The following is a 113691-nucleotide window of genomic DNA, read 5'->3' on the forward strand; positions in this document are numbered from 1 at the left end:
GAAGCGGCAGGTCGGACACGGTCCAGGCCTGCGGGACGTCCTTGCGCTGCAGTTTCGCGACCTCGTCCCGGTCGAGCCAGGGCGCGCACATCCGCAGGTACGCGGGGACCGTCCACAGGTCGGACACGAGGTCCGCGGCCTCGATCAGCGGCCACGCGCGGTTGAGCGTCGTGACCAGCTCCCTGTCCTGGCGCAGCGACCGCAGGAACATCGCGGGCGAGACACCGGCCGCGTCCTGGTCCGTCTCCTCACCCAATCCCTCACCCAATCCCTCACCCAATCCCTCAGCCGTCCCCTCACCCGTCTCCTCGCCCATGCCGAGCTTGTCCATGAGAATCGTCGCCAGTTCCTCCCAGATCAGCTCCCGCGCCTCGTTGTGCGCGGTGCCGGGGCCCGGCGCCCGGAACGCCTCGGCCCAGTCGTCGGCGCTCACCCGTACGTCGGCCCAGGGCGTCGAGGCCGTACAGGCGTCCGTGGGCGGCTCCTCGTAGAACCTGACGGCCTTCTCGATCGCCCTCACCATGTCCGCGGTCGACTTCAGCCGGGCCACGTCCGGGTCGCTCTCGGGACCGGCCGCGGCGCCCTCGGCGACCAGGTCGCGCAAGGTGCAGGTCTGCACGCCCTCCTCGCCGAGGCTGGGCAGGACGTCGGCGACGTAACCCAGGTAGGGCTCGTGCGGGCCGACGAAGAGCACCCCGCCGCCGCGGCGGTCGTGGCGGAGCCGCGGGTCGGAGTAGAGCAGGTACGCGGAACGGTGCAGGGCGACGACGGTCTTGCCCGTACCGGGCCCGCCGTCGACGACGAGCGCCCCGCGGGAGCCCGCGCGGATGATCGCGTCCTGGTCGGACTGGATGGTGCCGAGCACGTCACGCATCCGGGCCGAACGGTTGCCGCCCAGACTGGCGACGAAGGCGGACTGGTCGTCGAGCGCGGCATGGTGCTCGAGGCCGTCGGGGGTGAAGACCTCGTCCCAGTAGTCGCTGATCCGGCCACCGGTCCAGCGGTACCTGCGGCGGCTCGCCAGCCCCATCGGGTTGGCGTGGGTCGCCGCGAAGAACGGCTCGGCGGCGGGCGAGCGCCAGTCGACGAGCAGGCGTCGGCCCTCGCTGTCGGTGAGCCCGAGACGTCCGATGTACAGCGGTTCGGTGTCGGCGTTGTTCTTGTCGCGGTTCTTGTCGCTGTCGTCCGCGGCGACGACGCGTCCCAGGCAGAGATCGAGCCCGAAACGGCGCAGCGCGCGCAGACGGCTGCTGAGCCGGTGGATCTCCGAGTCCCGGTCCATGGCCTCCCGGCCGATGCCGCCGGGCGCCTTGCGCAGGGTCTCGAGACGGCCGGAGAGCTCGGCGACGGTCTCGTCGAGGCACGTCGCCATCGCCGCGAAGTGCCGCTCGTCGCGAGCGATCAGCGCCGGCTCGGCCTTGGGCGAGAGATTGGCGGGCAGGTTGAACGCGCTGCTGGTCAGGAGGGTCTCCGATGTCCGCGGAACTGGTGTGGGCCAGTGATTCTGCGGGACGGAGGGGGCCTTGCCGCAAGCCCCCCTGTGGGCTATAACTTGAGAGTGGCAAGAGGTGGGTTCCCCCTCTTGCCTTTGTTGTGTCCGGACCGACGGTCCGGCTGCCTCTCTCCCTCCTCGGCTCTCTCCTCCGTGGCTGCCCTGCGCCAACTGGACTCGCTACTTAGGTAAGGCTAGCCTTACCTCGCCAGTTCGATCGTGGAACCATCGTGGAACCGAGGAAGGTACAGCCTTGATCACGGCTACGCCGCGCCCTGCCCCGCCGCGCGAACTCCCCGCGCACGAACTCCCCGTGGGAGCGCCCGCCGGGGTGCCCGTCGTGCGCCGGGCCCGTGAGGAGGACGCCGCCGAACTCGCTGCCCTGTCCCAGCCCTTCGTACGCTCGGGGGCGCTGCGCGAGAGGCCCGCCTCGCTCTACGCAGACCAGGCCGCCGACTTCCTCGTCATGGCCGTACCCGGCGGCCCCCTCGAAGGCTGCGTGGGCCTGCGGGTCCACCCGGCCGACCCGTCGGAGGGCCGTGGACCTGCGGGCGTCCTCTACAACTTCTGCGTGGCCGGGCACCGGCAGGGCCGCGGAGTGGGCGCCGGGCTCATGCGCGCCGTACTGGCCGTCGCGCGCGCCAAGTCGCTCGGAGCGCTGTTCACGGCGACGACGGGCGGGGGAGACCTGTTCCTCCGGTACGGGTTCACGCCCGCGGCCGTGCGGACGGCACCGTCGGCGTGGGCCGACTCCCTGGATCCCCGGCGCAACGCGCGGATACTCACGCGGAGTTTGTGAGGTCCGGCGCGACGACCATTACGCGTCTCCGCGTCTCCGCGTCTCAGTGCCACAGACACCGCTCCCGCCCCGGTTCACGTCCCGGGGCGGGAGTTTTCGTGTGCGCCGCTCAGACAGCGCACTCGTCGTGTTCGGCGCTGTCGTCACGCTCGCCGCTCTCGTCACGCTCGGCGCCCTCGTCGTGCTCGACGACCTCGTCGGGTACCACCGTCGTGCCGGGACTCGTCTCGCCGAGTACGCCGCTCAGCACCGCGTGCCGCACCCGGCCGTCGAGGACGTGGGCCTTGCGCACGCCGCCGCGGACGGCCCGCAGGCAGCCCTCCATCTTCGGCAGCATCCCGCTCGCGAGCCCCGGCAGCAGTTCGTCCAGCGCGTCGGCCGTCAGCCGCTCGATCACCTCGGTGCTGCGCGGCCAGTCCGCGTACAGGCCCTCGACATCCGTGAGCATCACGAGGCGTTCGGCGTCGAGGGCCACGGCCAGCGCCGACGCGGCGAGGTCGGCGTTGACGTTGTAGACCTGCCCGTCCTCGCCGCGTGCCACGGGGGAGACGACCGGGATGTGGCCCTGCTCCAGGAGCGCGCGTACCGTCCCGGGGTTCACCTTCACGATGTCTCCGACGAGGCCTATGTCCACCGGCCGGTCGTCCACCCAGGCGGCCCGCCGTACGGCCGTCATCGTGTGCGCGTCCTCGCCCGTCATGCCGACGGCGAAGGGGCCGTGTGCGTTGATGTGGCCGACCAGTTCACGCTGGACCCGGCCGGTCAGCACCATGCGGACCACCTCCATCGTCTCCGGAGTGGTCACCCGCAGACCCGCCTCGAACCGGGTCTCCAGGCCGAGCCGGTCGAGCATCGCGTTGATCTGAGGTCCGCCTCCGTGGACGACGACAGGACGCAGGCCGGCCTGCCACAGCTCCACGACGTCCCGGGCGAACGCCCGTTGCAGGCCGGCGTCCACCATGGCGTGCCCGCCGAACTTGACGACGACAACGCTGCCTTGCATGTCCTCCTTACGGAGGAGCGCCTCCGCCTCCGCCTCCGAGCCCTCGGATTCCTGCTCCCTGACGGCCGTTCGCATGTGTGCCCCTACTCCGTTCACGAGCTGTACGCGCTGTTCTCGTGGACGTACGCAGCGGTCAGATCGTTCGTCCAGATCGTCGCCGACGCGTCCCCGGAACGCAGGTCGACGGTGACCGTCACCTCGCGCCCCGAGAGGTCCACCGTGTCCCGCGGCTCCCCGGCCGCACCGTCCCTGCACACCCCGACGCCGTTGATCGATACGTCCAGGCGGTCCGGGTCGAAGACCGCGGAGGTCGTGCCGATCGCCGACAGCACCCGGCCCCAGTTCGGATCCTCGCCGTGCAGGGCGCACTTGAGGAGGTTGTTCCGGGCGATCGACCGCCCCACCGTCACGGCGTCCGGCTCCGAGGCGGCGCCGACGACCCGCACCTCGATCTCCTTCGACGCGCCCTCCGCGTCCGCGACGAGCCGGAGCGCCAGGTCGAGACAGACGCCGTGCACGGCCTCCGTGAAACCGACCGGGTCCGGCCGCACCCCTGAAGCGCCCGAAGCGAGCAGCAGCACGGTGTCGTTGGTGGACATGCAGCCGTCCGAGTCCACCCGGTCGAAGGTGGTGCGCACCGCCTCCCGGAGCGCGGAGTCGAGCAACGGGGCACTGACGTCGGCGTCCGTGGTGAGGACCACCAGCATCGTCGCGAGGCCGGGGGCCAGCATGCCCGCGCCCTTCGCCATGCCGCCCACGGTCCAGCCGGGTCCGGACGCGACCGCCGTCTTGTGCACCGAGTCGGTCGTCTTGATCGCGATAGCCGCGGGCTCGCCGCCGTCCTCCGACAGCTCCGCGGCGGCGGTGTCGATGCCCGCCGTCACCCGCTCCATGGGCAGCCGGACGCCGATGAGGCCGGTGGAGCACACCGCGACCTGTTCGGCCCCGAGGCGGAGGGCACGCGCGGTGCGCTCGGCCATCACGCGCGCGTCGTCCTCGCCCGCGGGGCCCGTACAGGCGTTGGCGCCGCCTGAGTTGAGGACGACGGCGGCCAGTGCGCCGTCGCCGATCACACGCCGCGACCAGCGCACGGGCGCGGCCTGCACCCGGTTGGAGGTGAACACCGCGGCCGCCGCGTACGACGGGCCGCGGTTCACCACCAGTGCCAGGTCCGGGGCCCCGGAGTCCTTGATCCCGGCGGACACCCCGCTCGCGGCGAATCCCCGGGCAGCGGTCACGCTCACGGAGCCACTCCGTTCCTGGGCAGCCCCGTCCCTTCGGGGAGTCCGAGGGCGATGTTCATGCTCTGCACCGCGCCACCGGCGGTGCCCTTGGTCAGGTTGTCGATCGCGCTGACGCAGACGAGCCGACGTGCGGCCGCGTCGACGGCCACCTGCACCTGGGCGGTGTTGGACCCGAGGACGGCGGAGGTGGAGGGCCAGGTGCCGGGCGGCAGCAGCCGTACGAAGGGCTCGTCGGCGTAGGCGGTCTCGTACGCGGAACGCACCGCGTTCTCCAGGGCGCGTACGTCGTCCGGGGTGCGTGTGTCGTCCGGGGCGCGTACGTCGTCCGGTGTGGTGGGGAGGTCAGTGCCGGTCCCGGTCCCGCTGTTGGTGCCGGCAGCCCCTGCCGGGCGCAGGCGTGCCGAGCAGGTGGCGAGGATGCCGCGCGGCATCGGCGCCAGGGTCGGTGTGAAGGACACGGTCACGCGCTCGCCCGCGACGCGGGACAGGTTCTGCGTCAGCTCGGGTGTGTGGCGGTGGCCGCCGCCGACCCCGTAGGGCGTCATCGAGCCCATCACCTCGGAACCGACGAGGTGCGGCTTGGCCACCCGCCCCGCCCCCGACGTGCCACTGGCCGCGACGACGACGGCCTCCGGCTCCACCAGTCCCGCGAGGTAGGCCGGGTACAGGGCGAGGGTCACCGCTGTCGGATAGCAGCCCGGCACGGCGATACGGTCGGTCCCCTTCAGCTCGTCCCGCGCGCCCGGCAGTTCGGGCAGTCCGTAGGGCCACGTACCGGCGTGCGGTGAGCCGTAGAACCGCTGCCAGTCCTCCGCGTCCCGCAGCCGGAAGTCCGCCCCGCAGTCCACGACGAGGGTGCCGGGTTCCAACTGCCGTGCCAGTGCGGCGGACCGGCCGTGCGGCAGCGCGAGGAACACCACGTCATGTCCGCGCAGGGACTCCGCCGATGTCTCCACGAGGACCCGGTCCGCGACGGCGGCCAGGTGCGGTTGTACGTCGCCGAGTCGTCGCCCCGCGCTGCTGTGCGCGGTCACCGCGCCGATCTCGACCTCCGGATGCGACACCAGCAGGCGGAGGATCTCCCCGCCTGCGTAGCCACTGGCTCCGGCCACCGCGGCCCGTACTGTCATGGTCTCGTCTCTCGTGGGGGGTGTGAGTGGGGGGTGAGTGGGGGGGTGTGGTGATGGTCCGGTCACGCGTTGTTGGGCTCCCTGTGCAGGAGAAGACCGCGCAGCAGACCGTCCGTTGTGCAGACCATGCCGCTGCGTGCGGCCCAGCGCAGGGCCAGCGCGTGTTCCTCCGCGGAGAGGTCGGCCACCGCGTCGGCGACGACGAACGGCTGGATGTCGTTCATGAAGGCGTCCGCCGCGGTCAGGAGAACACCGAGGTGCGCGTACACCCCACAGACGATCAGCTGGTCGCGCCCTTTCGACCGCAGCAGTCTGCCGAGATGGCTGCGCAGGAAGGCGTTGTGGCGCACGTTCGACAGCAGATGTTCACCGGGGCGCGGGGTGAGCGGCGAGACGATCGCGGCGGCGCCCGGCTCGTCCCCGATTCCCGGGCCCCACATGTCGGCGACGAGTCCGCGCTGCCCCGGCGCCTGGCCGGCGGGCTCCGCACTGAAGATGACGGGCATGTCCAGTGTCGACGCCAGCTCTCGCAGCGTCGCTATGTTGTCGACGAGTTCCACCACAGGAGAGCGTCCTGTGGGGAACGCGCCCACGAAGTGGTTCTGCATGTCGTGGATCAGCAGCGCGGCACGCACCGGGTCGATTCGCCAGGAGACGTGGGACCGGGGGAGGGCGGTGCGGTCCGGCATCGGGTAGGAGCCGATGGCGGGTAGGCCCATGCGTGTTTTCCCTCCCCTGATGACGCGCGCACCGCTGGGTCCGAACTGCGAAGTGACCTTAGCTTAGCCTAACCTAATTTGTGCCAGATCCGAGGTGGCGGACGCCGGACGGGTTGGCGTGCTCCTGACCGGGGTTATCCACAGGGCAAACCGGAATCCGGGGCTTCGCGGGAGAGTCGGGCCATGACGAACCACAGCGAAGCAGCGGGTCAGTTCGAACCCGAGAGTTCCGTCCACGCCGACAGCGTTGTCCCACCCGCGGATCCGTTCGCGGAGCCGGTGGTCACGCTGCGCACCCCGGCCGAACTGGCCGACGCGTTGCCGTACTTGCTCGGGTTCAGGCCCGAGGAGAGCATCGTGCTCATCGCCCTGCACGGCGAGCGGGGCCGGTTCGGCGGCCGCGTGCGCCTCGGTGTCCCGGAGCGCGCGGAGGACTGGCCGTGCGTCGCGGAGCAGTTGGCCCAGTGCCTGGTGGGTGGTTCCGAGCGGAGGGGGGAGCGGCCCGACGGCATCGTCGCGTTCCTCTGCCAGGAGCCCGTCGGCGCGGAGACGGGACCGCAGGTCGTGGAGCGATTGCGCCCGCTGGCCCAGGAACTGCGCACGGCTTGCGGCCGCTTGGACGTGCCGGTCTTCGAAGTCGTGTGCATCTCGCAGGACCGCTTCTGGACGTACTGCTGCCCGGACACCCGCTGCTGTCCGCCGGACGGAGTCCCCCTGCTCAGGCCGGGCACTTCGGTCCTGGCCGCCGCGGCCACGTACATGGGGGTGCGGGCCGGCACCACGCAGAGCGGGATCAGGGGACGGCTCACCCCGTGGGAGACCGCCGCGGCATCGGACCAGGAGCGAGCGCTCGACGCGGCGAGCATCGAACTCCTTCCCAGGATGCTGCGTGACGCGGCAGAGGCGGAAGACGCGGAAGAGCCGGAAGAGTCGGAAAAGGCGGCAGAGCCGGAAAGGGCGGCAGAGCCGGAGGGCGCGGAAGTGGAACGCGACGTGGACCGTGACGCGGACTCGGGTGGAGCGGGGGCCAAGGGACAGGACGTCGCCTCAGAAACGCTGGATCTTGCGCGCCGGATCATGGCGCGACTCGAATCGGCACCTCCACCACCTCCGGCACCTCTGGTACCGGGCGACACCCTGGAAGCCGACAACAGGGACGACGAACTGATCGCGCACGACGAGGCGGCCGCGCTCATCCTCGGCCTCCAGGTCCGCACGACCCGGGACCGCGCGGCGGAGTGGATGGAGGGGGCCGAGGGGCTGTCCGCGCTGCGTCTCTGGCGGGCCCTGTCCCGGCGCTGCGTCGGGGCCTACGCGGAGTACGCGGCCGCGCCGCTGGCACTCGCCGGCTGGGTCGCCTGGTCGCTCGGCGACCTCGTGGAAGGCCAAGAGGCCCTGGACATGGCACTGGGAGCCGACCCCCGATACGCCTTCGCCCTGCTCCTCAACCAAGCCTGCAACGACGACATGGACCCGGAGACGATCCGCCGCTGCCTGCGACGCAAGCGCGAAACCCGTGACGGCGCTGCTGCCCGCGAGGGCACCACTGCCGGGGACAGCGCCGCTGCCCATGACGGTGCCGCTCCCCGGCGTCGCCGGCGCCGCCTGTCGCGCACCGCGAGCGAACCCTCCCGGGCGCCCGGCGGCCCGGCCAAGATCCCGCAGAACCGTCGCCCCCGCCGACCCACCCGCCGCATCGCGAAGGACAGCCCATGACCACCACCCGATCTGTGGGCCACATGGTCGGCTTCGCCCGGAGAAGCGTGACTTGGCCAGGGGTCTGCCCGTTCACCTGAGTGGCGGTACCCCAGCCGTGTCACACCGCCGATTCACGGACACCGCAGACACCGCAGACACCGCAGACACCGCAGACACCGCAGACACCGCAGACAACGCAAAAGAAGCTGCCCATGTCTCTTCCCGCCCCGTCTCCTGTCGGACGACCCGCGTCGTCCCGGCCTCCACGCCCGTCACTCACACCCGCACCGGCCGCGGCGTTGGAGCCACACCGTGTCCGCGAACTCCCGCCCGCGCACACCGCGCTGATCTGCGTCGCCCTGCCCGCTCTCGCGATCTCCTCGGATCAGGGGCAGTTGACCGGCCGGGGGCTGGAGGGGTTCTACCGCGCGGGGCGCCGGACCCTGTCCCGCTGTCAGGTACGGGTGGCGGGGCGCGATCCGGTCGCCGTGCAGGCGCGCATGCTCTCCGCGGACCGCGCCCGGTTCGTCGCGACGCTCCGCCTGTCGACGGACGGCGGCCCCGACCCGGAGGTCGTCGTCGAGCGGATCCGGCACGCGGACGGCACGGAGCGGATCACCCTGCACAGCGCGTCGGGACGGCCTCTGCGGCTGCCCCTTGAGGTCGCGCTCGGCACGGACCTCGCGGAGGTGGGCGCGGTCGCCTCGGGCCGGGCGGGACCCGAACTGCCCGCCAGCGTCCACGACTCCGGCATGCGGTGGTCCTCGGCCGCGGCCCACTGCGTCGTCACGGCCGACCCGGCGCCCGCGGACGCCCTCGCCTCCGCGGGACTGCTGCGCTGGGAGGTGGACCTGCCGCCGGGGGCCTCCCGGAGCGTGGAGCTCAGGGTGCGGCCCGACGGCGCGGGACCGGTTCGCGCGGCGGGACGCGGTGCGATGCGTCCGGCCGCCGGGGCACGGGCGACCGGCGACGACCCGAGGGTTCAGCCGCTGCTCGCCCGGTCCGTCGAGGACTTGCAGGCACTGCTGCTCCGGGACCCCGCGCATCCGTCCGACATGTATCCGGCCGCGGGCGCGCCGTGGCGCTGCGGACTCGCGCCGTCCGAGGCGCTGGCCGCCGCCCGCATGGCGCTGCCGCTCGGCACCCGCATCGCCGCGGGGACGCTGCGCACCCTCGCCCGCGGCCAGGTCGACGGCTCCGGGCCCCGGGCCGGCCTCATCCCGGGACCACTGCGCGACGCGGGCCCCCATCTGCCGCCCGGCTGCACGGGCACCGAGGCGACCCTGCTCTTCCCGGTGCTCCTGGCGGAAGCCCGGCGCTGGGGGCTCCCCGCGCAGGAGGTCGAGGAGCTGCTGCCCGCGGCGGAGCGGTGCCTGCGGTGGCTGCACACCGCGGTCGGCGACGGCGTCTTCCTGTCCGACGTCCACCGGGCGGGGATCGCACGCGGTGAAGTCCAGGCGTACGCGCACCGAGCGGCGCTGCTGGGCGCCGACCTGCTCGACGCGCACGGCCGCCCGGACTCCCTGGGGCTGCGCCAGTGGGCGGCCCGGCTGCGGTCCGCCTTCCAGGAACAGTTCTGGGTGGACGACCGGACGGGCGGCAGGCCGGCAGCCGCCCGCCTGGCCGACGGAAGGCTCGTGCCGCACCTCACCGGAGGCGCGGCGCATCTCCTGGACACCGGTCTGCTCGGCGCGGGCACGCTCGCCCCCGGACTGCTCGACAAGGTCAGGACCGAGCAACTCGCCCGGCTCTTCGGCGGGCCCGTCATGGACTCCGGCTGGGGACTGCGCAGCCTGGGCGTGAAGGAGGCCGCGTACAACCCGTTCGGGCACAGGGGCGGAGCGGTCCGCGTGCACGAGACGGCGGTCGCCGTCACCGGTCTCGCGACCGCGGGGTACGAGAAGGCGGCGAGCTCGCTCCTGCGCGGCCTGTTGGCCGCGGCCGAGTGCTTCGGCCACCGGCTGCCCGAGATGTACGCGGGGGAGCAGCGCACGGAAGGAGCGGCTCCGCTGCCGCACCCGGCGGCCTGCCGCCCGGCCGCCACCGCCGCGGCCGCCGGGGTGCACGTCCTCACCGCGCTCGCCGGGATCCGGCCCGACGCACCCGCGGGCACGGTGAAGCTCGCTCCGGTCCGCAGCGCCCCGCTGGGAGAGCTGGGTCTCGGCGGGCTGAGCGTCGCGGGAGCGCCGTTCTCCGTACGGGTGAGCCGGCTCGGCCTCGCCATGGTCGAGGAGGCGGCCGACGGGCTGCAGTTGGGGGTATGACCATGTCCCACGCACAGCGATGGCACACGGACGAAGGGACGCGCGCACCCGACGGCCCGGGTGGCGGAGCGACGGGATGCGACGGGACGGCAATGGGCGAAGGAGGTGTTTATCGTCAAGCAGACGACTATGATCGCGGCATGTCGCCCTACGACCCGTCGGCCTTCCCGCCCTTCGCTGTCACCGTCGACCTGGTCGTGCTGACCGTGCGCAGGCACGCGCTCTGTGCGCTGGCCGTGCGGCGCGGTGAGCAGCCGTTCCAGGGACGTTGGGCGCTGCCCGGCGGGTTCGTACGCGCGGATGAGGACCTGTCGTCGGCGGCGGCGCGCGAACTGGGCGAGGAGACGGGCCTGTGCGCGCACGCGCCCGACGCCCCGGCGCAGGCCAACGGAGCACATCTCGAACAGCTCGGCACGTACGGCGACCCGAAGCGGGATCCGCGCATGCGCGTGGTCAGCGTCGCCCACCTCGCGCTCGCTCCGGACCTGCCCGCGCCGCGCGCCGGCGGCGACGCGAACAGCGCCCGCTGGGCCCCGGTGGAGGCCCTCCTCAAACAGGGTGGCTACGGCCGCGAGGGCGAACAGGCCGCGCCTCTCGCCTTCGACCACGCCCAGATTCTCGCGGACGGCGTGGAGCGCGCCCGCTCCAAGATCGAGTACTCCTCGCTGGCCACGGCTTTCTGCCCGCCGGAGTTCACCGTCGGCGAGCTGAGACGCGTGTACGAAGCCGTGTGGGGCGTCGTCCTCGACCCGCGCAACTTCCACCGCAAGGTCACCGGCACCCCGGGCTTCCTCGTGCCCACCGGCGGGACCACCACCCGCCAGGGCGGACGCCCCGCCCAGCTGTTCCGCGCGGGCGGTGCGACGCTCCTCAACCCGCCGATGCTGCGCCCGGAAGTCTGACGCCCCCGCTCGGCGCCACCTGCTGATCTTTCGTGGTCGGGCTGCTCGCTGGACACCAGTGGCCCATGCCCTGACCGAAAAGCCGTAAATGTCGCGTTATCTTGCTGCAGTACCCACGGGGTTCGTCCGTCCCCGATCCGGCGGACGGGCCCCGGCCGCCGAGCGGTCGCACATCCTGCGAGAGAAGCGATGATCCAGGCCATCGGACTGACCAGCAATCCCCGCCAGGAGCTCCCGCCCGCCGTCGAGGACGTGTCCTTCGAGGCACGCACCGGCCGTGTCACGGCGCTGCTCGACGCCGAGCCGATCGGCACGACCACGGCGCTGCGGTTGATGCTCGAACTCCAACAGGGCCGTGGAATCACGTACTTCAGAGGCCGCCCCCTGCACCGGATCGCCCACCCCTCACGCGAGGTCGGCGTCCTCATGGGCGATGTCCCGGGCCACCCGGCGCGTTCGGTCCGCGGCCATCTGCGCATGCTGTGCGCGGCCATGGGGGTGCCTGTCCTGCGCGCCGACGACGTCCTGGAGACCGTCGGACTCGTCAGCCTCCGGGACGAGCGCCTCGGCACCCTCTCGCGCGGCATGGACCGGCGACTGGGTCTGGCCTGCGCGCTGCTCGCCGACCCCCACACGCTTGTCCTGGACAGACCGGGCGAGGGGCTCTCGGCCAGGGAGAGCGCCTGGCTGCACGGCATCCTGCGCGCCCATGCCTCCCAGGGCGGCACGGTCCTGTTCACCACGAACGACCCCAAGGAAGCGGCACGGACCGCCGACCGTGTCGTCACGCTGGATTCCGGGCATCTGGTCGCCGATCAGGAGGCCGCGGACTTCGCACGCACCAGACTCCGCCCCCGCGTCGCCGTCCGAACTCCGCACGCCGCCCGCCTGGGCGCACTCCTCACCAAAGAGGCGCGCGCGGGACAACGCACGATCGAGGTCGTAAAGGAGGACGGCAGCCGACTCTCCGTCTACGGAAGCACGTGCGCCGACGTCGGCGAAACCGCGTACCGCCACGGCATCCTCATCCACCAACTCGCCGACGAGGTCGGCGACGCGGGCCCGCCGAGCCGCACGCGCCAGCCGGACCGGTCGGGGCAGCCGAGCCAGCCGGGCCAGCCGGGCCAGCCGGACCAGCCGGGTCAGCCGAAGCAGCCGGGCCGGCAGGACCAGCTGAACCAGCCTGGTCAGCCGGACCGGCGGGGTCGGCACGACCGGCCGGGTCGGCAGGACGGCCTGGGCAGCCAAGACGGCCTGGACCGCCAAGACGGCTTGGGCAGCCACGACAGCCTGGACCGCCACGACGGCCTGGGCTGCCTGGACCGCCACGACGGCCTGGACCGCCTGGGTCGGCAGGACCACCAGGACCACCGGGGTCAGCCTGCTGGGGAAGAACAGTCGGAGCCCGTTGCCTCGCCAGGCCCGATTCCCGCCCCGGCTTCTGCCCCCGAGGCCGGCCCCGCGACTGCGCCCGAGGCCACCCCCGAAACCGCCACCGCGGCGCACGCCGACCGTCGCCCGTCCGACGACTCGTCCGGCGCCGACGCCACAGGGGGTGCCGAAGCCTCCTCCGACGCCCCGGAGGGCACCGTCGCAGAGGCCCCGATGGCAAGAAGAGGAGACGAGACCGCCCCACTCGACATCGCACCGGTCGACACCGCACCGCTCCACACGGTGCCGCCGGACACCGTGCCCCTCGAGACCGGACCCCACCGCTCCTGCGCATCGACGGGGATCCTGACCGGCCCCCGGAACACGGCCGCCACGCCCACGCCCGCGGCCGGAACCACATCCTCCTCCGCGTCGGCCTCCGCCCTGCCACCCCCCATCACCGTCCGCCCCGGCAGAAGCCCTCTGCGCCCCCTGCGCTACGAGGTGCGTCGCCTGCTGGGCGTCGGTACGGGCTACTTCACCCTGGCTGCCGTCCTCGCCACCTCCGCCCTCTTCTCCGTCTTCCTGGCACGGTCCGGGCACACTCCGCAGCCGCACCTGCTCGCCGCCTGGCCGCACGAGCTTCCCTTGCCGCCCGCCGCCCTTGGCGCCGGACTCCTGGGCGCCCTCGCCTTCGGCGACGAGTTCCGCCACCCCGCTCTCGCCGCGGACCGCGGCACCGTCCCGCGCCGCCTCGGGATGCTCGGCGCCAAACTCCTCGTCGCCGCTGCGACGGCGCTGCTCCTGAGCACTCTCGCGCTGGTCTCCGATGCCGTGCTGCTCCACCTTGTATACGGAGAAGAGCTCACGAAAGTTCCCGCGGACTGGCCTTCGCTGAGCGCCAGTTGGTACGCGCTGGTGACGGGGTGCGCCTGGGCCGGCGTGCTGGCCGCGGGGGTCTTCCGGTCCACGACCGCCGGCCTCGCCGCGGTGCTCGCCGTGCCGATCGTCGTCGTACCGCTCGTACAGAAGGCCGTCGAGGGGCCGTCTGTGCGATCGGCGGCCGGGCTTCCTGCGCGGCTTCGGGATCTCGCTCTGGTGCAGTGGCCGTTCGGTGCCGAGCGATATCTGGCGGCGGGAGTGCGCATGATCGCCCAACCCGTGGGCACCGCGCTGATGTTGTCGCTGACCGCTCTGCTCTGCGCATATCTGCTCACGGCGATGCGCACCAGGGTCCGTTGACGACCGTCCGCCGCCTTCCGGAGCGGGGCTGTGCGCAACTCCCCGAAGGGCGTCCGTTTCCTTCCGATAAGGCGTCAATTGCGGCAGGGTAAGCGATCACCCTTTCGTGTGCTTTTCACCAAAGACCTCAAGGGAGTTGGAGGCAGCGCCGACAACTGATCCGTGAGTACCCTTGCGCACACCATGATGACCACCGCCCGCTCCGCCGACTCCGGTCTCGCCGGCCCGGGCGACCTCGACCGATACCCGTACGCGGAGTCCGCCGCCGGCGGCCGCGTCGCGCCTCCCGTCTGGGACGGACCCGACCAGGACCTGGGGCGCGTGGGCCGGCGCGCCGCCGGAAGCCGCGGCCGCGGGCTGCACGGTCAACTCGTCCAGCAGCTCGGCCAGATGATCGTCTCCGGTGACCTCGGTGCCGACCGCCCGCTCGTTCCCGAGGAGATCGGCCAGCGCTTCGAGGTCTCCCGCACCGTCGTGCGCGAGTCCCTGCGCGTGCTCGAGGCCAAGGGCCTGGTCAGCGCCCGGCCCAACGTCGGCACGCGCGTGCGTCCCGTCAGCGACTGGAACCTGCTCGACCCGGACATCATCGAGTGGCGTGCCTTCGGGCCGCAGCGCGACGACCAGCGTCGGGAACTCGGCGAGCTGCGCTGGATGATCGAGCCCCTCGCCGCGCGCCTCGCCGCCGGGCACGGCCGCGAGGAGGTGCAGCAGCGCCTCGCCGACATGGTCGAGATCATGGGGCACGCGCTGAGTCAGGGCGACGTGATCACCTTCTCCCGCGCGGACGCCGAGTTCCACTCGCTGCTCATCCAGGTCGCGGGCAACCGCATGCTGGAGCACCTCTCCGGGATCGTCTCGGCCGCGCTGCAGGTCTCCGGCGGCCCGATCACCGGCTGTGACCGACCCAGCGAGGCCTCTCTGGTGCACCACTCCCGCGTCGTCGACGCCCTCGCCGCCGGCGACGGATCCGGCGCGGAGGCCGCCATGCGGCAGCTGCTCACCGTCCACCCCGAGGTGGAGCGCGTCGTGCCCGCCCCGCGCGAGCACTGACCGCGCGTCCACGTAGGCGCCGCGGCCGTGCGCGTGCCCCGCGGCAGCGCTGAGTCGTCGCGCACGCCACTCCGTGCCCGTCGGCGACTCCGCCGCCGCTCCCTGTGTCGCCGGATCTGCCACGAGCTCCTGAAGAGCGCGGCGGAGTCCGGCGACACGAATGTGGGGGGTTTCTTCGTGGGGCATCGGGGGATCATTCGTGCATGCGTATAGGCCGCTTCTGACCGCATATGGATGCTTTTGTGCGCTTACGGGGTGTGACTCGGGCCACGTAGATTGGGCGTAACGCTCCAAGGAACAGCGCGATGACCTAAGAGGTGATAGCCGAGGAAGGAATACAGCGGTCGTTCGCGACGCTGTGCAGCTCCCCGGCCCGCCCGCGCCGTCGGCCCAAATCCCTAGCCGCCGGTCGTCGGCTCCGGTCCACAATGGACGGGGCCGGAAGCCGTTTTCCAACGTTCCGAGAGGTTGTTCGTGTCGGCCAGCACATCCCGTACGCTCCCGCCGGAGATCGCCGAATCCGTCTCTGTCATGGCGCTCATCGAGCGGGGAAAGGCTGATGGGCAGATCGCCGGCGATGACGTGCGTCGTGCCTTCGAAGCTGACCAGATTCCGGCCACTCAGTGGAAGAACGTTCTGCGCAGCCTCAACCAGATCCTCGAGGAAGAGGGTGTGACGCTGATGGTCAGTGCCGCGGAGCCGAAGCGCCCCCGCAAGAGCGTCGCAGCGAAGAGCCCGGCCAAGCGCACCGCGACCAGGACGGTCGCGGCGAAGGCCACCACGGCGAAGCCCACCGCCACCGCCGCCACTGAGGCGCCGAGCGCGGACGGCACCGCCGAGGACGCGCCCGCGAAGAAGGTCGCAGCCAAGAAGACGACGGCCAAGAAGGCCGTCGCCAAGAAGACCACCGCCAAGAAGACGGCGGCCAAGAAGACCACCTCCAAGAAGGACGCCGACGAGCTCCTCGACGAAGAGGTCACCGAGGAGGCACCCGCCGCCGGCAAGCCCGGTGAGGGCGAGCCCGCCGAGGAAGGTGCCCAGGGCTTCGTCCTCTCGGACGAGGACGAGGACGACGCGCCCGCTCAGCAGGTCGCCGCGGCCGGCGCCACCGCCGACCCGGTCAAGGACTACCTGAAGCAGATCGGCAAGGTCCCCCTCCTCAACGCCGAGCAGGAGGTCGAGCTCGCCAAGCGCATCGAGGCCGGCCTGTTCGCCGAGGACAAGCTGGCCAACGCCGACAAGCTCGCCCCCAAGCTCAAGCGCGAGCTGGAGATCATCGCCGAGGACGGGCGCCGCGCCAAGAACCACCTCCTGGAGGCCAACCTCCGCCTGGTGGTCTCCCTGGCCAAGCGCTACACCGGCCGCGGCATGCTCTTCCTGGACCTCATCCAGGAGGGCAACCTCGGTCTGATCCGCGCGGTCGAGAAGTTCGACTACACCAAGGGCTACAAGTTCTCCACGTACGCCACCTGGTGGATCCGTCAGGCGATCACCCGCGCCATGGCCGACCAGGCCCGCACCATCCGTATCCCGGTGCACATGGTCGAGGTCATCAACAAGCTGGCCCGTGTCCAGCGCCAGATGCTCCAGGACCTGGGCCGCGAGCCCACTCCGGAGGAGCTGGCCAAGGAACTCGACATGACCCCGGAGAAGGTCATCGAGGTCCAGAAGTACGGCCGTGAGCCGATCTCCCTCCACACCCCCTTGGGTGAGGACGGCGACAGCGAGTTCGGTGACCTCATCGAGGACTCCGAGGCGGTCGTTCCCGCCGACGCGGTCAGCTTCACGCTCCTCCAGGAGCAGCTGCACTCCGTCCTGGACACCCTGTCCGAGCGTGAGGCGGGCGTGGTCTCCATGCGCTTCGGCCTCACGGACGGTCAGCCCAAGACCCTCGACGAGATCGGCAAGGTCTACGGAGTGACGCGTGAGCGCATCCGTCAGATCGAGTCGAAGACGATGTCGAAGCTGCGTCACCCGTCGCGCTCGCAGGTCCTGCGCGACTACCTCGACTAGACACCGGTCAGTCACCCGAGGCTCCACGAGAGGCCCGAGGTCCGCGACAAGCGGGCTTCGGGCCTTTCGTCTGCGCGGGTGCGGGGTGAGCGATACTGCATGACTCTGGGGTACGCAACGGCAACCCAGAGTGAGGAGATCGCATGCGTCGTCCCTTCGCCCGAGCGTGGACGGGGGTACTGGCCCTGGCGGCCACTACCGCCGCCCTGCCACTGGCAGTCCCGGCCCCCGCGTCGGCCGACAGCGTGGTCGTCGGGGGCCATCCGGTGGATGTGTCCGAGAGTCCATGGGTGGTCGCCGTCTCCAGCCGTGACCGGTTCGGCGGCTCACGCGCAGGACAGTTCTGCGGGGGCGTGATCACCGGGCGCTCGACGGTCCTGACCGCTGCCCACTGCATGAGCAAGGACGTGCTGGGGGTGCCGCTGAGGGAGGTGACGGACCTGAAGGTCATCGTCGGCCGCGGGGACCTGCGGTCCTCGGAGGGTGAGGAGGTGCCCGTACGCGCGGTCCGGGTCAACCCGGAGTACGACACCCGTACCAACTCCGGCGACGTGGCGGCCCTGACCCTCGCCGAGCCGCTCCCCGAGGGGCGCACCATCCGGATGGCGGGACCCGGCGACCCGGCGTACCGGCCGGGCACGGGTGCTGCCGTATACGGCTGGGGGGACACCACTGGAGCGGGTGACTACGCCCGTGCGCTGCGGTCGGCGCGCGTCGAGGTGCTCGCCGATCAGGTGTGCGAGGAGGCGTACCCGGGCAGTGCCGACGGGCGGTACATCGCCCGGACCATGCTCTGTGCCGGTGAGATGCGGGGGCGGCGGGACGCCTGCCAGGGGGACAGCGGTGGCCCGCTGGTCGCACGGGGGCGCCTCGTCGGGCTCGTGTCCTGGGGGAGTGGCTGTGGCCGCCCCGGGAGCCCGGGCGTCTACACGCGGATCTCGGACGTCACCAGGGTGCTGGGCGCCCGCGACTGAGTCGCCGTTTCGTCCAGGAGCGGGCCGGCGGACGGCCTGGAGGGGCCCAGAAGGGCCCTGGGCGCCCCTGTGACACGAGCGGGCGGCCGTCCCTGCGGTTGGCAGGGGCGGCCGCCCGTTCACCGGCCTGGTGCGCCGGAGCTGGCTCGTCGTGGATGCGAGGTGTCAGCGTTCCTCTTCGGTGGCGCTTTCCGGAGCGGCGGTCAGACGCTCCGTCTCGTCCTGTATCTCAGCGGCGATCTTCTTGAGTTCCGGCTCGAACTTGCGGCCGTGGTGGGCGCAGAAGAGCAGTTCACCGCCGCTCAACAGGACGACGCGCAGGTATGCCTGGGCGCCGCAGCGGTCGCAGCGATCAGCGGCCGTCAGGGGGCTCGCGGGGGTCAGAACAGTAGTCACGTCGCCTCTTCTCTAGCTCGACGAGCTGTCGTACCAGGGTCAACATCCAACCAGGCCGAAAACGTTCCCGCTCGTGGCTTTTCCTCGAACTTTTCTTTCGAGGTGGCTGTCCGTTGCCGGTTGGCGGCGAATGTGCCGTATTGCGTCTCTTACGTGTCTTACGGTTTCGCGCTGTCTGTCAGGTCAGGTCGTCCCCGGCTGGGTTGCCGGTTGTTCATGAGGACGTGCCCGGAGCCTAAATGGTTCATGCCTCGAAGGGAACGTGACGTGCGCTTCACTCCTACGAGGGATCGAACATGTATGCGAGCCTGGACTAGTCTGAGTTGAGACGAGGGTGGCGTGACAACGGCTCTACCAGGCCTCGGTACCCTCTGACCGGTAACCGAAGCCGCGTCCTTACCCCAAAGGACCCCCCTTGAAATTCAGCGAGGAGCGAACCGCGTGACCGCCGAGACGTCCGTGCCGTCCACAGCATTGCTGACAGGAGCAGACCGGGACGGTTCCAACTACACCGCGCGGCACCTGCTCGTCCTGGAGGGGCTCGAGGCCGTCCGCAAGCGTCCGGGCATGTACATCGGGTCGACGGACAGCCGCGGCCTGATGCACTGCCTCTGGGAGATCATCGACAACTCCGTCGACGAGGCCCTGGGCGGGTACTGCGACCACATCGAGGTCATCCTCCACGACGACGCCTCCGTAGAGGTCCGGGACAACGGCCGGGGCATCCCGGTCGACGTCGAGCCCAAGACCGGCCTCTCCGGGGTCGAGGTCGTCATGACCAAGCTGCACGCGGGCGGCAAGTTCGGCGGCGGCTCGTACGCCGCCTCCGGCGGCCTGCACGGCGTCGGCGCCTCCGTGGTGAACGCGCTCTCCGCGCGCCTCGACGTCGAGGTGGACCGCGCCGGGCACACCCACGCGATCAGCTTCCGCCGCGGCGTCCCCGGCGCCTTCGCCAAGCCGGGCCCCGAGGCGGCCTTCGATCCCTCGGCCAGGCTGAGCAAGGTCAAGAAGGTCCCCAAGGCCCGCAGCGGCACGCGCGTGCGCTACTGGGCGGACCGCCAGATCTTCCTCAAGGACGCCAAGCTCTCGCTGGAAAACCTGCACCAGCGCGCCCGCCAGACCGCCTTCCTGGTCCCTGGCCTGACCATTGTGGTGCGGGACGAGGTCGGTCTCGGCGACGGCGGCTCGAAGGGCGAGGAATCCTTCCGCTTCGACGGCGGTATCAGCGAGTTCTGCGAGTACCTGGCGCAGGACAAGGCGGTCTGCGACGTCCTCCGCTTTTCCGGCCAGGGCACCTTCAAGGAGACCGTCCCCGTCCTGGACGAGCACGGCCAGATGACACCCACCGAGGTCACCCGTGAGCTCGGCGTGGACGTGGCCATGCGCTGGGGAACCGGGTACGACACGACGATCAAGTCCTTCGTCAACATCATCGCCACCCCCAAGGGCGGCACCCACGTCTCCGGCTTCGAGCGCTCCCTCACCAAGACGATGAACGAGGCGATGCGCGCCCAGAAGGTGCTCCGCGTCGCCGAGGACGACATCGTCAAGGACGACGCCCTGGAAGGCCTCACGGCGGTCGTCACGGTCCGGCTCGCCGAGCCGCAGTTCGAAGGCCAGACGAAGGAGGTGCTCGGCACCTCCGCGGCCAACCGCATCGTTGCGAACGTCATCGCCAAGGAGCTCAAGGCGTTCCTGACCTCGACCAAGAGGGACGCCAAGGCGCAGGCCCGCGCCGTCATGGACAAGGCTGTCGCCGCCGCGCGCACCCGCATCGCGGCCCGCCAGCACAAGGACGCCCAGCGGCGGAAGACGGCCCTGGAGTCCTCGTCGCTGCCCGCGAAGCTCGCCGACTGCCGCAGCGACGACGTGGACCGCAGCGAGCTCTTCATCGTCGAGGGAGACTCCGCGCTCGGCACCGCCAAGCTCGCCCGGAACTCCGAGTTCCAGGCGCTCCTGCCCATCCGCGGCAAGATCCTCAACGTTCAGAAGGCATCCGTGACGGACATGCTGAAGAACGCCGAGTGCGGGGCGATCATCCAGGTCATAGGAGCCGGGTCGGGCCGGACCTTCGACATCGACGCGGCGCGCTACGGAAAGATCATCCTGCTCGTGGACGCCGACGTCGACGGCGCGCACATCCGGATCCTGCTGCTGACGCTGTTCCAGCGGTACATGCGGCCGATGGTCGAGGCGGGCCGGGTCTTCGCGGCCGTCCCGCCGCTGCACCGCATCGAGCTCAGTCAGCCGAAGAAGGGCCAGGACAAGTACATCTACACGTACTCGGACCGCGAACTGCGCGAGACGCTTCTCGAGCTGCAGCGCAAGAACGTCCGGTACAAGGACTCCATCCAGCGTTACAAGGGCCTGGGTGAGATGGACGCCGACCAACTGGCCGAGACGACGATGGACCCGCGCTTCCGGACCCTGCGCCGCATCAACATCAGCGACCTGGACTCCGCCGAGCAGGTCTTCGACCTCCTGATGGGCAACGACGTGGCGCCGCGCAAGGAATTCATCACGAGCTCCGCGGCGACGCTGGACCGCTCACGGATCGACGCGTAACAGCTCGCGCGCCCCGTCCCAGGGGCTCATCGGGTACGGCAGGAGCCGGGCTCTCCACCCGCGGGTGGAGAGCCCGGCTCCACCCGTCTTCAACCCCTGCGCCGATGTCGTGACCAGGCGGTTTCCGTAGCGTCGAAGGCGTCGGTCCTCCACGGATCGGCTTCGTCCCCGCTCGCCGTACGGAGGCTGACATGTCCGGGCTCACCAACGCACTGGTGATCTGCGCCGTCGTGGTGCTGGTGGTCGTCCGCCAGTTCAAGGCGCAGGAGATCGGCACGGACAGGCGCTGGTGGCTGATACCGGCCGTGCTGGTCTTCATGGCCGTGCGCGAGCCCGGGCTGATCGACCCACAGCACCGAGCGGCGTCCGTGACGCTGCTGGCCGCCGAGGTGCTCGTCGGCCTTGCCATGGGGGCCGGCTGGGCGCGGACCTCCCATGTGTGGACCGAGACGGACGGCACCGCGTGGAGCAAGGGCACCAAAGCCACCGCCGTGGTCTGGGCCGTCGGGATAGGGCTGCGGGCAGGGCTCTTCGGGATCGGCTCGTTGCTGCACGTGCGGCAGGGCACCTCCGGCCTGATGCTGGCCCTCGCGGCCACGCTGCTGGTCCGCAGCGGACTGCTCGTACTGCGCGCCGGCACCCGGCCCTCGGCGTACGGTATGGCCGACGCGGCGCCCGAGCCGATGCGGAAGGAACCCGTGTGAGTGGGGACTGGTGGACAAGGTGGCCCTCCCGGGAGGCCCTCACCTGGGCGGGGATGAGCTTCGCCCGGCTGTGGTTCGTCAGGGTCCTGCGTGTGCTGATCCTCGGGAGCCTGCTGTGGGACGCGTTCCACGTGGACCGCGGCTGGCGGCTGCTGGCCGGGGTGGCGATGGTCCTGGCCGTCACCTTGGTGGGATGGGCGTTCTTCCGAGTCTCGTTCGCCCACCGCCTCTGGCCCTCCTTGGCCCTGATGTCGCTGCTCCTGGCCGCCGCGCTCGCCGCCACGCTCGGTGACTGGCAGGTGCTCGCCATGGTGCTGTGGTGCGGCTCTGCGATCGCGGCCCTGGAACGGCTCCCGATGGTCGCGGCAGGGCCCTGCGTGCTCGTGGCGATGACCGGATATGCCGCGTACAACGGAGACAGCCCACTCATCACGGCGCTGACCGTCGTCGGCCTGGCGCTGGCCGGATACACCCTGCGACTGGATGCCGAAGCCCGGGGCAGCGCCCTCCGGCTGCTGACGCAGGAGCGCGCCGCGCGGGCCGCGGAGAAGGAAACGGCCGCCCTCGCCGAGCGGGCCCGCATCGCCCGCGAGATCCACGACGTGCTCGCGCACAGCCTCTCCGCTCAGCTCGTCCACCTGGAGGCCGCACGGCTGCTGATCGAGGGGGACGCGTCCAAGGAGCAGATTCTGGGCCGGGTGGTGGCGGCGCGGTCCATGGCCAGTGAAGGGCTCGCCGAGACGAGACAGGCCCTGTCGGCGCTGCGCGGGGAGATGACCCCGGTCGAGGACTTCCTGCGTGAGCTCGTCACGGCCGACCGCGCGTCGGTCACCGTGACGGGGGACCGGCGCCCCCTGCCCGCCGAGGCGTCCCAGGCGGTGCGCAGGGTGGCACAGGAGGCCCTGACGAACGTCCGCAAGCATGCGCCGGGCGCGAAGGTCGAGGTGTGCCTGCGGTACGAGAACGATCAAGTGAGGCTCGATGTCAGGGATTCGGGAGGGCAATCACCGGGTGAGCTCGCCGCCTCCGGCGCCGGGTACGGTCTGCTCGGGATGCGCGAGCGCGCCGAGCTGCTGGGCGGATCCCTGGAAGCGGGACCGGGTGAGGAGGGCTTCGTGGTGACGCTGAGGGTGCTGGGATGACGGGGGACGAGACCGCTGCGAAGGCGGCGGACGTCGGTCCGACGGGACCCGTCGAGGGCCGGGAGAAGCTACCCGCGCGGGTGATTGTGGTCGACGACCAGACCGTGGTGCGTGAGGGGATCGTGATGCTGCTGGGGCTGCTGCCCGGCATCGAGGTGGTGGGCGCCGGCGCGGACGGCGAAGAGGCCGTCCGCCTTGTCGGCGAGCTCGCTCCGGACGTCGTCCTGATGGACCTGCGCATGCCCCGGTGCGACGGAGCGGAGGCCACGCGACGTATCCGCGCCAAGTATCCGGGGACACAGGTCGTCGTGCTCACGACCTACGCCGACGACGACTCGCTGTTCCCCGCGCTCAAGGCGGGTGCGCGCGGCTATCTCACCAAGGACGCGGGCGGGGACGAGATCGTGCGGGCCGTCGAGGACGTGCTCTCGGGGGACGCGGGGCTCTCCCCGCGGATCCAGCGGCGGCTCCTCGAGCGGCTGTCGGAGCCGGACGACACGCCGTCGGCCGCTCCGCCCGACGGCCTGACCGCACGGGAGACCGAGGTGCTGGTTCTGATCGCCGAGGGGATGTCGAACCACGAGATCGCGCGGGCACTGCATGTCTCCACCGCGACGGTGAAGACCCACATCAACAACCTTTTCGCGAAGGCGGCCCTCAAGGATCGAGCGCAGGCCGTGCGTTACGCGTACAGACATGGGCTCATCAAGCTGGACAGAGGCTCCGGCATCTGACGTGGCTTCACCTGATGGGGTGAAGAGCATTGAGAGGAGAGTCAGGGATCTTACCGTTCTGTCCATCCTTGGGCACGTGGCCGAACAGGGCCGCGGACTAAGGAGAGTTCGGTGGAGAAGCACGACGGGCCCGACGGCGGGCCGGGCCGGGCCGCCAACGGCCGGGACCGCTCCGGCGACCTGAGAGACCCCTGGTACGACACGCTTGCCTCCGGCTGGGGAGAGCTCGACGGCGCAGGGGCCCAGGCTTCCGTGGTGGCGCCCCGGGCCGCGGCCCCGCAGGGGAGCACGAGCCCGGCCGACATCTACGTGGAAGTGCAGCGCAGCGCCGCCTTCCAGGAAGTGCGCGGTCGGTACCGGAGGTTCGTCGTGCCGGGCGTGGCGCTCTTCTTCACCTGGTACGTCGCGTACGTCGTGGCCGCGACGACGGCACCGGACCTGATGGCCCGGCCGGTCAGCGGCGCGGTGAACGTGGCGATGGTGGCCGGGCTCGGACAGTTCCTGACGACGTTCCTGCTGACGTGGGCGTATGCGCGTCACGCACGGCTGCGGCGGGACAGGGCGGCCCTCGACCTGCGCTGGGCCGTCTTCGAGCAGAAACGGGAGCAGGAGCAGCGGGCGGGGCGGGGCGCGGGGGCGCGACCGGAAGCGATGCCCGCGCAAGAAGCGGTGCCCGCCCGGGAGGTGGAGCGATGAAGGGAGACCACCAGACCCTGGCGCTGCTGCTGTTCGGGGTGCTCGTCGCCGTCACGCTCGCGATCACCACCTGGGCGAGCCGTAAGCGGCACGGTTCGGCGGAGGAGTTCTACGCGGGCGGGCGGCTCTTCTCCCCGATGGAGAACGGTTTCGCCATCGCCGGTGACTACATGTCGGCCGCCTCCTTCCTCGGCATCTCCGGCCTGATCACCCTCTTCGGCTACGACGGGCTGCTCTACTCGGTGGGCTTCCTCGTCGCCTGGCTGGTCGTGCTGTTCCTCGTGGCCGAACTCGTGCGCAACTGCGGGCGGTTCACACTCGGCGATGTCGTCGCCGCGCGGATGAGGGAACGCCCGGTACGGATCGCGGCGGGAACTTCCTCGGTCACCGTGTCCGTTCTCTATCTGGTGGCGCAGATGGTGGGGGCCGGCTCACTGGTGGCGCTGCTGCTCGGAGGGACGAGCGGGGCGGCGCGGACCTGGACGGTGATCGGCGTCGGCGCGCTCATGGTCGTCTATGTCTCGCTGGGAGGGATGCGGGCCACCACCTGGATCCAGATCGTCAAGTCGGTCCTGCTGATGGGCGGGGCGATCGTGCTGACCGTCCTCGTCCTGGTGCGTTTCCACGGCGACTTCGACCAACTGCTGCGGACGGCGGCGGACCGCAGCGGTCACGGCGACCGGTTCCTCGCGCCCGGTCTGAAGTACGGCGGGGACTGGACCGCGCGCCTCGACTTCATCAGCCTCGGCCTCGCCCTGGTTCTTGGCACCGCCGGTCTTCCGCACATCCTCTCCCGCTTCTACACCGTGCCGACCGCGCGGGCCGCCCGCCGTTCGGTCGTCTGGTCCATCGGTCTCATCGGCAGCTTCTACCTGATGACGATCGTGCTCGGGTTCGGCGCCGCCGCCGTCGTCGGCCCCGATGCGGTGCGTGGCTCGAATGCCGCGGGCAACACGGCAGTTCCGCTTCTCGCGTTCGATCTCGGCGGCGGCGCGCACACCACGGGCGGAACGGTTCTGTTCGCGATCGTCGCCGCCATCGCCTTCGCCACGATCCTCGCGGTGGTCGCCGGCATCACGCTCGCCTCGTCGGCGTCCGTGGCCCACGACCTGTACGCCTCCTTCCGGCGGCGGAACGCGAAGCCGCGCAGCGAGGTGGCGGTCGCCCGTCTCTCCGCCGCGGGGATCGGAGTGATCGCGATCGGCCTCGGCCTGCTGGCGCGCGATCTCAACGTCGCCTTCCTGGTGGGCCTCGCCTTCGCCGTCGCGGCGTCCGCCAATCTTCCGGTGCTGCTCTACTCCCTGTTCTGGCGGAACTTCACGACGCGGGGCGCGGTGTGGTCGGTCTACGGGGGACTGCTGCCCGCGCTCGTGCTGGTGGTCCTGTCGCCGGTGGTCTCCGGAGGACCGCACTCGCTCTTCCCGGGGGTCGACTTCCAGTACTTCCCTCTGGAGAACCCGGGCCTCGTCTCCATCCCGCTGGGCTTCCTCGCGGGGTGGCTCGGCGCCGTCACCTCGCGCGAGGCGGCGGACGAGGTCAAGCACGCGGAGACGGAGGTGCGGTCGCTCACCGGTGCCGGTGCGGCGTAACGATTCCCCCCCTCGGGAAAGGGGTGGCCCGCTCGGCATGCCGGGCTCCGAGGGCGTCTCAGACGCTGGCCGCCCACTCGTAGCGGTGCTCGGGGCGGCCCGTGTCGCCGTACTTGAGGCTCAGCCTGACCCGGCCCGTGCGCTCCAGGAGCTTCAGATAGCGCTGTGCCGTCTGTCGGCTCAGTCGTGTGCGGTCCGCCAGCTCCTGGGCCGAGAGCGGTGCCTCCGCGGCCATCAGGGCCCGGCGCACCAGCTCCGCCGTCGTGGGGGAGTGCCCCTTGGGCAACTCGGGCACGGGAGTCGACGATAGGGCGCTGAACATGCGGTCGACCTCGGCCTGCTCGGCCTCGCCTCCGTCGTCCAGGGTGCGGCGCAGCGTGGCGTACGCGTCGAGCTTCGCGCGCAGTCCCGCGTAGGAGAACGGCTTCACCAGGTACTGGAGTGCGCCGTGCCGCATCGCCGCCTGAACCGTCGCGACATCGCGTGCCGCGGTCACCATGATCACGTCGGTCTGGTGGCCCCGCTCCCGCAGGCCGCGTACGACGGAGAGGCCGGTCTCGTCCGGCAGGTAGTGGTCCAGCAGCACCAGATCGACGGGGACGTCCTCGATGGCGCGCAGGGCCTCGGCGGCGTTGTGCGCCTTCGCGGCCACCCGGAAGCCGGGGATCTTCTCCACATAGGCGGCATTGACGTCCGCGACGCGGATGTCGTCGTCCACGACGAGAACCTCGATCATCGTGGCTCCTCGGGGACCTGGGTCATCGTCGCTCCTTCGTGGTGTGGGACGTCGTGCTCCTCCGCCGCGGCGATCCCGGGTTCCGTCAGCCCCTCGGGCAGTACGACGGTGAACTCCGCGCCGCCGTCGGGCGTCTCGCCGACACGTGCGCTGCCGCCCTGCCGTTCGGCGAGCCTGCGCACCAGGGCGAGGCCGATGCCCCGCTTGCCGTGCGCGGGGGGTTCCTTGGTGGTCCACCCCTCCGTGAAGATCGTCTCTCGCTGTTCCGCCGGGACTCCCGGGCCGGAATCGCGCACCTGGAGGACCACGGTGCGTCCTTCGGTGCGCAGATCGACCTCCACGCGTGCGTGGCGGGTGCCGACGGCGACGTCGAGGGCGTTGTCGACGAGGTTCCCGACGATCGTGACGAGACCGCCCGGATCGACGAGGCGGTCCGGCAGAGTGGTGCCGCGCGATACCGAGAGAACGACGCCGCGCTCCGCCGCCACGGTCGCCTTGCCCACCAACAGGGCGGCGAGCAGCGGGTCGTGGATCTTCTCGGTGATCTGCTCGGCGGTCACCCGGTGGGCGCCGGCGACCTCGCCGACGAACTCCGCGGCTTCCTCGTACATCTCCAGTTCCAGCAGCCCCAGGAGCGTGTGCATGCGGTTGGCGTGCTCGTGGTCCTGCGCGCGCAGGGCGTCGATCAGGCCACGGGTGGAGTCGAGCTCACGGCCGAGTTGTTCGAGTTCCGTGCGGTCGCGCAGGGTGGCGACGGCGCCGCCGTCGTCGGTGGGCATGCGGTTCGCGACGAGGACGCGCTGCCCGCGCACGGTCAGCAGATCGGTTCCGGTGACCCGGCCGGCGAGCACGTCGGTCGTGCGTCCGGCTCCGAGCGCCTCGTCGAGCGGCTGCCCGATCACCTCCGTACCCAGCCCTAGGAGGCGCTGCGCCTCGTCGTTGAGCAGCCGGATGCGGCCTGCCCGGTCCAGCGCTACCACTCCCTCACGGATGCCGTGCAGCATCGCCTCGCGCTCCGCGAGCAGCGCGGAGATGTCGGAGAAGGCCAGATCACGAGTCTGTCGCTGCACCCTCCGCGAGATCAGGTATGCGGCGAGCGCGCCGACGCCGAGGGCCCCGCCCGCGTAGGCGAGCAACCCGGGGATCGAGTGGACGAGACGGGCCCGCACGCTGTCGTACGCGATGCCTACGGAGACAGCGCCCACGATGTCTCCGCCCGCGTCCCGCAACGCCACCTTGCCGCGGGCGGAGCGCCCCAGCGTGCCGTTGTCGATCTCCATGACGGCACGGCCCGCGAGGGCGTCGGTGGGGTCCGTCGAGACGACCTTGCCGATCTGGCCGCGGTCGGTGTGGGACCAGCGCACGCCTTCCTTGTTCATGATCACTACGTACTCGGCGCCGCTGGCCCGGCGGATCCGCTCGGCCGCCTTCTGGACGGGGCCGTCGGGCGTGGGCCCGGACGCCGACAGGTCCTCGGCGATGCGCGGCTGGGCGGCCGTCGTCTGCGCGATGGCCAGCGCGCGGCGCATCGCCTGGTCGTCGAGCTGGTCGCTCAGCGGCGCGAGGAAGAGGCCGGTGGCGAGCACCGCGACCCCGGCAGCGATGGCCAGCTGCATGAGCAGCACCTGCGAGAACACACGCCGCGGCAGGCCGAGGCGTAGGCGTCGCGCGGGGGAGGTCGGGCTCATGTGTACGAACGGTACGGCCGCGACCCGGCTACTTCGAAGCCACTGTGGCGGGGATCTCGTACGTGGGTCCGTCGGCACCCTCGGGGATCGTCCGCACGGCCAAGACGTCCATCCGCGCGGGCGAGCCGAGCGCCGCACCACAGCTCTCCGGGCGGGGCGGCAGCGACGCCTCCTGCGCGACGGTGACGCGCCACCTGCGGCCGTCGGCGTGCGCGACCGTCACCTCCCAGGACGGAGCTTTTCCGTCCGCTCCGCCTGCTCCGTCCGCTCCGCCTGTTTCATCCGCTCGGCCCGCTCCGGCCGCTCTCTCCGTTGTGACGACCCTCAGGGCGTCGGCCGCGTCCTCGCCCGTCGCTTCGCGCACGGCGAGCTCGGCGGCCTGCCCGGGCCGTTCCCAAGCCGAGTTGCCCCGGCAGCCCTCGGTGAGGACGCGGCCCGCGCGGGCCGCGTTGAGGATCTCCTTGACGGCAGGTGTCTCCATGCGGCCGTACGCGTATCCGTAGGGCAGCACGAGCAGGGTGGGCGAGAAGCGGTGACCGCCCAGGTGGGTGATTTCCCAGGTGCCCTCTGCCCCCGAGGCGGTGAGCGCGGCGGCGAGCGGCCGCCCGAGGAGGGCGCAGCAGCGGTCACGCTTGCCGTTCGTGCAGACGAGCGCGAGCGGATCACCGGTATGGGGGGCGCCGAAGCCGCCGTGGTCACCCGCGCCGAGGGCGGCGAAGTCGAGGTCCAGCAGTTGACGGGGATCGTCGAGCACGGTGCCGCGCAGCCACGTGCGGCCGGGGACGGTGTGCGCTGCGTAGACCTGGTGCCGGGCCGTCGCGTGGCAGTCCGCGTGCCGTCCGGAGCGGCGGATCAGGGCGATGCGTACGCCGGTGCCCTTGGCCGCCTTCTCGAGGGCGCGCCCGAGCTCCGGGTCGAGATGGCTGGACGTCAGCGCCTTGCCGCCCCAGGGGCCAGGCTGTTCCAGCAGGAGCCACGTCCGGGCGGTGGCCGCGGTCCCCGCGAGAGGCTCGGCCAGGTCCCGCGAGGCAGTCGCACACGTACTCACGCAGGCGAGCCTAACCTGAGCTCCTTCCCGAGCCCTTCAAGCACCGTCTGCCGTCGTCGGTGGGGGCCTGGGGTGGTGTGGGTGCCGCGGAGGCCGTCACGTCGTCGCAGCGGCCTCCGGGGAGGGCATTGGCTGGGGCGGACGCAGACCGACGTACTGACCACTGGGACGCATCCGCAGCGGGCGCTCCTCGTACTCCTCCAAGGCGTGCGCGATCCAGCCGGCCGTCCGGGCCACCGCGAAGATCGTCTCGCCCGCCTCCGCCGGCATCCCTGTGGAGGCCGTGAGGACGGCCAGGGCGAGGTCGACGTTGGCACGCAGGTCGGTGTGGCGGGCGGTGGTGGCGACCACGTCGCGGGCCGCCGCCAGGGCGGGGCCGGCTTTCGGCATCACCTCCAGGAGGGCGAACAACGCCTGCGCGCGCGGGTCCTCACCGGGGTAGAGCCGGTGGCCGAGCCCCGGGACCCGGCGACCCGCGCGGAGTTCGTCGGCGACCACGGGAGCCGCGCTGCCCCTGTCGAGCACGTCGAGCAGCATGCGATGGGCGAGCCCGCTCGCCGCGCCGTGCAGGGGGCCCTCCAGGACGCCGAGTCCTGCGGACACCGCGGCGTAGGGGTGGGCGCGCGCCGAGGCCGCGACGCGGACGGCGAGCGTCGACGCGGCGAGATCGTGATCGACGAGCAGCGCGAGTGCCGTGTCCAGGGCGTGCAGTGCGGCCTCGTCGGGCTTGATGCCGGTCAGCCGGGCCCACAGGCGGCGGGCCAGCGGGCCTGCGTCGCTGTGAGTGGGCAGGACAGGCGGAAGCGCGGTGACGAGGGTGGGGATGAGGGTGCGCGCGGTGCCGATGACGGCGTCTTCGGAGAGGTCGAAGCGGAGCGGGTCGGCGGCCGCGGCGGAGATGGCGGCGACGCGCAGCCGGTCGGTGGGGCCGCTGTGCTCGGGCAGCGCGTCGACGGCGCGGCGGGCCGCGGCGGCGGTCTCCTCGGGTGCGGCGAACTCGACGCCGGGGCGCAGGACGCCGGTCCACAGCCACTCGGCGACCTCTTCGTAGGAGTGGCTCAGCGCGAGCTCCGTGGCGTCGACACCGCGGTAGTAGTAGTGGTCCTTGTCGATGAGTGTGATGCGGGTGCGTACGGAGAGCTCGTTGGCGGTGGTCGGTGCGGCGGGTTCGCGCCGGTTCCTGCGGGCCAGCGCCTCGACCTCCCTGGCGTCGAACGTGCTGCCCCGTGAGCCCGGCCCGCGGCGGCTGCTGAGCTGGCCGCGGCTCACGTACGCGTACACGGTCTCGGGTTTCACGCCGAGCAGTTCGGCGGCTTCCTTGGTGCTGAGCCGCCGGCTTTCGTGCGTGGTTCCTTGATCCGTCATAGGCGTCACCGTATCCGCATCTCGATACCTGTACGTTCATATTGATCGAGTCAATATTGACACCGTGTGAGTCAAGCATGGACAGTCGAATCAAGTCCAGGGAGGAAGTCGAGGAAAAACATGCCGATCAATGGCTCCGCTGCCGCCCCCACCGAGCCCGTCGAGGTCCCACGAGGACTCGCGGGTGTCGTCGTCACCGAGACGGAACTCGGAGACGTCAGGGGGTACGAGGGCTTCTACCACTACCGCCAGTACTCGGCCGTCGAACTCGCGCAGCACCGCGGCTTCGAGGACGTGTGGCACCTGATGTTCCACGGCGAGCTGCCCGACTCCGGGCAGAGCGCCGCGTTCACCGCGCACACCGCGTCGCTGCGCCACCTCCCGGCGGAGGTGCGCGAGGCGCTGCCGGCCATAGCCCGCGCCAGCGTCCTGTCGGGCCCGCTCTCCGGGCTGCGCACCGCCCTGTCCCTCTTCGGTGCGTCGAAGGGCTTCCGCCCGGTGTACGACATCGACGACGACCGCCGCCGCGCGGACGCCCTGGCCGCGTCCGCCGTCGTGCCGACGCTGCTCACCGCGCTGTACCGGCTCGGCCAGGGCCTCGACCCGGTGGAACCGCGCGACGACCTCTCGTACGCCGCCAACTACCTCTACATGCTCACCGGTTCGCAACCGGACGCCGCCCGCACCCGGGCCGTCGAGCAGTACTTGATCTCGACCATTGATCACGGCTTCAACGCGTCAACATTCACCGCACGGGTCATCACCTCGACGGGCGCGGATGTGGCGGCCTGTCTGGTCGGCGCGGTCGGAGCCCTGTCGGGCCCGCTGCACGGTGGCGCTCCGAGCCGGGCTCTCGACACCCTCGACGCGATCGGTACGCGCGATCGCATCGACGGCTGGATCCGCGAGCGGGTCCTCGCCGGGGACCGCATCATGGGCTTCGGCCACCCCGTCTACCGCACCGAGGACCCCCGCTCCCGCATGCTGCGAGGCATCGCCCAGCAGTTCGGCGGCGACATGGTGGAGTTCGCGGTGGAGGTGGAGCGACAGGTCGAGGCGATCCTCGCGGAGCTCAAGCCGGGCCGCGAGCTTCACACGAACGTGGAGTTCTACGCGGGCGTGGTCATGGAACTGTGCGGCCTGCCCCGCGAGATGTTCACGCCGACGTTCGCGTCGGCAAGGGTCATCGGCTGGAGCGCCAACATCCTGGAACAGGCGCGCGACTCAAAGATCATCCGGCCCGCGGCACGGTATGTGGGGGTGGTTCCTCCGGTGCCGGTGCCCGCACTCGACTGACCGGGACCAGTCAGGGGGCAACATTGAGGGGCGCCGACACAGCGTCGGCGCCCCTCAATGGGCGTGCAGTCGAACGAGTGATGCGTGGCCGTCAGGCGTCCGGGATGTCCGCCTTGGCGCGGATCAGGGTCTCGCGGGAGATCGTGACGATGCGTTCGTAGTCGGCGCGCGAGGCGTCCTCAGGGAGGTCGGCGTCCAGCTTGGCTGTGACGTCGGTACCGATGACAGCGAAACTTCCGTCGGTCAACTCGAAGATATCGGGACAGTTCTGGCCCGTCGCGCAACCACGAGCGCGGGGAGACGCCCCGATACGACGGATGATTCGGCTCACTGTCGTTATCCCTTTGATCTCGCGGCCGACGTATCTGGAGCCGCCGCGTTCGAGACCTGGATGAAGGGGGCTCGCAGACAGCAGCGCTGAACACCGGCGCTCTTGTAGTGGTGAAAGGCTGGCGTTCACCGATGGGCACTGAAAAACGTCACGTGCCACATTTGGTTACGGGCCCTCTCGCGCGACGAGCACGATGTCCCCCGTGTGGATCAAGTGCCCCCGACGCATGGCCCCGCACGCGCCTCCGACCTGGCCTTATGCGGGCGGTGGCTCGCCCACGACCCACCACTCGTCGATGTCCGCCTCCTCCAGTTGCTGCAGGAGGTCATCGACCATCAGGCCCAGTTGGGCCTCCTCGGTGGCGCTGTCCAGCGTCGCGCGATGAGGCTGCGTCGCGTGCCAGTACTCCCGGACGATGGGATTCTGGAGCATGCCGCGGGCGTAGCCGAAGAACTGGTCCCGGGTGAAGTTTCCGATGCGGTAATTGAGCACCATGTTGGTGTACATCGCGTTGGCGTAGAGGTACTGCCGTTGCCGCTTCGCGGAGACGCCCTCTCCGTAGGCGTCGAGGACCTCGGCGAGGTCGGCGTCGTCCATGGCCTTGCTCAGCAATTCCCAGTGCAGCCGCTGCTGGTACGTCAGGTTCGCGTGGCGCTGGGCTCGCGCGGTGCGCTCCAAGTGCTCGAGCCGAGCGTTAAGCGCGTCGAGTGAACGTCGCTGTGCGGCCGTGGTGGCGACGGCTCCCGCGGCGATGCCGAGCCCTGCTGTGACAACGCAGCGCAGCATTTCTGCCGCGTGCATCTTTGTGAACATGTCAACCCCCGATTCGGGCGACCGTCCGCCGGTCGTCGGGTGCGGGTCGACAGGGAGCGGACCGGCGAGCGGTGGGCGATGCGCTTGCCGTCTCCCAGGGTGCCGAGCGGCTCTGATCGGCGGGGGAGGCGGAGAGGAGGCGCACGGAGGGAAACGGTGGTCTGACAGCCCGGCGCCGTGCCTAACGTGTGCCCCGCGAGCGCCGCTAACAATCGTTCACTCCGCGGCCCGACTACGCGTGCCTATCCTGGCCCCGTCTTCATTCGTCGTACGGCATCCGTAGCGGTCCGTACCAGCGTCGATACGAGAGGTCCGCGTTGAACAGGCAGCAGATCCCGGTCGTCGTCCTCGCCGGTTTCCTGGGCTCGGGCAAGACGACCCTGCTCAACCATCTGCTGCACCGCAGCGGCGGCAGCCGGATCGGGGCGATCGTCAACGACTTCGGTTCGATCGAGATCGACGCCATGTCCGTGGCCGGCCAGCTCGGCGACTCGACCGTCTCCCTCGGCAACGGCTGCCTGTGCTGTGCCGTGGACGCCAGTGAGCTCGACGAGTACCTGGAGCGGCTCGCCCGGCCCGCCGCCGGGATCGACGTCATCGTCATCGAGGCGAGCGGACTCGCCGAGCCGCAGGAGCTCGTGAAGATGGTGCTGGCCAGCGAGAACCCGCACATCGTGTACGGGGGACTCGTCGAGGTCGTGGACGCCGCCGAGTTCGACGCGACGAGGGAGCGGCACCCCGAGGTGGACCGGCACCTGGGCATCGCCGACCTCGTCGTGGTCAACAAGGCCGACCGGGTGCCCGGTGCGGAGCGCCAGCGCATTCTCGACGTCGTCCGAGGGCTCGCGGGGCGCGCGGCCGTCGTCTCCGCCTCGTACGGCCGCGTCGACGTGGAGCTGTTCTTCGACCGCGCACCCGTGGGCGAGCGCGTGGGGCAGCTCTCCTTCGACGACCTTCGCGAGGACGACCACGGAGAACACGACGGTCACCTGCACTCCGCCTACGAAAGTCTCTCCTTCACCTCCGAAGTGCCCATGGGACCGCGCCCCTTGATGGCCCTCCTCGACAGTGGCCCCGAAGGGCTTTACCGCATCAAGGGGTACGTCGATTTCGGTACCGCCGATCCGCGGAACCGGTACGAGGTCCACGCCGTGGGGCGGTTCCTGCGCTTCTACCCACAGCCGTGGGGCCCCGCCGAGCCGCGGCTGACCCAGCTGGTGCTGATCGGGTCGGGCATCGACGTACCGGCCCTGGAGAAGGAGTTGGAGGCCTGTCGCGAGTACGCCCCACAGGCCGCCGACGAGCGGAGCATGTGGGGCGTACTGCGGTACGTGCAGGAGCCGGACGAGGAAGAGGAAGCCGTCGGCGCCCCGCTCGGCTTCTAGCCGATCACAGACCCGCTCGGCTCTGGCCGATCACACCGGCCCCGCCACCGCCGCCACCGGCTTCTTGAGCGAGACGCCCGAGCCGTCGCGGCGCGGGTCGATCTCCGGCAGCTCCGCCGGCATGCCGTTGCGCTGCGCAGCCTGCGGCGGCGTCGGGCCCGTCCAGGCGAAGCTCAGACAGTCCTCGCCCTTCAAGAATCGCTGGACGCGCACGCCGTACGTGGCGCGCCCCTTGCGCGGGTACTGGTCGAACGGCGTCAGCTTCGCCGTCGTCTGTACGGAGTCGTCCAGTGTGCCGCGCGAGCCGGCCACCGTGAAGACGACCGCGTCCGTCGCCGGATCCACCGCCGCGAAGGAGATGACCTTCGCGCCGTCGGCGAGCTTGACGCCCGCCATACCGCCCGCCGGACGGCCCTGGGGGCGGACCACCGAGGCCTGGTAGCGAAGGAGCTGGGCGTCGTCCGTGATGAAGACGAGGTCCTCCTCGCCGGTGCGCAGCTCTGCCGCGCCGACGATGCGGTCGCCGTCCTTGAGCGTGATGACCTCCAGCTCCTCCTTGTTGGAGGGATAGTCCGGGACCACACGCTTGACGACGCCCTGCTCGGTGCCGAGCGCGAGGCCCGGTGAGGACTCGTCCAGCGTCATCAGGCAGATCAGCTTCTCGTCCTTCTCCAGGGTCAGCAGCTCCGAGACGGGCGCTCCTCCGGAGAGGTTGGGCGCGCTCGCCGTCTCCGGCAGCTGGGGAAGGTCCACTACGGAGAGGCGCAACAGGCGTCCGCCGGACGTGACCGCGCCCACCTCGCCGCGCGCCGTCGCCGGCACCGCGGAGACGATCACGTCGTGCTTCACCCGCTTGGTGCCGCCCTCGGCGAAGGGCTCGCCGTTGGCCGTGCGGGCCAGCAGGCCCGTCGAGGAGAGGAGGACCCGGCACGGGTCGTCGGCCACCTGCAGCGAGATCGGGCCGGCGGCGGGGGCGCCGGACGACTCGAGGAGCACCGTGCGCCGGTCGGTGCCGAACTTCTTGGCGACGGCGGCCAGTTCGGTGGAGACCAGCTTGCGCAGCTCCGCGTCCGAGTCCAGGATGCCGGTCAGCTCGTCGATCTCGCCGTTGAGCTTGTCGCGCTCCGACTCCAGCTCGATGCGGTCGAACTTGGTCAGGCGGCGCAGCGGCGTGTCGAGGATGTACTGCGTCTGGATGTCGCTGAGCGAGAAGCGCTCGATCAGGCGCTCCTTGGCCTGCGCGGAGTTCTCGCTGGAGCGGATGAGGCGGATGACCTCGTCGATGTCCAGGAGTGCGACCAGGAGGCCCTCGACCAGGTGCAGACGGTCGCGCTTCTTGCCGCGGCGGAACTCGCTGCGACGGCGCACCACGTTGAACCGGTGGTCGAGATAGACCTCCAGGAGCTCCTTCAGACCGAGGGTGAGCGGCTGGCCGTCGACCAGCGCCACGTTGTTGATGCCGAAGGACTCCTCCATCGGTGTCAGTTTGTAGAGCTGCTCCAGGACGGCCTCTGGGACGAAGCCGTTCTTGATCTCGATGACCAGGCGCAGGCCGTGCGCGCGGTCGGTGAGGTCCTTGACGTCGGCGATGCCCTGGAGCTTCTTCGAGCCGACCAGGTCCTTGATCTTGGAGATGACCTTCTCGGGACCCACGGTGAAGGGCAGTTCCGTGACGACGAGGCCCTTGCGGCGCGCCGTCACGTTCTCCACCGACACCGTCGCGCGGGTCTTGAAGGTGCCGCGGCCCGATTCGTACGCGTCCTTGATGCCGCCGAGGCCGACGATCCGGCCGCCCGTGGGCAGGTCGGGGCCGGGCACGTACTTCATCAGCGTCTCGAGGTCCGCCCCCGGGTGCTTGATGAGGTGGCGGGCGGCGGCGATGACCTCGCCCAGGTTGTGCGGGGGCATGTTCGTCGCCATGCCGACGGCGATGCCCGAAGCGCCGTTGACCAGGAGGTTGGGGTACGCCGCCGGGAGGGCGGACGGCTCCATCTCCTGGCCGTCGTAGTTCGGCTCGAAGTCGACGGTGTTCTCGTCGATCGACTCCGTCATCAAGGAGGTGGCGTCGGCCATCTTGCACTCGGTGTACCGCATGGCGGCCGGCGGGTCGTCGTTGCCGAGCGAGCCGAAGTTGCCGTGCCCGTCCACCAGGGGGAGGCGCATCGAGAAGGGCTGTGCCATGCGCACCAGCGCGTCGTAGATCGACGCGTCGCCGTGCGGGTGCAACTTACCCATGACCTCGCCGACGACGCGGGCACACTTCACGTAGCCGCGGTCGGGGCGCAGGCCCATCTCGTTCATCTGGTACACGATCCTGCGGTGCACCGGCTTCATGCCGTCGCGGGCGTCCGGCAGGGCGCGGGAGTAGATGACCGAATACGCGTACTCGAGGAAGGAGCCCTGCATCTCGTCGACGACGTCGATGTCGAGGATCTTCTCCTCGTACGACTCGTCGGGCGGCGGGGTCTTCGTGCTGCGGCGGGCCATCGCTGCTGCGGCTCCTTCACCAAGCAAGTGCGGGTTCTGACGCCGACCATTGTGGACTGTCCCACTGACAACGCCGACCACGACCCGTGCACCGGCGCTGTCACCCGCGACTACGCCGGGGGCGGAGCGGGAACTTCGTCAGGTGCTGACACGCTTGCATACAGTGGCAGGACTGGCAGCAATTGTTCTGATCCAGCGATGATCCAGCGATCGAAGGGACGTACATGCCCATGGGTCACACGGCCACAGCCGAGGCCGGCTCCGGCGGCCTGACAGCGACCGAGCACCGGCTGGCCAACGGCCTGCGCGTGGTGCTCTCGGAGGACCACCTGACCCCGGTCGCCGCGGTCTGCCTCTGGTACGACGTCGGCTCCCGCCACGAGGTCAAGGGGCGTACCGGCCTTGCTCACCTCTTCGAGCACCTCATGTTCCAGGGGTCGAAGCAGGTGCACGGCAATGGCCACTTCGAGTTGGTCCAGGGAGCGGGCGGTTCGCTCAACGGCACGACGAGCTTCGAGCGCACCAACTATTTCGAGACCATGCCCGCCCACCAGTTGGAGCTGGCCCTCTGGCTCGAGGCCGACCGGATGGGCTCCCTGCTCACCGCGCTCGACGAAGAGTCGATGGACAACCAGCGCGACGTCGTCAAGAACGAGCGCCGCCAGCGCTACGACAACGTCCCTTACGGAACGGCGTTCGAGAGGCTCACCGCGCTCTCGTACCCGGAGGGCCACCCCTACCACCACACACCGATCGGCTCCATGGCCGACCTGGACGCGGCCACCCTGGACGACGCACGCGCGTTCTTCCGTACGTACTACGCGCCCAACAACGCGGTCCTGTCGGTGGTCGGCGACATCGACCCGGAGCAGACGCTCGCCTGGGTCGAGAAGTACTTCGGGTCGATCCCCGGCCACGACGGCAAGCAGCCGCCGCGCGACGGCTCGCTGCCCGAGCGCATCGGCAAGGAGCTGCGCGAGGTCATCGAGGAGGAAGTGCCGGCTCGCGCCCTGATGGCCGCCTACCGCCTCCCGGAGGACGGCACGCGCGCGTGCGACGCGGCCGACCTCGCCCTCACCGTTCTCGGCAGCGGCGAGTCCTCCCGGCTCTACAACCGGCTCGTCCGCAGGGACCGCACGGCGGTCGCCGCCGGGTTCGGTCTGCTGCGCCTCGCCGGGGCGCCCTCGCTCGGCTGGCTGGACGTGAAGACGTCGGGCGACGTCGAGGTGCCCGTCATCGAGGCCGCCGTCGACGAGGAGCTGGCCCGCTTCGCCGCGGAGGGCCCCACTCCGGAGGAGATGGAGCGCGCCCAGGCGCAGCTGGAGCGCGAGTGGCTCGACCGGCTCGGCACGGTCGCGGGCCGCGCCGACGAACTGTGCCGTTACGCGGTCCTGTTCGGCGACCCGCAGCTCGCCCTGACGGCCGTCCAGCGCGTCCTCGACATCACCGCGGAGGAGGTCCAGGAGGTCGCCGCGGCCCGCCTGCGCCCCGACAACCGCGCGGTCCTCGTGTACGAGCCCGTGGAAGGCGCCGACGAGGGTGCCGAGGAAGAAGAGGAGGCGGCGAAGTGACCGAGGCCGCGACGATGCAGTTCCACCCCCAGCCCCAGGCCGGCACGGCCAAGCCCTGGGCCTTCCCGGCCCCCGAGCGCGACACGCTGCCCAACGGTCTCACCGTCCTGCGCTGCAACCGCCCCGGCCAGCAGGTCGTCGCCGTCGAGGTCCACCTCGAAGCACCCCTGGACGCGGAACCGGAGGGCCTGGACGGCGTCGCCACCATCATGGCGCGGGCCTTCAACGAGGGCACCGACAAGCACTCCGCGGAGGAGTTCGCCGCCGAGCTCGACCGCTGCGGCGCCACCCTCGACGCGCACGCCGACCACCCGGGCGTGCGGGTCTCCCTCGAGGTGCCGGTCTCCCGCCTCCCGAAGGCGCTCGGCCTGCTCGCCGACGCCCTGCGGGCCCCCGCCTTCGCGGACAGCGAGATCGAGCGGCTCGTACGCAACCGCCTGGACGAGATCCCGCACGAGGCCGCCAACCCGGCGCGCCGCGCGGCCAAGGAGCTCTCCCGGCAGCTGTTCCCGCCGACATCGCGCATGTCGCGCCCGCGCCAGGGCACCGAGGAGACGGTCGAGGCCATCGACTCGGCGGCGGTGCGTGCCTTCTACGAGAAGTTCGTCCGGCCCGCCACGGCCACCCTGGTCGTCGTCGGCGATCTGGAGGGCACCGATCTGGACGCCGTCCTCGCGGACACCGTCGGCGCCTGGACCGGTTCCGCGGGCGAGCCGCGCCCGGTGCCACCGGTGACCGCCGACGACCGCGGCCGCATCGTCATCGTGGACCGCCCCGGAGCGGTCCAGACGCAGCTGCTGATCGGCCGGGTCGGCGCCGACCGGCACGACCGCGTCTGGCCGGCCCAGGTCCTCGGCACGTACTGCCTGGGCGGCACCCTCACCTCGCGCCTGGACCGTGTCCTGCGCGAGGAGAAGGGATACACCTACGGTGTACGGGCGTTCAGCCAGGTCCTGCGCTCCGCCCCGGACGGGACGGGCGCCGCGATGCTCGCCATCAGCGGCTCCGTGGACACCCCGAACACGGGTCCGGCGCTGGACGATCTGTGGAAGGTGCTGCGCACCCTCGCCGCCGAAGGGCTCACCGACGCCGAGCGCGACGTGGCCGTGCAGAACCTGGTGGGCGTGGCCCCCCTCAAGTACGAGATGGCGGCATCCGTGGCGGCGACGCTCGCCGACCAGGTCGAGCAGAACCTGCCGGACGACTTCCAGGCGCAGCTGTACCGGCGGCTGGCCGCCACGGGCACCGTGGAGGCCACCGCGGCCGTCGTGAACGCCTTCCCGGAGGACCGCCTGGTGACGGTCCTCGTCGGGGACGCCGCGCAGATCGAGGAGCCCGTCAGGGCCCTCGGGATCGGTGAAGTGAGCGTGGTCACCGGCTGAGTGACGGATAACTAAACGGACAACTATGAGGACCCCGATGGCCCGTTTCGGCCACCGGGGTCCTCATATGTCCGGATTCATATGGAGGTTGCCTGTCTGCCGTGTGGCGTGCGCTACAAAAGTCGAGTTCTGTTTGTCGATTGACAGACGCCCCGATTAGCGTCGACCCGGCTGTCCGTCGCGCAGTACGCCGCATCCGCGGCACCGGGCAGTCATCGCCGAGTCCCCGTACGGCGCGAGCCAGGGGAGCCGGGGACCCACACGTCCCCTGGGGTGAATCGGGAACCTTGTCGCGAGGCGAGGGACTCGTAGGAGACCTTCCTGCTCCGAACCCGTCAGCTAACCCGGTAGGCGAGAGGGAAGGAAAGGAACACCCGCCACATGGCGTTCACCCGTGCCACCGGGAAGCACCGTCGTCCGAGCCGCATGACGCGGACCACCGCGAACGTCGCGGGTGTCGCGGCGCTCACCACCACCGGTGTCATCGGCGGTCTCGCGGGCCCCGCGCTCGCCGCCGCCGACGAAGCGGCCGTGGAGCACACCGGTCTCACCCAGGCGATATCCGTCGGCGACTCGCTCGCCGAGAGCATCGACGCGCAGGCCGCCGCGCAGCGCCAGGCCGCCGACGACGCCGCTGCCGCCAAGAAGGCCGAAGAGGCAGCCAAGAAGAAGGCCGCCGAGGAGAAGCGCAAGGCCGAGGCCGAGGCCAAGGCGAAGGCCAAGAAGGAGCGCGAGGCCAAGGAGCGCGCCGCCCGCGAGGCCGAGCGCAAGCGCCTGAACACCTACGTCTCCCCGATCTCCGGCTCGTACGTCTCCACGGGCTACCAGACCGGCGGTGCCATGTGGTCCTCCGGCAGCCACACCGGTGTCGACTTCCACGCCGCCTCCGGCACCTCGGTCCACGCGGTCGGCTCCGGCACCGTCGTCGAGGCCGGCTGGGGCGGTGCCTACGGCAACAACGTGGTCATCAAGATGAACGACGGCACGTACACCCAGTACGGCCACATGTCGTCCCTCGGCGTCACCGTCGGCCAGACGGTCACCCCGGGCCAGCAGATCGGCCTCTCCGGTTCCACCGGCAACTCCAGCGGCCCGCACCTCCACTTCGAGGCCCGCACCGGCGCGGAGTACGGCTCGGACATCGACCCGGTCTCGTACCTGCGCTCGCACGGCGTCAACGTCTGACCGACGCCTCCGCAGCATCGCACCGAAAGCCCCGGTTCCTCGTGAGCCGGGGCTTTCGCCGTTCCCGGCCGCCGTGTTCTTGGCCAAAAGATATCCATGAATTCCGGCCCGCCGTCGGAAATTCCGGCCCTCTGCAATAGAGTCACGGAACGAGCGTCGGTAGACCGCGTTGCGCGGGGATCAAAGCGGAGGTCCGGTCATGCGCGTTCCCGCGCACTCGGTATGCACGGCCATTCGGGATGACATAGTCGCCGGTGTGTACGAAAGGGGCGGCAAGCTCACCGAGGAACTCCTCGCGCGGCGCTACGGAGTCTCCCGCGTCCCCGTGCGCGAGGCCCTGCGCACCCTGGAGGCCGAGGGCTTCGTCGTCACCCGCAGGCACGCGGGCGCGTGCGTCGCCGAACCGACGGAGCAGGAGGCCGCGGACCTCCTGGAGGTCCGGACGCTGCTCGAACCCCTCGCCGCGGCCCGCGCCGCGCAGCGCCGCACGGACGCGCACCTGAAAGTCCTGCGCGGGCTCGTCAGGCTGGGCCAGGAGCGCGCGAGGAGCGGCCTGGGGGAGGAGTTGCGGTCCCTGGGCGGCTGGTTCCACGACACGCTCGGCCAGGCGTCCGGCAGCCCCGGCCTCACGGCGCTGCTCACCCCGCTCCGGCACAAGATCGCCTGGATGTACGTCGTCGAACCCTCGGCGGCGCCGGGCGAGTCCTGGTCCGAGCACGCGGCGATCGTCGACGCGGTGGCCCGCCGGGACGCGCAACGGGCGAGGGCGCTGACCGCGGCGCACGTCGAACGGACGCGTGCCTTTCACCGATTGCGCCCCGCGCGCCGTAGCGGCCGTGTGAGGGATTCGCAACATGCCGTAAACACGGTGAGCCTCCGCAATTAACGGAGGTGCCGTATATGAATGCCTGACGTTGTGCGTGAATTGCTCGACTTATTCAGGGGCATACATGCGTCGATGGGGTCACCCGTAATTCCGGGTGACCCCATCGACGTAATGCGAGGAACGTGTCCTAGACCGTCTCCGGAAGCTCCTCGAGCCCCTCGGCGACCAGCTTCGCCAGACGGTCGAGAGCGGCGTCGGCACCCTCGGCGTCGGAGGCCAGCACGATCTCTTCGCCGCCCTGGGCACCCAGGCCGAGCACCGCGAGCATCGAAGCGGCGTTGACCGGGCTGCCGTCGGCCTTGGCGATCGTCACGGGGACGCCGGCGGCCGTGGCCGCGCGGACGAAGATGGAGGCGGGTCGGGCGTGAAGGCCCTCGGCCCAGCCGACGTTGACGCGGCGCTCAGCCATGTGTTGCTGCCCTTCCAGGTGTCTCACACTTGTCTAGACCAGTGTCTCATGCCGTCGTGGGTGCTCTGCCGGGCAGAGGTCCCGGACCCGGCCGTCCTTCGACCTGTCCTAGCCTGCCCCGGCCCGGGCGGCCGCGCGACCCGTACCCTGGCCCCATGCAGACCCCGTCGGATCAGCAGGATCGACACGACTACCCGTCGCACTGGGAAGCCGATGTGGTGCTGCGCGACGGAGGGACCGCCCGCATCAGGCCCATCACGGCCGAGGACGCGGACCGCCTGGTCAGTTTCTACGAACAGGTCTCGGACGAGTCGAAGTACTACCGCTTCTTCGCGCCCTACCCGCGACTGTCCGCCAAGGACGTGCACCGTTTCACCCACCACGACCAGGTGGACCGGGTGGGGCTCGCGGCCACCATCGGCGGCGAGTTCATCGCCACCGTGCGCTACGACCGCATCGACGAGCGCGGCATGGCCGCCAGCGCCCCCGCCGACGAGGCCGAGGTCGCCTTCCTCGTGCAGGACGCCCACCAGGGCAGGGGCGTCGCCTCCACGCTCCTCGAACACATCGCGGCCGTCGCCAGGGAGCGCGGCATCCGCCGCTTCGCCGCCGAGGTGCTGCCCGCCAACACCAAGATGATCAAGGTCTTCACGGATGCGGGCTACCAGCAGAAGCGCAGCTTCGAGGACGGTGTCGTCCGCCTGGAGTTCGACCTGGAGCCGACCGACCGCTCGCTCGCCGTGCAGCGCGCCCGCGAACAGCGCGCCGAGGGACGGTCCGTGCAGCGCCTCCTCACACCGGGGTCGGTCGCGGTGATCGGGGTGGGCCGGGCCCCCGGCGGCGTGGGCCGCAGCGTCCTGAACAACCTCCAGGAGTCCGGTTACACCGGGCGCCTGTACGCGGTGAACAGCGCCTTCGGAGAGAGCGTTTCCGGAGAGGGCCACCAAGAGGGCGCGGACATCGACGGGGTGCCCGCGCACCGCTCCGTGGCGGACATCGAGGAGCCCGTGGACCTCGCGGTGATCTCCGTGCCCGCCGACCGCGTCCCCCAGGCCGTCGCCGAGTGCGGCGAGCACGGGGTGCGCGGCCTCGTGGTGCTGTCCGCCGGGTACGCGGAGAGCGGCGTCGAGGGACGCGAGCGGCAGCGCGAACTGGTGCGCCAGGCCCGGTCCTACGGCATGCGGATCATCGGCCCGAACGCCTTCGGCGTCATCAACACCTCTCCGGAGACGCGGCTCAACGCCTCGCTCGCCCCGCAGTCCCCCGCGCGGGGGCGCATCGGCCTGTTCACCCAGTCCGGCGCCATCGGCATCGCCCTGCTGTCCGGACTGCACCGCCGAGGCGCGGGCCTGTCCACGTTCGTCGGATCCGGCAACCGCGCGGACGTGTCCGGCAACGACCTCCTCCAGTACTGGTTCGAGGACCCGGACACCGACGTCACGCTGATGTACCTGGAGACGATCGGCAACCCGCGCAAGTTCACCCGCCTCGCGCGGCGCTCGGCGACCGCCAAGCCGCTGGTCGTCGTCCAGGGCGCCCGGCACAGCGGCATCGCGCCGACCGGACACGCCGTCCAGGCGACCCGGCTGCCGCACGCCACCGTCTCGGCGCTGCTGCGCCAGGCGGGCGTGATCCGCGTCGACACCGTCACCGAGATGGTCGACGCGGGACTCCTGCTCGCGGGGCAGCCGCTGCCGTCCGGGCCCCGCGTGGCCATCCTCGGCAACTCCGAGTCCCTCGGCCTCCTCACGTACGACGCGTGTGTGGCCGACGGACTGCGGCCGCAGCGGCCCCGCGACCTGACGACCGGGGCCACCCCGGCGGACTTCCGCGCCGCGCTCACCGAGGCCCTGTCGGACGACGGCTGCGACGCGGTGATCGTCAACGCGATCCCCTGGGTGGGGGAGGACGGCGCGACGACCGACCCCGAGACGCTCGCCACGGAGCTGCGGGCCGCGGCGGCCGGCTGCCCGGCGAAACCGGTGGCCGTGGTGCACGTCGAGCTCGGCGGCCTCGCGAAGGCCCTGGCCGCGGCGACCAGCACCGGACCCGACGCGCCCACCCCGCCGACCGGCAGGGAGCCGGAGACACCGGCCACCACGCAGCCGACGGCTACGGAAGCCCCCGAGCCGCCCGCCTCCGACCAGTACCGCATCCCCGCCTATCCCGCCGCCGAGCGGGCCGTCCGTGCCCTCTCCGAAGCCGTCAAGTACGCCCAGTGGCGCCGCGAGGCCGCCGAACCCGGCCGGGTGCACGAGTACGACGACATCGACGAGAACGGCGCCGCGGCGCGCATCGAGGAACTGCTCGCCGCGGACGGCGACCCGCGTGGGCTCACCCTCGCCCCCGCCGACGCCCACGAGCTGCTCGGGCGGTACGGCATCCACGTACGGCAAGCGCTTCCCGCGCCCGACCCGGACGCGGCGGCGGAAGCCGCGCGGACCCTCGGCTACCCCGTGGCCCTGAAGACCACGGCCCCGCACCTGCGCCACCGCGCCGACCTCGGCGGGGTGCGTCTCGACCTCGCCGACGAGGAGCAACTGCGGCGGGCGTACCAGGAGCTGACGGATGCCTTCGGCAAACCCGCCGAGCTGCGGCCCGTCGTGCAGGGCATGGTGCCGCGCGGGGTCGACACCGTGATCCGCGCGGTCATCGACCCGGCGGCCGGAGCGGTGCTCTCCTTCGGCCTCGCGGGCGCCGCCTCCGAGCTGCTCGGCGACACCGCCCACCGCCTCGTCCCGGTCACCGACCGCGAGGCGGGCTCACTGATCCGAACCATCCGGACCGCGCCGCTCCTGTTCGGCTGGCGCGGCTCGGCGCCCGTCGACACCCCGGCCCTCGAAGAGCTCCTCCAGCGGGTCTCCCGGCTCGTCGACGACCATCCCGAGGTGGTCGGCGTCTCCCTGGAGCCCGTCGTCGTCGCCCAGCGCGGCCTCTCCGTACTCGACGCCTCCGTGCGCCTCGCGCCCCCGCCCGCCCGCGACGACCTGGGCCCACGCACCCTTCCCGGCTACTGAGGCGCCCGCGGGGCACCGTACGCCCCGCGCCGGGCCGTAGGATGGACGGCATGGCAAAGACCGGTACGACGACCCAGGGGCTGCGCGCGGCGATCGAGCGCAGCGGCTACTACCCGGCCCTCGTGGCCGAGGCGGTGGAGGCCGCGATCGGCGGCGAGGCCATCGGGTCGTACCTGGTCCACCAGGAGACGACGTTCGACGCCAACGAAGTGCGCCGGCACGTCACCGTCCTCGTCCTGACCGGCACGCGCTTCATCGTCAGCCACACCGACGAGCAGGCGGCGGACAGCACGTCCCCGACGCCGTACGCGACGACCTCCACGGAGTCCGTCAAGATCGGCCGCATCTCCTCGGTCGTGGTCAGCCGCGTCGTCGCCAACCCCGAGAAGTACGTTCCCGGGACCCCGCCCCGCGAGGTCGTCCTGACCATCGGCTGGGGCGCCGTGTCGCGCATCGACCTGGAGCCCGCGGCCTGCGGCGACCCGAACTGTGAGGCGGACCACGGGTACACGGGCAGCTCGACCGCCGACGACCTCAGCCTGCGTGTCAGCGAGGCGGGCGACGGCCCCGACACCGTGCGGCAGACCCTCGCCTTCGCCCAGGCCCTGTCCGAGGCGACCGCGGACACCGCCCGCTGATGTCCCTTCCTGCCTGGGACGACGTACAACCGCTCGCCCTCGACACCGCTCCCGTGCCCGCGTACGGCACGGGCTCGCTCGCCGACCTGCTGCCCACCCTCGTCGCCCATCAGGGCGTCGACGGCTTCGCGCCCGTCATCCCCGAACTGGCCCCGGCCGACCGGAACTGCGTCTTCCTGATCGACGGCCTGGGCTGGGAGCAGCTCAGGGCGCACCCGGACGAGGCACCCTTCATGACCTCGCTGCTGCAGAGCTCGCGCGGCGGCACGGGGCGCCCCGTCACCGCGGGCTTCCCCGCCACCACCGCGACCTCGCTCGCCTCGGTCGGCACGGGCCTGCCGCCCGGCGCGCACGGCCTGCCGGGCTACGCGGTCCGCGACCCCGCCACCGGTCAGCTGATGAACCAGTTGCGCTGGAACCCGTGGACCGACCCGCACGCCTGGCAGCCGTACCCCACCGTCTTCCAGCGCGCCCACGAAGCGGGCGTGCACACCGCGCAGGTCTCCTCGCCGACCTTCGAGCACACCCCGCTCACCAAGGTCGCGCTGAGCGGCGGCACCTTCCGGGGCAGGGCCTCCGGAGAGGACCGCGTGGACCTCGCCGCGAAGCAACTGGCCGCCGGTGACCGTTCGCTGGTCTACACGTACTACGCGGAAGTGGACGGCAAGGGGCACCGCTTCGGCGTCGACTCCGACGCCTGGCGCGGGCAGCTCATGTACGTCGACCGGCTCGTCCAGCGCCTCGCCGAGCAGCTCCCGCCGCGCAGCGCGCTGTACGTCACCGCGGATCACGGCATGATCGACATCCCCTTCGACGACGCCTCCCGCATCGACTTCGACGAGGACTGGGAGCTGCGCGCCGGTGTCGCCCTCCTCGGCGGCGAAGGCCGCGCCCGCCACGTCTACGCGGTGCCGGGCGCCGCGAACGACGTCCTGACGGTGTGGCGCGAGGTGCTCGGCGAGCAGTTCTGGGTTGCGGGACGTGACGAGGCGATCAACGCGGGCTGGTTCGGTCCACACATTGATCAACGTGTGTACGACCGCATCGGTGACGTCGTCGCCGCGGCCCACGACGACGTGGCGATCATTGCTTCGGAGCGTGAGCCCAAGGAGTCCTCCCTGGTCGGCATGCACGGCTCCATGACCCCCGTCGAGCAGCTCGTCCCGCTCCTCGAAGTACGCTCCTGACAGGGCTCCGTCCGCCCGCTTCCCCGTCCGCCCCGAAAGGTCTTCCCCTCCCCATGCCCGAGCTGGTGTTCTTCTCCGGAACGATGGACTGCGGAAAGAGCACGCTGGCTCTGCAGATCGAGCACAACCGCTCCGCCCGCGGACTCCAGGGGATGATCTTCACGCGGGACGACCGCGCGGGTGAGGGCAAGCTCTCGTCCCGGCTCGGTCTCGTGACCGACGCGATCGAGGCGGCGGACGACTTCGACTTCTACGCCCACCTCGTCGACCACCTCTCGCAGGGCGGCCGCGCGGATTACCTGATCGCGGACGAGGCGCAGTTCCTGGCCCCGGACCAGATCGACCAGCTCGCCAGGGTCGTCGACGACCTCGGTCTGGACGTCTTCGCCTTCGGCATCACCACGGACTTCCGCTCCAAGCTCTTCCCGGGCTCGCAGCGCCTGGTCGAACTCGCCGACCGCGTCGAGGTGCTCCAGGTCGAGGCCCTCTGCTGGTGCGGCGCACGGGCCACCCACAACGCCCGCACCATAGGCGGCGAGATGGTCGTCGAGGGCGCCCAGGTGGTCGTCGGCGACGTCAACCAGTCCCGGGACGAGGTGGGTTACGAGGTGCTGTGCCGCCGCCACCACCGGCGCAGGACGACGGCGGCGACCGCGCGCGCGGGGGCCCTGTCGCCCGACGTGCTGCCGGTCGACACGGCCGCCGCCCGCGTCTGACTCAGGCGTCCGCCCGTGAGCGTACGAGGGTGAAGGCAGCCCCCTCCGGGTCCGCGACGGTCGCCATCCGGCCGTAGGAGGCCTCCCACGCGGGTTTGATGACGTGGCCGCCGAGCTCGACGACCCGCTCCACCGCCTCGTCCACATCGGCGACCTCGAAGTGCGTCATCCAGTGCGGCCCCCTGTCACGCGGCAGCGCCTGGCCGAGGCCGTGCACGGACGCGACCGGCCGGCCGTCCACGTGCAGTGTCACGTAGTCGAAGTCCGCCGAGACGACGGCCTCCACCGTGCAGTCGAAGACGTTCTGGTAGAACTTCACGACGCCGCTCGTCTCCAGCGTCAGAAGCTCGTTCCAGGTCGGCGTGCCGGGCCTGCCGACCACCGCGGTGCCCAGATGCGCCGCCGCCTGCCAGAGGCCGAACACGGCGCCCGTCGGGTCCGACGCGATCGCGAGGCGCCCCGCGTCTCCCGCGTCGAGCGGGCCCACGCCGATCGTGCCGCCGCAGGAGCGCACCGCCTCCGCCGTCGCGTCCGCGTCGTCCGTCGCCAGGTAGGTCGTCCAGGCGATGGGCAGATGGCGGTCGGCGGGCAGCCTGCCGATGCCCGCCACCTCGTGGCCGTCGAGCAGGGCCCGCACGTACGGCCCGAGTTGCTCGGGGCCCGGACGGAATTCCCACCCGAAGAGTGACCCGTAGAATTCCTGGGTCGCGGGCAGGTCGCGCGTCATCAGGCTCACCCAGCAGGGCGTACCGGGCCGGGGCCGGCCGGTACCGTCCTGTCGCACTTGCCCGAAGGGGTCCGACGAGCTCTGTCCCGACGAGCTCTGTTCAGGGGGGACCCCATTCGCCCGCGCCTCGGTCATCGTCACCCTCTCCTCGGCCTCAGTGTCGGCCGCTCGATTTCTGTTCGAATGTGCGGGCGATAGCCGCGCCGCACCGGCTTCCCGCCGTAGATGCCCGATTTATTGCTTCTCATCCGTGAACACGTGATTGCTGAGCGATGTCTCTGCATCGAACAGGGCGTGCTTGTTTCCATACGCCCCGTGTTCGGCCGTGTCCGGCGGGCAGGGTAACCGGACCTTGGCGGCGCGACTACCCCGTACGCAAGGATGGGGCCATGAATGCCATCATCTCCGTATCCGAACTCGCCAGCGAGCTGGCGGGCGAGAATCCGCCGGTCCTGCTCGACGTCCGCTGGCACCACGAGGGTTCGCTGCGCTCCGCGTACGAGGAAGGCCACATTCCGTCGGCCGTGTTCGTCGATCTCGATGCTGACCTGGCCGGCCCCGCCGGTGCGGGCGGCCGGCATCCGCTGCCGGACGTGGACCGCTTCGGCGCCGTGATGCGGGCGGCGGGCGTCTCCCAGGAACGGAACGTCGTCGTGTACGACGGTGGCCAGAACTGGGCGGCGGCGCGTCTGTGGTGGATGCTCCGCTGGACGGGTCACGCGTCCGTGCGTGTCCTTGACGGCGGTATCGGCTTGTGGACGGGGCCGCTGGAGAAGGGGGCGGGTACGGCTCCCGCAGAGGGCTCCTTCGAGCCGGCGCCGAACAGCAAGGACCTGCTGGACGCGGACTCCGCGGCGGCCCTGGCCCGCTCCGGCCTGCTCCTGGACGCCCGCGCCGCCGAGCGCTACCGCGGCGAGATCGAGCCGATCGACAGCGTGGCCGGACACATCCCCGGCGCGGTCTCGGCGCCCACTACGGAGAACGTCGCTACGGACGGCCGCTTCAAGTCCGCCGCCGAGCTGGCGGAGCGCTTCGAGAAGCTGGGCGCCGCCGACACCGCGGAAATCGGCGTCTACTGCGGTTCCGGGGTCTCTGGCGCCCACGAGGTGCTCGCCCTCGCCGTGGCGGGCATTCCCGCCGCGCTGTACGTCGGCTCGTGGTCGGAGTGGTCGGCCGACTCGGCGCGCCCCGTCGCTACGGGGCCGGACCCGCAGTAAGGCCTTACTGCTTCTCTACGGAGAGGGGGGTCGCACCGATCGGTGCGACCCCCCTCTCCACAGCAGCCGCCTGCTCGCGGCTACTCCTGCTTCTTGCGGCGCGTGCCGAAGACGATCTCGTCCCAGCTGGGGACCGCCGCGCGCCGGCCCGGTCGTACGCCGTCGGCCTCCGCCTGGCGGTCCGTCGAGCCGACGAGCCGGTCGCGGTGGCTCGCCACCGAACGCGGCATGAGCACGTCCGCGTAGGCGGCACCCGCGCCGGCTGCCGCCGGTGGCTCCTCGGCGTCCGGCTCCTGCTCGGGCTCCTCCGGGGCGGGTGCGACGGGCGTGACGGACGGCGGCAGTTCCGCGGTGGCCGCCGAGGGGCGCTCGGGAACCACCATGTCGCCGCGGAAGCTCGGCACCGCCTCCAGGAGGCTGGTCAGGGAGTCGCGCTCCTGCTCGGCGACCGCGGAGCCCGCTCCGACCCCTTCCTCCGGCGGATCGGCCGGAGGCGCGGGGATGCTCGGGCGGTCCAGCTGACGGTCCAGGGCGCGGTCGAGCGGCCGGTCCGCGGGCCGGTCCCGGGGGAGCCGCGCGATGCGCGGCACGAACGGGAAGCTGGGCTCGGGCGCGGCGATGTCGTCCGTCTCGCCGATCAGCGAACGGGCTTCCTCGTCCACGGCCTGGACGAGCCGCCGGGGCGGGTCGTACGTCCAGCACGCGGAGTGCGGCTCGGTCGCGACGCGGTAGACGAGCAGGACCTCCCAGGTGCCGTCGTCACGGCGCCAGGAGTCCCACTGGACGGTGTCCTTGTCGGCGCCACGCAGCAGCAGCCGCTCCTGGACGGCCTCGCCGAGCTGGGGCCCGGTGTTCTCGCCGGGACGGCGTACGGGAGTCTTCCTGGCGCGCTCCGCCATGAAGGCGCGCTCGGCGAGCACGGGTCCTTCGAAGCGGCGGACGCGATCGACGGGGATGCCCGCGAGCTGGGCCACTTCTTCCGCGCTGGCGCCGGCACGTATCCGTGCCTGGATGTCTCGGGGGCGGAGGTGGCTCTCCACCTCGATCTCGATCTGTCCGAGTCGGGGCCTGTCGCCGCGGACGGCCGCACGCAGCCGCTCATCGATCGGAAGCGTGTACTCCGTGCTGTCCGCAGCCTTCAGCACCAGCCGTGTGCCGTCGTTGCTGACGGCCACGACACGCAGTTCGGGCATGGGGACCTCCCGGGTGGTGCCTGCCGACGTCACGTGCGTCGCTGCTTCCGCTAGTCGAGTGTGGCCTGCCCGGGTGCAGCCTGCCACAACCTTGCCGAGTTGCCCGGCGTGTCGGGCAGGGGCCCTGGATCGCCGTTATGGCACGGTTACCTTTTCGCAACGCTAAGTGACGAGGTTCGTCACCCTGTGCAGCGAGCCCCCCACCCGGCGGTCCTGCAAGGCCCCGGGCACCCTGGCGGGAGACCGGACCCAGGGCTCGCAACAGTACTCCATTCGGGCCACGCGGGTGGACCGCCGCGCCGCCGAACTTCTCATGGAGGACGGGAGTTGGTGGCCGCCCCTGCCCTGCGCCGCTTGTGCGCGGGTGGCGCACTTCACGGAATCGGCAGAAACGGAACTAATCGCTTCGCCCATACGTCCCTGTCTCGTGCAGTCGGACGAGAAAGGCAGGCAAGGGTCGGAGATGCGTGAAAAGCCGGATTCCGGCAAGGAGTCGAAGGACCAGGGGGCGCCGGAGGAGAAGCGGCGGCTCGATCTGAGTGTGCCGCAGGTGGCCGGAAGTGCCATCGCCGCGGTCGTGGCGGCGAAGCTCGCCTCGAACCTCGGTGTCTACGGGACGATCCTCGGCGCCGGTGTCGTGAGCGCGATCGCGACCTGCGGCGGCACTGTCTTCCAGCATTTCTTCAAACGTACGGGCGAGCAGATACGCGACGTCACGGTGCAGGCCAAGCCGAAGGCACGGCAGGTGCCGGTGACGGCCGCGACGCAGGTGCCCGAGACGTTCAGGACCTCCGCCAGAACCTCCGCCTACACGGGAGCTCTTGGCGCGACGGGGCCGGTGACCACCACGTGGGGGAGGCCTGAGGCGGCCGCCCCCGGCACCGATGCCGACGCGACCGCGCTGCTGCCCACGGCCGGGGACGCGGATCCCGCGGCGGACCCCACCACGGTCCTCCCCGCCGCGGGCACGGACCCGGCGACGGTGCCGCATCCCGCGGGCGACGCGGACGCCACGACGCTGCTGCCCACGGCGGGAGCCGGTGCCGACGCCGAGCGGACGCAGCTCCTCGGGGCGGTCGACGCCACACAGGCGCTGCCGCACGACGACGCCACGCGCGTGTTGCGCGCCACGGGCCCCGGCCAGGTGCCGGCGGCGACGAGCGCCTTCGAACCCGCGCTGCCGTCGGAGGAGTTCACCGAGGGCACCACGCACCGCACGCAGGTCCGCAGCTGGAAGCGGCCGTTGATCGCCGCGGCCGTCGTCTTCGGTGTGGCCATGGCGGGCATCACCACGTACGAGCTGGTCTCCGGCAAGGACCTGAGCGGCGGCGAGGGCACCACGATCAGCAACGGAGTCTCGGGGCACAACTCCTCTTCGAGGAAGCAGTCCCCGTCCACCGACGAACCCTCCGGGCAGCCTTCGGACGACGGAACGTCGGGCACGGGTGATGGCTCCCAGGAGGGCGGCGACAACGCGTCGCAGGACCCGAACGGGACCGGCGGCGACAACTCGGGCAACGGCACGGGCAACAACAACGGCGACGGCACCGGCTCCGGTTCGAAGGGCGACACCGGAAACGGCACCGGCACGGACCCGGACAAGGACCAGGGCAAGGACGACGGCTCCGACTCCGGGGACGACGGTTCGACGACGGGCCCGACGCCCACACCCAAGCCCACCCCGACGCCCACGCCCTCGAAGGGCTCGGGCACCGGCGGCGAACCCCAGCAGGGCGGATCGCCCACTCCGTAGAGGTCACTCCGCTGACGCCACTCCGTAGACGCCCCTATGGAGGAGTGTCAGGCGCCGAGGACCCGTCGCAAGTAGTCGTTGGCGAACATGCGGTCGGGGTCGAGGCGGTCGCGCAGGGCGGTGAACTCGCCGAAGCGGGGGTACTGCTTGGAGAAGTACTCCGCGTCGCGCGTGTGCATCTTGCCCCAGTGCGGCCGCCCCTCGTGCGCGGTGAAGATCCGCTCGGCAGCCGCGAAGTACGCCTGGTACGGCGTGCCCCGGTACATGTGGACGGCGATGTACGCGGTCTCCCTGCCCGACGCCGTGGAGAGCGTGATGTCGTCGGCGGGCGCCGTGCGGACCTCCACGGGGAAACTGATCCGCAGCCGCGAGCGGTCCACCATCGCCTTCAGCTCGCGCAGGGCCGCCACGAGGGCCTCGCGCGGAACGGCGTACTCCATCTCCATGAACCGCACCCGGCGCGGGCTGGTGAAGACCTTGTACGGGATGTCCGTGTAGGTCCGCGCGGAGAGCGCCTTGCTGGAGATCTTGGCGATGCCCGGGATGGTGGCGGGGAAGGCCCGGCCCACGGAATTGACCACCTGGAAGAGGCCGTTGGAGAGCAGCTCGTCCTCCACGAAGGCGCTGACCCTGCCGGGCGGGGCCGCGGGGCCCGGGCTGCGGTTGTTGCGCTTGGTGGTGCAGTTCCCGGTGTGCGGGAACCAGTAGAACTCGAAGTGCTCGTTCTCGGTGACGAGCGCGTCGAAGTCGTCGGTGACCTCGTCGAAGGTCATCGGCTCCTCACGGGCCGTCAGGAAGAAGATCGGCTCGACGGCGAAGGTGATCGCGGTGATCACGCCGAGCGCGCCGAGTCCGATCCGCGCGGCGGCGAAGACGTCGGGGTTCTCGTCGGCGGAGCAGGTCAGGACCGTGCCGTCCGCGGTGACCAGTTCGAGGCCCGCGATCTGGGCGGCGACCGAGGCCGAGTCGCGGCCCGTGCCGTGCGTGCCGGTGCTGACGGCCCCGGAGACGGTCTGCTCCATGATGTCGCCCATGTTCGTGAGCGACAGGCCCTCCCGGGCGAGCGCCGCGTTCAGGCGCTTCAGCGGGGTGCCGGCCTCCACGGTGACCGTGCCCGCGGCGCGGTCGATGCCGCGGATGCCGGTCAGCAGGTCGGGGCGTATGAGGAGGCCGTCGGTCGAGGCGGCCGGCGTGAAGGAGTGGCCCGTGCCGACGGGCTTCGCCCGGAGGCCGTCCTCCTTGGCCCTGCGCAGGGCGGCCGCCAGTTCGTCGACCGAGGCCGGAGTGGTCTCCCGGGCCGGTCGTGCGGTGACGTTGCCCGCCCAGTTACGCCACGTCGCTGTGCTCTTCCCGCTGCCCGTGCCCGTGCTCATGGGACCCTCCCCGTTGCGGAACCGGCCGCTTCAGCCGGCGATACCCCAGGAATCCGACCGCGGCCGCGACGGCCCCGGAGATCCCCGGTACCCCGTACCCGGCCCCCGACCCCGCGGCGTCGATGACCCAGCCGGCCGCGGAGGAGCCGAGCGCGACGCCGACCGCGAGTCCCGTGCTCACCCACGTCATGCCCTCGGTCAGTTTCGCGCGTGGTACGTGCTGCTCGACGAGGGCCATCGTCGTGATCATCGTCGGTGCGATGGAGAGGCCCGCCACGAACAACGCCACGGCCAGAAACAGCAGGTTCCCGACCAGTTGCAGCGGGATCATACTCACGGCCATCGCACAGACACCCAGCAGCCACCTGGGGGCGGGCGCCCCCTTGAAGTGCACGAGGCCGAAGGCCGCACCGGCCACGCAGGAGCCGAGCGCGTAGACGGCGAGGACCAGGCTCGCCGCGGACTTGTGGCCCTGGTCCTCCGCGTACGCCACGGTCACCACGTCGATCGACCCGAAGATCGCGCCGGTCGCGACGAACGTGGCGACCAGCACCTGGAGGCCCCCGCTGCGGAGCGCCGACTCCTTGGTGTGCTGCTCGCGCGGGTGCGGCACCGGCTCGGTGGCCCGCTGCGCCGTCAGCCAGAAGACACCCACGGCGAGGAAGGCGCCCGCGAGCAGCGGTCCGGCCTCGGGGAACCACACCGTGGAGAGCCCGATCGAGATGATCGGCCCGAAGATGAAGCAGACCTCGTCCACCACCGACTCGAAGGAGTACGCCGTGTGGAGCTGCGGGGTGCCGCGGTACAGCACGGCCCAGCGCGCCCGGATCATCGAACCCACGCTCGGCACGCAGCCGACCAGCGCGGCGAAGACGAACAGCGTCCAGTCGGCCGTCTCGAACTTCGCGCAGAGCAACAGTCCCGCGACCGCGGCCAGGGACACCAGCGTCGCGGGGCGGAGCACGCGGCGCTGCCCGTACCGGTCGACGAGCCGGGAGATCTGCGGCCCGATCGCGGCCGCCGACAGCGCCACGGTCGCCGACAGCGCGCCCGCGAGGCCGTACCGCCCGGTCAGCTGGGACACCATGGTCACGATGCCGATGCCCATCATCGACAGCGGCATGCGGCCGAGGAACCCGGCGGTGGAGAACGCCTTGGTGCCGGGGGCGGCGAAGAGGGCGCGGTAGGGGCTGGGCACGTGGACTCCGCTGAAACGCCGGGACGGCTCCCGAGAGGAGGAACCCCGGTAAGGCATGAAGATGGCCGATACAGCCTACGGCTCCCGCGGGGCTCGACGCACCGTGATTTTCGGGGTCGGCGCACTGTGATGTCCGGGACCGGTAGACCGAGATCTCCGGGGTCGGTACACCGAGATCTCCGGGCCTGACGCAGTGTGACTTTTCCGGACGGCGGAGGCCGTTTTCCGCCTGTCAGTGGCGGGTGGCAGGATCGGATACATGTCCGATGCGCTGGATCCCACTCCGTACGACGCCCTGCTGCTGCTCTCGTTCGGCGGCCCCGAAGGCCCCGACGACGTCGTCCCGTTCCTGGAGAACGTGACGCGCGGGCGCGGCATCCCCAAGGAGCGGCTCAAGGAGGTGGGGCAGCACTACTTCCTGTTCGGCGGGGTCAGCCCCATCAACGACCAGAACCGCGCCCTGCTCGACGCCCTGCGCAAGGACTTCGCGGAGCACGGCCTCGACCTGCCGGTCTACTGGGGCAACCGCAACTGGGCGCCCTACCTGACCGACACCCTGCGCGAGATGGTCACCGACGGCCACCGCCGCATCCTCGTCCTGGCCACCAGCGCGTACGCCTCGTACTCGGGCTGCCGTCAGTACCGCGAGAACCTCGCCGACTCCCTCGCCGTCCTGGAGTCCGAGGGCCTGGAGCTGCCGAAGATCGACAAGCTCAGGCACTACTTCAACCACCCCGGCTTCGTACGTCCCATGATCGACGGAGTCCTGAAGTCCCTCGCCGACCTCCCCGACGACGTGCGGGACGGCGCGCACCTCGCGTTCACCACGCACTCGATCCCGAACGCGGCGGCGGACACCTCCGGCCCCGTCGAGGACCACGGCGACGGCGGTGCGTACGTCAAGGAGCACCTCGACGTAGCCCGTCTCATCGCCGACGTCGTCCACGAGGAGACCGGCACCGAGCACCCCTGGCAGCTCGTCTACCAGTCCCGCAGCGGCGCCCCCCACATCCCGTGGCTGGAGCCCGACATCTGCGACCACCTGGAGGAGCGGCACGCTGCCGGAGCCCCCGCCGTGGTCATGGTCCCCATCGGCTTCGTGTCGGACCACATGGAGGTTCTGTACGACCTGGACACCGAGGCCGAGGCCAAGGCGGCGGAGCTCGGTCTCCCGGTCCGGCGCTCGGCGACCGTCGGGGCCGACCCGCGCTTCGCCGCCGCGATCCGGGAGCTGGTCCTGGAGCGGGCCGCCGCCGAGAGCGGCGCACCCGTGAGCCCCTGCGCCCTGGGCTCTCTCGGCGCGAGCCACAACCTCTGCCCGATCGGCTGCTGCCCCGCCCGCACCCCGAAGCCCGCCGCCGCGGGCGCCGACAGCCCGTACGCGTAAGGACCCCTCCCGTGAACGACGTGACCGACCTGAACGACGTGACCGACCCGACCGGCCTCAAGGCCGAACTCCTCGCCGTCGCCCTGGAGGCCGCACACCGCGCGGGGACCTTCCTGCGCGACGGGCGTCCCGACGACCTCGGCGTGGCCGCCACCAAGTCCAGCGCCGTCGACGTCGTCACCGAGATGGACATCGCCTCCGAGAAGCTGATCACCGACTTCCTCGCGGAGCGCAGGCCGGCCGACGGCGTCCTCGGCGAGGAGGGCGCGAGCTCCGAAGGGAGCAGCGGCGTCCAGTGGGTCGTCGACCCCATCGACGGCACCGTCAACTACCTGTACGGCCGCCCCGACTGGTCCGTGTCCATCGCCGCCCGCAAGGACGGTGAGACGCTCGTCGGGGTCGTGCACGCCCCGATGCGCGGGGAGACCTACCGCGCGGTCCTCGGCGAGGGCGCCCACATCAACGACATGCCCGCGCGCGTGCGCCCCGCCCCCTCCCTCGACCAGGCCCTGGTCGGCACCGGCTTCGGGTACATCGCCGAGCGCCGCGCCCAGCAGGCCGAGGTGGCCCGCCACCTGATCCCGCGGGTGCGCGACATCCGGCGCGCCGGATCGGCCGCCATCGACCTGTGCGACGTCGCGGTGGGCCGGCTCGACGCGTACTACGAGCGGGGGCTCAACCCGTGGGACTTCGCGGCGGGCGACCTCGTCGCGCGGGAAGCGGGCGCCCTGACCGGTGGCCGCCCCGGGGAGCCCCTTTCGAGCGAGCTGAGCATCGCTGCACCGCCCGCCCTCTTCGAGACGCTCCAGGGCCTCCTGGAGGAGCTCGGCGCCTGGCACGACTGAGGCACCCGCGTCCGGCGGACACCTCACCCTGCGGACACCTCACCCTGCGGACACCGCGTCCGGCGGACACCGCACCCGCGTAGACAGAAGGGCCCCGACACCTCATCCAGGTGCCGGGGCCCTTCTGTTCAGTTTCTCTGGGCTCGGTCAGGCGTGGAGTGCGCCCACCTCGACACCGTGCTCGGCGGCCAGGCGGTGGAGATCTTCCAGCTCCGCCAGCTCGACCTCGGCAAGGAAGTCGTCTCCCGTCTCACGGGCCTTCGTGAGGTCGGACTCCGTGGCCTCTATGCGCTGCAGAAGACCTGCGGTGAATGCGTCCATGGTTGCGCCCCCTCGGTCGGGTCGTGGGTCGATGGCACGGGGGTGTGCCCTCAAAGAAGGGGCGATCACGTCTCAAGCCGCTCTGGGAAAGCGGTTCGTGGCGCGCCACATACAAAGCGTGATCGCGGGTGTAAGGCCGTCCTCCCCTGGCTCCCTTCACCAGAAACCTCAACCGCCCGAGAAAATCCGGCATTCCCGTGGCCCGAGCACGTCGACAGGCCGTCTTACAGCCGGTTTATGGCCGAAAGGGGCAGGATGGAGCCCTACCCCAAGACAGACCTGCCCGCAGGGGCACAGAGGAAGGACAGCGACGTGCGCGTACTCGTCGTCGAGGACGAGCAGCTGCTCGCCGATGCGGTGGCCACCGGACTGCGCCGGGAGGCCATGGCCGTCGACGTCGTGTACGACGGCGCGGCCGCCCTGGAACGCATCGGCGTCAATGACTACGACGTCGTCGTGCTCGACCGGGACCTCCCGCTCGTCCACGGCGACGACGTCTGCCGCAAGATCGTCGAGCTCGGCATGCCGACCCGCGTCCTGATGCTCACCGCGTCGGGCGACGTCAGCGACCGCGTCGAGGGCCTGGAGATCGGCGCGGACGACTACCTCCCCAAGCCCTTCGCCTTCAGCGAGCTCACGGCACGCGTGCGTGCCCTCGGACGGCGCACCAGCGTGCCGCTGCCGCCCGTCCTGGAGCGCGCCGGGATCAAGCTCGACCCCAACCGCCGCGAGGTCTTCCGCGAGGGCAAGGAGATCCAGCTGGCCCCCAAGGAGTTCGCCGTCCTCGAAGTGCTGCTGCGCAGCGAGGGTGCCGTCGTCTCCGCGGAGCAGCTCCTGGAGAAGGCCTGGGACGAGAACACGGACCCGTTCACCAACGTCGTCCGGGTGACCGTCATGACCCTGCGCCGCAAGCTCGGCGAGCCCGCCGTCATCGTGACGGTGCCGGGCTCCGGCTACCGGATCTGACCGGCGGTGGCCGCGACCCCGGCGCCGCCAGCCGCGCCTCCGAAGCCGACGTGGGACCCGAGGAAGGCCGAGCCGCCGTTCCCCTGGCTGCGCCCGACCATCCGCATACGGCTCACGCTGCTCTACGGCGGCATGTTCCTGATCGCGGGCATCCTGCTGCTCTCGATCATCTACCTGCTCGCCGCCCAGGCCCTGAACGTGGGCAGTGACCTGCCGTTCAGGGTCACCGGTGAGAGCACGGTGAGCAGCAAGACCTGCACCAACTTCCGGGGCCTCCAGGAGCACCCCACCGAGGTGCAGCTCAACGCCGCGTTGAACGAGTGCGTCAACCAGATGCGCCGGAGCGCCCTCGACAACCTGCTGAGCCGCTCGCTGCTCGCCCTGCTCGGCCTCGCCGTGATCGCCTTCGCCTTCGGGTACGCGATGGCGGGCCGCGTGCTCTCGCCGCTCGGCCGGATCACGCGCACCGCCCGCCGGGTGGCCGGCACGGACCTGACCCGCCGCATCGAGCTGGACGGCCCGGACGACGAGCTGAAGGAGCTCTCGGACACCTTCGACGAGATGCTGGACCGTCTGGAGCGGGCCTTCACCGCCCAGCAGCGGTTCGTCGGCAACGCCTCGCACGAGTTGCGCACGCCCCTGGCGATCAACCGCACGCTCCTGGAGGTGCATCTCTCCGATCCCGGTGCGCCCCCGGAGCTCCACCAGCTCGGCAAGACGCTGCTGGCCACCAACGAGCGCAGCGAGCAGCTCGTCGAGGGCCTGCTGCTGCTCGCCCGCAGCGACAACCAGATCGTGGAACGGAAACCGGTCGACCTCGCCGAGGTGGCCCACCGCGCCGTCGACCAGGTGCGGGCCGAGGCCGCCGCGAAGGGCGTCGAGATCCGGGGGGAGCGCGGTCTGGCCGTCGTGCAGGGCAACGGCGTCCTCCTGGAGCGGATCGCCCTGAACCTCGTCCAGAACGCCGTCAGGTACAACGTGCAGGACGAGGGCTGGGTCGAGGTCACCACGGAGGCCCAGCACGGCCAGGCGGTCCTTGTGGTGTCGAACACGGGCCCGGTGGTGCCCGCGTACGAGATCGACAACCTTTTCGAGCCGTTCCGGAGGCTGCGTACGGAGCGGACGGGCAGCGACAAGGGCGTGGGTCTCGGCCTGTCGATCGCCCGGTCGGTGGCGCGGGCCCACGGGGGCCGTATCATCGCGGAGCCGCGTGAGGGGGGAGGGCTCGTGATGCGAGTCACCCTGCCTCTCTGAGAAGCGGCCGCAGACGCGCTGACGTGTTCGCTTTGAGCGGAATTTCCAGGGGTGGACCCCGGGGATGAAGTGTGCGATCGATCACAGAGGCGATTTTTCGGCCATCTACTCTCTGTGATCGTGAAAGTCGTCGGAAAGCCGGGAAAATCCGGGTTTTCGGGAGTCTTGATCACGGGAAGTACACGGGGTGGCGCCCGTGAAGCGCAGTAGAGGGACCGTGTACGGTCCCGATCGCCATCCAACAGAACGCCTCTTCAGGGGTGCGGTTGGGTGTCGATTGAGTAACAGACCTTGATGTGAGGCAAAATCTCCGCCTCAGGTCGGGCACAAGTCCGGCCTCTCACGCGTTACGTGCGCTGGAGACACCCGCAGACACCCAGAGGGGGAGAGCGACATGGCAACGGACTACGACACCCCACGTAAGACCGACGATGACGTCAACGAGGACAGCATCGAGGAACTCAAGGCCCGGCGGAACGACAAGTCGACCTCAGCGGTCGACGTCGACGAGTTCGAGGCCGCCGAGGGCCTCGAGCTTCCTGGCGCCGACCTTTCCAACGAGGAGCTCGCCGTCCGCGTGCTCCCGAAGCAGCAGGACGAGTTCACCTGCATGAGCTGCTTCCTGGTGCACCACCGCAGCCAGCTGGCCAAGGAGAAGAACGGCCAGCCGATCTGCCGCGACTGCGACTGAGGCGGGGTCGGCCGTGACTGGCTCGACCCCGTTCCGGAAGCGCCGCTTCCGCAAGCGCGGGGCGGACGAAGCCGGCGTCTCGGACGTCGGCGCACGTGACGACGGGCGAGGCTCTTCCGCAGACGGAGCAGCCTCGCTCGAACCGGCGAACGCCCTTGAGGCGGTGCCGGACGCGACGGCGGCCGACAAGGCCCCCAGGACCGCTAGGAGCGCCGATGAGGCCGGGTCCAGGGGCAGCCGTGTTGCCGCCGTCACGCACGGAGTGAAGGAAGGCGTGCGCAAGGGCGGGCGCGGCGCCAAGGCCGGCATCGGATATCTCGCCGACCGGCTCATCGAGAACGCCCCGCGGATCCCGGTCCGCGATCTCGCGACCCTCCGCAAGCAGTTCCCGGGCCTCGGCCCCGAACAGCTCGCGGACAAGCTCATCGCGGGCGCCGCCAACGCCACGTCCACCGTGGGCGCGGGAGTGGGCGCCGCCGCGATGCTGCCGGTGCCGCCCGCGATGCCTGCCGAGCTCGCGGCGGAGATCACCGGCGTCGCCGCCATCGAACTGAAGCTGATCGCCGAGCTGCACGAGGTCTACGGCCTGCGGCCGGAAGGCAACCTCAAGCAGCGCAGCACCGCCTACCTGAACTCCTGGTCGCAGGAGCGCGGCGTCGAGGTCACCAAACCCGCGACCTTCAACGCCGCCCTGGGCGGCCAGATGAAGCGCGAGCTGCGACAGCAGATCATGAAGCGGATGGTCCGGAACCTGCCGAACCTCATGCCGTTCATGGTCGGTGCGGCGGTCGGAGCGGTCATGAACCGCAGGGACACCAGGAAGCTGGCCGCGCGAATCCGCAAGGACCTGAGCAAGAACCAGGTGCCGTGGAGCGAGCTGCCCCAGCTGCCGCCCCTGGAGAAGCCGGACAACCCGCTGCGGATGGGGGAGATCCCCCGCGAGCTGGGGCGCTGAGCCCGCGCGGCGCCGAGCCGCGCCCAGCCCGCGTCGAGCCGCCCCCTGCCCCTTACGCGGCGCTCTTGCGCACGGAGTCGAGGGCCGCCGCCAGCTCCTCCGGGTGCCGCGTCGAGACGTACACGTACGGAGTCGGATCCTCGGGATCCGTGATGTTCACGCGCAGGGCCGTCGGGATGTAGGCGCGCAGCAGCATGTACGCGCGCGGGTCGGCCTTGTACGAGCGCCAGGCGCGTGTCTCCTCGCCGGTCAGGACCTCCGCGTCGCCCAGCGCGGACACCGGGATCTTCGCGTCGCCGGCGACCAGCGAGCCCGCCACCACACGGATCCGCACCGCGCCGTACGCGCTGGTGACGACCGCCGCCACGGCCGTGCCGCCGACCAGGCCGCCGAGGAGCGGCAGCGTGCCGAACGGCAGCAGGATCAGGGCCATCGCCACGCCCACCAGGACCGAGGCGAACCACCACGAACGGGGCGCGGTCAGGCGTTCTTCGTAAGGCTGCATGGAACCAAGCTTGGCACGGTGCGGTTACCACGCTGACGCGGAGGTAAGGTCTGCGCCTGTGAGTGGTACATCAGCAGCTCTGACGCCCCCGGCCGACGCGATAGCGCCCGTCCGCCACCCCGACGCACCCGCCCCCGGTGAGCTCATCGGCGCTCACTACGAGCACTGTTTCGGCTGCGGCGAGGGTCAGGCGCACGGGCTGCACCTCGCGGCGCGCGCCGGCGAGGGCGTGGCCGTCACCGCCGAGTTCACCGTGCGCGAGGCGCACCAGGGTGCCCCCGGCCTCGCCCACGGCGGGGTCCTCGCCACCGCGCTCGACGAGACGCTGGGCTCGCTGAACTGGCTGCTGCGTGTGATCGCCGTGACCGGACGCCTCGAGACCGACTTCGCGCGGCCCGTGCCGCTGGGCACCGTGCTGTTCCTGGAAGCCGAGGTCACCGCCGTCGCCGGACGGAAGATCTACTCGACCGCCACCGGACGCATCGGCGGCCCCGACGGCCCCGTCGCGGTCCGCGCCGACGCCCTCTTCATCGAGGTGAAGGTCGACCACTTCATCGACAACGGCCGCCCGGAGGAGATCCGGGCCGCCATGAACAACCCGGACCAGATCCGGCGCGCCCGCGCCTTCGAGGTGAACCCGTGATGCCCTCCCGCGAACTGGACGTGCTGATCAGGCGCGTCGACCCCGAGGTGCCGCTGCCCGCCTACGCGCAGCCCGGAGACGCGGGCGCCGACCTGCGGACGACGGAATCCTGCGAACTGGCGCCCGGTGAGCGGGTGATCCTGCCCACCGGCGTGTCGATCGCCCTCCCGGAGGGGTACGCGGCGTTCGTGCACCCCCGTTCGGGGCTCGCCGCACGCTGCGGTGTCGCTCTGGTGAATGCCCCGGGGACGGTGGATGCCGGGTACCGTGGAGAGATCAAGGTGATCGTGGTGAATCTCGACCCGCGCGACAGCGTGCGGTTCGAGCGTTTCGACCGGATTGCCCAACTGGTCGTCCAGCAGGTCGAGAAGGTTCGCTTCCAGGAGGTGGCGGAGCTTCCCGAATCGGCGCGGGCCGAGGGGGGCTTCGGGTCCACCGGCGGCCATGCCGCCGTGGGCAGCGGTCCGGGTGCGAGCCCGGGCGAACAAACGGGTGGGAATCGATACGCATCGGTCGTATCCGACCGGGAAGGACAGTGACGTGTTCGGACGTCGCAAGAAGGACAGTGCCGCCGAGGACGCGGCGGGCGCGGACGAGCAGGTCGTCGACGACGTGCACGGTGTCGAGCCCGCGGACTCCGCCGACGCCGCGCGGTCGCGCGTGAGGCTCGAGCCGGAGCCCCGTCCCGACGGTCCCTGGGACCTCTCGGAGGTCCGTGAGCCCGGCGAGGGCCGGGTGGACCTCGGTGGGCTCTTCGTGCCGGGCGTCGAGGGCATGGAGCTGCGGGTGGAGGTCGCGGGCGACGCGATCGTCGCGGCGACCGTCGTGCTCCAGGACAGCGCCATCCAGCTGCAGGGCTTCGCCGCCCCCAAGAAGGAGGGCATCTGGGGCGAGGTCCGCGAGGAGATCGCCTCGGGCATCACCCAGCAGGGCGGTGTCATCGACGAGGTCGAGGGCGCCCTCGGCTGGGAGCTGCGCGCCCAGGTGCCGGTGCAGCTGCCCGACGGCACGGGCGGGGTGCAGGTCGTGCGCTTCATCGGTGTCGACGGCCCGCGCTGGTTCCTGCGTGGTGTGATCTCCGGCCAGGGCGCGGTGCAGCCGCAGGCCGCGGGGCTCCTCGAGCAGATCTTCCGGGACACGGTCGTCGTGCGCGGCGACGGCCCGATGGCGCCGCGCGACCCGATCGTCCTGAAGCTGCCGGACGACGCGCAGATGGTCGCCGAGGGCGTCCAGCAGGAGCAGCAGGAGGGCTCGCGCTTCTCGGGCGGCATGGGGCAGCTGCAGCGCGGCCCCGAGATCACCGAGGTGCGCTGATCACCGAGGTGTACTGATCACCGAGGTGTACTGATCGCCGAGGTGCGTTGACACTTCCTCAACCGCGCGGTGGCCCGCGATGGTTCCGGTTCGTCCGGACCATTGCGGGCCACTTTTGTGTGCGCTCATACTGTGCCGGTCACGCGGGGGGAGACCGGTGCGGTGAGGCGACGACGGTTGCCCGCGGCGGTGCGGGGGAGCGGGCAGCACGGCCTGGTGCTCTGCGCGGCCGGGCTCGCCGTGCTGCTCGCGGCGACCGTGCTCGCCGCGCTGGCGGCACTCTCCGAGAAGGCCGTCGAGGGCGGGGCCCAGCGCAGACTCGCCGCGGACCGCGAAGCCGTGGTCGAGGTCGTGGGCGCCCACCGGAAGCACGGCGCGGGGGAGTTGGACGAGGGCGTACGTGCCGCGCTCGACCGCACCTACGGCGACGTACCCCACCACACCTGGTCCGCGCTGCGCGCACCCGCGGCCCGCAACGACGAACTCGCCGTCACCACGGCCGCGGGCCGCCCGCGCGAGGACGCCACCCTCTCCGTAGTCGCCGTTCAGGGCGCGGAACGGCACGCCTCACTGGTGACCGGGCGGTGGCCGCGCACCGGCGACGGGCCGGTGGAGGTCGCTCTGACCGAGGTCGTCGCCGCGGAGCTCGCCGCACGGCCGGGCGACGGGCTCACCGTGCGGGGCGCGGACGCACGGCCGGTGCCCATGCGGGTCGTCGGGGTGTACGCCCCCGAAGGGCGCGCGCCGGCCGTGTGGGCCTCGCTGAGCAGTACGTTCGGGACGCCCGACACGATCGCGGTCGTGCCCCGCGAGGCCTTCGCCCGCCATCAGGGCCTCGCGCGGGACGCCAGGACGCTGTGGCTCGGGGTGCCCCGCGCGGACGGGCTGCGACTGGGCGACATCGAGCCGCTCCGGGAGCGGGCCAAGCGCTTCGCGGGCAGCAACGCGGTCGGCGGGGACGACCTGACGCTGTCCGCCGGACTGCGCAGGGCCCTCGACCGGCTCTCCACGCCGATCGCCGTGGCCCGCGCCGGGCTCTACGTCCCCGCGACACTCCTCGCCGCGCTCGCCGTGGCCGCACTCGTGCTCACCGCACGGCAGCTCGCCGAACACCGGCGGCCCGAGCTCGCGTTGCTGGCCGCGCGCGGAGCGGGCACGCGCCGGATCGTCCTGTCGACCGCCGGACAGTGGGCCTGCGTCGCCGTGCCCGCCGGGCTCGCCGCGCCGTTCCTCGCGGGACCGCTGCTCCACGTACTCGAAGAGGCCGGGCTCGTCGAGGGCGACCTGCCCGCGACGGCGGTCACGGGGCCGGGATGGGCGGCGGCCCTGGCAGCGCTCGTCGTGCACGGTCTGGGGGTGCTGGTGCCGACCGCGCGGGTCGTGCGGGACCGGCGTGCGGTGGCCAGGCTGCGGCTGCGCGTCGCGAGGTTCGCGGGGGCCCAGCGGTTCGGGGCGGATTTGGCGCTCGCCGCGGTCGCCGTGCTCGGCTGGCTGCAACTGCGGCAGTACCGGTCGCCGGTGACCGGCGGCAACGCCGTCGACCCGGTGCTCGTGCTCGCCCCCGTCGCGATGACCGTGGCGGCCGCGCTCCTGGTCCTGCGGTTCCTGCCGCTGCTCGCCCGCGTCGTCGACCCGCTCGCGCGGCGCGGCCGCGGCCTCGCCCTGCCGCTCGGCGGCTGGCAGATCGGCCGCCGCGCCGCCCGGCACGCGGGGCCCGCCCTGGTGGTGACGCTCGCCCTCGCCGTCGCCGCCCTGAGCAGCACGGCCCTCGCCGTCCTGGACCGCGGCGACCGGGACCAGGCCACCTTCCAGGTGGGCGCCGACCTGCGCGTGGAGCCGGGCGACGGGGTGCCGCCGGGCGAGCGACGCGCCGCGTACGAGGCGCTGCCGGGTGCCGAGTCCGTCACGCCCGTGGTCACCACGGAGGGGTACGTCGGGCAGGACGCGGTGGCCGTCACCGGCATCAACACCGAGCGCGGGCCGCTCCCTTCGCTGCGCGGCGACCTCGCGGACCGCCCCGTGCGGGAGCTCGTGGCGCCGCTCGGCAGAGGGATTCCGGAGCACGGGTTGCCGGTGGTGCGGGCGACAGGCCGGGGGCCGTCGACGGAGGTGCCGCTGCGCGTGCGGCTCTCGGCGGACGGGGGCGGCAGGGTCGTGCCCGTGCGTCTCACCGTCTTCTTCGAAGACGGTGACGGGCTGACCCGTTCGAGCTCCGTGTCGATCGAGGAGGGCGGTGCGCGGACGGTCCCGCTGAAGGTGGGGGCGCGCGGCGCGGGCGTACGCATCCTCCAGATCGATCTGAGCATGGTCGGGGAGCGCGTACGGCGGACGTACCGGCTGACGGTCGACCAGGTGCCGGGCCTCACGCGCCCGGCGCGCTGGCGCGACCTGCGGACGGACCCGCCCGACCGGCACGCGGCCGGCTGCCCGGACGCCGGGCGTGAGCAGCCGGACCGCGGCCGGCGGTCGCCCTCGTCCGCGACGGCGCCGGGACCCGTCCTCTGCTCCGACCGGCCCGGCGCGGGCAAGCTCGTCGACGCGGTGCTGCGGGGGCCGGACGGAGACCTCGAATACCCCCCATGGAGCGTGCGGCTCGGCACCGACCGCCCCAGGGGGCGCCCGGCCGCGCCCGCTCTCGCCGACGACGCGCTGCTGGCCTCCGGCGCGGTGCGGGTCGGTGACACCGTGACGGTGCGGGGGAGTACGGGCGGGAGCGCACGCGTGAAGATCGTCGGGCGGATCGCCGCGGTGCCGGGGCTGCCGCGCGATCGGCCGCGGCTGCTCGCCGACTCCCGTGCCATGGCCGCGCAGTGGACCCTGGGCGGTGCGTTGCCGGGGGCGGAGAGTGCGTGGTGGGTGGGGGTCCGTGGCGGGGACGCGGCGGCGGCTCTCGCGGCGGTGCGGGGGGATCCGCGCCTCGGGCACGCGGTGGACGTCCCGTTCGTTCAGGAGGAACTGGCCGCCGACCCGTTGCGGCGCGGGGCGCGCGGGGCGCTCGTCCTGTGCCTGGTGCTCGCGCCCGCCTTCGCCGTCATCGCGTTCACCCTGCACACGGTGGTCTCCGCGCGGGACAGGGAACGGGAGTTCGGGCTGCTGCGGGCGCTCGGGCTACGGCGGGGGCAGCTCGCGGCATACCTGTGGACCGAGCAGCTGGCGCTGGCCGCGGTGGCGACGGTGCTCGGCACGGCACTGGGCGGCGCGCTGGCGCTGCTGATCATGCCGGTGGTGACGGTCGACGCGGAGGGGGACCCGGTCTTCCCGGAGCTGGTCGCGTCGGTGCCGTGGGTGAGGGTGACGGTGACGGCGGGGGCGACCGCGGCGGTGATCTGCGGGGTCGTGACGGTGGCGGCGCGGGTGCTGGGGCGGGTGGACCTGGCGCGGGTCCTGCGGGCGGGGGAGGGGGTGTGAGGGGGGCGTGGGGGCGTAGGGGCGTGGGGGTTGCGTCATGGTGGCGCGGGGGTGGGCGTGTGTGGTGCTCCTGGGGCTTGTTGGGGTGTCTGTGGTGCGGGTGTGCCGTGTGTGTGGGGGCGCGGGGGCGCGGGGGTGCGTCATGGTGGCGCGGGGTGGGCGCGTGTGGTGCTCCTGAGGTTCGTTGGGGTGTCTGGGGTGTGGGGTGTGCCGTGTATGGGGGGCGTGGGGTGAGTTGTTGCGCGGCGGTCCGGAGCGTGGCGGGGGTGCCGGGTGCGGCGGCGCTGGGGGTGCGGTGTGGGGGTGATGGGCGGTGGTGAGGGGTGAGCGACGGGGTGAGTGGGGGCGGTGGGGGGCGCTGGCGGTGGGGCTCGGAGTGTTGATCGGCGTGCTGGTCGCCGTTGCCGCCGGTGGGCCCGGGCTGCTGGAACGGCTCGGCGGGGAGGCGCTGGCGGGGCGGTTCGAGCAGGTGCAGCGGACCGCCCCCGGCGTGGTGCACAGCGCGCGGATCGATCCGGAGGATCCCTCTCCGGGCGTGGAGAGCGACCTCGGGGCCGATCTCTAGCGCTACGGAACCGCCATCGAGAACGCCTCCCCCGCCGCGCTGCGCGGCAGCCTCGTCCTCGACTCCACCCGGATCGCCCTGCCCACGGTGGACACGGACGTGAGGGGCGGCGCCTCGCTGTCCCTGGTGTACGCCTCCGACGCCCCCGGACGGGGTGCGTACGTCGCCGGGCGGGCACCCCGCGCGCGCGGGCAGGTGGTGGAGCTCGCCGTCTCCGAGCGGACGCGTGACGCGCTCCGGCTCCGCGTCGGACAGCGCATCGACCTGCGGGGCGGCGCTTTGACGAACGTCCGGGCCGTGGGCCGGGTCGTAGGGGTCTACCGCGCGCAGGACGGAGGGAACGGGCATCAAGGAGGCGGCAAGCGCGCCCACGAGCGCCTCTGGAGCGAGAAGCCCCTGCTGGCCCGCCCCCTGCCCGGGCCGCCCGGGACCGCCCCGGACATCGGCGCGCTCATCGCACCCCGCGCCGCCGAGATCCTGCAGAACCAGGCGGACGCCGAGCTCACCGTCGAGTGGAACGTGCGCCTCGACCTGCGGGGCGAGACGGCCGCCCGCTTCGTGGGGGACCGCGGCGCGCGGGACTTCCAGCGGCTCATGGCCCGCTACCCGATCGCCGCCAAGGAAGCCTTCTGCAACGTCGAGACGTACGGCGGCAAGTGGTGCCTCCTCGGCACCCATCCCGCGTCCGAGCTGGAGAGCGACACCGAACTGCCCGGCGCCTACGAGGAGTTCCGCACCCGCTGGCGGCAGGCGAACGTCGTGATGTCGTTCGCGCCGGCGTCCCTGCTCGGCGTGGGGCTCGCCGCGGTCGTCGTGACCTCACTCCTGTTCGTACGCCGACGGCTCGACGGGGACCGGCTGCGGCGGGCCCGCGGGGCGTCGGCCACCGCTCTCGCCCTGGGGCGCGCGGTGGAGAGCGCGCCCGCCGCGGTACTCGGGGCAGGCCTCGGCTGCGCGGCCGCCGCGGCGGTGCCGGGGAGTCCACCCGCGTACGGCCGGGGGCTGGCCGTCGCGTTCGTCTGCTGGCTGCTGCTGCCCGCCCTCACGTGGTTCGCCGTACGGGACCGGGCCGTGCTGCGGGAGCGGGCGCCGCGGGGTGCCGGGCGCAGGCTGGTGGTGGAGGCGCTGGTGCTGCTGCTCGCCGCGGGCGGTGTCCTCGCGCTGCGGGCACGGGGCACGGAGGGCGCGGCGGGACCGGACCCGCTGCTCGCCGCCGTGCCCGTGCTGCTGGGGCTCGCGACGGTCGCGGTCCTCGTGCGCTGTTACCCGTGGCCGGTCCACGCGGTCGCGCGGTGGTCGGCACGGGGGAGGGGTGCCGTGGTGCTCGTCGCGCTCTCCCGCGCCGCCAAGGAGGCCCCCGCGCGCGGTCTCGCGCTCCTCGTCCTGGTGGTGACGCTCGCCGGTGCCGTCTTCGGAGGGCTCGTTCTGGGGACGCTCGTGGAGGGACGGCACACCGCGGCCGCCTGGCGGGTGGGCGCCGACGCCTCTTTCCTGGGCGCCGAACGCGACCCCGGCACGGCGCAGCGGCTGGCACGCGCGCGTGGAGTGCGGAAAACGGTGACCGTGCGGCAGCTGCGTGTCGATCCGGTGAGCGGCGGGGACGGGGGACGGTACGGGATCTCCAGCCTGGTCGGGGTGGACGGCGCGAAGCTCCGCGCGGCGGCGCCGGGTTCGCCCGCGGCCCGCGCGCTGCACGACGCGGGGCTCACCCGGGGCGGACGCGGCCGCGACATCCGCGTACTCGCCTCCGAGGGGCACGCCGGTGACCTGCTCACCTTCACGCGGCTCGGCAAGGAGACGCGACTGCGGATCGTCGCGAGGCTGCCGGACGACGTGGCGCGCGACCCCGCGCTCGGACCCGTGCGCGGCGCCACCGCACCCCGGCAGCACCTCCTCGTCGCCGACAACAGGGACCTGCGGGCCTTCAAGGCCGCGGAGTCCGAGGAGTCCGCGCTCCTGCTGTACGGCGCCCGGACGGACACCGAGGCGCTACGTGCCCTCGTACCCCGAGCCGCCCCCGGCGCGACCGGCGGGGAGCTCCGCATCCGGGCCGAGGAGCAGGCGGACGCCGACGACGACCGGCTGATCGCTGCCGTGACCGTGGCCCACACCGCCTGCACGGCGCTCGCCGTGCTCCTCGCTCTCGTCGCCCTCGTCCTCGAACTGCTCCTTTCCGCGCCCGCGCGCGGGCGCACCACCGCCTGCCTGCGCACCCTCGGCCTCGGCGGGCGCGCCGCGTCCGCGCTGCACCTGCTGCAGCTCCTGCCCCTGGTGCTCGCCGCGGTCGTGGGCGGCGTCGCGCTCGGCCTGGCGCTGCCCTCGCTGCTCGGACCCGCCCTGGATCTGCGGGAGTTCACCGGCGGGCCCGCGGCGCCCGTCCGGCACGTCGACGCGCTGTTCACCGCGGCTCTGGGCGCGGGACTCTGTCTCCTGGCCGCCCTGGCGGTGGGCGTGGAGACCTGGCTCGGGCGGCGCCGGGGGCTCGGCGCCGTCCTGCGACTGGGGAGAGCGGATGACCACTGATCTGGCCGAACTGGAGGCGCGGGCCCGCGCCGCGGGGCGCCCCGCGGCCGACGAGGGCCTGGTCGTCTGCGACAACCTCGTCCGCGTCTACCGGACCGAGGCGGTCGAGGTACAGGCCCTCCAGGGCCTCGACCTGGTCGTCTCGGAGGGCGAGTGCGTGGCCCTCGTCGGCGCCTCGGGGTCGGGCAAGTCCACGCTCCTGTCGATCCTTTCGGGGCTCGACCTGCCCACCGCGGGCCGCGCGAAGGTCGCGGGGCACGACCTGCTCACCATGGGGCGCCGTGAGCGGCTCGGCTACCGCAGGAGCACGGTGGGCTTCGTCTGGCAGCAGACCGGCCGCAATCTGCTGCCTTATCTGACCGCCCTGGAGAACGTGGCACTGCCGATGAAGTACACGCGCGTGCCGCGTCGTTCACGCCGGGATCGGGCCGCGGAACTGCTCGGCGTACTCGGTGTGGCGCACTGCCGCGACCGGCGGCCCGACGAGCTCTCCGGCGGTGAACAGCAGCGGGTGGCCGTCGCGGTCGCCACCGCCAGCTCCCCGCGCGTTCTGCTCGCCGACGAGCCCACGGGTGAGCTGGACACGGCGAGCGGCGAGGACGTCTTCACGGCGCTGCGGCGCGCCAACGAGGAGCTCGGCGCGACCGTCCTGGTCGTCACGCACGACCCGCTCGTATCGGAACAGGTGCGGCGCACGGTGCGCATCCGTGACGGACGCACCTCTACGGAGACGCTGCGCGAGGAGGGTGGTGACGGCGAGGAGTTCACGGTTCTGGACAGGGCGGGGCGGCTGCAGCTGCCGGGGGAGTACGTCGAGAGGTACGGGCTCCAGGGGCGCGTACGGCTGACGGCGGAGCCGGGACATGTGGGGGTGTGGCCGGACAGGCCTGAGCCCACGGCTGAGTCGTCCGATGGGTCGTCCGAACGCGAACTCTGACTTCACGCCTTGACGGAAGGCTGGTCCGTACCTATGGTCACGGCCCAACGCGCTTGTTCAGAAAGGCACTTGAAGTTCACATACAAGAACGGATGGTCCCCCCATGCCCATCTCCATGCCGCGCCGCTCCCCAGGGGCGGCCGTCGCCTCCGTGGCGGCCGCCCTCGTCGCCGGGCTCATCGCCTGGCCCGGAGCCGCGGAGGCCGAGGCCGCCCCCGCGGCCCGTGCCACCCCCGCCGCCCCCACAGCCTTCGTCCACCCCGGAGTCACCGTCTCCCGCGGCCAGCTGGACTTCACCCGCGAGAAGGTCACCGCGGGTGCCCAGCCCTGGAAGTCCGCCTACGACCAGATGATGGGCAGCAAATACGCCTCCCTCTCCCGTACCCCCAAGCCCCGCGCGGTCGTGGAGTGCGGCTCCTACTCCGACCCCGACCACGGCTGCACCGACGAGCGCGAGGACGCCATAGCCGCGTACACCACCGCCCTCGCCTGGTACATCACGCGTGACGAGCGCTACGCGAAGAAGTCCATCGAGCTGATGGACGCCTGGTCGGCCGCCATCAAGGACCACACCAACAGCAACGCGCCGCTGCAGACCGGCTGGGCGGGGTCCAGCTGGCCGCGCGCCGCCGAGATCATCAAGTACACGTACGACGGGAACTGGGCGAACTCCGGCCGCTTCGCGACGATGCTGCGCACCGTCTACCTGCCCGAGGTCATCAACGGCTCCAACTCCAACGGGAACTGGGAGCTCTCGATGATGGAGGCCGCCATCGGCATCTCCGTCTTCCTGGAGGACAAGGCGTCGTACGACAAGGCGATGGCCACGTTCCGCACGCGCACCGCGGCCTACGTCTATCTCGCGTCCGACGGTCCGCTGCCGAGGACCGCGCCGAAGCAGAACCTCGACACCCGCGAGAAGATCGTCAAGTACTGGCAGGGCCAGGGCACGTTCACCACCGGCCTCACCCAGGAGACCTGCCGCGACCTCACCCACACCGGGTACGGCCTCTCCGCGATCTCCCACGTCGCCGAGACCAGTCGCATCCAGGGCCAGGACCTGTACGCGACGGACGTCGGCGAGCGGCTGCGCCAGGGGCTCGGTTTCCAGGCCAAGTACGAGCTCGGTGAGGCCCCGCCCGCGTCCCTCTGCAAGGGCGCGGTCCACCGCGGCCTCGGCCCGGTCACCGAGGTCGGCTACAACGCCCTCGCGGGCCGTCTCGGCCACGCCATGACCAACACGCAGAAACTCACCGAACAGAACCGCCCCGCGGGCTCCAACAACCTCTTCGTCGCTTGGGAGACCCTGACGCACGCGGGCAATCCGCGCTGATACGGGTCTTGGAAGGCCGGGCGCCGGGTGGTGATACTGGCGCCCGGCACCCGTATCACCCGGGGGCGGAACGGGGGAGTGGCCGATGACGATGACAGCGGGCACGGGGGACGCCGACAACGCCAATAACGCTGACAATACCGACAACATGGTCGTCGTCGAGGGTCTCCGTCGGACGTACGGCTCGGGCGCCGCGGCCGTCCACGCCCTGCGCGGCGTCTCCTTCACCGTCCCGCGCGGCGAACTCGTCGCCCTGAAGGGCCGCTCAGGATCCGGCAAGACGACGCTGCTCAACCTCGTCGGCGGGCTCGACGCCCCGGACGAGGGGAAGATCGCCGTGGATGGCGTGGAACTCGCGGGCCTCGGCGAGAGCGGCCTCCTGGAGCTGCGCCGCGACCGGCTCGGCTTCATCTTCCAGTCCTTCGGACTCATCCCCATCCTCACCGCGGCCGAGAACGTCGGCGTCCCGCTGCGGCTCCGTAAAACGGATCCACGCGCGCGTGAAGAGCGCGTCGCCCTCCTCCTGGCCCTCGTCGGACTCGCGGACCACGCCGCGCAGCGCCCCGGCGAGCTCTCCGGAGGGCAGCAGCAGCGCGTGGCCATCGCCCGCGCCCTCGCCAACAGGCCCGCCCTCCTGATCGCCGACGAACCCACCGGACAGCTCGACGCGGAGACCGGGCTCGCCGTGATGGAGCTGCTGCGCGCCGTCGTCCGCGGCGAGGGCGTCACCGCCCTGGTCGCCACGCACGACACGGCACTCCTCGACCTGGCCGACCGGGTCCTCGAACTGCGCGACGGCGAGATCGTCACGCTCTGAGCAGGCCCTCCACCGGCCCCGCCCCGACCCATCAGGGTTGTGTCAAGGACAGCGCCCCCGTACCCCCTCGTCCGTATTGCCGGAATTGTTGGCCGTAAGGTCGACGCTGCGTACACAGCAGTTTCGGGAAGACAATGAGGCCATGGCACGCGGCAAGCTTCGGATCTACCTCGGTGCGGCACCGGGCGTCGGCAAGACGTACGCGATGCTCTCCGAGGCCCACCGCCGCGTCGAGCGCGGCACCGACTGCGTGGTCGCCTTTGTGGAGCACCACGACCGGCCGCGCACCGAGGTGATGCTGCACGGCCTGGAACAGGTGACCCGCAAGGACCTGGAGTACCGCGGCACCGCGTTCACCGAGATGGACGTCGACGCGGTCCTGGAGCGCGCCCCCGCGGTCGCCCTCGTCGACGAACTCGCCCACACCAACGTCCCCGGCTCCCGCAACGCCAAGCGCTGGCAGGACGTCGAGGAACTCCTCACCGCCGGTATCGACGTCGTCTCCACCGTCAACATCCAGCACCTGGAGTCGCTCGGCGACGTCGTCGAGTCGATCACCGGCGTGCGGCAGAAGGAGACGGTGCCGGACGAGGTGGTGCGCCGCGCCGACCAGATCGAACTGGTCGACATGTCGCCACAGGCGCTGCGCCGCCGCATGGCGCACGGCAACATCTACAAGTCCGACCGCATCGACGCCTCCCTCTCCAACTACTTCCGGCCCGGCAACCTCACGGCTCTGCGCGAGCTCGCGCTGCTCTGGGTCGCCGACCGCGTCGACGAGTACCTCCAGCAGTACCGCGGCGAGCACAACATCCGCTCCACCTGGCAGGCCCGCGAACGCATCGTCGTCGGCCTGACCGGCGGCCCCGAGGGCCGCACCCTGATCCGCCGCGCCTCCCGCATGGCCGCCAAGGGCTCCGGCAGCGAGATCCTCGCCGTCTACATCGCCCGCAGCGACGGCCTGACCGGCGCGTCCCCCAAGGAACTCGCCGTCCAGCGCACCCTCGTCGAAGACCTCGGCGGCACCTTCCACCACGTCATCGGCGACGACATACCGGCCGCCCTCCTCGACTTCGCCCGCGGTGTCAACGCCACACAGATCGTCCTCGGCTCCTCGCGCCGCAAGACCTGGCAGTACGTCTTCGGGCCCGGCGTCGGCGCGACCGTCGCCCGCGACTCGGGACCCGACCTGGACGTGCACATCGTCACGCACGGCGAGGTCGCCAAGGGGCGCGGCCTGCCCGTCGCCCGCGGCGCGCGCCTCGGCAGGTCCCGGGCCATCTGGGGCTGGCTCGTCGGCGTCGCCGGGCCCACGCTCCTGACGGTGCTGCTCACCCACATCGACGCGGACCTCGGCCTCGCCAACGACATGCTGCTGTTCCTGACGCTCACGGTCGCCGCCGCACTGGTCGGCGGACTCCTCCCGGCGCTCGCGTCGGCGGCCGTCGGCTCGCTGCTCCTCAACTACTACTTCACGCCGCCGCTGCACCTGTGGACGGTCTCCAACAACAAGAACATCGTGGCCATCGCGGTGTTCGTCGGCGTCGCCGTGTCGGTGGCCTCCGTCGTGGACCTCGCGGCCCGCCGCACCCACCAGGCCGCCCGGCTGCGGGCCGAGGCGGAGATACTCTCCTTCCTCGCCGGCAGCGTGCTGCGCGGCGAGACCAGCCTCGAGGCCCTCCTCGAACGTGTCCGCGAGACCTTCGCGATGGAGTCCGTCGCCCTCCTGGAGCGCGCGGGCGACACCGACCCGTGGACCTGCGCGGGCAGCGTCGGCGACGGGCGCCCGCTGGAACGTCCCGAGGAGGCCGACGTGGACATGCCCGTCGGCGACCACATGGCGCTCGCCCTCTCGGGCCGGGTCCTGCCCGCCGAGGACCGCCGCGTACTCGCCGCCTTCGCCGCGCAGGCCGCCGTCGTCCTGGACCGCCAGCGCCTCCAGTCCGAGGCCGACCAGGCCCGCACCCTCGCCGAGGGCAACCGCATCCGCACCGCCCTGCTCGCCGCCGTCAGCCACGACCTGCGCACCCCGCTCGCGGGCATCAAGGCCGCCGTGTCCTCCCTGCGCTCCGACGACGTCGAGTGGTCCGACGAGGACGAGGCGGAACTCCTCGAAGGCATCGAGGCGGGCGCCGACCGCCTGGAACACCTCGTCGGGAACCTCCTCGACATGTCCCGGCTCCAGACCGGCACCGTCACCCCGCTGATCCGCGAGGTCGACCTCGACGAGGTCGTCCCCATGGCGCTCGGCGGCGTCCCCGACGGCAGCGCGGAACTGGACATCCCCGAGACGCTGCCCATGGTCGCCGTCGACAAGGGCCTCCTGGAGCGTGCGGTCGCCAACATCGTCGAGAACGCCGTGAAGTACGCCCCCGAAGAACAGCCCGTCAAGGTCTCCGCGAGCGCCCTCGGCGAGCGCGTCGAGATCCGTGTCGTCGACCGGGGGCCCGGCGTGCCCGACAGCGCCAAAGACCGCATCTTCGCCCCCTTCCAGCGCTACGGTGACGCTCCGCGGGGTGCCGGCGTGGGCCTCGGCCTCGCCGTCGCGCGCGGCTTCGTCGAGGCCATGGGCGGCACACTGGCCGCCGAGGACACCCCCGGCGGCGGCCTCACCATGGTCCTCACCCTGCGGGCGGCGACCGGACGCCCACCGGTCCGCCCCGAACTGTCGTCCCAGGTCACCTCGTGACCACCGGAAACCACGGAAACGAAGATAGGCAGGTACGCATGACCCGGGTGCTCGTGGTCGACGACGAGCCGCAGATCGTACGCGCCCTCGTGATCAACCTGAAGGCGCGCAAGTACGACGTGGACTCGGCCCCCGACGGCGCCACCGCGCTGCAGGTCGCCGCGGCCCGCCACCCCGACGTGATCGTGCTCGACCTCGGTCTGCCCGACATGGACGGCGTGGAGGTCATCAAGGGCCTGCGCGGCTGGACGCGCGTCCCCATCCTGGTCCTCTCCGCCCGGCACAGCTCGGACGAGAAGGTCGAGGCGCTCGACGCGGGCGCCGACGACTACGTGACCAAGCCCTTCGGCATGGACGAACTCCTCGCCCGGCTGCGCGCCGCCGTGCGCAGGGCGGAGCCCACCGGGACGGGCGACGACGACGCGATGGTCGACACCGGCGACTTCTCCGTCGACCTGGCCGCCAAGAAGGTCAACCGCGGCGGTCGCGACGTACGCCTCACTCCCACGGAGTGGCACCTCCTGGAGGTGCTGGTACGCAACACCGGCCGCCTGGTCAGCCAGAAGCAGCTGCTCCAGGAGGTCTGGGGGCCCTCCTACGGGACGGAGACGAACTACTTGCGCGTCTACATGGCGCAGCTGCGCCGCAAGCTGGAGACGGACCCCGCGCACCCGCGGCACTTCATCACGGAGCCCGGGATGGGATACCGGTTCGAGAAGTGACCGCTTCAAGAAGTGACCGGCTCGGAAACCGACCGATCGGAAACCGACCGATCGGAAACTGACCGGATCGGTCGCTTCAGCGGGCACAGCCGCGGGTAGTGAGCAGACATAAGCACAGATGAGCGCACCCCTTTCCGCTGTGTCGGCGGCCCCCGGTACGCTTCCTGTATGAGTGCTGTTTCTGGTTCCGACAAGCCGGCGGGCCGTTTCCGGCGCATGCTCGACCGGCTCTCCTCCTCCCAGGAGGATCTGGAGTCGGAGGAGCTGCGGGAGGACGCCGAGACAGCGGGCTGCGTCCGCATCGGCGACTGCCGCGACCGCCAGATCGTCACCGTTACTGGTACCTTGCGCACGGTCACTCTGCGACCACGCGCCGGGGTTCCCGCCCTGGAGGCCGAGCTGTTCGACGGTTCGGCGGCGCTGGACGTGGTGTGGCTCGGCAGGCGTTCCATCGTGGGAATCGAACCGGGGCGCAGGCTGATCGCGTCCGGCCGGATCTCGGAGAGCCGGGGCCGCCGGGTGCTCTTCAACCCGAAGTACGAACTCAGACCCCTCGGACGGGAGTAGCCGGTGACGTCCCTCGACAAGCCGACGGACCACGGGAACGCGCCGACGGACCACGGGAACGGGGACCAGGACGCGGATTCCAGGGCCGTGACCGAGGCAGCGCTCTTCGAAGCCTTCGGCGGCGTGCGGGGCATGGTGGAGACCGTTCTTCCCGGTCTGCTCTTCGTGACCATCTTCACGATCAACAAGGACCTGCACATGTCGGCCATCGCGGCCCTCGCGGTGTCCGTGGTGCTCGTGGTGGTCCGCCTGGTCATGAAAGACACCGTCAAGCACGCCTTCAGCGGTGTCTTCGGGGTCGCCTTCGGCGTGGTCTTCGCGATGATGACCGGCAACGCCAAGGACTTCTACCTGCCGGGCATGCTCTACACCCTCGGTCTTGCCCTGGCGTACATGATCACGACCCTCGCGGGCGTCCCGCTGATCGGCCTCATCCTCGGCCCGGTCTTCAAGGAGAACCTCTCCTGGCGCACCCGCAACCCGGGCCGCAAGAAGGCGTACGCGAAGGCCAGCTGGGCCTGGGGCCTGATCCTGCTCGCCAAGTGCGCGATCCTCTTCCCGCTGTACTGGTGGGCGGACACCACGCAGTTCGGCTGGGTCCTCATCGCCCTGAAGATCCCCCCGTTCCTCCTCGCCGTCTACCTGACCTGGGTCTTCCTGGCGAAGGCCCCGCCGCCGATCGACGTCTTCGCCGAGATGGAGGCCGCCGAGAAGGCGGAGGAGGAGCGCAAGGCGGAACGGGAGCGGGAGCGCCGAGAGGCGTGATGGAGCGCCCCTTTGGGGCCGCTCCAGGGGCGCGGGGAACTGCGCGCCCAGTCACGACGCACCCGCAGCGGACATACGAGATGGGGGGCGCCCGGCAATCGCCGGGCGCCCCCCATCCACGTACAGAGCCCCGGGGCTAGCTCTCGCGCCGCACCGACAGCAGATCCTCGAGCTGCTCCTCGCGAGCCTGCGCCGCGACGAAGAGAAGCTCGTCCCCCGCTTCGAGGGAGTCGTCCGCGGTCGGCGCGAGGACGCGCGTACCGCGGATGATCGTGACCAGCGAGGTGTCCTCGGGCCACTGCACGTCGCCGACCTGCGTGCCCGCGAGGGCCGACTCGGGCGGTAGCGTCAGCTCGACGAGGTTCGCGTCGCCGTGGCTGAAGCGGAGCAGCCGCACGAGGTCGCCGACGCTCACCGCCTCCTCGACGAGCGCGGACATCAGGCGCGGGGTGGAGACCGCGACGTCGACGCCCCAGGACTCGTTGAAGAGCCACTCGTTCTTGGGGTTGTTCACCCGGGCGACGACCCGCGGGACGCCGTACTCCGTCTTGGCGAGCAGCGAGACGACGAGGTTGACCTTGTCGTCGCCGGTCGCGGCGATCACGACGTTGCAGCGCTGCAACGCGGCCTCGTCGAGCGAGGTGATCTCACAGGCGTCGGCGAGCAGCCACTCGGCCTGCGGGACGCGCTCGACCGAGATGGCGGTCGGCGCCTTGTCGATGAGAAGGACCTCGTGGCCGTTCTCCAGGAGCTCACCGGCGATGGAACGTCCCACCGCGCCGGCTCCGGCAATGGCGACCCTCATCAGTGACCGCCCTCCTCGGGGCCTTCGGCGAACGCGGCTTCGACCTTGTCGACCTGGTCGGTGCGCATCATGACGTGCACCAGGTCGCCTTCCTGCAGGACCGTCTGTGAGGTCGGCAGGACCGCCTCGCCCAGCCGGGTGAGGAAGGCGACGCGTACGCCCGTCTCCTCCTGGAGCTGGCTGATCTTGTGTCCGATCCACGCGGGCGACGCGTGCACCTCCGCGAGCTGCACCCCGCCGGTGGGGTCGCGCCACAGCGGCTCGGCGCCGGACGGCAGCAGCCTGCGCAGCATCTGGTCGGCGGTCCAGCGGACCGTGGCGACCGTGGGGATGCCGAGGCGCTGGTAGACCTCGGCGCGGCGCGGGTCGTAGATGCGGGCCGCGACGTTCTCGATGCCGAACATCTCGCGGGCCACGCGGGCGGCGATGATGTTCGAGTTGTCGCCGCTGGAGACGGCGGCGAAGGCGCCCGCCTCCTCGATGCCGGCCTCGCGCAGGGTGTCCTGGTCGAAGCCGACGCCGGTCACGCGGCGGCCCCCGAACCCGGCCCCGAGACGGCGGAAGGCCGTGGGGTCCTGGTCGACGACGGCGACCGTGTGCCCCTGTTGTTCCAGGTTCTGGGCGAGAGCGGAGCCGACTCTCCCGCAGCCCATGATGACGATGTGCACCTGTCCTTTACCCCGCACTCCTGGTCATCCCGCTGACCTGCGAAAACATCCTGCTCACTCTTTTCTGTCACTGTGCCGGCAACCACGGGGCAACAGCGTGCGGCGTTGCCAAGAGACGAGCTTAAGCCGCGACGGGTCCCTCGACTCACCCGCGTACTCACCCGCGCGCTCACCCGGGGAGGCGCGAAGGGGGGTCGCTGGAGGTGAGAGGTCAGTCGACGCTCCGCAGCAGGCTCTCGACGTTCTGCAGGCGGTGGCCGAGTTCGACGAGCTGGAGGCGGGTCGACTCCTGCTCGGATCGGGCACGCTCGACGGCCTCGCGGTACTCGTGCATGGCCTCGGCGTACTGCCGGTCGCGCTCGCGGTTGCGCTGCGTCTGGAAGTACGCGACGGCGACGATCGCGCCGGCGAGTATCAGGAAGAAGGCGACCGGGATGATCACGTCGTCCATTAAGACCCCTCTGGAGATTGCTGGCCGGCCGCGTCCGACGCGTCCTGTCGGACGGCCTCGAGGATCGTATCCACGTTCAACCGGACGTCGAACGGCGCCAGTTCGAAGTACTTGAGCGCCTTGCCGTCGTCGGAGAGCTCCAGGCGTCCGACGACGAGACCGGCCTTCTCCAGGCGTTCGAGGTGCATGTAGAGCAGGGGCCGGGAGACGCCGAGCCGCCGCGCCAGTTCGCTGACGTACAGCTGCCCCCGGGCGAGTTCGGTGATGATCCGGATCCGCTGGGCGTGGCCGACGGCGGAGAGGAAGGCGAGCAGCTCTTCGCTGTCCATGGTCCGCCTTCACGCTGGTCCCGAAACCTGTCAGCCAAGGCTTACGCATGACGGGAACCACTGTCAATTCTCGCGGACCGGCCTCCAGTCGCCCTTCGTACGACAGTTGACGGCTTGTTCCTTCACCTGTCAGTCTCCACTTACACATGAAGCAGTGAACGGTGAGCAGTGCGCAGTGAGCGGTGCGCAGTGCGCAGTGCGCAGTGCGCAGTGCGCCGCGAACGGCGGCGCATCAACGAAGAGGCGGGGGAAGTCATGAGAAAGCGATCGGTCACGGTGCGCGTGGCCCGGTGGAGCGCGCTGCACCCAGGGCGAGCGGTCATCGGATGGCTGGTGTTCGTGGTGCTCTGCCTGGGGGGCGGTATCGCCGCGGGCATGAACAGCGCGACGGCGGAGGACTTCCGCGTCGGCGAGGCGGGACGGGCCGAGGCCCTGGCGACCGAGGGCGGCATTCCGCTGCGGTCCACCGAGCACGTGCTGATCCGTGACGCGTCGGGCTCGATGAGCAGGCCGGGTCCGCTGGACAAGGCGGCCGCCGACGCAGCGGTAGAGGACATCACGGCGCGCATGAAGTCCCTGCCCGAGGTCGCCTCGGTGAAGGCCCCCGTGGCCTCCGCCGACGGCCGCGTCCTGCGGATCCCGGTCGAGCTGACCGGGACCGAGCAGGACGACCAGAAGAGGGTCCCGCCGCTCCAGGACCAGACCGCCGAGGCCGCGAAGGCCCACCCCGGCCTCGTGATCGAGGAGACCGGCGACGCCTCCGTGAGCAAGGGCGTCGACGACCAGCGCAACAAGGACCTGCAGTTCTCCGAGGCGATCACGCTGCCCATCACGCTGATCACCCTGGCCGTGGTCTTCGGCTCGGTCGTCATGGTCGGCGTACCGCTGCTGCTCGCCGTCACCTCGATCATGGCGACGATGGGCCTGGCGATGGTCGCGTCGCACCTGCTGCCCGACACGGGCGTCGGGATGAGCATGATCCTGCTGATCGGCATGGCCGTCGGCGTCGACTACACGCTCTTCTACCTCAAGCGCGAACGGGAGGAGCGGGCCCGCGCGGGCGGCCGCCTCACCTCGGAGGCGCTGGTCGAGGCCGCCGCCGCGACGGCCGGCCGCGCGATCGTCGTCTCGGGGCTCGCGGTGATCGTCTCCACCACCGCGCTCTTCCTGGCCCGTGACGTCATCTTCGACTCGCTCGCGACCGGCACCATCCTGGTCGTCGCCGTGGCGATGGTCAGCTCGGTGACGGTGCTGCCCGCGCTCCTGGTCAAGCTCGGCCGCCGGGCGGAACGGCGTGCGGCGAAGCGCATCGCACGGGGGAAGTCCGTCCGGACGTACGGGGAGAAGAAGCCGGGCCGGGCCTGGAACCTCCTGCTCGCCCCCGCCCGCAAGCGCCCCGCGCTCACGCTCGGTCTCTCGGTCCTCGTGATGCTGGGGCTCGCGCTCCCCGCGCTGGACATGAACCTGAAGAACCCGGCGCGGGACAGCTTCTCGCGCGACATCCCGGCGATGCGGGGGTACGACAGGCTGCTGGAGGCCTTCCCTGAGCAGCGGGTGCGGCACGTGGTCGTGGTGCGGGCGGAGGCTTCGCAGGCCGGCGACGTACGGGAGGCGCTCGGGGCGCTGGAGCGCAGGGCACAGTCGGACCCGCTCTTCGCGCGCCCCGCGGCCGCCCCAAACTCCTCCGGCGGTCTGCTCCTCCGTTCCTCCGAGGACCGCAGGACCACAACACTGGAACTCAACGTTCCGCACCCGACGTACTCGAAGAAGGCTGAAGACTCACTCGACCACCTCCGCCGCACCTACCTGCCCGCGACCGTGGGCAAGCTGCCCGGAGTGGAGACGGCCGTCACCGGCGAGGTGCCGCGCGGCACCGACTACGTAGGACACCAGAACGACAAGCTGCCGCTCGTCCTCGGCTTCCTGCTCCTCATGACCTTCGTGATGACGGTCTTCGCGTTCCGCTCCGTCGTCCTCGGCGTGCTCGGCGTCTTCCTCAATCTGCTCTCCGTCGGCTCCGCGCTCGGCGTGCTCGTCCTCGTCTTCCAGGGCGACTGGGCGGAGGAACTGCTCTCCTTCGTCTCGCTCGGCGGCATCTCCTCGCGCGTACCGCTCTTTCTCTTCGTGATCCTCTTCGGGCTCTCGATGGACTACCAGGTCTTCGTCGTCAGCCGCATCCGTGAAGCGGCCCTGGACGGCGTGCCCACGCGGCGGGCGGTCATCGACGGCATCACGTCGTCCGCCAAGGTCGTCACCAGCGCGGCGATCGTCATGGTCACCGTCTTCGCGAGCTTCGTGATGCTGCACATCCTGGAGATGAAGCAGATGGGCCTCGTCCTCGCGGTGGCCGTCCTGCTCGACGCGTTCGTGATCCGCGTCATGATCCTGCCGGCCGCGCTGCTCCTGCTCGGACGCGCCGCGTGGTGGCCGTCGGGAGCGATACGCCGGGCGGAGGCGCGGGCGGCGGAGGCGCGCCGCGTGCAAGGGGACGCACAAGGGGACGTACACGGGGAGCCGGGGCACTCCGATGCCGCGTACGCCCCCCATTCGGAGGCGCGCCCCGCTCATCCGGAGGGGCGCAGGATCGCACAAGGCAGATAAGAGGAGCAGTTGGGGGTGGTGGGTGGGCGCGCCCCCATTCGAACGCTTACGATCCTCTCCGTGTCCAAACTGACCGACGTGCCCAAACGCATCCTCATCGGGCGCGCACTGCGCAGTGACCGGCTCGGAGAAACGCTCCTGCCGAAGCGCATCGCACTCCCCGTCTTCGCGTCCGACCCGCTCTCGTCCGTGGCGTACGCGCCGGGAGAGGTCCTCCTGGTCCTCTCCATCGCGGGTGTGTCGGCCTACCACTTCAGCCCCTGGATCGCCGTAGCGGTCGTCGTGCTGATGTTCACCGTGGTGGCGTCCTATCGCCAGAACGTGCGCGAGTACCCGAGTGGTGGTGGCGACTACGAGGTCGCCAACACCAACCTCGGCCCGAGAGCCGGCCTCACCGTCGCGAGCGCCCTGCTCGTCGACTACGTCCTGACCGTGGCCGTGTCGATCTCCTCGGGCATCGAGAACCTCGGGTCCGCGGTGCCGTTCGTGGTCGAGCACAAGGTGCTCTGCGCGGTGGCCGTCATCGTCCTCCTCACCCTGATGAACCTGCGGGGCGTGAAGGAGTCGGGGAAGCTCTTCGCCATCCCGACGTACGTCTTCGTGGCCGGCGTCTTCATCATGATCGCGTGGGGCGCGTTCCGGAGCATCGTCCTCGGCGACACGATGAACTCGCCCACCGCCGACTACGAGATCAAGCCCGAGCACCAGGGCCTGGCCGGTTTCGCACTGATCTTCCTGCTCCTGCGGGCGTTCTCCTCGGGCTGTGCGGCCCTCACCGGCGTCGAGGCGATCAGCAACGGCGTCCCGGCCTTCCGCAAGCCGAAGTCGAAGAACGCGGCGACGACGCTCGCGCTCATGGGCGGCCTGGCCGTCACCATGTTCTGCGGCATCATCGGCCTCGCCATGGCGACCAACGTCCACATGGCCGAGAAGCCCGCGCACGACCTGATCCACAACGGCGTCCCCGTCGGCAGCGACTACGTCCAGAACCCCGTGATCTCCCAGGTCGCGGAGGCGGTCTTCGGCCACGGCAGCTTCCTCTTCCTGGTCCTGGCGGCCGCCACCGCGCTGGTCCTGTTCCTCGCGGCCAACACGGCGTACAACGGCTTCCCGCTGCTCGGCTCGATCCTCGCCCAGGACCGCTACCTGCCGCGCCAGCTGCACACCCGCGGCGACCGCCTCGCGTTCTCCAACGGCATCGTGCTGCTCGCGGGCGCGGCCGCGCTCCTCGTCGTCATCTACGGCGCGGACTCGACCCGCCTCATCCAGCTCTACATCGTCGGCGTCTTCGTCTCCTTCACGCTCAGCCAGATCGGCATGGTCCGGCACTGGAACCGCCACCTGGCGAAGGAGAAGGACCAGACGAAGCGCCGCCACATGATCCGCTCGCGCGCGATCAACACGTTCGGCGCGTTCTTCACGGGCCTCGTCCTGGTCGTCGTCCTCGTCACCAAGTTCACGCACGGTGCGTGGGTCGCGCTGCTCGGCATGTGCATCTTCTACGTGACGATGACGGCGATCCGTCGCCACTACGACCGCGTGGCCGAGGAGATCGCCGCCCCGGAGACCCCGAACGACGACAGCATGCGCCCCTCCCGGGTGCACTCGATCGTCCTGGTCTCCAAGATCCACCGTCCGACGCTGCGGGCCCTGGCCTACGCGAAGCTGATGCGCTCCAACACGCTGGAGGCCCTCAGCATCAACGTCGACCCGGCGGAGACGAAGGCCCTCAAGGACGAGTGGGAGCGCCGCGGCATCACGGTCCCCCTGAAGGTCCTCGACTCGCCGTACCGCGAGATCACCCGCCCGATCATCGAGTACGTCAAGAACCTGCGCAGGGAGAGCCCGCGCGACGTGGTCAGCGTGATCATCCCGGAGTACGTGGTGGGCCACTGGTACGAGCACCTGCTCCATAACCAGAGCGCCCTGCGCCTCAAGGGCCGCCTCCTCTTCACCCCCGGCGTCATGGTGACGTCCGTCCCCTACCAGCTGGACTCCTCCGAGGCCGCGAAGAAGCGGGCCCGCAGGCGTTCGGAGTGGAACGCGCCGGGTGCGGTGCGGCGGGGCCCGGTGGAGAAGCCGAGGCGCGCGAAGGAGCAGAACAAGAAGGAGCCGAGCAAGAAGGGCTGAAGAGGGCCTGACGCGTGAGCAGAAAGCGCTGAACAGGGCTGAACAGTGCTGAACAGGGCTGACGAGGGCTGACGCGTAAGGCTCCCGCTGTTGGTCGAGCGGCCGGACGACACCCACGTAGACTGGTGGGCTGTAGTCCGGCCGTTCCCCTTTTACCTTTACGTAGTGGAGTCACCCCGCCATGCAGGCAGAACCGAACAATCCGCAGGCGGGGAACTCGTCGCCGGACGCCGCAGAGGCGAGCGTCTCGCTGGTCGGCAAGGAGTACGAGGTCGAGATCGGCCCCGTCGCGCACGGCGGCCACTGCATCGCCCGTACGGCCGAGGGCCAGGTCCTGTTCGTACGGCACGCGCTGCCCGGCGAGAAGGTCGTCGCGCGCGTGACGGAGGGCGACGAGGGCGCACGCTTCCTCCGGGCCGACGCGGTGGAAGTCCTGGAGGCGTCCAAGGACCGCGTCGAGGCTCCCTGCCCCTACGCGGGCCCCGGCCGCTGCGGCGGCTGCGACTGGCAGCACGCGAAGCCGGGCGCGCAGCGCCGCCTCAAGGGCGAGGTCATCGCCGAACAGCTCCAGCGCCTCGCCGGGCTCACCCCCGAGGAGGCGGGCTGGGACGGCACGGTCATGCCGGCGGAGGGCGACAAGCTCCCGGCCGGTGAGGTCCCGTCCTGGCGCACGCGCGTCCAGTACGCGGTCGACGCGGACGGCAACGCCGGTCTGCGCCGCCACCGCTCCCACGAGGTCGAGCCGATCGAGCACTGCATGATCGCGGCGGAGGGCGTCTCGGAGCTGGGCATCGAGCAGCGGGACTGGTCGGGCATGGCGTCGATCGAGGCGATCGCTGCGTCCGGTTCCCAGGACCGCCAGGTGATCCTGGCCCCGAAGCCGGGCGCACGCCTGCCCATCGTCGAGCTGGACAAGCCGGTCTCGGTGATGCGGATCGGCGAGAAGGACGGCGGAACGCACCGAGTCCACGGCCGCCCCTTCGTCCGCGAACGCGCCGACGGCCGCACGTACCGGGTCGGCAGCGGCGGCTTCTGGCAGGTCCACCCGAAGGCGGCGGAGACCCTGATGCTCGCCGTCATGCAGGGCCTCACCCCGCGCAAGGGCGACACGGCCCTGGACCTCTACTGCGGCGTGGGCCTCTTCGCCGGCGCCCTCGCGGACCGCGTCGGCGAGAAGGGCGCGGTGCTCGGCATCGAGTCCGGCAAGCGCGCGGTGGAGGACGCCCGCCACAACCTCGCGTCCTTCGACCGCGTCCGCATCGAACAGGGCAAGGTCGAGTCGGTCCTCCCGCGCACGGGCATCACGGAGGCCGACCTCATCGTCCTGGACCCGCCCCGCGCGGGCGCGGGCAAGCAGACGGTGAAGCACGTGGCAGGCCTGGGGGCCCGCCGCATCGCGTACGTCGCGTGCGACCCGGCTGCGCTGGCGCGGGATATCGGGTATTTCCGGGAGGGCGGGTACCGGGTGCGGACGCTTCGGGCGTTTGATTTGTTTCCGATGACGCATCACGTGGAGTGTGTGGCGATTTTGGAGCCTGCGAAGTAGGCAGCCTGGCCCGCGGTTTCCTGGTGTTCGTCGGCCGCTCGACCTGTTTCCGGTCATTCATCTGGGCCGAGTGGGCGTCCTTACGGGCCCGGTGACGCGCTACCGGCTCGGTTCGCCGATCGGGACCAGAGTGGGTGACCGCACCATGCATCGTTTGTGCGTGTGGCGCTTCCTCGGCGTTGGTGGCGAATCCAGCGATGATTCGGTCCGCGAGTCCGGTGACCGGCGATGTCATGTCGGGAAGTCGAGGCTTTCCTGACCAGGTCCGGGAGTGCGCCGAGACCTCCGCGGCGGCTTCGGTTCCTTGGTTGCGTAGGCGGGTACGGGCAGGATGCCCTCGCCCCGGAGGTCGTCGGTGGTGATGAGCGGGCCACTGCTCACGGCGTCCAGAAGCCAGGCCTGTCGCGGTTCGAGGGCTACGAGGAGCCCGAGCGCGTTAACGAGGTCCAGTAGTTCGATGCTCCAGCGGGAAGGCCAGGTCGGAGGCAGGATGTCGTTCAACGGGGTCTGCCGCTCCACGTCCGGTTTGCGTTTGCGGAAGCTGAACCACTTGCGAATTACCTGCACCCCGCCGATTCGGTAGTCCCAGACTTTCGGTGCTACTCGACGTATGCGGCCGGTTCCCACCGTGAGGGTTCGCGTCGGTGCGTCGTAGGTGATGTCCTCCGGGGGCCCGTCGTCCTCTCCGATCGCGACGACGAGTTCCGGTTGCTCCTCCGGAGGAAGCCGTGGGGTCGATCCGGACGGACTGTCATGGTTGTGGGAGGCGAAGCGCTGACCGTACGTGTGAATCCACACCGTGCGTCTGCCCACTTCGACCATCTCCGCCCACAGCGCTGGGTCGCGCGTCAGGGGGATACGGGCGCCTCGCTCGGTGAGGTTTGCGGAGAAGCGTCGGGTGTAGCCGCTGTGGCCGGCCGTTCCGGCGATGTATGCGAGGAGGTCTTCGGCGGTGACCGTCACGCCTTGCACCTTGGTGAGCACCTGCAACAGGCCGGGCGTCACGTTTGGTTCTGCCTGGTGAGAGTGGCGGTAGAGGGGGGCTACGCGGCCTCCTTCGGTGCCTTTGAAGTGATGCATGTCGGGCAGTAGGGCGGTGAACCCCACAGCCGGACCGATGCGCCCCGACTCCGTATGGAGCTCGGAGAGGTAGATCTGACGGCGGTCGTTGTGAGCGAACCATAGGGATGGTCGCGGAAAGTCGATCACTCTTCTGTCCGCGATGATGTATTGCCGGTCGAAGGTCATCCGGCCGTAGGGAACGATGACCGGCACCGTCTCCTTCTCCGCCGTCAGGGTGCCCCTTTCCTGCTGGCCGGGCAGTGGTGGTTCCGGCTTGTCCGGACGGCGGTCTCTGGTGGTTTTCAGCAGTGCTGCCTTGGCTTCCGGCGGAGCATGGATGAGCCTGCGCCAGCGCCTCTCCAGAACGTCCCGGCTGGGTGAAACGGGCCAGTTGCGATTGTTCTTGTTTCCGGAGCTCGTCCAGGGCAGTAAGGCGTCTACCGGTGGCATGACTGACCACTCGGCGTCGGATGCGACGTGGAATGGCGCGGTCCATTGTGTGGGGCAGAGCTGCCAGGAAGGCCCGTCGCGGTGGCCGTCGAGGCCGAGCCCCTCCAGCCATTCGAACTTATCCTCGCGTGTACCCGCGGGGACATCGAGTCGCCACACCCGGGCCGGCCTCTGCGTCGCCGGTGCCCCCCGACGGACGAAGACGGCGATGCAGACCTCGCGCTTGACTCCTTGGAAGACACGGGTACGTGTGTCTGAGTACGGCCCTTCGGGGGAGAGACCGATGATCCAGCCTTCGTCGGCGGCCTCACGCAGGTAGTGACGCATGCCGGCCGCGCCTTCGCTGTCCAGATACCCGGAGTTGGTGATGAGGGCGACGATCCCACTGGGGGCCTTCGGCGTTCCCGAGGCGGTCACCTGGTCGAAGACCTTCCAGGTGGACCACGCCCAGAAGTAGACGTAAAGGTTGTCGAGGGCGTATCCGATGCGCCCGTTGTCCTCGGGGTGGAACCGGGCGAGGATCGGGCCCTGCTCGTTCGGGTTGCCCTCGGTGACCCACCGTCCGACGCCCGACTGCCGCGCACCCCGAAGGTAGGGCGGATTCCCGATAACCACCATGACTTTCTCGTCCGCCTTGATCCTGTTCGCCAAGCGGCGGTGGCGGGCGATCGCCTCGTACATGAAGCCCAAGTGATGTTCGACGGCGGGATCGTCGAGTGTGTCGGCCACCAAGAGCCTCGGCGGGCGGCGTGTGGCGTCGGTTTCGTGGGACTGGAAGGCATGGTGCACACGGAGTTCGGCGACCGAGTACGGCCCGGTCTGTTTTTCCAACCCGACCAAACGGCCGGAGAGTTCCCGGAGGAGACCGGACTTGAGCTCCTGGCCGTATTTCAGCGATAGGGACTTGGCGACATGGTCGATGATGTTGATGAGGAAGGTCCCGGTGCCCATGGCCGGGTCGACCACGGTGACGTCCTCACTTCCGTACCCGTCTGTCTGGCCGAGACGGTCACGCAGCACCTCGTCGGTGAAGCCGACCATGAAACGGACGACCTCGCCGGGTGTGTAGTACGTCCCCGTCCGGCGTCGCAGTTCCGGGTCGTAGGCGTTCAGGAAGCCCTCGTACAGGTGGAGGTAGGCGTCCCCGCTCTGATCCTTGAACAACTCGGGGTCGACGGCGGATATGACGTCGATCAGAGGATCGATGATCCCTCGCAGATCGTCGAGGGCGTCGTCCGTCAGCACCGCCAGCGCCTTTCCCATCAGGGAGTGCCGTTTGCCTAATCGGATCGCGACCTCGGGGAGGGAGAGTTGGTGGAGATCGATGGGCACAAGGCGCGCCAGCAGAACGGCGAAGGTCAGGGTCTGGCTGTACTGGTCCGCGAACTCCTCCGGACGGGCGTCGGGAAAGAGCAGATCCTTCCAGTTGCCTGCCAGGATTGAGAACGCCGCGTCAGCCTTCCCATGCTCCTCGCGGGTTAGGCGTTCGGTGACCTCGTCGCGAAGTAGGGCGCAGATGCCCGCGATGCGCCTGACCAGTTCATCGATGCTGCTGTGGACAATGGGTGCCGGCAGGAAGAAGTGCGTCACGGCGCGCTCGAAACCGGTGTCCGGGGCGATGAGTTGCCTGTTACCCGATTTCAGGTCTCCGACCAGGACCCCGGTCGGGCCGACCTGCACGCCGAAACGGTAGACCGCCCACTGGTACCCGTCTGTGTACAGCACGTTGTGGAGGGCTTTGATCTTCTCCCACTGTTTCCGGTCGTGGCTCTTCACTGACCACTTCTCCGGATCCGCCCCCGAGCCCGGCTGTTTCAGCTCGACGTGCCCTATGGTCCTGCCGCGGCAGGCGATGGCGAAGTCAGGCCGAATCCCGAGTTCCTTGATGCGGCTCTGACCGTGGGCTATGAGCTTGAGGCGTTGCCGTGAGGCCATGCCGCGCAGCAGTTGCTCCACCGGCGCGGTGAGAGTGTCCTCCTTGCTGCTGACCCTTCCAGCAGGGCCTTGCAGCTTGGCCCGGACCTCCTCGCCAAACCGGGCGACGAGGTCCGTGACCGATTCCGTCTTGCCCTTCCCCGCCCATGCGTCCCCTCTTGCCATCGGCCCCCCAAGGTTGCACCCATGCCGACGATCAGACCCATACAGAATGCCCATGACGCACCAACTGGCAAACACCGGTAGATGTGGGGTGATGGGCGGTTTTCATTGAACAGCCGGGTGTGGAAGGGGTGTTGGGGCAATCGCCGGGAGCCTCCTGCCCTGCTGCGACAGGGGCCCCTGGGTTCGCTGTCTTCACGGCGACCGTCATCGGCCCCGAACCGGAACGCCAAGTACTTGATCTCCTGCACGCACAACGACTGAAGCGGTGTGCGTGCTCCGGTGCTGCGTCGCGCGGGTGAGGCTTGGCTGTGTCGCCGGATTTAGCCGGTGGTCACCTTCGTACGAGGCTCGTCCCCCTGTCCTCGACCGGTCCGGTAAATCGACGTGCCGAGGGGCCGTGCTCGACTCTGCGCATATGGCCTACGCCGGTGGCCCGGGCGTCGGTGGGATGGGGCCCGGGCCGGGGGGCTTTGGGGGGATTGGGTCGGGTTCTGTGGGAGGGGTTGGGGTGGGGGCCGGGCCCGGTTGGGGGCCGGGGGGTGGTGATGGGGGTGTGGGGGTCGGTGGGGTCGGGTCGGGGTGTGTGGGGTCCGGCCTGCCTGGGGGCTGCGGGGTGGTCATGGGGGTGCCTCCTGGGTTTCCTGGGTTTCCCGATGTATGGGTGCTTCGTCTTGGGAGTGCGGCCTCGTTGTAGGGGGGTGGGGCTTAGTTGGGGGGCTTTTGGGGGTGGGTTCGTGTGCGGGTTTCTTTGGCTACCTGTTGTGCTTCCCCGGTCGGGACGACGATGACGGGGATCCGTGACCCGGGTTCGGTGACTATTTCGGGGCGCTTGGCGATCAGCGGCCGTAGGGTGCCCGTGAGGCCCAGTGCGGGGAGGCGGGCGCAGATCTCTTCCCGTAGTTCTGGCTGGTCCTCGCCGATCTCGCCGGTGAAGACCAGGGCGTCGAGCCGGTCCAGGGATGCGGCCATCTCGGCGATGCCGCGGCGGCAGTGGTGGGTGAAGACGTCCAGGGCGAGAGCGGCCCGCTCGTCTCCCGCCGCTCGGCTGCGGACCAGGTCGCGCGTGTCGTCGGAGGTGCCGGAGAGGCCGAGCAGGCCGGACTCGTGGTTCAGGGCGTGCTCGATGTCACGGGCGGGCACGTGGTGCCGGGTCTGCAGCCAGGTCAGGGCACCTGGGTCGACGCTGCCGCTGCGACGGCTCATGACCAGCCCCTCCAGCGGAGTGAATCCCATCGTCGTGTCGACGCTGTGTCCCTCGCGCACCGCGCACACGGAGCAGCCACCGCCGAGGTGGGCCATCACCAGGTGCAGCTGTTCGGGGCGGCGGCCCAGGAGGGCGGCGGCCTCGCCGAGCGCCCAGGTGTAGGAAAGTCCGTGGAAGCCGTAGCGGCGCAGCCCGTACTCCTCGCGCCAGGCGGCCGGCACCGCGTATGTGCGGGCGGCGGCAGGCATGTCGGCGTGGAAGACGGTGTCGAAACACGCGACGTGCGGGACGTCCGGCAAGAGGTCGCGCGCCGCGTCCAGCACCGTGAGGGCGGGCGGCACGTGCAGCGGCGCGAGATCGGCCGCCTGGTCGAGGTCGGCGCGGACCTCGTCGTCGACCACGGTGTGGCCGCGCCGTCGCGGTCCGCCGTGGACGATGCGATGGCCGACGGCGGTGGGGGCCGGTGCGTCGTCCAACAGGTGCCTCAGCCGCCCCGAAACATCGTCGCCGGGCGGCGAGTCGCTGTGGTGTTCGGCCAGCACCGTGCCGTCCTCGCCGAAGACGGTCAGACGCAGGCTCGACGACCCCGCGTCGACCACCAGGACCGGACTGTTGCTCTGGGCGCACATACTGACCCCTTTCCGCATCGCTCGGCGAATGGGTTGATTTGTGACGTCACGGATTCACCTGTGGAGGGTCGGGCATGCGTTCTCTCGTACATTCACGAGTGCCCGGTGAAAGGTGACCTGATGACCGAGTACGAACGTTCACGCACCATGCCCGCCCTCCCGGAACACGTTTTCGACCAGGCTGCCGAAGTCGACCAAATGGATGCGTGGCTGCCGCGGAACCTGCACATGGATGCCGGGGAACCGCCCGCCGTGAGCGTGCACGAGGACCGCAGCGGCCAGGACGTGTCCGCCCTGCTGCGCTCCCGGCCCGAGCAGTTGCGACTGGAGTGGGGCACCCGCGAGCAGGGCGACTACGCGGGCTGGCTCCAGGTCGCCGGCCTGGACGACGGCACCAGCGAGGTCACGGTCCACCTGTCGTTCTTCGAGGCCTCGCACGACCCCGGTGAGAAAGCCGTGCACTCCGCCCTGGACCAGAGCCTCCAGCGGCTGGAGGCGCAGGTACGGCTGCGTGTCGACAACGCGGCAGGCTGACCGGACCGGACCAAACCCCCTATCGGACCGGACCCGTCCTCGGGCCGGACTCGTCCTCGGCTCGGACTCGTCCTCGGCTCGGACTCGCCCTCGGCTCGACCCCGTCTTCGGCCCGCGCCCGCTCGGCCCCGAGCCGCTCTCAGCCCTCGCCGCCCGCCCCGCCCCCGTTCGGCCGCAGCTGCCGCATGCGCCCGTCGAGCTCACGCTCGTAGAAGTCGATGAACCCGTCGGGATCGGGCCCGGCGTTCTGCATGACCAGCCGGTCGAAGCCCGCGTCCACGAACTTCTGCGCCACCTCGACGAACCGCGCGGGGTCGGTACCGCAGGCGAACTTCTCCCGGATGTCGTCCTCCGTGACGGTCGTCGTCGCGGCGTCGAAGTTGACCGGGTTGGGCAGCTCGCTCATGACCTTCCACCCGGTCAGCGCCCAACGCGACGTCTCCAGGGCGGCCTTCGCGCCGGTGTGCTCGTCGGGCGCCCACGCCATCGGCACCTCCGCGTACCGCGGGCCGTCACCGCCGGCGTCCCGGTACTGCTGGACGATCTCCGGCTTGTCCTCGGTCGCGAACAGGCCGTCGCCCAGCTCCGCGGCGAGCCGCGTCGACGGCTTGCCGCTCGCGGCCACCGCGATCAGGGGCAGCTTCTCCGGCAGGTCGAACACGCGGGCGTCCGCCAGCCGCAGGTGCTTTCCCTCGTACGACCGGTACCCGCCGCTCCACAGCAACCGGATGATCTCCAGTGCTTCCCTGAGCATCTCGTGCCGGGTGGCGACGGTGTCCGGGAAGCCGACGCCGGTGACGTGCTCGTTGAGACGTTCGCCCGAGCCGAGGCCCAGCACGAAGCGGCCCTCCGACAGCAGCGCCAGGGTGGCGGCGGCCTGCGCGATGATCGCCGGGTGGTAGCGCACCGTCGGGCACGTCACGCCGGTCGCCAGCTCGATCCGCTCCGTCTTGGCCGCGATGCTGCCGAGCACCGTCCAGGCGAACGGCGAGTGCCCCTGATTGTCCAGCCAGGGGTGGTAGTGATCGCTGATCTCCACGAAGTCGAAACCCGCCCGCTCGGCGAGAACCGCCTGCCGTACCAGTTCCGACGGGCCGAACGCCTCGGCTGCCAGTTTGTAGCCGATCTTCATGTGCTCCTCGTCTCGTCGCACGTCAGCGCGTTGCAGAAGGTGGTCGCGACCTGTCCTCCCCATTCTTTTCGGCCGTCCGGTTCCACGCATGTCGGACCGGGCGATGGAGGGACGGCTGTCTTCCGGTCCGCTTCCGGCCGGCTTTCGGCCCGTACGACGGCACTCATGCGTCGTCCGGGCCCCCACCGGTCCGGGCGTCGCCACCCGAGCCGCGCCCCGGCAGCATTTCCTGCACCTTGGCCTTGAGCCCCTGCCGGAGCACGCCGACCCGGTCGCTGTCGCCCTTGACGATGGCGGCCGCGGCGGCCTCGATCTGATCGAGGCTGGCGTGCGGGGGGATCGGCGGCACGGACGGGTCGGTGCGGAAGTCGATGACGCAGGGCCGGTCCGCGCCGAGGGCACGCTGCCAGGCGGCTTCCACGTCGCCCGGCTTCTCCACGCGCACGCCTTCGAGTCCGATGGACCGGGCGAAGTCGGCGTACGGGACGTCGGGGAGCGCCTGCGAGGGCAGGAACTGCGGGGCTCCGGACATCGCCCGCATCTCCCAGGTGACCTGGTTGAGGTCCTGGTTGTTGAGCACGGCCACGATCAGCCGCGGGTCCTGCCACTCGTGCCAGTACTTGGCGACGGTGATGAGCTCGGCCAGACCGTTCATCTGCATGGCGCCGTCGCCCACGAGGGCGATGGCGGGGCGCTCGGGATGGGCGAACTTGGCCCCGATCACGTAGGGGACACCGGGTCCCATGGTGGCGAGGGTGCCGGAGAGGGAGCCGCGCATCGTGCCGCGCATGCGCAGGTGCCGGGCGTACCAGTTCGCGGCGGAGCCGGAGTCGGCGGCGAGGATCACGTCGTCGGGCAGCAGGTCGTCGAGCGCGTGCACCACGTACTCGGGGTTGATGGGGTCGGCCTCCACGGCGGCCCTGCGCTCCATGACCTGCCACCAGCGCGCGGTGTCCTTCTCGATCTTCTTGCGCCAGGAGCCGTGCTTCTTCTTCTGCAACTGCGGCAGCAGCGCCTTGAGCGTCTCCTTGGCGTCGCCCACCAGGTTGACCTCGAAGGGATAGCGCAGCCCGATCATGTGCGGATCGATGTCGATCTGTACGGCCCGCGCCTGGTCGAGATCGGGCAGGAACTGGCTGTACGGGAAGCTGGAGCCGATGACGAGCAGCGTGTCGCAGTCCTGCATGAGCTCGTACGAGGGACGGGTGCCCAGCAGGCCGATGGAACCGGTCACGTACGGCAGGTCGTCGGGCAGGGCGTCCTTCCCCAGGAGCGCCTTGGCGACCCCGGCACCCAGCTTCTCGGCCAGCTCCTCGACCTCGGCTCGTGCGCCCCGCGCGCCCTGTCCGATGAGGACGGCGACCTTGTCTCCCGCGTTCAGCACCTCGGCGGCCCTGCCGATGTCGGCCGCGGCGGGCACGGGCGCGTACGAGGCCATGCCCAGGCTGGAAGGCACCATCTTGAACTCGTGGGTCGGCGGTGAGTAGTCCAGCTCCTGCACGTCGGCGGGGATGATGATCGCGGTCACCGTCCGGCGGGCGTACGCGGTGCGCATGGCCCTGTCGATGACGTTGGGAAGCTGCTCGGGGACCGTCACCATTTCGCAGAAGTCGGAGGCGACGTCCTTGTAGAGGCTCAGCAGGTCGACCTCCTGCTGGTAGGAGCCACCCATGGCGGTGCGGTTGGTCTGTCCGACGATCGCGACCACGGGCACGTGGTCGAGCTTCGCGTCGTACAGACCGTTCAGCAGATGGATGGCGCCCGGCCCCGAGGTCGCCGCGCACACGCCCACCTTGCCGGAGAACTTCGCGTAGCCGACCGCCTCGAAGGCCGACATCTCCTCGTGCCTGGACTGGATGAACTGCGGTTGGTTGTCCGCTCGGCCCCAGGCGGCGAGCAGACCGTTGATGCCGTCTCCGGCGTAGGCGAAGACCCGGTCGACCTCCCATTCGCGCAGGCGCCGCAGGACGTAGTCGGAGACTTTCGTGGACACGGAATGGGCCTTTCTACGGGGGTACGAGGTGTGTGTGGGGCACGAGAGTGGATCCTCACCCCATTCACTCCCTTGCCGTGCGGTCCGACAACCGGAACCGGCACGCCGGGTATCCACGCGGGTGACCAGGGAAACGTTCGGATCGTCCGGCAACAGCGTCGTCCGGATGACACCGCGGACATCGCGCACGAAGCTCGATGGCGGGTACGGACGGCCGGTACGTCAGGCGTCGTCGAGCTCACCGGTACGGCGTGCGGCGGCGCGGCGGCGCAGGCGCATCGGCAGCACGTACCAGCAGAAGCCGAACCAGAGCATGACCGCGCCGACGAGTACTTCGGCCAGCGCACCGGGGACCACGAGCCGCAGGATCAGCAGGAGCGTGCAGCCGATGGTCAGCGCGAGGAGCACCATGCCGAAGATCATCAGACGGCTCGCGGCCTCGACCACCTCGTCCTTCATGCGCTGGCCCGACAGGAAGCGGTGGATGGAGACGGGCGCTATCAGCGAGCCTGTGGCTGATGCGCCGAGGACGACAGTGATCACGTAGACGACCCGGTCGAACGTGTCCAACTCCCGGAACAGGGGGGTGAAGGCCACGCTGAGCAGGAATCCGAAGAGGATCTGCACGCCGGTCTGGGCGACCCGCGTCTCCTGAAGGATCTCGTTCCAGCGCCGGTTGACCCGTTGACGTGCGTTCTCCGGTGGTGCACCGCCTTGACACGCGTTCTCCGGCGGTTCACCGCCGCGTTCCGCACCGCCGGCGTCCCGGCACCCGCGACAGGCCGACGCTTCTCCCGCGAACTCGGCCGACTGCTCCGTCGTGGACATGGCTTCCTCCCGTTCCAGAGGAACCGGATGCCCCGACCCGGTCGTACCATGCGGGGTCCGCGCCGGTCGTCAGGCCCCGCGCCGGCGCCCGGAACCGGTCTCACCGACCGGGTGAGGTGGAATCGGCGGCACGTTCCGGTCATTCCCCCGGGTCCGTCCCGGCCTGTCCGCGCACACCGCCGACCTGGGCAGAAGCGCGCCCGCCGGAAACGTGCCCGTCAGTCACGGCAGAACCTGAGCGGATCCCGGATGGCAGGATGCGCCCCTCCGCAGCGCGCCCGTCCGCACGGTCGTGGTTACGTGGATCCAGCCGGGCCCGGGACGACTCGACGTACGCGCGCCATCGTGCCGCGGGACGAAAGGAATTGGCGCATGGCGGCGTTACCGGCTCTCGCGAGCAGGCTGCTGACCGCCGTCTCCTGGCTGACCAGTCCGCGCACCCCGGACGACTACCTCGGATTGATCCATCCCCTCCTCGACGCCCGCTCTCCGGTGGGGCGGGTGACGGAGGTGCGCGCGGAGACCGCGGACGCCACCACGCTCACGCTCCGGCCGGGCCGGGGCTGGTCGGGGCACATCGCCGGGCAGTATCTCCCGGTCGGCGTGGAGATGGACGGGGTGTGGCACTGGCGGACGTACTCCCTCACCTCGGCGCCGGGGCGGGAGGACGGACTCCTGACGATCACCGTCAAGGCGGCGCCGGGAGGAACGGTCTCTCCGCAGCTGGCCCACCGGACGCCTCCGGGAGCGGTCCTCCGTCTCGGCCCGGCGCAGGGCGATTTCGTCCTCCCGGAGCGTCTCCCGCCCCGCATCCTGTGGATCACCGCCGGCAGCGGCATCACCCCGGTCATGGGCATGCTGCGCACGCTCATGCGCCGACGGCCACCGCACCCCCACGTGGTGCTGGTGCACAGCGCGCCCACGGCCCGGGACAGCATCTTCCGTTCCGAACTGCTCGCGTCGGGGCGGGAGTTGGCCTGGCTTGACCACCACGAGCAGCACACCCTGCGCGACGGCAGGCTCTCACCGGAGGATCTGGAACGGCTCTGCCCCGACTGGCGGGAGCGCGAGACCTGGGCCTGCGGGCCGGCCGCCCTGCTCGACGCGGTGGAGAGTCACTGGCGCGGGGAGGAGCTCGACGGGCAACTCCATGTGGAGCGCTTCCGGCTCACCCCGGCCCTGCCACGGGGCCTCGAAGCCCCTTCCCGCAGCCCCGTGGTGTTCACCCGGACCGGTAAGGAGGTCACCGCGGACGCGGCCACCCCGCTTCTCGTCGTCGGCGAGTCGGCAGGTGTGGCGATGCGGTACGGATGCCGACGCGGCATCTGCTTCGGCTGTCTCACGCCACTGGCATACGGCCGGGTGCGGGACCTGCGTACCGGCGAACTCCACGAGAGACAGGGGCAGTTGATACAGACCTGCGTGTCGGCGGCAGCCGGACCGCTGGCCCTCGACGCCTAGCCATCCAACGAGTTCCCATGGCCACCCAAGGAGTTCCCATGACTGAGACCCCGCTCGCGCCCGTCGGGGCGGACCACGGTGAGAGGTCAGGTGAGGAGGAGTCCCGTGACGAATTCGGCGAGAAGTTCGGCGACGCGTTCGGTGCGGAGCTCGACCGGATCCGCTCCGAGGTCATCGCCGCGCGCGGTGCCGAAGACGCCCACTACATCCGTACGGTCATCGCCACCCAGCGCGGCCTGGAGGCGGGCGGCCGGATCGCCCTGGCCGTCTCGCTCTTCCCGCCCGCCTGGGCGGCGGGCACCGTCATGCTCTCCGTCGCCAAGATCCTGGAGAACATGGAGCTCGGCCACAACATCCTGCACGGCCAGTGGGACTGGATGGGCGACCCGGCGATCCACTCGGCCACCTGGGAGTGGGACTTCCTCGCCCCCGCCGAGGCGTGGAAGCACACCCACAACCACCTGCACCACACCTGGACCAACGTCGTCGACCGTGACCGGGACCTCGGATACGTGGTCTTCCGGATGAGCGGCGACCAACGCTGGCTCCCGCACCATGCCGCCCAGCCGCTCTACAACTTCGTGCTCGCGCCGCTCTTCGAGTGGGGCATCGCGCTCTACGACCTGGAACCCGACGCCGTCGCCGCCGGCCGCAAGACGTGGCGCTCCTTCGCCGGCGACCTGACCGGGTTCCTCGGCAAGGCCACCCGCCAGCTCGCCAAGGACTATGTGCTCTTCCCGCTGCTCGCCGGCCCCTCGGCCGTGCCCTGCCTGCTGGGCAACCTCACCGCCAACACCGTGCGCAACCTCTGGTCGCACACCATCATCTTCTGCGGCCACTTCCCCGGTGACGTGCGGACCTACACCGAGGAGGCCGTCGAGGGCGAGACGCGCGGTGAGTGGTACCTGCGGCAGATCCAGGGCTCGGCCAACATCGAGGGCAGCCCGCTCTTCCACGTGCTCAGCGGGAACCTGAGCCACCAGATCGAGCACCACGCCTTCCCCGACCTGCCCAGCAACCGCTACGCCGAGATCGCCCCGCGCGTGCGGGAACTCTGCGAGAAGTACGGCATCCCGTACGTCACCGGGCCGCTGCGGCGGCAGTACGGCTCCACCTGGAGGCGCATCCTGCGGTTCTCGTTGCCGTAAGGAGTACGCTGCAAGAGCCGAGGGCACGTCGGGCGTCGTCGGCCCAGTCGGGTCCCGGCCCGCCGCGTGTGAGCTCGGGCGCCCGCATCTCCTTCAGGAGTTCCCGTGACGCTCACTCCCTGGCCCCCGCTCTTCTCACCGCCCGCCGTACGGCTGCGCCTGGCACCCGAGTCGGCAGAGGGCGGCGCGCTCCGGAGCATCAACGGCGTCTGGTGGCCCCGCTCGCCCGATCTGGTGTCCGAACTTCCCGGACTGCTGGCCGAACTTCCGTCCGCCTGGGGGCAGATCACCAGTGTCCTCGTGGACGAGACCGTATGGTCGCCGTTCCCCGGCCGGGTGCGCGTCGCCGACCAAGTGGTGCGTCTGCGCCGGACGACCGCCCAGCGCGCCCCGTCCACCGTCTGCTTCCTGGCCCCCGGCCGCGGCAGGTGGGGCCTGCTGGTGGTGCCCCCCGCCGCCGCGGACGCGGAGGTGCGACGGCTGATGGCGGCACAATGCGGGGATGGATGATCACGCAGCCCCGGATCACGCAGCCCCGGATCACGCAGTCATGGAGGTCGTCGCCGCGGCCGTCGTCGAGGACGGCAAGCTGCTCGTCGTCAGCAAGCAGGCGGCCCCGGACATCTTCTACGTCCCGGGTGGCAAGCCCGAGCCCGGGGAGAAGCCCGAAGAGACCCTGGTACGGGAGTTGCGGGAAGAACTGGGTGTCGTCCCGGACGCGCTCGAACACCTCGCGGTGGTGGAGGAGACGGCGGCGCTGGAGGGCGTCCCCATGCGGCTGACCGTCTTCTCCGCGACGCTGGTCGGGGAGCCGGTGCCGGCCGCCGAACTGGCCGCCCTGCGCTGGACGGACGGCCGGGATGCGGCCCTTCGGCTGGCCCCGGCCGTCGAGCACCACCTGGTGCCGATGCTGCGAAGCGCCGGCCGGCTCTGACCGCGGAGTCCCGGAGTCCCGGAGTCGTCGTCGGACCAGGTCAAGACGCCGTCGGCTACGGCATGGCCCTACGCCGTGCCGTGCCGCCGGTCAACGCCCCGCGGCCTGCCCCGTCAACGGCACCTCCGGCGGCGTCGGAGTCCCGACGGGAGTCTCGGCCGAGTCGGCCTCGGCCGGTGGGAGGACGTGGTCCTCCCACCAGGCCAGGCCCATGATGGTGGCGAGCAGGACGAAGGGGGCCGAGGCCGGAACGATCAGCGCGTACATGCGTACCGCCTGTGGTCGACGTGTGCGACACGGCGGGCAGGGAATCGCTGCCCGCAGGGAGCGCATCGAGGCAGCGCCGGGATCGTCCGGCACGGCGCGGGTGCGGGAACGACGGCCGCGCTCGTGACGCGGCGGCTCCCGCGGAGATGCGCACGGTGCGCCCCTCGGGGGGCGCGGGGGCTGTGTGGCGCTGCCGGGGGCCGGGGCGGCACGGTGCACGCTAGCCGCAGCCGACGGAGTCGACCAGATGTCAAGTCCGCCCCTACGCCGAACAGTTACGCGGGTGACGTGACGACGTGTTCACCGCTCCGCGCCGACCACGCGTGTGCAGTGCCTCTTCGCTTCGAATCGGCTCTTTCCGCAGAAGACGGGAGTACGTTGAAAGGAGCGAGGGCCTTTCGTATGCCGATGCATCCGACCATCTGAGTCCTCGCGGTTCCCGTCAGAGGGGCAGCCCGGGACCCCGGCCGCACCATTCGTACCAAGGTTCGAGGGCTGAGGTTCCCCCATCATGACGCTAGTTTCAGGCAGGCCCGCGACCGCGACGCCGCCGACCGACGCTCCGTATCGGCAGGGGGAGTACGACGGGACGTCGCCCTTCCCACCGGACGGGCCCGCGCGCGAGCGGGGCCGGGGAGACCGGCTGTACGTCGCCGTGACCGCGGTGATCGTCGTCCTGCCGTTCGTGGCACTCGGCCTGGCCGCCTGGCTGCTGTGGGGCCGTTTCGTCAGCCCCCTCGACATGGTGCTGCTCGCCGTCTTCTACGTGCTCACCGGCTTCGGCGTCACCGTGGGGTTCCACCGCGGTCTGACCCACGGCTCCTACCGCGCCGTGCGCCCGTTGCGTACGGCGCTCGCGGTCGCCGGATCGATGAGTTTCCAGGGCGACGTCATCGGCTGGGTCGCCACGCACCGGCGTCACCACGCCTTCACCGACCGCCCGGGCGACCCGCACTCGCCGTACCGGTACGGCACGCACCTGCTCGGCCAACTGCGCGGACTGGTGGACGCGCACGTCGGCTGGCTGTTCCGCAACGAGGTCACGTCGGCCGAGCGTTACGCCCCCGACCTGCTCGCCGACGCCGACATCCGGCGCGTCACCCGCGCCTTCCCGCTCCTGTGTGTCCTGACCCTCGCGCTGCCGTTCGTGCTGGGCTGGGCCATCGGCGGTTCCTGGCTGTCCGGGGTGACCGCGCTGCTGTGGGCGGGTCTCGTCCGGGTCGCGCTGCTGCACCACGTCACCTGGAGCGTGAACTCGCTGTGCCACCTCATCGGTGCGCGTCCGTTCCGCACCCGGCGGCACGACCGTGCCACCAACCTGTGGCCGCTGGCCCTGCTCTCCTTCGGGGAGAGCTGGCACAACATGCATCACGCGGACCCCACCAGCGCCCGCCACGGTGTCGACCGGGGCCAGATCGACCCGTCGGCCGCCGTCATCCGCCTTTTCGAGCGTGCCGGCTGGGCGTACGACGTGCGCTGGCCGGCACCGGACCGGCTCGCCGCCCGCCGGTCCTGACACCACCCGCTTTCCTTGAGTCACCCCCGTTGACAGGAGCCTCATGGCTACCGTTCAGGAACATCCACTTCCCTCTCATCCCCTCCTCCGTCTCTGCCTGGCACCCGAGGGCGGCCTGCCCCGGGCCATCGACGGCGCGTGGTGGCCGCGTTCGTTCGACATCGTCTCCGAGCTGCCCCAGCTGCTCGTCGGTCTGCCCGTGGCCTGGCGCGACATCCGCAGCGTCACGGTAAAGGGGGCGATGTGGCACGCGATGCCGGGCCGGATGCTCGTGGCCAACCAGGTCGTGCGGCTGCACCGGAGCCCGACGGCGTCGGACCAGCACATGATCGTCCTGCTCAGCCCCGGCCGGGGGCGCTGGGACCTGCTGGTCGTGCCCCCGGAGACACCGGCGAAAGCAGCGGCACTGATCATGTCGAGCGCCGCGTCCAGCGGCCTCGCCACCCCTACGTCGAGCGTTCGCCCGCCGGCACGGCTCTCCGCGGCAGTCGCGGCTCCACCAGCGGGCGGAACAGTTTGCGCACCGGTGGAGTCGACAGCAGGAACACCAGCGTGACGACGCCGACGGTGAGGAGGATCTGACCGGTCACCCCCAGGTCCTTGAGGAGCGGGTACAGGCCCGCTGCCTCGCCCGCGCGGATCAGGAGGCCGTGCAGGAGGTAGGGGTACATGGTGGCGGCGCCGAGAGCGGTGAAGGGGGTACGGCGCCGGGGCACACAGGCGAAGAACGCGGCCACCAGCACCGCGCTGAGCGCGAAGATGCCGATGCGTACGGCCAGGTACTCCGGTCGGCTCACGTCGAGGTCCGTGAACCCGGTGTCCATGGACAGCCAGTGTTCGTCGGGCGCGGGGATCCACAGATACGCCGCCGCTCCGGCGCAGACGAATGCCACCACGGCGCAGCGGCGGGCCGGCCGCGTCCGCAGGAGGGCGAAGTGCTCCGGGCGCAGGTTCAGGCCGAGGACGAACCAGGGCAGGAACATCAGCACGCGCGGCAGTGCCAGGTCGTAGCCCATCGTTGTGATGCCCGCCGCGAGGGAGACGAGCACGGCGATCGGCACGGGATGACTGATCGCCCGCCACAGGGGTGTGCTCAGCCGCCAGAGGAACAGGGCGACGAGGAACCAGCAGAGGTACGTGGGTTCCGTGGGGGTGAAGACGTAGGGCTCGCCCCGTACCGCGCTGTTCGTGGCGGAGTAGGCCAGCTCGAACAGGAGGTAGGGGATCAGCACGCCTTCGATCAGGCGGCGCACCTGGTCGGGGCGGCCGGTGAAGCGCTGTGAGAAGTAGCCGCACAGCATGATGAACGCCGGCATGTGGAACGCGTACACCACGGTGTGGACCGCCTGGAGCGCGTGCGTGCCGTAGACGATCTGTTCCCAGGAGTGGCCGAGCGCCACCAGCACGATCAGCAGGAACTTCGCGTTGTCGAAGAACGGGTCGCGGGTGTCCTGTGCGCTCCGGGCGGTCAGCAACGGCGCGGGGGTCGGCATCCGTAGGCGCATCACGCCCTCGACCTCCCCTCCGTCGGGGACCCCACCGGCTGCCAGGGCGCCAGGCGACCTCCTCCACGCCTCGCATGGGTCCAGTACAGGCGGCTGTCGAGGCCGAGCATGGTGAGGACGACGCCGCCCGACGACAGCGGAGCGCTCGACGGCGCCCCGGCCGGGAGCACGCCGGTGTGGTTCCACTGCGGCCGGTTCCTCGCGGTGCCCGCGGTGCCCCAGGCAGTGGCGACGTCGCCCGTGGCGGTCCGGGCCGCGAGCAGGACGTCGCCCCAGTCGTCGGACGTGGCGCTCACGGGGCCGTAACCGCCCGCTCCACCGAGGTCGGTGACGGACGTCGACGTGTGCGCGGTGGACGACCTGCGCACTCGGCCGGGCTCCGCCGAGGAGGCGGTGAGGGCGTCCGCGTGCAGGCGGGCCGAGCACACGTTCCCGGAGTTCGGGGCGCGGTAGAAGACCCGGACGCCGTCGTCGTCCCTGCGGACGGTCAACGGCAAGGTGGTGGGCGGGAGGCCGGTGGCCAGCGGGCCGCGCACCTCTGCCCCCGGCCCGTCCTGGATCCAGGCCAGGACGGTGTGCGGGGTGGCGGCGAGGACGTACGCCCGTCCGGCGCGGTCCGTGGCCGCGACCGGGTCACTGTGCACCGCCCTGCCGCCCAGGGCGCGCCAAGGCGTCCACGTGCCGTCCGGCTGTTGCGCGCGTGCGGTCAGCTGGTGGGTGCTGTCGCGCAGGAAGACCGACATCGCGCCGTCGCGGTCCACCACGACCGCGGGGGAGCTGATGTCGTTCGTGCCTATCTCGTCGGAGAGTTCCGGGGTGCCCAGTGACTGCCAGGGGCCGAAGGGCTTCCCCGGGGCCTGCTGGACGACGTAGCCCACTTCCTTGCCGTAGCCGGCCGCCGTTCCGTCGCCGAGCAGCGTGCGGGTGCCGAAAACGGCCATCCGTCCGTCGGGGAGAGCCGTCGGGCGTACGCCCGTGTCCATGCCGGTCTCCGGCTGGAACACCGGGCCCTTCCAACCGCGCGCGTTCCACTGCGCGCCCTTGCCGCCAGGGAGGTGCCAGTGCGCGATGCGGCCGTCCAGCACGGCGAAGGCCCACAGGCTGTCGTCCTTGCCCGTCAGCAGCCAGTCGGCACCGGTGTCGCCGGCGTGGTGGATGCTGTGCGACCAACGGGGCTTCGGGCTCGCGGCGACCTTGAGGTCACCGCAGCCCGCCGGGTCCTGACAGGAGTCCCGAGTGGCGTCGTCGCTCCAGGAGTACGTGGCGAGGGTGCGGGCCTTCGACGCGCCGGAAGCGGGGTCCAGCGCCTGGGGCAGGCCGCCGTTGAAGTAGCCCATGTAGGTCTGCACGGTGAAGTGGGGGCGCGAACCGGAGGCGGCGTACCGGGCGAGTGCCTGCTGCACGAAGCGCGCGCCGAAACGGTGGTCCTGGTGGTCGGAGCACTTGAGGTTGCGGTCGAGGCGGCCCGGCGTCGGGTTCTGCATCCGGACCTGCGTGGGCCGGAACCGCTCGAGGTAGCCGGTCAGGGTCTGGATGAGCTGTTCCTTCGTGTACGAGAAGTCGCGGCTGACCGGACCGCCGTGCGCCAGCTGCGAGCCGAGCGCGTCGATCCGGCCCTCCCACAGTCCGTGCAGGCTGTGCGGGCGGTCGCCGGTGATGCTGCCCGCCTCGTGCAGCAGCGTCCACACCAGGTTGATGTGGGGGTAGCCCTGCAACGTGTCGAGCTCCGCCTGCCCACCGCCCGCCGTCGCAATCATGGTGCGCCGCCAGGGGTGGCCCGGGCGTCCGGTGACCATCTCCGCGTACGCGGCGCGGATGCCGTTCTGCCGCGCTTTCGCGTACTTGCGCTTGTCGCGCGTCGGGCGGGGCCGGCCCTGACTCGCGCCCACGCCCAGGCCCTTGCCCGCACCTGTGCCCGTGCCCGCCCGGGGCCCGTTGACGCCGTTGGACTCGCCGGACGTCAGGTAGATCGTGGTCAGCGGCCGACCGCTGCGCAGCGACTGCCCGACCTCCGGGTTGATGAAGAACAGGTCGTCGTCGGGGTGCGCGACGATCTGCACGACCGCTTCCGTGGTCCGGGGCTGCGGCCCGGAGGCCGCCCACGTACCCGTCGGGGCCGCCTTGGTCATGTCCGGTGCCTGATGCGGCGTGACGGGCGCTTCGCCGCCGTCACCCTTCGAGCGGACGGCCAGGCCGATGCCGACCCCTACGGGCGCCACGGCACCCAGCACGGTGGCCGCGAGGACGTTGCGACGGGTGGCGCGCGGGAGGATGCGCTTTTCGGGGGGCATGGATGGTCTTGCCTATCTGCGTCTGACGTACCGGCCACTCGGCTCGTGAGCCGCCGCCGTGGACTCCTTGATCACTGGGGAAGATGACGCGCGGAAGTGGGGGGTTGTCCTCAGTGATCTTCCTCACGGGTGTCCTGCGGGTGTCTTTCGCCTGTCCTGTGGGTGTCTCACGGGATGTCCCGCGCTCGTCCTGGCGAGTGCGCGCGCCCGCGCCCGGCGCCTTTGGCCGGGTAGTTTCACCGCGGTGACCTTCACCGAGAAGCAGGGCCTCACCTCGCTCACCGACGGGGCGCGGGTGCGTTGGACGGCGCTGGAGGGTGGCGGCCCGCGGGCCGACGCGGGCGGGCACGGCGGGCGGCGGCCGCCCGTGGTGCTGCTCCACGGCGGTCCCGGGCTGCCCGGCTATCTGGGCGACGTCGCCGCTATGGTCGCGGACCTCGCGCCCGTGTACCGGTACGACCAGCGCGGGACCGGCCGGTCCCCGTGGCAGGGGCGCCACACCCTCGCCCGGCACGTCGGGGACCTCGCCGAACTCCTCGACGCGTGGGACGCGCCCCGGGCCGTGCTGGTCGGGCACTCCTACGGTGCCGATCTCGCCGCCCGGTTCTGTCTCGCGCACCCGGACCGGGCGGCCGCGGCGCTGCTGATGTGCGGGCCGTTCCTCGGCGACTGGCGTGCCGGGTACCGGGCCGAGCGGGAGCGCCGCATGACCGAGGCGCGGCGGGAGCGGCTCCGCGTGCTGGAGGAGTCGCCGCACCGCACCGAGGAGCAGGAGGCCGAGCTGCTCGCTCTGGCGTGGTTCACCGACCATTCCGACGCCGAACGCGGTTGGCGGTGGGCGGAGCGGGCGGCCCGTCGGCGGCGGCCCGTCAACTGGGGCATGAACCGCGAGCTCGGGGCGGCGGGGCGCGCGGATCCCCTCGACGGACACCTGGACGAGCTGCGGGAACGTCTGCCCGCGCGGACGGAGCTGCTCGGGGGGTGCGACGACCCCCGGCCCCTTTCCGCGCTCGACGCGCTGGCGCGCTCGCTCGGTCTTCCGCTGACCCGGATCGAAGGTGCCGGTCACGAGCCCTGGCTGGAGCGGCCCGACGCCGTGCGGGCCTGCCTGCGGCGCTTCGTGCGCGGTACGCCCCGCGAGGGGAAGCCGCTCCCGTGAGCCGACCCCGCACCTCTATTGCACATATATTGCAAGTACGTGAGTTGTGCAGAAGGGGCGTGCAGTGAGCAAACGTGCAGCGGGCCGTCGTGCGGTGGGCACACCAGTGGTGCTGGGCATCGAGTCGTCGTGCGACGAGACCGGTGCGGGGATCGTCCGGGACGGAGAGCTGCTGGCGCACGTGGTGGCATCGAGCATGGACGAGCACGCGCGGTACGGCGGTGTCGTGCCCGAGATCGCGGCCCGCGCGCACCTGTACGCGTTCAACCCGGTCGTCCGGCAGGCCCTCGACCGGGCAGGACTGCGGCTGAGCCAAATCGACGCGGTCGCCGTCACCACAGGACCCGGCCTGTCCGGCGCCCTCCAGGTGGGACTCGCCGGCGCCAAGACCCTCGCCTACGCGGCCGGAGTACCGCTGTACGGCGTGCACCACCTGGCCGGACACGTCGCCGCCGACACCCTGGAGCACGGCCCGCTGCCCGAACCGTGCGTCGTGCTCATCGTCTCCGGCGGGCACACCTCGCTGCTCCTGGTCCGGGACCTGGTGCGCGAGCCGATCCTGCACCTCGGCGACACGCTCGACGACGCGGCGGGGGAGTGCTTCGACAAGGTCGCCCGGATCCTGGGTCTGCCCTACCCGGGCGGGCCCGCGATCGACCGCGCGGCGCGGGACGGGGACCCGCGGGCCGTGACGTTCCCGCGGCCGCTGACCCGCCCCGGCGACGACCCGTACGGCTTCTCCTTCTCCGGGCTCAAGACCGCCGCGGCCCGCTGGGTCGAGCGGCACCGCCTCCGGGGCGACGAGCTGTCGGTGGCCGACGGGGCCGCCGCGCTGCAGGAGGCCGTCGCGGACGTACTGACCGGCAAGGCGCTGGCGGCCTGTCGCGCGTACGACGTGAGGACGCTGGTCGTCGTCGGTGGCGTGGCGGCGAACTCCCGGGTCCGCGGGCTCGCGGAGGAGCGGTGCGCGGCCGCGGGGATCGAGCTGCGCGTGCCGCCCATGACGCTGTGCACCGACAATGGCGCGATGATCGCCGCCGTCGGTGATCTGCTGGTGCGCTCCGGCGCCGAGCCCGCGCCGCTCGACGTGTCGATCGACCCGTCGGCGCCCCTCGAGTACGCCTCGCTCACCCCGCTGCCGGGCTCACCGGCCCGGGCCGCCTGATGGCCGCCACCGTCGGGGCCGTCTCCGCGAGCCGTCTGCTGTCGTACGCGGAAGGCGTCCGGAGCGTGTACGTGGACGCCTTCGGAGGCGCGCCCTGGGGGGAAGGACCCGAGCACGCCGACCACTACCTGCGGCGGCTCGCGGACGACGTCACCCGGCCCGGGTTCACCGCCGCCCTGGCGCTCGACGGGGAGGCCGTACTCGGCTGGGCCACCGCCTGGACGACGCCGTCGCCGTTCCCCACGAGCCGGTGCTACCCGCAGATCTCGGCCGCCCTCGGCGCGGAACGCACGGCCGCGTGGCTGTGCGGCGGCCGCGAGGTGGACGAACTGGCGGTTTCCGCGCGCGCGAGGGGCACCGGTGTGGGCGCCGGGCTGCTGGACGCGGTGACCGAGGACCGGGCCGACGGCCGCTGCTGGCTGCTGACCTCCGTGGCCGCCACGGAGGCCCGCGCCTTCTACGTACGGGCGGGCTGGACGCCGGTCACTCACCCCGCGGCAGCGGGCACGGGCGTGGCGGTCCACCTCGGCCCCCGGCACCCGGCCCGCACCGCCGCCCCTCGTCCTCGCTGAGCACGGGCTGAGCACCGTACGCCCGCGCCTCACGGAGGGGTGTTCAGCTCGTGGCCGTGAGCGGTCCGTACGCGTCGGGGCGGCGCGTCGCCAGGAACGGGAAGAGTTCCAGCCAGTCGCGGCGGGCGTCGAGGTCGAGATCGGCGACCAGGACGGCGGGCTCGTCGCGCGGGGCCTGCGCCAGAACCCGGCCGTAGGGGTCGACGATGAACGAACTCCCGTAGAACGTGAGGCCGTTCTCCGCGCCGATCCGGTTCGGCACCACCATGAACGTCGCGTTGGCGATCGCGTTGCCGGTGATGACCTTCTGCCAGATCGGCTGCGTGTCGAAGCCGGGGTGGCCGGGCTCGGAGCCGATGGCGGTCGGGTAGACGAGGACGTCGGCCCCCGCCAGCGAGTAGGCGCGGGCCAGCTCCGGGAACCACTGGTCCCAGCAGGTCGGCAGGCCGAGGTTCGCGTCCTCGACCCGCACCAGCGGGAACGCGTCGTCGCCGGCCGGGCCCTGACGGAACCAGTGGTCCTCGTAGTAGCCCTCCGAGACCGGGATGTGCGTCTTGCGGGTGCGCTGGGCGAGGCTGCCGTCCGGGGCGACGAGGATCGCGGTGTTGTAACCGAGCCCGTCGTCCTCGCCGTCCGGCGCGGGGGCCCGCTCGTACAGCGACGCGTGCACGTACACCCCGTACTCGCGTGCCGCCTCGGCGGCGAAGGTGAACGTAGGGCCGGTGAGCAGCTCCTCGGGCTCGGCCGGGGCGGGGTGGTCGGCCTTGCGGACGACCGCGAAGTACGGCGACAGCGTCAGCTCCTGGAGGCACACCACCCGCGCGCCCTCCGCCGCCGCGAGACGGATGCCCTCGCGCAGGGCCGCGCGGTGCTCGTCCGGGTCGCGGTGCCAGCGCTGCTGCACGGCGGCCACGCGGAGGGGGGACCGTTCGGCGGGCCGGGTCCTGGTGGGGGACGCGGGCGGGTTGTACGCGGTGATCAGACGCATGGCGACTTCCAGGGGAGTAGGGGCGCAGTACGGGCGAGGGAGCGGAATCGGCCCTGCCGGAACGTTCCGGCAGGGCAGAATGTAAACCGTGCCGGAACGTTCCGGCAAGAGTGGCTCCCGACTGATCGCGTACGTCTACACTTCGGCCACGTGAATGCCCGTACCGTCACCCTCCTCGACGTCGCCCGCGCCGCCGGAGTCTCCAAGAGCACCGCCTCCGACGCGCTGCAGGGCGCGGGCCGCGTCGCGGAGGCCACCCGCGAGCACGTCCGGGAGGTCGCCGCCCGCCTCGGCTACCGGCCGAACGGCGCCGCGCGCAGACTCCGCCGTGCCAGCACCGGCGCCATCGGGCTGCACCTGCCCCAGACGGCGACGCGCCTCGACTACTACATGAACCTCGCCTTCGGGGCCGTCGCCCGCGCCCAGGAGGAAGGGTTCGACGTCGTCCTGCTCGCGCCCGCCACCGGCACGCACGAACCGTTCGCGTCACGCGTCGACGGGCTCCTCGTCATCGACCCGGAGATCGGCGACCCCGCCGTGCCGGGACTCCTCGGCGCGGGCATCCCCGTCGTCACCGGCGAGCGCTACCTGGGGTCGGCCCCCGCCCCCAGCGGCGCGGTCATCTGCGACAACTCCGCCTCCCTGACCGCCCTCCTGGACCACGTGCACGCCCGCGGCGCCCGCCGCCCCGCCCTGCTGGCTCCGGCGGACACCTCCGCGTGGGCGGCGGCGCTGCACAGCACGGCCGGCGTCTGGGGGCGTACGCACGACGTGCCGGTGGAGGTCCGCACGGTCTCCTTCGCCGCGACGCCGCGCGAGGCGGAGGAGGCCACGCTCGCGCTGCTCGCCGCGGCGCCGGAGACCGACGCGGTGATCTGCGCCCCGGACGGCGCGGCACCGGGTGTGCTGCACGCGGCCGCCGCCCGGGGCCGCGTCGTGGGTGACGGCTTCTACGTGGCGGCCTGCGTGGACGGAACCGCCGTCCGCGGCGCGGCGCCGCCCGTCACCGCCGTCGACCTGCGCCCCTCGGCGTATGGGCACGCCTGCGCGGAACTCCTCTGCGACATCCTCGCGGGCCGCACGGACCCGGCGACGGTCCGCACCCACCAGTGGGCTCTGGAGGCCCGCGCCTCCACGCTCGGCGGAGTGTGACCGAGCGTCGGCACCGCCCGCCGCGCCACCCGGAATGCATCATTCCGCGAACGGCGCGAGAGTGGGTACGTCGCCCGACGAGGGGCGGCGGCGCCGAGGGAGCGTGGTGACGTGGCCAAGGGAAAGAAGCTCGAAAAGGGGGACCAGGTCTCCTGGAAGAGCCATGGGCAGACCGTGCCGGGCAAGGTGAAGAAGAAGATCACGGAGCGTACGGAGGCGGCGGGACGGACCGTCGACGCCTCCAAGGACGAGCCGCAGTACCAGGTCACCAGCGACAAGTCCGGCCGCGACGCCGTCCACAAGCCCGGGTCGCTGCGCAAGAGGGGTGGCGGCTCTTGAGCGGCGGCGACAGCGATGGGCACCGGGGCGACACCTTCAAGGAGTTCAAGGAAGCCGTCAACATGGCGCCTCGCGCCCTCAAGGACTGGCTGGACACGGACGAGTCGAAGAGCGTGGGCCAGTCGGACGGCGGCGGCGAGAGCGTGGGACACGCCTCCGGGCGCCGCATCGTCGAGCTGCTCGAGAAGAAGAAGGCCGATCTCACGGACAGCGACATCGCGCACATGCGTAAAGTCGTCGGATACGTGCATCGCCATCTGAAGCAGCGGCCCAGCGGCGACGTCACGGAGACACGGTGGAGATACTCCCTCATGAACTGGGGCCACGACCCGGTGGCGTAGAGGCCGTGGAGGGCCCGAAGGACGTAGCGGCAGAGGTGCGGAGCGAGCGGGCGACACCATGAGCACCGGTCCCGGAGAGCCGGAGCAGCAGACCCTTTTCGGATGGGCGGACACCGTCCCCGAGGGCACTGCTCCGGACGGCGCCACCACCACGTCGGGTCGCGGCGGCGCCTTCCGGGACAGTCGCGAAGCCCGCCGCATGCTCGACGTGCGCGAGGTCTACGCCGAGCCCGCCGCCCTCGACTCCCCGCGCGGCCGGCAGATCATGAGCCGGCTCTCGCCGGACGTACGGGTGACCGAGGTCGACGGGCACTGGCGCATCCCCTCCCTGCACGGCAACGACGGCAACATCGGCCGGTGGGTCCGGATCAAGACCGAGACGCTCGTCCTCGGCGTCAAGCACACCCTCGCCACCCGCCCCAACGGCCGCTCCGCCGACTGGATCGCCCCGGGCCCCTCCAACGGCTGCGCGATGGCCTGCGCCTACTGCTACGTCCCGCGCCGCAAGGGCTTCGCCAACCCCATCACGCTGTTCACCAACATCGAGGCGATCGTCGCCCACGTCCGGCGCCACGTACGGGCCCAGGGGCCTAAGACCGAGCCCAACCAGTGCGACCCGCACGCGTGGGTCTACGACATCGGCGAGAACGGTGACTGTTCCGTCGACGCCCTGGTCAGCGACAACACGGCCGATCTCGTCGCCGCGTTCCGCGGCATGCCGACCGCCAAGGCCTCCTTCGCGACCAAGTTCGTCAACCCCGATCTGCTCGCGCTCGACCCGCGGGGGCGTACGCGGGTGCGTTTCTCCGTCATGCCCGCCGACGACGCGCGGCTCCTCGACATCCGCACCAGCCCGGTCGCCGAGCGGATCGCCGCGGCGGCCGACTTCCTCGACGCGGGGTACGAGGTCCACTTCAACCTCTCGCCCGTCGTGCTGCGCCCCGGCTGGCAGCGGGACTGGGCCGAGCTGCTCGTCCACCTCGACGACGTGCTGCCCGCCCGCGTGAAGGAGCAGGCGGCCGCCGAGATCATCATGCTGACCCACAACGCAGGGCTCCACGAGGTCAACCTGGGCTGGCACCCCAAGGCCGAAGACGTGCTCTGGCAGCCGGGCGCGCAGGAGACCAAGCGGTCGCAGAACGGGGCCCTCAACGTCCGCTACTCCCAGGACATCAAGCGGCGGTCCCTGGCCCGCCTCCACCAGCTGCTCGAGGAGCACGCGCCCTGGCTGCGCATCCGGTACGCCTTCTGACGATCCCGATAATTCGAGGAGGATCGTTACGTCTTTCACGTACGGGTGATATGGGGCGTATCGGTACGGAGGGCTGGGGAGTCACTGGGCGGCTCGCGTTGCTCGCCGAGCCGCAGACAACTCAGCTCACAGGAAAGAGAGTTCACATGCGTCGCTCCGCCGCCGTCATCCTCGGTGCCGTCACACTGCTGGGGGTCCTCGCGGTGCCCGCCAGTGCCGTGCCGGACCCCGTCACGACCGTCGACTGCCTGACGCAGGCGGCGGGTGACGTCACGTCCCTCGTCGACCCGGCGAGCCCCGGCGTCCCCGCGGAGGTGCCGGGCGTGGCATGCCTCGCTCCGTGACGGTCTGACACCGGCCGGGGGGGCCGGAAGGGGGGCGGTCCGAACGGGCCGCCTCTCTCCCCACTCCCCGCACCCCGCGCGGCGGTTCAGGTGGTCAGCCGCCCCACCGGTAGCCGTCGCCGAAGAGGAGGGTGTGCTCCAGTACGTCCTCCATCGGGTCGTCGATCTGGCCGGTGTTGATCAGCGCGACCACGGGTGCGTTGTGCGAGTTCTCGTGCGTCTCGTCGGCGTGTGCCGTGCCGGAGCACAGGACGGCCGGT

At 71.2% G+C, this 113691-nt stretch carries 97 protein-coding genes and 1 riboswitch (2 of these 98 running past the window's edge); of the genes, 63 read left to right on the plus strand and 34 right to left on the minus strand.

Features of this window, described 5'->3' with window-relative positions:
* On the minus strand, window positions 1–1462 hold the 5' portion of the coding sequence (gene helR / locus AC07DO_RS15235) for an RNA polymerase recycling motor ATPase HelR (RefSeq protein WP_479060690.1). Its footprint begins 848 nt before the window's first position; 1462 of the gene's 2310 nt are visible here — the first part of the coding sequence; it begins with the start codon at window positions 1460–1462; its stop codon lies beyond the left edge, outside the window.
* Between the two features lie 283 nt (window positions 1463–1745).
* Between helR and AC07DO_RS15240 the strand changes: the two genes are divergently transcribed.
* Window positions 1746–2291 (plus strand): GNAT family N-acetyltransferase, encoded by a 546-nt coding sequence (locus tag AC07DO_RS15240; RefSeq protein ID WP_479059869.1) that lies wholly within the window; start codon window positions 1746–1748, stop codon window positions 2289–2291.
* 109 nt (window positions 2292–2400) lie between these two features.
* Here the strand turns inward: AC07DO_RS15240 and argB are convergent, their stop codons facing one another.
* The 4 genes from argB to AC07DO_RS15260 form a co-directional block, all read right to left on the minus strand.
* Window positions 2401–3294: an acetylglutamate kinase gene (gene argB, locus AC07DO_RS15245; protein ID WP_479060691.1), complete on the minus strand. Its 894-nt coding sequence runs from the start codon at window positions 3292–3294 to the stop codon at window positions 2401–2403.
* Window positions 3295–3386: 92 nt separating this feature from the next.
* Window positions 3387–4538: a bifunctional glutamate N-acetyltransferase/amino-acid acetyltransferase ArgJ gene (gene argJ, locus AC07DO_RS15250; protein WP_479059871.1), complete on the minus strand. Its 1152-nt coding sequence runs from the start codon at window positions 4536–4538 to the stop codon at window positions 3387–3389.
* Window positions 4535–5668: an N-acetyl-gamma-glutamyl-phosphate reductase gene (argC, locus tag AC07DO_RS15255; RefSeq protein WP_479059872.1), complete on the minus strand. Its 1134-nt coding sequence runs from the start codon at window positions 5666–5668 to the stop codon at window positions 4535–4537. Before argC ends, argJ begins: the two co-directional genes overlap by 4 nt.
* A gap of 62 nt (window positions 5669–5730) precedes the next feature.
* On the minus strand, window positions 5731–6387 hold the full coding sequence (locus AC07DO_RS15260; RefSeq protein WP_479059874.1) for an isochorismatase family protein: 657 nt from the start codon (window positions 6385–6387) through the stop codon (window positions 5731–5733).
* Window positions 6388–6570: 183 nt separating this feature from the next.
* Between AC07DO_RS15260 and AC07DO_RS15265 the strand changes: the two genes are divergently transcribed.
* The 7 genes from AC07DO_RS15265 (at window position 6571) to AC07DO_RS15295 (ending at window position 17901) form a co-directional block, all read left to right on the plus strand.
* Complete coding sequence (locus AC07DO_RS15265) at window positions 6571–8103, plus strand: DUF4192 domain-containing protein (protein ID WP_479059875.1); 1533 nt, start codon at window positions 6571–6573, stop codon at window positions 8101–8103.
* A gap of 194 nt (window positions 8104–8297) precedes the next feature.
* A complete protein-coding gene (locus AC07DO_RS15270; protein ID WP_479059877.1) occupies window positions 8298–10349 on the plus strand; it encodes a glycogen debranching N-terminal domain-containing protein in 2052 nt (683 codons plus the stop codon).
* A 140-nt stretch (window positions 10350–10489) separates the two neighbouring features.
* Window positions 10490–11251, plus strand: coding sequence for an NUDIX hydrolase (locus AC07DO_RS15275; protein WP_479059878.1), 762 nt, complete (start codon window positions 10490–10492; stop codon window positions 11249–11251).
* Window positions 11252–11440: 189 nt separating this feature from the next.
* Window positions 11441–13864: an ATP-binding cassette domain-containing protein gene (locus AC07DO_RS15280; protein ID WP_479059880.1), complete on the plus strand. Its 2424-nt coding sequence runs from the start codon at window positions 11441–11443 to the stop codon at window positions 13862–13864.
* A 162-nt stretch (window positions 13865–14026) separates the two neighbouring features.
* Window positions 14027–14914: a FadR/GntR family transcriptional regulator gene (locus tag AC07DO_RS15285; protein ID WP_479059882.1), complete on the plus strand. Its 888-nt coding sequence runs from the start codon at window positions 14027–14029 to the stop codon at window positions 14912–14914.
* A gap of 474 nt (window positions 14915–15388) precedes the next feature.
* The gene (locus tag AC07DO_RS15290; protein ID WP_362725341.1) at window positions 15389–16927 is read left to right on the plus strand and encodes an RNA polymerase sigma factor; all 1539 of its coding nucleotides are present in this window, start codon (window positions 15389–15391) and stop codon (window positions 16925–16927) included.
* A 143-nt stretch (window positions 16928–17070) separates the two neighbouring features.
* Window positions 17071–17901: a serine protease gene (locus AC07DO_RS15295; RefSeq protein ID WP_479059884.1), complete on the plus strand. Its 831-nt coding sequence runs from the start codon at window positions 17071–17073 to the stop codon at window positions 17899–17901.
* A gap of 165 nt (window positions 17902–18066) precedes the next feature.
* Here AC07DO_RS15295 and AC07DO_RS15300 read toward each other — a convergent pair whose 3' ends face one another.
* Window positions 18067–18297, minus strand: coding sequence for a DUF7455 domain-containing protein (locus AC07DO_RS15300; RefSeq protein ID WP_479059886.1), 231 nt, complete (start codon window positions 18295–18297; stop codon window positions 18067–18069).
* A 441-nt stretch (window positions 18298–18738) separates the two neighbouring features.
* Between AC07DO_RS15300 and AC07DO_RS15305 the strand changes: the two genes are divergently transcribed.
* The 6 genes from AC07DO_RS15305 (at window position 18739) to AC07DO_RS15330 (ending at window position 25727) form a co-directional block, all read left to right on the plus strand.
* The gene (locus tag AC07DO_RS15305; protein ID WP_479059888.1) at window positions 18739–20862 is read left to right on the plus strand and encodes a DNA gyrase/topoisomerase IV subunit B; all 2124 of its coding nucleotides are present in this window, start codon (window positions 18739–18741) and stop codon (window positions 20860–20862) included.
* A gap of 191 nt (window positions 20863–21053) precedes the next feature.
* Complete coding sequence (locus AC07DO_RS15310; RefSeq protein WP_479059890.1) at window positions 21054–21566, plus strand: DUF1453 domain-containing protein; 513 nt, start codon at window positions 21054–21056, stop codon at window positions 21564–21566.
* Window positions 21563–22708 carry a sensor histidine kinase gene (locus tag AC07DO_RS15315; protein WP_479059891.1) on the plus strand — a complete coding sequence of 382 codons (1146 nt, stop codon included), beginning with the start codon at window positions 21563–21565 and terminating at the stop codon, window positions 22706–22708. The genes AC07DO_RS15310 and AC07DO_RS15315 overlap by 4 nt, the downstream gene beginning before the upstream one ends.
* Window positions 22705–23442, plus strand: a complete 738-nt coding sequence (locus AC07DO_RS15320; protein ID WP_479059893.1) for a response regulator transcription factor — start codon at window positions 22705–22707, stop codon at window positions 23440–23442. The genes AC07DO_RS15315 and AC07DO_RS15320 overlap by 4 nt, the downstream gene beginning before the upstream one ends.
* A 111-nt stretch (window positions 23443–23553) precedes the next feature.
* Window positions 23554–24138 (plus strand): DUF485 domain-containing protein, encoded by a 585-nt coding sequence (locus AC07DO_RS15325; protein WP_479059894.1) that lies wholly within the window; start codon window positions 23554–23556, stop codon window positions 24136–24138.
* Entirely contained in the window at window positions 24135–25727 is a 1593-nt protein-coding gene (locus AC07DO_RS15330; RefSeq protein WP_479059895.1) for a solute symporter family protein, read from the plus strand. Before AC07DO_RS15325 ends, AC07DO_RS15330 begins: the two co-directional genes overlap by 4 nt.
* A gap of 58 nt (window positions 25728–25785) precedes the next feature.
* Here the strand turns inward: AC07DO_RS15330 and AC07DO_RS15335 are convergent, their stop codons facing one another.
* The 4 genes from AC07DO_RS15335 to AC07DO_RS15350 form a co-directional block, all read right to left on the minus strand.
* On the minus strand, window positions 25786–26463 hold the full coding sequence (locus tag AC07DO_RS15335; RefSeq protein ID WP_479059897.1) for a response regulator: 678 nt from the start codon (window positions 26461–26463) through the stop codon (window positions 25786–25788).
* Window positions 26460–28151, minus strand: a complete 1692-nt coding sequence (locus tag AC07DO_RS15340; protein WP_479059899.1) for a sensor histidine kinase — start codon at window positions 28149–28151, stop codon at window positions 26460–26462. The genes AC07DO_RS15335 and AC07DO_RS15340 overlap by 4 nt, the downstream gene beginning before the upstream one ends.
* Window positions 28152–28179: 28 nt before the next feature.
* The gene (locus AC07DO_RS15345; RefSeq protein WP_479059901.1) at window positions 28180–29199 is read right to left on the minus strand and encodes a sucrase ferredoxin; all 1020 of its coding nucleotides are present in this window, start codon (window positions 29197–29199) and stop codon (window positions 28180–28182) included.
* A gap of 96 nt (window positions 29200–29295) precedes the next feature.
* A complete protein-coding gene (locus tag AC07DO_RS15350) occupies window positions 29296–30564 on the minus strand; it encodes a citrate synthase family protein (protein ID WP_479059903.1) in 1269 nt (422 codons plus the stop codon).
* Window positions 30565–30684: 120 nt separating this feature from the next.
* Here AC07DO_RS15350 and AC07DO_RS15355 point away from each other — a divergent pair, with 120 nt between their 5' ends.
* Window positions 30685–31860, plus strand: a complete 1176-nt coding sequence (locus tag AC07DO_RS15355) for a citrate synthase/methylcitrate synthase (protein WP_479059904.1) — start codon at window positions 30685–30687, stop codon at window positions 31858–31860.
* A 91-nt stretch (window positions 31861–31951) separates the two neighbouring features.
* Here the strand turns inward: AC07DO_RS15355 and AC07DO_RS15360 are convergent, their stop codons facing one another.
* Together AC07DO_RS15360 and AC07DO_RS15365 are read right to left on the minus strand one after the other, a co-directional pair.
* On the minus strand, window positions 31952–32191 hold the full coding sequence (locus AC07DO_RS15360; RefSeq protein WP_479059905.1) for a hypothetical protein: 240 nt from the start codon (window positions 32189–32191) through the stop codon (window positions 31952–31954).
* A gap of 255 nt (window positions 32192–32446) precedes the next feature.
* Window positions 32447–32992: a DUF6082 family protein gene (locus AC07DO_RS15365; protein ID WP_479059907.1), complete on the minus strand. Its 546-nt coding sequence runs from the start codon at window positions 32990–32992 to the stop codon at window positions 32447–32449.
* Window positions 32993–33321: 329 nt separating this feature from the next.
* Here AC07DO_RS15365 and AC07DO_RS15370 point away from each other — a divergent pair, with 329 nt between their 5' ends.
* Window positions 33322–34389 carry a CobW family GTP-binding protein gene (locus tag AC07DO_RS15370; protein ID WP_479059908.1) on the plus strand — a complete coding sequence of 356 codons (1068 nt, stop codon included), beginning with the start codon at window positions 33322–33324 and terminating at the stop codon, window positions 34387–34389.
* A gap of 30 nt (window positions 34390–34419) precedes the next feature.
* On the opposite strand, the gene AC07DO_RS15375 is transcribed toward AC07DO_RS15370, so the two are convergent.
* Window positions 34420–36876: a DNA gyrase/topoisomerase IV subunit A gene (locus AC07DO_RS15375; RefSeq protein ID WP_479059910.1), complete on the minus strand. Its 2457-nt coding sequence runs from the start codon at window positions 36874–36876 to the stop codon at window positions 34420–34422.
* A gap of 224 nt (window positions 36877–37100) precedes the next feature.
* On the opposite strand from AC07DO_RS15375, the gene AC07DO_RS15380 reads away from it, so the two are divergent.
* From AC07DO_RS15380 to AC07DO_RS15395, 4 genes are all read left to right on the plus strand, one after another.
* Window positions 37101–38447, plus strand: a complete 1347-nt coding sequence (locus AC07DO_RS15380; RefSeq protein ID WP_479059912.1) for a M16 family metallopeptidase — start codon at window positions 37101–37103, stop codon at window positions 38445–38447.
* Window positions 38444–39829 (plus strand): M16 family metallopeptidase, encoded by a 1386-nt coding sequence (locus AC07DO_RS15385; RefSeq protein ID WP_479059914.1) that lies wholly within the window; start codon window positions 38444–38446, stop codon window positions 39827–39829. Before AC07DO_RS15380 ends, AC07DO_RS15385 begins: the two co-directional genes overlap by 4 nt.
* A gap of 206 nt (window positions 39830–40035) precedes the next feature.
* A riboswitch (cyclic di-AMP (ydaO/yuaA leader) is annotated at window positions 40036–40198 on the plus strand.
* Between the two features lie 12 nt (window positions 40199–40210).
* A complete protein-coding gene (locus tag AC07DO_RS15390) occupies window positions 40211–41014 on the plus strand; it encodes a M23 family metallopeptidase (protein WP_150215757.1) in 804 nt (267 codons plus the stop codon).
* 199 nt (window positions 41015–41213) lie between these two features.
* Entirely contained in the window at window positions 41214–41900 is a 687-nt protein-coding gene (locus AC07DO_RS15395) for a GntR family transcriptional regulator (RefSeq protein ID WP_479059915.1), read from the plus strand.
* Between the two features lie 127 nt (window positions 41901–42027).
* On the opposite strand, the gene AC07DO_RS15400 is transcribed toward AC07DO_RS15395, so the two are convergent.
* Entirely contained in the window at window positions 42028–42309 is a 282-nt protein-coding gene (locus AC07DO_RS15400; protein WP_479059917.1) for an HPr family phosphocarrier protein, read from the minus strand.
* A 155-nt stretch (window positions 42310–42464) separates the two neighbouring features.
* Here AC07DO_RS15400 and AC07DO_RS15405 point away from each other — a divergent pair, with 155 nt between their 5' ends.
* The 4 genes from AC07DO_RS15405 to AC07DO_RS15420 are packed head-to-tail and all read left to right on the plus strand — an operon-like array spanning window position 42465 to window position 47867.
* A complete protein-coding gene (locus AC07DO_RS15405; protein WP_479059919.1) occupies window positions 42465–45326 on the plus strand; it encodes a bifunctional acetate--CoA ligase family protein/GNAT family N-acetyltransferase in 2862 nt (953 codons plus the stop codon).
* Window positions 45327–45376: 50 nt separating this feature from the next.
* A complete protein-coding gene (locus AC07DO_RS15410) occupies window positions 45377–45964 on the plus strand; it encodes a DUF5998 family protein (protein ID WP_268773899.1) in 588 nt (195 codons plus the stop codon).
* On the plus strand, window positions 45964–47151 hold the full coding sequence (locus tag AC07DO_RS15415) for an alkaline phosphatase family protein (RefSeq protein ID WP_479059924.1): 1188 nt from the start codon (window positions 45964–45966) through the stop codon (window positions 47149–47151). The genes AC07DO_RS15410 and AC07DO_RS15415 overlap by 1 nt, the downstream gene beginning before the upstream one ends.
* Before the next feature lie 53 nt (window positions 47152–47204).
* Window positions 47205–47867, plus strand: a complete 663-nt coding sequence (locus AC07DO_RS15420) for a thymidine kinase (protein ID WP_479059926.1) — start codon at window positions 47205–47207, stop codon at window positions 47865–47867.
* A gap of 1 nt (window position 47868) precedes the next feature.
* On the opposite strand, the gene AC07DO_RS15425 is transcribed toward AC07DO_RS15420, so the two are convergent.
* Window positions 47869–48594, minus strand: coding sequence for a VOC family protein (locus AC07DO_RS15425; protein WP_479060692.1), 726 nt, complete (start codon window positions 48592–48594; stop codon window positions 47869–47871).
* Window positions 48595–48983: 389 nt separating this feature from the next.
* Here AC07DO_RS15425 and AC07DO_RS15430 point away from each other — a divergent pair, with 389 nt between their 5' ends.
* Window positions 48984–49811: a sulfurtransferase gene (locus AC07DO_RS15430; RefSeq protein ID WP_479059928.1), complete on the plus strand. Its 828-nt coding sequence runs from the start codon at window positions 48984–48986 to the stop codon at window positions 49809–49811.
* Between the two features lie 80 nt (window positions 49812–49891).
* On the opposite strand, the gene sepH is transcribed toward AC07DO_RS15430, so the two are convergent.
* The gene (gene sepH, locus AC07DO_RS15435) at window positions 49892–51004 is read right to left on the minus strand and encodes a septation protein SepH (RefSeq protein WP_479059930.1); all 1113 of its coding nucleotides are present in this window, start codon (window positions 51002–51004) and stop codon (window positions 49892–49894) included.
* Window positions 51005–51467: 463 nt separating this feature from the next.
* On the opposite strand from sepH, the gene AC07DO_RS15440 reads away from it, so the two are divergent.
* Entirely contained in the window at window positions 51468–52757 is a 1290-nt protein-coding gene (locus tag AC07DO_RS15440; protein ID WP_479059931.1) for a hypothetical protein, read from the plus strand.
* Window positions 52758–52804: 47 nt separating this feature from the next.
* Here the strand turns inward: AC07DO_RS15440 and AC07DO_RS15445 are convergent, their stop codons facing one another.
* Both AC07DO_RS15445 and AC07DO_RS15450 read right to left on the minus strand, forming a co-directional pair.
* Window positions 52805–54130 (minus strand): D-arabinono-1,4-lactone oxidase, encoded by a 1326-nt coding sequence (locus AC07DO_RS15445; protein WP_479059933.1) that lies wholly within the window; start codon window positions 54128–54130, stop codon window positions 52805–52807.
* Window positions 54084–55328 carry an MFS transporter gene (locus AC07DO_RS15450; RefSeq protein ID WP_479059935.1) on the minus strand — a complete coding sequence of 415 codons (1245 nt, stop codon included), beginning with the start codon at window positions 55326–55328 and terminating at the stop codon, window positions 54084–54086. Before AC07DO_RS15450 ends, AC07DO_RS15445 begins: the two co-directional genes overlap by 47 nt.
* Before the next feature lie 259 nt (window positions 55329–55587).
* Here AC07DO_RS15450 and AC07DO_RS15455 point away from each other — a divergent pair, with 259 nt between their 5' ends.
* Window positions 55588–56715, plus strand: coding sequence for a ferrochelatase (locus AC07DO_RS15455; RefSeq protein WP_479059936.1), 1128 nt, complete (start codon window positions 55588–55590; stop codon window positions 56713–56715).
* A gap of 29 nt (window positions 56716–56744) precedes the next feature.
* Window positions 56745–57560, plus strand: a complete 816-nt coding sequence (locus AC07DO_RS15460) for an inositol monophosphatase family protein (RefSeq protein ID WP_479060693.1) — start codon at window positions 56745–56747, stop codon at window positions 57558–57560.
* 147 nt (window positions 57561–57707) lie between these two features.
* Here AC07DO_RS15460 and AC07DO_RS15465 read toward each other — a convergent pair whose 3' ends face one another.
* A complete protein-coding gene (locus tag AC07DO_RS15465; protein ID WP_361731879.1) occupies window positions 57708–57881 on the minus strand; it encodes a hypothetical protein in 174 nt (57 codons plus the stop codon).
* 312 nt (window positions 57882–58193) lie between these two features.
* Between AC07DO_RS15465 and AC07DO_RS15470 the strand changes: the two genes are divergently transcribed.
* The 4 genes from AC07DO_RS15470 (at window position 58194) to AC07DO_RS15485 (ending at window position 61747) form a co-directional block, all read left to right on the plus strand.
* On the plus strand, window positions 58194–58847 hold the full coding sequence (locus AC07DO_RS15470; protein ID WP_055563081.1) for a response regulator transcription factor: 654 nt from the start codon (window positions 58194–58196) through the stop codon (window positions 58845–58847).
* A gap of 6 nt (window positions 58848–58853) precedes the next feature.
* Window positions 58854–60101, plus strand: a complete 1248-nt coding sequence (locus AC07DO_RS15475) for a sensor histidine kinase (RefSeq protein WP_479059939.1) — start codon at window positions 58854–58856, stop codon at window positions 60099–60101.
* A 394-nt stretch (window positions 60102–60495) separates the two neighbouring features.
* On the plus strand, window positions 60496–60792 hold the full coding sequence (locus tag AC07DO_RS15480) for a DUF4193 domain-containing protein (RefSeq protein ID WP_055563079.1): 297 nt from the start codon (window positions 60496–60498) through the stop codon (window positions 60790–60792).
* Between the two features lie 13 nt (window positions 60793–60805).
* Complete coding sequence (locus AC07DO_RS15485; protein WP_479059941.1) at window positions 60806–61747, plus strand: hypothetical protein; 942 nt, start codon at window positions 60806–60808, stop codon at window positions 61745–61747.
* Between the two features lie 52 nt (window positions 61748–61799).
* On the opposite strand, the gene AC07DO_RS15490 is transcribed toward AC07DO_RS15485, so the two are convergent.
* The gene (locus tag AC07DO_RS15490) at window positions 61800–62252 is read right to left on the minus strand and encodes a DUF3093 domain-containing protein (RefSeq protein WP_479059942.1); all 453 of its coding nucleotides are present in this window, start codon (window positions 62250–62252) and stop codon (window positions 61800–61802) included.
* Window positions 62253–62310: 58 nt separating this feature from the next.
* Here AC07DO_RS15490 and AC07DO_RS15495 point away from each other — a divergent pair, with 58 nt between their 5' ends.
* From AC07DO_RS15495 to AC07DO_RS15555, 13 genes are all read left to right on the plus strand, one after another.
* Window positions 62311–62895 carry a PaaI family thioesterase gene (locus tag AC07DO_RS15495; protein WP_479059944.1) on the plus strand — a complete coding sequence of 195 codons (585 nt, stop codon included), beginning with the start codon at window positions 62311–62313 and terminating at the stop codon, window positions 62893–62895.
* Window positions 62895–63434, plus strand: a complete 540-nt coding sequence (dut, locus tag AC07DO_RS15500; RefSeq protein ID WP_479059946.1) for a dUTP diphosphatase — start codon at window positions 62895–62897, stop codon at window positions 63432–63434. Before AC07DO_RS15495 ends, dut begins: the two co-directional genes overlap by 1 nt.
* 1 nt (window position 63435) lies before the next feature.
* The gene (locus tag AC07DO_RS15505) at window positions 63436–64209 is read left to right on the plus strand and encodes a DUF3710 domain-containing protein (protein ID WP_479059947.1); all 774 of its coding nucleotides are present in this window, start codon (window positions 63436–63438) and stop codon (window positions 64207–64209) included.
* A 162-nt stretch (window positions 64210–64371) separates the two neighbouring features.
* The gene (locus AC07DO_RS15510) at window positions 64372–67617 is read left to right on the plus strand and encodes an ABC transporter permease (protein ID WP_479059949.1); all 3246 of its coding nucleotides are present in this window, start codon (window positions 64372–64374) and stop codon (window positions 67615–67617) included.
* Between the two features lie 388 nt (window positions 67618–68005).
* Window positions 68006–68182 carry a hypothetical protein gene (locus tag AC07DO_RS15515; RefSeq protein ID WP_479059950.1) on the plus strand — a complete coding sequence of 59 codons (177 nt, stop codon included), beginning with the start codon at window positions 68006–68008 and terminating at the stop codon, window positions 68180–68182.
* 87 nt (window positions 68183–68269) lie between these two features.
* A complete protein-coding gene (locus tag AC07DO_RS15520) occupies window positions 68270–70705 on the plus strand; it encodes a hypothetical protein (RefSeq protein ID WP_479059952.1) in 2436 nt (811 codons plus the stop codon).
* Window positions 70695–71642 (plus strand): ABC transporter ATP-binding protein, encoded by a 948-nt coding sequence (locus AC07DO_RS15525; RefSeq protein ID WP_479059953.1) that lies wholly within the window; start codon window positions 70695–70697, stop codon window positions 71640–71642. Before AC07DO_RS15520 ends, AC07DO_RS15525 begins: the two co-directional genes overlap by 11 nt.
* A 103-nt stretch (window positions 71643–71745) precedes the next feature.
* Window positions 71746–72975: an alginate lyase family protein gene (locus AC07DO_RS15530; protein WP_479059954.1), complete on the plus strand. Its 1230-nt coding sequence runs from the start codon at window positions 71746–71748 to the stop codon at window positions 72973–72975.
* Window positions 72976–73066: 91 nt separating this feature from the next.
* Window positions 73067–73792, plus strand: coding sequence for an ABC transporter ATP-binding protein (locus AC07DO_RS15535; RefSeq protein ID WP_479060694.1), 726 nt, complete (start codon window positions 73067–73069; stop codon window positions 73790–73792).
* Between the two features lie 142 nt (window positions 73793–73934).
* Window positions 73935–76481 (plus strand): ATP-binding protein, encoded by a 2547-nt coding sequence (locus AC07DO_RS15540; RefSeq protein ID WP_479059955.1) that lies wholly within the window; start codon window positions 73935–73937, stop codon window positions 76479–76481.
* 38 nt (window positions 76482–76519) lie between these two features.
* Complete coding sequence (locus AC07DO_RS15545) at window positions 76520–77203, plus strand: response regulator (protein ID WP_150173149.1); 684 nt, start codon at window positions 76520–76522, stop codon at window positions 77201–77203.
* Between the two features lie 168 nt (window positions 77204–77371).
* Window positions 77372–77770, plus strand: coding sequence for an OB-fold nucleic acid binding domain-containing protein (locus AC07DO_RS15550; RefSeq protein ID WP_150173151.1), 399 nt, complete (start codon window positions 77372–77374; stop codon window positions 77768–77770).
* 3 nt (window positions 77771–77773) lie between these two features.
* A complete protein-coding gene (locus AC07DO_RS15555) occupies window positions 77774–78535 on the plus strand; it encodes a DUF3159 domain-containing protein (RefSeq protein WP_479059956.1) in 762 nt (253 codons plus the stop codon).
* A 136-nt stretch (window positions 78536–78671) separates the two neighbouring features.
* Here the strand turns inward: AC07DO_RS15555 and AC07DO_RS15560 are convergent, their stop codons facing one another.
* The 4 genes from AC07DO_RS15560 to AC07DO_RS15575 all read right to left on the minus strand — a co-directional run bounded on the left by AC07DO_RS15560 (window position 78672) and on the right by AC07DO_RS15575 (window position 80788).
* Window positions 78672–79340: a potassium channel family protein gene (locus AC07DO_RS15560; protein WP_268773919.1), complete on the minus strand. Its 669-nt coding sequence runs from the start codon at window positions 79338–79340 to the stop codon at window positions 78672–78674.
* Window positions 79340–80008: a potassium channel family protein gene (locus AC07DO_RS15565; protein WP_150173158.1), complete on the minus strand. Its 669-nt coding sequence runs from the start codon at window positions 80006–80008 to the stop codon at window positions 79340–79342. Before AC07DO_RS15565 ends, AC07DO_RS15560 begins: the two co-directional genes overlap by 1 nt.
* A 211-nt stretch (window positions 80009–80219) precedes the next feature.
* Window positions 80220–80459, minus strand: coding sequence for a hypothetical protein (locus AC07DO_RS15570; RefSeq protein ID WP_150186657.1), 240 nt, complete (start codon window positions 80457–80459; stop codon window positions 80220–80222).
* A complete protein-coding gene (locus AC07DO_RS15575; RefSeq protein WP_479059957.1) occupies window positions 80459–80788 on the minus strand; it encodes an ArsR/SmtB family transcription factor in 330 nt (109 codons plus the stop codon). The genes AC07DO_RS15570 and AC07DO_RS15575 overlap by 1 nt, the downstream gene beginning before the upstream one ends.
* A gap of 255 nt (window positions 80789–81043) precedes the next feature.
* On the opposite strand from AC07DO_RS15575, the gene AC07DO_RS15580 reads away from it, so the two are divergent.
* The 3 genes from AC07DO_RS15580 (at window position 81044) to AC07DO_RS15590 (ending at window position 87065) form a co-directional block, all read left to right on the plus strand.
* On the plus strand, window positions 81044–83389 hold the full coding sequence (locus tag AC07DO_RS15580; RefSeq protein WP_479059958.1) for an MMPL family transporter: 2346 nt from the start codon (window positions 81044–81046) through the stop codon (window positions 83387–83389).
* 60 nt (window positions 83390–83449) lie between these two features.
* Window positions 83450–85519, plus strand: a complete 2070-nt coding sequence (locus AC07DO_RS15585; protein ID WP_479059959.1) for an APC family permease — start codon at window positions 83450–83452, stop codon at window positions 85517–85519.
* A 181-nt stretch (window positions 85520–85700) separates the two neighbouring features.
* Window positions 85701–87065 (plus strand): class I SAM-dependent RNA methyltransferase, encoded by a 1365-nt coding sequence (locus AC07DO_RS15590; RefSeq protein WP_479059961.1) that lies wholly within the window; start codon window positions 85701–85703, stop codon window positions 87063–87065.
* 231 nt (window positions 87066–87296) lie between these two features.
* Here the strand turns inward: AC07DO_RS15590 and AC07DO_RS15595 are convergent, their stop codons facing one another.
* Together AC07DO_RS15595 and AC07DO_RS15600 are read right to left on the minus strand one after the other, a co-directional pair.
* Window positions 87297–90677, minus strand: a complete 3381-nt coding sequence (locus AC07DO_RS15595) for a type ISP restriction/modification enzyme (RefSeq protein WP_479059962.1) — start codon at window positions 90675–90677, stop codon at window positions 87297–87299.
* A 705-nt stretch (window positions 90678–91382) separates the two neighbouring features.
* Entirely contained in the window at window positions 91383–92510 is a 1128-nt protein-coding gene (locus AC07DO_RS15600; protein WP_479059963.1) for an acetate/propionate family kinase, read from the minus strand.
* A 120-nt stretch (window positions 92511–92630) separates the two neighbouring features.
* Here AC07DO_RS15600 and AC07DO_RS15605 point away from each other — a divergent pair, with 120 nt between their 5' ends.
* Window positions 92631–93044: an SRPBCC family protein gene (locus AC07DO_RS15605; protein ID WP_479059964.1), complete on the plus strand. Its 414-nt coding sequence runs from the start codon at window positions 92631–92633 to the stop codon at window positions 93042–93044.
* 139 nt (window positions 93045–93183) lie between these two features.
* Here AC07DO_RS15605 and AC07DO_RS15610 read toward each other — a convergent pair whose 3' ends face one another.
* From AC07DO_RS15610 to AC07DO_RS15620, 3 genes are all read right to left on the minus strand, one after another.
* Window positions 93184–94176 (minus strand): TIGR03557 family F420-dependent LLM class oxidoreductase, encoded by a 993-nt coding sequence (locus tag AC07DO_RS15610; protein WP_479060696.1) that lies wholly within the window; start codon window positions 94174–94176, stop codon window positions 93184–93186.
* Window positions 94177–94339: 163 nt separating this feature from the next.
* Window positions 94340–96169 (minus strand): thiamine pyrophosphate-requiring protein, encoded by a 1830-nt coding sequence (locus tag AC07DO_RS15615; RefSeq protein WP_479059965.1) that lies wholly within the window; start codon window positions 96167–96169, stop codon window positions 94340–94342.
* 222 nt (window positions 96170–96391) lie between these two features.
* Window positions 96392–96997 carry a DUF6328 family protein gene (locus AC07DO_RS15620; RefSeq protein WP_479059966.1) on the minus strand — a complete coding sequence of 202 codons (606 nt, stop codon included), beginning with the start codon at window positions 96995–96997 and terminating at the stop codon, window positions 96392–96394.
* Between the two features lie 372 nt (window positions 96998–97369).
* Here AC07DO_RS15620 and AC07DO_RS15625 point away from each other — a divergent pair, with 372 nt between their 5' ends.
* The 4 genes from AC07DO_RS15625 (at window position 97370) to AC07DO_RS15640 (ending at window position 100540) form a co-directional block, all read left to right on the plus strand.
* On the plus strand, window positions 97370–98458 hold the full coding sequence (locus AC07DO_RS15625; protein ID WP_479059967.1) for a ferredoxin reductase: 1089 nt from the start codon (window positions 97370–97372) through the stop codon (window positions 98456–98458).
* Window positions 98459–98496: 38 nt separating this feature from the next.
* Window positions 98497–99606: a fatty acid desaturase family protein gene (locus AC07DO_RS15630; protein ID WP_479059968.1), complete on the plus strand. Its 1110-nt coding sequence runs from the start codon at window positions 98497–98499 to the stop codon at window positions 99604–99606.
* Between the two features lie 105 nt (window positions 99607–99711).
* Window positions 99712–100116, plus strand: coding sequence for a DUF5994 family protein (locus tag AC07DO_RS15635; RefSeq protein WP_479059969.1), 405 nt, complete (start codon window positions 99712–99714; stop codon window positions 100114–100116).
* Window positions 100109–100540, plus strand: a complete 432-nt coding sequence (locus AC07DO_RS15640) for an NUDIX hydrolase (RefSeq protein ID WP_479059970.1) — start codon at window positions 100109–100111, stop codon at window positions 100538–100540. The genes AC07DO_RS15635 and AC07DO_RS15640 overlap by 8 nt, the downstream gene beginning before the upstream one ends.
* 90 nt (window positions 100541–100630) lie before the next feature.
* Here AC07DO_RS15640 and AC07DO_RS15645 read toward each other — a convergent pair whose 3' ends face one another.
* On the minus strand, window positions 100631–100807 hold the full coding sequence (locus AC07DO_RS15645; RefSeq protein WP_479059971.1) for a hypothetical protein: 177 nt from the start codon (window positions 100805–100807) through the stop codon (window positions 100631–100633).
* A 511-nt stretch (window positions 100808–101318) separates the two neighbouring features.
* Between AC07DO_RS15645 and AC07DO_RS15650 the strand changes: the two genes are divergently transcribed.
* Window positions 101319–102323 carry an acyl-CoA desaturase gene (locus AC07DO_RS15650; protein ID WP_479059973.1) on the plus strand — a complete coding sequence of 335 codons (1005 nt, stop codon included), beginning with the start codon at window positions 101319–101321 and terminating at the stop codon, window positions 102321–102323.
* Between the two features lie 43 nt (window positions 102324–102366).
* The gene (locus tag AC07DO_RS15655; protein ID WP_479059974.1) at window positions 102367–102879 is read left to right on the plus strand and encodes a DUF5994 family protein; all 513 of its coding nucleotides are present in this window, start codon (window positions 102367–102369) and stop codon (window positions 102877–102879) included.
* Here the strand turns inward: AC07DO_RS15655 and AC07DO_RS15660 are convergent.
* Window positions 102770–103828, minus strand: coding sequence for an acyltransferase family protein (locus AC07DO_RS15660; RefSeq protein ID WP_479060698.1), 1059 nt, complete (start codon window positions 103826–103828; stop codon window positions 102770–102772). The genes AC07DO_RS15655 and AC07DO_RS15660 overlap by 110 nt on opposite strands.
* Window positions 103828–106119 (minus strand): PIG-L family deacetylase, encoded by a 2292-nt coding sequence (locus AC07DO_RS15665; RefSeq protein ID WP_479059975.1) that lies wholly within the window; start codon window positions 106117–106119, stop codon window positions 103828–103830. Before AC07DO_RS15665 ends, AC07DO_RS15660 begins: the two co-directional genes overlap by 1 nt.
* A 244-nt stretch (window positions 106120–106363) precedes the next feature.
* Between AC07DO_RS15665 and AC07DO_RS15670 the strand changes: the two genes are divergently transcribed.
* From AC07DO_RS15670 to AC07DO_RS15680, 3 genes are all read left to right on the plus strand, one after another.
* Complete coding sequence (locus AC07DO_RS15670; RefSeq protein ID WP_479059977.1) at window positions 106364–107278, plus strand: alpha/beta fold hydrolase; 915 nt, start codon at window positions 106364–106366, stop codon at window positions 107276–107278.
* 106 nt (window positions 107279–107384) lie between these two features.
* A complete protein-coding gene (gene tsaD, locus AC07DO_RS15675) occupies window positions 107385–108443 on the plus strand; it encodes a tRNA (adenosine(37)-N6)-threonylcarbamoyltransferase complex transferase subunit TsaD (RefSeq protein ID WP_479060700.1) in 1059 nt (352 codons plus the stop codon).
* Entirely contained in the window at window positions 108443–109015 is a 573-nt protein-coding gene (locus tag AC07DO_RS15680) for an N-acetyltransferase family protein (protein WP_479059978.1), read from the plus strand. Before tsaD ends, AC07DO_RS15680 begins: the two co-directional genes overlap by 1 nt.
* A gap of 43 nt (window positions 109016–109058) precedes the next feature.
* On the opposite strand, the gene AC07DO_RS15685 is transcribed toward AC07DO_RS15680, so the two are convergent.
* Window positions 109059–110003, minus strand: coding sequence for a carbon-nitrogen hydrolase (locus AC07DO_RS15685; RefSeq protein ID WP_479059980.1), 945 nt, complete (start codon window positions 110001–110003; stop codon window positions 109059–109061).
* 150 nt (window positions 110004–110153) lie between these two features.
* On the opposite strand from AC07DO_RS15685, the gene AC07DO_RS15690 reads away from it, so the two are divergent.
* The 5 genes from AC07DO_RS15690 to AC07DO_RS15710 all read left to right on the plus strand — a co-directional run bounded on the left by AC07DO_RS15690 (window position 110154) and on the right by AC07DO_RS15710 (window position 113431).
* Window positions 110154–111155 (plus strand): LacI family DNA-binding transcriptional regulator, encoded by a 1002-nt coding sequence (locus tag AC07DO_RS15690; RefSeq protein WP_479059982.1) that lies wholly within the window; start codon window positions 110154–110156, stop codon window positions 111153–111155.
* A 111-nt stretch (window positions 111156–111266) separates the two neighbouring features.
* The gene (locus tag AC07DO_RS15695; RefSeq protein WP_479059983.1) at window positions 111267–111494 is read left to right on the plus strand and encodes a hypervirulence associated TUDOR domain-containing protein; all 228 of its coding nucleotides are present in this window, start codon (window positions 111267–111269) and stop codon (window positions 111492–111494) included.
* Entirely contained in the window at window positions 111491–111835 is a 345-nt protein-coding gene (locus AC07DO_RS15700; RefSeq protein ID WP_479059985.1) for a DUF3140 domain-containing protein, read from the plus strand. Before AC07DO_RS15695 ends, AC07DO_RS15700 begins: the two co-directional genes overlap by 4 nt.
* Window positions 111836–111893: 58 nt before the next feature.
* On the plus strand, window positions 111894–113087 hold the full coding sequence (locus AC07DO_RS15705) for a spore photoproduct lyase family protein (protein WP_479059987.1): 1194 nt from the start codon (window positions 111894–111896) through the stop codon (window positions 113085–113087).
* A 146-nt stretch (window positions 113088–113233) separates the two neighbouring features.
* Window positions 113234–113431 (plus strand): hypothetical protein, encoded by a 198-nt coding sequence (locus AC07DO_RS15710; RefSeq protein WP_479059989.1) that lies wholly within the window; start codon window positions 113234–113236, stop codon window positions 113429–113431.
* A 94-nt stretch (window positions 113432–113525) separates the two neighbouring features.
* Here the strand turns inward: AC07DO_RS15710 and AC07DO_RS15715 are convergent, their stop codons facing one another.
* Window positions 113526–113691 carry the 3' portion of a hypothetical protein gene (locus AC07DO_RS15715; protein ID WP_268775848.1) on the minus strand. Its footprint extends 38 nt past the window's final position, so 166 of the gene's 204 nt are visible here — the last part of the coding sequence; its start codon lies beyond the right edge, outside the window; the stop codon is at window positions 113526–113528.

The sequence above is a fragment of the Streptomyces sp. NPDC045678 genome (assembly GCF_056432085.1).

What these genes read in the sequence shown, in the direction of transcription:
- argB (WP_479060691.1), bottom strand. Translation starts at nt 3,294, where the DNA reads ATGCAAGGCAGCGTTGTCGTCGTCAAGTTCGGCGGGCACGCCATGGTG.
- argC (WP_479059872.1), bottom strand. Translation starts at nt 5,668, where the DNA reads ATGACAGTACGGGCCGCGGTGGCCGGAGCCAGTGGCTACGCAGGCGGG.
- AC07DO_RS15260 (WP_479059874.1), bottom strand. Translation starts at nt 6,387, where the DNA reads ATGGGCCTACCCGCCATCGGCTCCTACCCGATGCCGGACCGCACCGCC.
- AC07DO_RS15265 (WP_479059875.1), top strand. Translation starts at nt 6,571, where the DNA reads ATGACGAACCACAGCGAAGCAGCGGGTCAGTTCGAACCCGAGAGTTCC.
- AC07DO_RS15270 (WP_479059877.1), top strand. Translation starts at nt 8,298, where the DNA reads ATGTCTCTTCCCGCCCCGTCTCCTGTCGGACGACCCGCGTCGTCCCGG.
- AC07DO_RS15275 (WP_479059878.1), top strand. Translation starts at nt 10,490, where the DNA reads ATGTCGCCCTACGACCCGTCGGCCTTCCCGCCCTTCGCTGTCACCGTC.
- AC07DO_RS15280 (WP_479059880.1), top strand. Translation starts at nt 11,441, where the DNA reads ATGATCCAGGCCATCGGACTGACCAGCAATCCCCGCCAGGAGCTCCCG.
- AC07DO_RS15295 (WP_479059884.1), top strand. Translation starts at nt 17,071, where the DNA reads ATGCGTCGTCCCTTCGCCCGAGCGTGGACGGGGGTACTGGCCCTGGCG.
- AC07DO_RS15310 (WP_479059890.1), top strand. Translation starts at nt 21,054, where the DNA reads ATGTCCGGGCTCACCAACGCACTGGTGATCTGCGCCGTCGTGGTGCTG.
- AC07DO_RS15320 (WP_479059893.1), top strand. Translation starts at nt 22,705, where the DNA reads ATGACGGGGGACGAGACCGCTGCGAAGGCGGCGGACGTCGGTCCGACG.
- AC07DO_RS15330 (WP_479059895.1), top strand. Translation starts at nt 24,135, where the DNA reads ATGAAGGGAGACCACCAGACCCTGGCGCTGCTGCTGTTCGGGGTGCTC.
- AC07DO_RS15335 (WP_479059897.1), bottom strand. Translation starts at nt 26,463, where the DNA reads ATGATCGAGGTTCTCGTCGTGGACGACGACATCCGCGTCGCGGACGTC.
- AC07DO_RS15340 (WP_479059899.1), bottom strand. Translation starts at nt 28,151, where the DNA reads ATGAGCCCGACCTCCCCCGCGCGACGCCTACGCCTCGGCCTGCCGCGG.
- AC07DO_RS15350 (WP_479059903.1), bottom strand. Translation starts at nt 30,564, where the DNA reads ATGACGGATCAAGGAACCACGCACGAAAGCCGGCGGCTCAGCACCAAG.
- AC07DO_RS15355 (WP_479059904.1), top strand. Translation starts at nt 30,685, where the DNA reads ATGCCGATCAATGGCTCCGCTGCCGCCCCCACCGAGCCCGTCGAGGTC.
- AC07DO_RS15365 (WP_479059907.1), bottom strand. Translation starts at nt 32,992, where the DNA reads ATGCACGCGGCAGAAATGCTGCGCTGCGTTGTCACAGCAGGGCTCGGC.
- AC07DO_RS15375 (WP_479059910.1), bottom strand. Translation starts at nt 36,876, where the DNA reads ATGGCCCGCCGCAGCACGAAGACCCCGCCGCCCGACGAGTCGTACGAG.
- AC07DO_RS15380 (WP_479059912.1), top strand. Translation starts at nt 37,101, where the DNA reads ATGCCCATGGGTCACACGGCCACAGCCGAGGCCGGCTCCGGCGGCCTG.
- AC07DO_RS15390 (WP_150215757.1), top strand. Translation starts at nt 40,211, where the DNA reads ATGGCGTTCACCCGTGCCACCGGGAAGCACCGTCGTCCGAGCCGCATG.
- AC07DO_RS15395 (WP_479059915.1), top strand. Translation starts at nt 41,214, where the DNA reads ATGCGCGTTCCCGCGCACTCGGTATGCACGGCCATTCGGGATGACATA.
- AC07DO_RS15400 (WP_479059917.1), bottom strand. Translation starts at nt 42,309, where the DNA reads ATGGCTGAGCGCCGCGTCAACGTCGGCTGGGCCGAGGGCCTTCACGCC.
- AC07DO_RS15405 (WP_479059919.1), top strand. Translation starts at nt 42,465, where the DNA reads ATGCAGACCCCGTCGGATCAGCAGGATCGACACGACTACCCGTCGCAC.
- AC07DO_RS15410 (WP_268773899.1), top strand. Translation starts at nt 45,377, where the DNA reads ATGGCAAAGACCGGTACGACGACCCAGGGGCTGCGCGCGGCGATCGAG.
- AC07DO_RS15415 (WP_479059924.1), top strand. Translation starts at nt 45,964, where the DNA reads ATGTCCCTTCCTGCCTGGGACGACGTACAACCGCTCGCCCTCGACACC.
- AC07DO_RS15420 (WP_479059926.1), top strand. Translation starts at nt 47,205, where the DNA reads ATGCCCGAGCTGGTGTTCTTCTCCGGAACGATGGACTGCGGAAAGAGC.
- AC07DO_RS15425 (WP_479060692.1), bottom strand. Translation starts at nt 48,594, where the DNA reads ATGACGCGCGACCTGCCCGCGACCCAGGAATTCTACGGGTCACTCTTC.
- AC07DO_RS15430 (WP_479059928.1), top strand. Translation starts at nt 48,984, where the DNA reads ATGAATGCCATCATCTCCGTATCCGAACTCGCCAGCGAGCTGGCGGGC.
- sepH (WP_479059930.1), bottom strand. Translation starts at nt 51,004, where the DNA reads ATGCCCGAACTGCGTGTCGTGGCCGTCAGCAACGACGGCACACGGCTG.
- AC07DO_RS15440 (WP_479059931.1), top strand. Translation starts at nt 51,468, where the DNA reads ATGCGTGAAAAGCCGGATTCCGGCAAGGAGTCGAAGGACCAGGGGGCG.
- AC07DO_RS15445 (WP_479059933.1), bottom strand. Translation starts at nt 54,130, where the DNA reads ATGAGCACGGGCACGGGCAGCGGGAAGAGCACAGCGACGTGGCGTAAC.
- AC07DO_RS15455 (WP_479059936.1), top strand. Translation starts at nt 55,588, where the DNA reads ATGTCCGATGCGCTGGATCCCACTCCGTACGACGCCCTGCTGCTGCTC.
- AC07DO_RS15465 (WP_361731879.1), bottom strand. Translation starts at nt 57,881, where the DNA reads ATGGACGCATTCACCGCAGGTCTTCTGCAGCGCATAGAGGCCACGGAG.
- AC07DO_RS15480 (WP_055563079.1), top strand. Translation starts at nt 60,496, where the DNA reads ATGGCAACGGACTACGACACCCCACGTAAGACCGACGATGACGTCAAC.
- AC07DO_RS15490 (WP_479059942.1), bottom strand. Translation starts at nt 62,252, where the DNA reads ATGCAGCCTTACGAAGAACGCCTGACCGCGCCCCGTTCGTGGTGGTTC.
- dut (WP_479059946.1), top strand. Translation starts at nt 62,895, where the DNA reads ATGCCCTCCCGCGAACTGGACGTGCTGATCAGGCGCGTCGACCCCGAG.
- AC07DO_RS15525 (WP_479059953.1), top strand. Translation starts at nt 70,695, where the DNA reads ATGACCACTGATCTGGCCGAACTGGAGGCGCGGGCCCGCGCCGCGGGG.
- AC07DO_RS15530 (WP_479059954.1), top strand. Translation starts at nt 71,746, where the DNA reads ATGCCCATCTCCATGCCGCGCCGCTCCCCAGGGGCGGCCGTCGCCTCC.
- AC07DO_RS15535 (WP_479060694.1), top strand. Translation starts at nt 73,067, where the DNA reads ATGACAGCGGGCACGGGGGACGCCGACAACGCCAATAACGCTGACAAT.
- AC07DO_RS15540 (WP_479059955.1), top strand. Translation starts at nt 73,935, where the DNA reads ATGGCACGCGGCAAGCTTCGGATCTACCTCGGTGCGGCACCGGGCGTC.
- AC07DO_RS15545 (WP_150173149.1), top strand. Translation starts at nt 76,520, where the DNA reads ATGACCCGGGTGCTCGTGGTCGACGACGAGCCGCAGATCGTACGCGCC.
- AC07DO_RS15550 (WP_150173151.1), top strand. Translation starts at nt 77,372, where the DNA reads ATGAGTGCTGTTTCTGGTTCCGACAAGCCGGCGGGCCGTTTCCGGCGC.
- AC07DO_RS15560 (WP_268773919.1), bottom strand. Translation starts at nt 79,340, where the DNA reads ATGAGGGTCGCCATTGCCGGAGCCGGCGCGGTGGGACGTTCCATCGCC.
- AC07DO_RS15570 (WP_150186657.1), bottom strand. Translation starts at nt 80,459, where the DNA reads ATGGACGACGTGATCATCCCGGTCGCCTTCTTCCTGATACTCGCCGGC.
- AC07DO_RS15575 (WP_479059957.1), bottom strand. Translation starts at nt 80,788, where the DNA reads ATGGACAGCGAAGAGCTGCTCGCCTTCCTCTCCGCCGTCGGCCACGCC.
- AC07DO_RS15580 (WP_479059958.1), top strand. Translation starts at nt 81,044, where the DNA reads ATGAGAAAGCGATCGGTCACGGTGCGCGTGGCCCGGTGGAGCGCGCTG.
- AC07DO_RS15590 (WP_479059961.1), top strand. Translation starts at nt 85,701, where the DNA reads ATGCAGGCAGAACCGAACAATCCGCAGGCGGGGAACTCGTCGCCGGAC.
- AC07DO_RS15595 (WP_479059962.1), bottom strand. Translation starts at nt 90,677, where the DNA reads ATGGCAAGAGGGGACGCATGGGCGGGGAAGGGCAAGACGGAATCGGTC.
- AC07DO_RS15600 (WP_479059963.1), bottom strand. Translation starts at nt 92,510, where the DNA reads ATGTGCGCCCAGAGCAACAGTCCGGTCCTGGTGGTCGACGCGGGGTCG.
- AC07DO_RS15605 (WP_479059964.1), top strand. Translation starts at nt 92,631, where the DNA reads ATGACCGAGTACGAACGTTCACGCACCATGCCCGCCCTCCCGGAACAC.
- AC07DO_RS15610 (WP_479060696.1), bottom strand. Translation starts at nt 94,176, where the DNA reads ATGAAGATCGGCTACAAACTGGCAGCCGAGGCGTTCGGCCCGTCGGAA.
- AC07DO_RS15620 (WP_479059966.1), bottom strand. Translation starts at nt 96,997, where the DNA reads ATGTCCACGACGGAGCAGTCGGCCGAGTTCGCGGGAGAAGCGTCGGCC.
- AC07DO_RS15625 (WP_479059967.1), top strand. Translation starts at nt 97,370, where the DNA reads ATGGCGGCGTTACCGGCTCTCGCGAGCAGGCTGCTGACCGCCGTCTCC.
- AC07DO_RS15630 (WP_479059968.1), top strand. Translation starts at nt 98,497, where the DNA reads ATGACTGAGACCCCGCTCGCGCCCGTCGGGGCGGACCACGGTGAGAGG.
- AC07DO_RS15640 (WP_479059970.1), top strand. Translation starts at nt 100,109, where the DNA reads ATGGATGATCACGCAGCCCCGGATCACGCAGCCCCGGATCACGCAGTC.
- AC07DO_RS15645 (WP_479059971.1), bottom strand. Translation starts at nt 100,807, where the DNA reads ATGTACGCGCTGATCGTTCCGGCCTCGGCCCCCTTCGTCCTGCTCGCC.
- AC07DO_RS15650 (WP_479059973.1), top strand. Translation starts at nt 101,319, where the DNA reads ATGACGCTAGTTTCAGGCAGGCCCGCGACCGCGACGCCGCCGACCGAC.
- AC07DO_RS15655 (WP_479059974.1), top strand. Translation starts at nt 102,367, where the DNA reads ATGGCTACCGTTCAGGAACATCCACTTCCCTCTCATCCCCTCCTCCGT.
- AC07DO_RS15660 (WP_479060698.1), bottom strand. Translation starts at nt 103,828, where the DNA reads ATGCGCCTACGGATGCCGACCCCCGCGCCGTTGCTGACCGCCCGGAGC.
- AC07DO_RS15665 (WP_479059975.1), bottom strand. Translation starts at nt 106,119, where the DNA reads ATGCCCCCCGAAAAGCGCATCCTCCCGCGCGCCACCCGTCGCAACGTC.
- AC07DO_RS15680 (WP_479059978.1), top strand. Translation starts at nt 108,443, where the DNA reads ATGGCCGCCACCGTCGGGGCCGTCTCCGCGAGCCGTCTGCTGTCGTAC.
- AC07DO_RS15685 (WP_479059980.1), bottom strand. Translation starts at nt 110,003, where the DNA reads ATGCGTCTGATCACCGCGTACAACCCGCCCGCGTCCCCCACCAGGACC.
- AC07DO_RS15705 (WP_479059987.1), top strand. Translation starts at nt 111,894, where the DNA reads ATGAGCACCGGTCCCGGAGAGCCGGAGCAGCAGACCCTTTTCGGATGG.
- AC07DO_RS15710 (WP_479059989.1), top strand. Translation starts at nt 113,234, where the DNA reads ATGCGTCGCTCCGCCGCCGTCATCCTCGGTGCCGTCACACTGCTGGGG.